Here is a 115,343-nt window from a genome sequence, read left to right as displayed (position 1 = left end):
CAGTTAATCCAGCGGATAGTGCATATCGCTTTGTGTTTACAATGTCAAAAAAAAATTCGCTCTCATGAAGCAAAGGGAAAGAATCTCTTTATAACTATTTTCTCATCGAGATTTAGACAATCCATTAACCCATTTGGATTGTCTTTTTTAACGTCTAATCAGTCCTCTTGGACGCAAGTGGATGGTATTTTTTCAAGCTTGGTTAACTTTAGTTAATATACATCTATTAAATTTCGCTTTACTCTTATTAGAAAAATGGTCACAAGGAGAGATTCCATGGCAAATTATTCGGAACATTACCTTAAGAGCTCGAGCCCCTGGCAGACTGGTGAATCCCCTGCTACAGGCTGTTACTACAACGACCACGCGTATCTTTTCTATATGCAGCGCATAGCGCAGCACTCTGGTCACGAGACACGGATCGCCTGCACGAAGACGCGTTCTACCGGATCCGGCATCGAGGTCATTTGGTCGAACAAGCCCGTCATCCCCAATCAGCCAGTGTCGTTTAATGGTAACGCGGATGTGATGACTTTCGCAGCATGCGCGCATGCCGGCGTCATGTATGTTTTCTTCTCGAATCGCAGCGGCAGGGTTGCGCGAACCTCGACGATGGACGGAGAAAATTGGACCCAACCCGTATTTTTCGACGGCTTTACGGTATATGGGGAACGCCAGATCTCTACGGCATCCATCGGGCAGCGACTGTTTGTTTTCGGCAGTCGTCATCACGATGGAGAGGACAAGGCTGTGGTTGCCTGGTCAGATGACGGTCAGACATGGGGGAGCGAGATTCGCGAGGAATGGAAGAACGTTGGCAATATCAGCATTTGTGCTTTCGTCGACCAGTCCGGCTCGCCACGCCTGAAATACGCAATGGCAACGAAGTACTGGAATGTTTGGTCCGGCATCTATAGCTTTGAAACCGATGGTTCGGGTTCGGGACTGCACATATCGGATATTACTGAGCACACGGAGTTTCGCGGTTCAGCGGAATTCGTTGCCGTCGCCGCGGGATCGACAAAAGGCGGAAATCACGGCCAGATTGTTCAGATGCTTGTCAACGGATGGCATCGAAAAACGTGGGCTGGCTGGAAGCCGCAGCAGAAGAAGGAATATAGCGTCATGTCCAACACTTGGTACATAGCCGAGATGCTTAACGAGGGATACGCGCGTTACCCGCAATGGGCGCATTTCGGCTTGTTTACATATGTACGTGCCATTTCTGCAACGGAGTTACGTCAAGAAATTTGGTATGTTTTCAACTATCATAACGTACAATCATCACTCTATGTCGCACGTTGGGAGTCCGATGAGCTTGTACGAGACGATTCTTCGACGTTGCAGCAACCGGTAAGTCGCGATTTTCGTTCGCTTATAGGCGTGGTTGAAGGTCCGCCTCCCTATATCCTCAACGGACAGCCTTTCCGAGATAGCGTATCTCGATTCCAGTTCGGTTATACCACATCTCTGCAGACTTCTGTTACGGCTACGATTAAGATCGGCGTACAGTTGAAAATTGGCGGAAAATCCAGCGACAAAGGATTCCCGCTGCTCGGCTCGTTCCAACTCGGCACAGAACTGACGCGTAAAACGCAGACGACTTCCGAGATCTCGCAGACATTCGAGAAAATCATTGCACCGATTCAGGGCAAGAACGAATCGACATACATTTATCTCAAGCCTGTCGTTACGCGTTACGCATTCAAGTTAAAGGATTGGTCGGGGCAAGAAATCCCAGGTGTTATCGTCTACACCTTCACGGTTTCCGATGCGGGCATTGATTTCGATATAAAAAAGAATCTCGATTTATTCCCTGGCAAACCGGACACGAATTCCTATCAGACATGGATCGGCCGATTCAACGGCACGCCTGAGTATGCTGATAGCATTGCAGACGTGCCTGTCGAATGGACAGAGAGCGGCGAGACAAAATATACGCTTAAGTCCGTGACAACGGAGCTGCAGTCCCGTGACGACACGGTGAAGGCCGAAGTAAAGGCCGGAATCGATAATATATTCGAAATCGGAGGCAATGCCTCATTCTCGTACACGGTTGAGAAAAAGACGACGAAAACAGAATCAATCGCAGTCACGCTGGCATACCCGCGCGGCAAAGGCGGGCCCGAGGATATCGTGAAGGTCGGTCTGCGCGTGTTCGTCTGGTCACCACGCGAAGGATTTATCGATAAGTGTTATTGGATTCCAGAGAAAGCACGCGATCAGCGTCCGTGGATTGTCGCCTGGTCGATCGATTTCGTTGAAACGGAATCGCAGAGACAGGAAGGGACCCTAAGCGCACCAGTAGAGCTCGCTTAATTTGGGTGCTATACAGGAGATTGTTTCCCAGGCATATTGCAAATTTAAGACATACGACTGCAAGGTGCAAAGTTGAAAAGCGAAACCTGGTATGCTAGAATTGTGATTAATATTTAAGTGGAGAAGGGTAAATTCTTTTTTCGTGTATTTGAGCTGCAAGAAAGGTAACCTTTCTTGCAGCTCTTTATTTTTTATGCAAGAAATAAAGGAGGGTGAACATGAGTACAGACACGGTTGTTACGCATGATTTACTCCGTATAAGTCGGTAAGTATCCATTCAACTTATACGGAGTAAACGAGAATCGATGGATATGCGCCGACTTTTTATAAAGAAGCAACGTGTTTATAAAAAGGAGGAAATTACCATGTCAATGATTCATGTGCAGAACCTGACATTTTCGTATCCCAGCAGCTTTGACAATATTTTTGAAGACGTTAGTTTTCAAATCGATACGGATTGGAAGCTTGGTTTTATTGGCCGCAACGGTCGAGGCAAGACGACTTTTTTCAATCTGCTATTAGGGAAATATGAATACAGCGGTAATATTGTCTCTTCGGTAGAATTTAATTATTTTCCGTATCCGGTCACGGATAAGAGCAGACTCACCTATGAAATATTGGAAGAGATCTGTCCTCAAGCAGAGGATTGGGAGTTTCTTCGGGAAATATCTTATTTGGATGTTGATGCCGAAGTGATGTACAGGCCATTCGAAACGTTATCGAATGGGGAACAAACGAAGGTTTTGCTGGCGGCGCTTTTCTTAAACGAAGGGCAATTTTTATTAATTGACGAACCGACCAATCATTTGGATACTCAAGCTCGGAAGATGGTTGCCAAATATTTAAAAAGGAAAAAGGGATTCATTCTAATTTCACACGATAGAAACTTTTTGGATGGCTGTGTTGATCATATCTTGTCCATAAACAGAGCCAATATAGAGGTTCAAAGCGGTAATTATTCTTCTTGGAAGCTGAATTTTGATAGACAGCAGGAACATGAGGAAAAAACGAATGAGCGGTTACAGAAAGACATTGGAAGGCTGCAGCAATCTTCCAAACGTTCAGCTAATTGGTCCAATCAAGTGGAAGCCTCTAAAAATGGCACCACGAATTCGGGTTCTAAATTGGACAAGGGGTTTGTAGGACACAAAGCCGCAAAAATGATGAAACGTGCAAAAAATCTGGAATCAAGGCAAAATAAGGCCATTGAAGAGAAGTCAACGCTGCTTAAAAACGTGGAAAAAACGGAGTCTTTGCAATTAGAACCTTTAGAGTACAAAGCCAAAGAACTCATTCAGTTAACGGACGTGTCTGTTAGGTATGATGGTGAATTAGTGAATAAGCCATTAAGCTTTAAGGTTGAAGCGGGAGACCGGGTAGTGCTTAATGGAAAGAATGGCAGTGGAAAGAGCAGTATTCTCAAACTAATTCTAGGGGAGCCAATCAGGCATACGGGTACTGTGAACGTTAGTTCCGGCCTTGTCATTTCTTATGTACAACAGGATACCTCTCATTTAAAGGGAAAGCTGTCTGACTTTATCGAAGACAACCAGATTGATGAAGCGATATTTAAATCCGTTCTGCGAAAAATGGATTTTGATCGGATCCAGTTTGAAAAAGATATATCCCACTATTCCGGCGGCCAAAAGAAAAAGCTGCTTATTGCTAAAAGCTTATGTGAGAGAGCCCATTTATATATTTGGGATGAGCCGCTAAACTTTATAGATGTTTATTCACGCATGCAGATTGAAGAGCTTATTAAAAGCTTTAATCCAACCATGGTTTTTGTTGAGCATGACCAGACCTTCCAAGAGGAAGTTGCAACGAAAACGGTAGTCCTATAGTTATTTACTTTAACAATACGATTGACTCGATACAACAAGTTTGTATAAAAAGGACACCGTCGAGTGGAACACTCGAGGCGTCCTTTTTTTTGTTTGTCATCCATCGCTTTTTTCTAAAATGGAATTATACAATCTGAAGGGAGTTCGGCTGCGTCATCCCTTTTTATGGAATTGAGCAGTTCTAAAAAATAAAAGAAAATACTTTATTCCACTTTGCAACAAAGTGAAAATCTGATACGATATAAAATATAGCCTATAGATTTAGTAAGGATTAAAGGGAGGCACTTTTTCATGGACAAATTGACGATTGATTCCATAGATGCAACAACACATCTGGATCAACTCGAAGCTGAAGCGATTTATATTATCAGAGAAGTAGCGGCGGAATGTGAAAATCCCGTAATGTTGTACTCGATCGGTAAGGATAGCTCCGTGATGCTGCATTTGGCGCTGAAAGCATTTTATCCGGAGAAGCCGCCGTTTCCATTCCTTCATATCGATACAACGTGGAAGTTCAAAGAGATGATTGAATTCCGCGACCGCAAGGCGAAAGAATTCGGAATTAAAATGCTTGTTCACTCCAATCAGGAGGGGATTGAGCAAGGGATCAACCCATTCGATCATGGCTCCGCCTATACGGATATCATGAAAACTCAAGCCCTGAAGCAAGGCTTGGATAAGTACGGATTTACGGCTGCATTTGGCGGCGGAAGACGCGATGAGGAAAAATCCCGCGCGAAGGAGCGGATTTTCTCGTTCCGTAATAAGAATCATGCCTGGGATCCGAAAAATCAACGGCCGGAAATGTGGAAGCTTTTCAACACCAGAATCAATAAGGGCGAAAGCATCCGCGTGTTCCCGATTTCCAACTGGACGGAAAAGGATATCTGGCAATACATTCGCAGAGAGAACATTGATATTGTTCCCCTCTACTTTGCGAAAGAAAGACCTGTCGTCAACCGTGATGGTCAGATGATCATGGTGGATGACGAGCGGATGAAGCTCGAGCCAGGCGAGAAGATTGAAATGGCAAAAATGCGGTTCCGCACATTAGGCTGCTATCCGCTGACTGGCGGCGCCCCGTCAGAGGCGGACACGCTGGATGCTATCATCGAAGAAACGCTTGGTGCGGTATCCTCCGAACGGACAACAAGGGTAATCGACCAGGAAGAAGCGGGAAGCATGGAAAGACGCAAACGGGAGGGCTATTTCTAAGATGAAGAGTCTGCTTAAATTTATTACTTGTGGAAGCGTGGATGACGGCAAATCCACCTTGATTGGACATATGCTTTATGAAGCTAAGCTCTTGTTCGCCGACCAAGAGAGAGCTCTCGAGCTGGACAGCAGGCTGGGGAGCCGCGGTGGTAAAATTGACTATTCCTTGCTTCTTGACGGGCTGCTTGCGGAACGCGAGCAAGGGATTACGATTGATGTCGCTTACCGGTACTTTACGACGGATCACCGTTCGTTCATTGTAGCGGACACGCCGGGGCATGAAGAATATACGCGCAACATGGCTGTGGGCGCATCCTTTGCCGATCTTGCCGTTATTCTGGTGGACGCAACCAAAGGAATTATTACCCAAACGAAGCGCCATACCCGGATTTGCGCCCTTATGGGGATCAAGCATCTGGTTCTCGCAGTAAACAAAATGGATTTGGTGGATTTCGATACGGATAAATTTGATGCAATCAAAGATGAATTCTCCCGCATCACCACTGAATTCCGGTTTGAGAGCATTCAGGTGATCCCTGTTTCCGCAACCGAAGGGGATAACATTACGAAGAAATCGCCGAATACGCCTTGGTACAAGGGACTTCCTTTACTGCCGTATTTGGAGAGCGTGGATGTTCATACAAGCGACGAAGCGAAGCCGTTCATGATGCCCGTTCAACGGGTATGTCGACCGGACCACACCTTCCGCGGATTCCAAGGCCAGATTGAAGCCGGCAGCATCGCGGTTGGCGATGAACTGATAACGTTGCCTAGCCATGAGAAGGCGAAGGTTAAACGAATTTTAGTAACAGACAAAGACAGGAATTCGGCTCATGCCGGGCAACCCGTTACGATTCAATTAGACAGGGAAGTCGACGTTTCGCGAGGCTGCGTCTTTACGAAGGACAATCAGCTCCAAGAAGCTGACAGCTTTAGCGCCACGATTCTTTGGATGGATGATTCTGTCTTGACGCCGGGCAAAGATGCTCTGGTGAAGGTAGGTACGAAGATTCTTCCGGGTACTGTGACGGCAATTAACTATAAAATCGATATCAATACAGGCAATACGGTTACAGCTGATCACGTGGTTAAGAATGAATTGGCTAAATGCGAATTTTCACTAGCGGATGGTATTGTTTTTGACTCGTTTGAAAAAAATAAAAGCATCGGTGGCTTTATTCTCATCGATCGCGTAACGAATATGACATCCGCTTGCGGCGTCATTGACGAAGCTCTTCAAAGCTCTAACAACGTCGTACGGGTCGATACGGAAGTCACCAGAGATGTTCGTGCCCAGCAAAAAGGGCAGCAGCCATTAACGCTTTGGCTTACGGGTTCCGTTCTGGATAATACGGCTCTCGCGAAGGAAGTCGAAAAACGTTTGGTAGCTAGAGGTTACCATACGATGCTGATCGATAACCGCTCAGGAGAATCCGTGCGGCAAATCGCGGCTTATGCCACATTGCTAAACGATGCGGGACTTATTGCATTGGTACCGGCTGCCGGAGCTGAGAACGACAACGACCAAGCCATTGCGCAAAACATCATTGGTAAAGCCTTCTTGCCAATCGAGGTTGCTTCAAATATCTCTTCGATTGAGGAAGCAGCTAAAGATGTCGTGAAGCGTGTCGTGAAGGCTCTCATTCAAGATAGTTATTCCATATAAAAATAAAAGCGCCGAAAAGTCCAGAGGACTTTATCGACACTCTGAGCACTGTGTTAACGCAGTGCTCTTTTATTTTCTATGATAGTCATATAGTTTGTAAGGTTACACTGCTCTTTATCGTCATGATACTATTAATCTATTACCAAGCTACCGAAGGGGCGATCATAAACAATGAGAAATAGGAACATAACTGCCGTACCGGCTGAGTATTTGAAAGCAGTGAATCAAGAGCTTCAAGGTACGATTCAAGAGGTTTCCTATGAGGCAAGCAGCTATATTGATTTATCTCGGCAGCTTGTCACCAAGCAGAACATCGCGATCAGCGAAGCGGGAAGAGAAGCCGTTGCGGGGGATGCCATCTGGAAAAAATGCAATGTCTATCTTCCTGCGGGTTATGATTCGAACGATAAGGACCTCAGATACAAGGTATTGTATTTGCTTCACGGCGTCGGTGGTAATCAATTCGAGTGGTTAAGCAGCAACGGTCAGGTTGACGAGCGATATATCATTTGCAATTTATTCGACAATCTCATTGCAAAGGGAGACATCGAACCGCTGATTGTCGTATTCCCCAACGGAAGAAGCGCGCATGACTGGACGGACGCATCCTTTACTACCGAAGGAACCAATATGCTGGGGTTCTATTACTTCGATTACGAGCTGAGACACGATCTGATCCCGTTTATAGAATCCAATTACAAAACTTACGCGAACATAACGGACACATCTCCTGAGGGAATCCTATTTAATCGCACGCATCGAGCGATCGCCGGACTTTCGATGGGAGGGATGCAGGCTCTGAATCTGATTGTCGGCGGTTACAGATACGACTCGACGCGATTCACGGGAACCGAGAGTGCCTGGAACAACGGGCTGGATAAAACGGTGCCTGCGCCAGGCATGATAGATTTGTTCGCTTATGTCGGAGCGTTCTCGAATGCTCCCACATCGAGTGAAGGCAGCATTCTTGGAGCAAGCCTGGCCTCTTCCGATCATAAGCTCCAGCTGCTGTATATGACCTGCGGAGATGCCGATGGCGTTGCCATTACGAGCTACGCGAAATCGATAGAGGGGCTTATAGACCAAGCGGGCAATCACCTTGGTCCTTTTTATCAAGTTCTGATTAAGGATGGTTTTCACGATTTTAACGTTTGGAATAACGGTGCCTACAATTTTAGCCGCCTGATATTTGGGAATAGCGACGAGTATGCGGAATCGGAAGTTATCCAGAAGACGCTTTAGAAGCGAAGGTTTCGGGAGAAAGCTGGTCATTTGCCGGCTTTCTTTTTTAAGTTGATTTCCACATTTCAAGTTGACACTCATTAAACCTCTGTTATCCTGTTTTACCCCCACATTTGTTCTTTCCGCATTCATTGTCCTAATGAAGAGAGAGGAAGTAATGACGAAATGAAAGGATTCTCGAATTATATAGGCGGGATTTCCATTAAGAATAAAATATTCATCTCGAATATTCTAATCATTGTCGTATTTATTTCCACCCAGTCCATCTTTGCCAACACGATTTCACAGAAGGCGATTATCGATAAAGCAACAAATAACTCATCCCGGGAGCTTGTGCTCATCAAAAACAATCTTCAAACCTTGCTTTCCTCCATTGAAGATTATTCCAAGATTCTAGCGAGCGATTATCGATTGCAGAACGTCCTCTATTACGATTACTTATTAAATAACGAGCCCAATGCGATCAAGCCGGTTGAAGGCTTAAACAACCTCTCGATTTCCAACAGCTTGCTGAAGAAGCTGGAGGCTGGCCAGCTTGTGGCGTTTATGAATGAAGTGAAAGCGCAGCGCGGGAAGCATATCGCCGAAGAAGCGGCAGACTATTTACTTTGGGATGCACTCCTTATAACGGGTCGGTAGTTGAAAGGGCTATCTTCTGAATCCAACCGGATCGGGAGATAGCCCTTCATGCTGCTTTGTGATTAATTTACATCTGCGGCATGCAGGTTTTTTTACTGCGATTTTGAGGCGAGGATCTGACCTACAATTACTAAGGTATATTGTTCAATCATTGAACAGGTTGTTTCTCTCATAGATCTGGATGTAGAATTTCGATAAAACAAAAGTCAAGGCAAACAGCTTAGGGGGTGGCAAATGCGCTAATTAGTTGCATTATTGCTTTAAATAAATAGTAAAGAAATGATAGTGAAGTAAAAATATGAACGTTGCTTTATTATTCATCATTAATTCGAGTTTAAAGTAGTATAAAACGCGAAAAAATCCACACTTTGTTAACAAAAAAATACATATATAAATGGTGTTGGTTATTTTAAGATAAGCACGGGTTCAAATTATAAGCTGGTAAAAAACCATTTGAGGAGGAAAACAATGATTAGAAAGTCATTCGTTATTTTGTTAGCGTTTACAATGTTGGTATTCCTTGTACCACGTCCGCTTGTTTTCGCTGCGCAGCAAGAAGATGCGACCTTTGAGAATCCGTTAATATGGGCGGATGTTCCGGATCCCGATGTCATTCGGGTAGGTAATGCTTATTACATGACAAGCACAACGATGCATATGAATCCCGGTGTTCCTATCATGAAATCTTATGATTTGGTCCATTGGGAAATCGTCAATTATGTTTATGATATCCTTGCAGATGAAGACAAGCAAACCCTCCGAAATGGAAAAAACGAATACAGTAAAGGCTCTTGGGCGAGCAGCATTCGTTATCATGAGGGCAAATATTACATTGCGTTTGCTTCATACAGCACCGGAAAAACTTACATCTATCAAACATCGGATATCGAGAAAGGTCCTTGGACACATGCGGAGCTGGACGGTGTCTACCATGATATGTCTCTTCTCTTTGACGATGATGGACGTGTGTACATGGTTTACGGCGGCGGAGATATTCGGATCATCGAGCTTAACTCGGATGCGACCGCTGTTAAACCGGACGGGCTTAATAAGGTTCTTATTCCGAATGCAAGCCTCGTTGCAAGCACGGCGGAAAACGTTGGACTTCCTGCGGAAGGCACGCATATCCAGAAAATAAACGGCTATTATTACGTATTTAATATTACGTGGCCCAAAAACGCGCCAAGAACGGAAATCGTACACCGTTCCGCTGCAATTGACGGCACATACGAAGGCAGAGTTGTTTTACAGACAGGTGTCGCGCAAGGAGGCATTGTTGATACGGCAGATGGCAAATGGTACGGCATGCTGTTTCAGGATCATGGCTCGGTCGGACGGGTTCCCTTTCTTGTTCCGGTGACGTGGGAAGAGAATTGGCCGGTATTTGGAGAAAATGGAACCATTCCCGAGAACATAAAAATTCCTGTAAGCGGTGTCAATTCTAAGAGCTTATTCGTTGATTCGGATGAATTTTATCCACGGGCTGAGAAATCCGGAGCCTCCCATTATCCATCAACCGATTCAGGCTTAAGCACAACGAACACGGTACAAAGTACAGCATTGGCAGCAGCGTCGGAGACTAACGCGCTGATGCCTGAAGAGGGTAAAGAGCTTCTGGTTAACGGCGATTTCGAGGCCGGACTAGAACCATGGTCTGCCCATGATGATGCCGTTGTGACCGTTACAAGCGATGTCTATAATAGCGGATCACAGAGCTTGCTCATAAGCAATCGCCAAGCGACGGGTGCAGGTGTTCAACAGATGCTAACCGGAAAGCTCAAAGCCGGAGACACATATAAATTCTCGGCAAAAGTGAGATATGACGGAGATGAGACGCTTCCAGCTGCGAAACGGTTTAATTTTGATATCCAGGATGGAGACTGGCAGACGATTAAAATTCTTGGCTCTGCAATGATTGCGAAAGGAGAATGGGGAACCATTGAAGGGACGTATACGATTCCGGCTGATACGACATTTAAAGAACCCCGAATTTTCCTTGAGACGGTATGGACACCGGAGCAGGACCCTATCCAGGATCGAATGGATTTCCGTGTGGATGATATTTCCTTCATGGACATGACGCCGGATTCGAACCTTCTGAAGAATGGCGGCTTTGAATCCGGTCTTGCTCCATGGACCAAACACGATAATGCTGCGGTGGCGGTAACAACAGATGAAGCAAGCAGCGGCACCAGCAGTTTATTCATCAGCAACAGAACGGCTACAGGTGCGGGTGCACAACAAGATATAACAGGGAAAGTGAAGCCGGGCGGCGTTTACAAGTTCTCGGCGAAAGTGAAATATAACGGAGACGAGAAGCTGCCTGCAGCCAAGACGTTTAACTTTGATTTCCAGGATGGCGATTGGAGAACGATTAAGGTTCTGGGTTCAGCCACGATTGAGAGAGGCAAATGGGGAACGATTGAAGGAACCTTCACCGTCCCGGAAGATGCAGCTTTGAATGCGCCGCTTATTTTTATCGAGACAGTCTGGACGCCGGAACAAGATCCGGATAAAGATCTGATGGATTTCTATATCGATGACGTATCACTTGAGGATGTGACACCGGCCATAGGATTGGATAAAGCAGCTGACGGAGAAAACGACTATAACGGCGATAACTTGTCCCTGGTCTGGCAATGGAACCACAATCCGGACAACAACTATTGGTCCCTTTCCAAGCGATCAGGTTATCTTAGACTGACAACGGGTCACAAGAGTACTTCTATGCTCGATGCCCGTAATACGCTTACGCAGCGCACCTTTGGTCCGGAGAGCTCGGGCAGCATTGCAATCGATGTCGGTCAAATGAAAAACGGGGATTACGCGGGACTTGGCGCCCTGCAGAAGGACTACGGTTTTGTAGGGGTCAAAATGAACGGGAATACGAAATCCATTGTTATGGTTAATGGAAGCTCGGGTACAGCGGAGGAAATCGCCAGTGTTCCGCTAAACCAGGATAGAGTCTACTTAAAGGCGGAGTTCGATTACAGGAATAATTCGGATAAAGCTTACTTCTATTATAGTCTGAACGGCACGGAGTGGCACGCGATCGGAAATACGCTGCAAATGAGCTATAAGCTTGATCATTTCATGGGCTACCGCTTCGCCTTGTTTAATTATGCGACCAAGTCAACAGGCGGTTACGTTGACTTCGATTATTTCCGAATCGAAGACAAACGGACTGGCGAGAACGGTTCAGCATCCATTCTGAACGCGAGCCTGGAGGATGTATCCGATGTTATTGGCGTTCATAATATGGAGCTGGAGGTTCCTGTACATCTGGCGGCATTACCGCAGGGTCAATATTCGTCCATTACGGCATCGTTTAACATTCCGGAGCACCTATCTGTAACCGAAGTGGTGTTTAACACTAACAATATAGCCGGGACACCAACGTTCACGTATTCGGGCAAGCAGCTGCAGATGAGCGTAACCGGTAATAATGTGGGCTTCGCGAATAAGTCCTCTGATCTGTTCGCCACGATCAAACTGAAAGTGGAAGGGTTTGTTCCATCGGATTTAACGGAACAGATTCGCACGGATTATATAAAAGTTGATGGTGGAAATGCAGCTTATAACGTTCACGGGGCTGTAGCGAACATTGGATTGAAACGATTTGATACCGCGGCGCTCGCAAAGATTCCCGGTTATTCGAATCCGCTTATGAGCCATAAGCTTGGAGCTGATCCGTTCGCGATGGTATATGACGGCAGAGTCTACATCTATATGTCGAGCGATGATTTCGAATACGACAGCAACGGCAAGGTAAAGGACAATTCGTTCAGCAATCTCAACCGCGTATTCGTCATTTCCTCCGCTGATATGGTCAACTGGACCGATCACGGCGCTATTCCTGTAGCGGGACCGAACGGCATTGCCAAATGGGCGGCCTTCTCATGGGCTCCCGCAGCAGCGCATAAGAAGATTAACGGAGTAGATAAATTTTTCCTTTATTTCGCTAATGGAGCAGGCGGTATAGGGGTGCTTACGGCAGACAGCCCTATCGGCCCTTGGACGGATCCGCTTGGCAAGCCGCTAGTCTCGGACAATACGCCTGGTGTTCCAGGTGTTGTATGGCTGTTTGACCCGGCTGTATTAGTCGATGACGATGGAGCGGGCTACTTGTACTTTGGAGGCGGGCTTCCAGGAGGCCCTAATCCTTCGGCAGAGCAAATCTCCCATCCCAAAACAGCCCGGGTAATTAAGCTGGGCGATGATATGATCAGCACGGTTGGCTCGGCAGAGACGATCGACGCACCTTATATGTTCGAGGATTCCGGAATTCATAAATATAACGGCAAATATTACTATTCCTATTGCTCGAATTTTTCCGGAACACATCCGGAAGGAACTCCTCCCGCAGGGGAAATTGCATACATGGTAAGCGATAACCCGATGGGGCCGTTTACGTACGTCGGACCAATCCTGAAAAATCCGGGTGTTTTTTTCGGGGTGGGCGGCAATAACCATCATTCCATCTTCCAATTTAATGACGAGTGGTACATCACCTACCATGCTCAAACCGTAAGCAAAGCGATGATTGGAGATGGGAAAGGATATCGTTCTACGCATATCAACAAAGTGGAATTCTATGAGAATGGCCATATCAAAGATATTCAGGCGGATATGAAAGGCGTATCCCAGCTTGCCAATCTGAATCCTTACGTGAGAACGGAAGCGGAGACCATTGCCTGGAATGCAGGTGTTGCGACGGAGAGGTCAGAGGCGCCGGGAAGCCCAGTTGAAGCGTTTAATCTGGATGTTACGAATGTAAACCAAGGAGATTGGCTTGCGGTAGCAAACGCAGACTTCGGCATGGATGGTGCGGCCGCTTTTGAAGCGAATGTGGCTTCGACCACTGGGGGCAAAATCGAAATCCGCGTGGACAGCCCGATCGGCGACGTCATTGGTACACTCGATATTCAGCCTACGGGTGGCGCGCAGCAATGGAAGATGATGAAGACCGAAGTGGCGAATGTGAAGGGCGTTCATCCTATCTTCTTCATGTTCAGCGGAGAAGGGGGTAGCAATCTATTTAATATCGACTATTGGAAGTTTACTTCAAAGAATTCAACATCCCCGGTTATCCCGGTGCAGTCGGTTAGCCTTGCAGGTGCTCCGGCTTCGATCAAGCTGAAGGATCAAGCAACCTTACATGCAACACTCTCTCCGGCAAATGCAACAAACCCTGTCTATCAATGGGAAGCAAGCGGTTCGATCAGTATCGTAGGAGCTGACAATCAGGAGGCGGTTACGATTAAGGGAATATCTGCAGGCTCTGGAACGCTGAAATTGACGATTTCTGCTGGGGGAGCACAGAAAAATGCCGAGGCAAGCATAACCGTAACGAAGGACAGTGGCGACGGCAATACAGGAGCACCGGGTACGACAACACCAGAACCGGCAAATCCTGCGGAACCATCAACCGGTCCTGCATTTTCCGATCTGCTCGGCTATTCTTGGGCAGAAGCGGCTATTCATACCTTGACGAAACAAGGCATCATCAAAGGCATATCCAGTACGACTTTTGAGCCAAGCCGCAGTGTAACCAGAGCGGAATTCGCAACGCTGCTGGTCAGGGCGCTGGGACTGAAGGCCGAAGTAACAGGCAATTTCGTGGATGTACCGGCCAATGCGTATTACTACGAAGCATTAGGCATAGTCAAGCAGCTCGGCATCGCGCTGGGGTCCGGAGAGAATGAATTCCACCCGAATGCTGCGATTTCCAGGCAAGACATGATGGTGCTAGCAGCCCGTGCACTCGAAATGACGAACCATGAGCTACTAGCAGGTAATTCGGCTGACCTGAGCGGTTTCACCGACAAGGATCGCATTGCTGGCTATGCAACTGAAGCGTTGGCAGCGTTAGTGAAGGAAGGAATTGTAACAGGAACCGGGAATGGCAAGATCAATCCGCAAGGTACGGCAACAAGAGCAGAAGCGGCTGTTATCATTTATCGCCTATTAAATTCGTATGGCCAAACACAATAACTATTGGAATAGAGAAAGCCCGTATCCTTGATGCGGGCTTTCTTGTTCCGCCGAGAACAGGAACCAAGGATATGCAATTGTTTAACCGGTTGTCAAAAGGGAGCAGCAGCGTTAAAATTCCATCAGTGACCGGGGTGCGAAAAAAAATTTTCCATCGATCCCAACCAATCACCGAACTTGCCTACTTTTATAATATACGACATTTCTAAGGGGGAGCCATGAACGACTACGGCCCATTCAGCGAACAACAGCTGAGCTATTATTCCCACAAAATCTTCGGCTTCGCGCTTTCAAAAACAACTCACGAGCATAATGCTCAAGATCTATCCCAAGAAATTCTCCTTTCTCTGTATCGTTCTCTTCTGAATGGCAAAAAAATCGACAATATGGAGGCATGGGTAAATACCATTTGCCGTTATACTTGGAGCAATTATCTCGCCAAAGAAAAGCGGCATTGGCACTATTCGGAGCTCGAGCCTTTGTCTCATCTATGTCATCAGGATAGAGAGCTGCTGAAGGACATTGAGCTCGATAAGATGCGCGAAGAAATAGCATACTTATCTCGTCTTCATCGAGAGATAACGGTACGTTATTATTACGAACAGCAAAGCGTGGAGCAGATAGCTATTCATTTGAAGCTGGCTGAAGGAACGATAAAATGGCATCTCTTCGAAGTGCGTAAAAAGCTAAAGGAGGCGTTGAAAGTGGAAAAAACGGTTGATCAATTAAGTTTCAATCCCATCCATTTAAGAGTAGGGCATAGCGGTACGCCGGGACCAAACCATGAACCAAATAGCTATTTTCAGTCACTGCTTACGGCTAATGTATGTATTGCTATCTACGAGAAGGCGTTGAGCATTGAGGAAATTGCCCGAAAGCTTGGCACGGCAAGCGCTTTTGTAGAGGATGAGTTTCAAAAATTGATGAAGTCTGATCTAGTAATAGAAAGTAGTAAAGGCAAGTATCGTACGAACTTTATGATCGAGACGATAAGCAAAATAGCTGCGGAGAGTTGCTATTTCAAGAGCAAGGCTGAAGAGTTGGCAGAAGAAATATACTCTTGTGTATCCTTGTCACTTGATGAGATTCGCGCAACAGGGTTCCATGGTGCTCAGCTCAGCGAACATGCACTTTTGTGGACGTTATTGCCATATGCAATTTGGGAGCAGTATCTTAGAGCGATAGAACCTGCGTATTATGAGCAAAACTCTCCGGATGAACGGAAAGATGGCGGTAAATATATCGTTGACGCAAGTATTGTTTATAGCGATGAGGAATACCGCAGAGATTTGCCTGATTATGAAATTATACGGAAATATGCGACCAATGGGATTAAGACAAGAGGCAATAATCTGATCGGCGGTGTCCAGATGGAAAGCTGGTGGTCGGGAATGACATGGCGTAATTTCGACACTTCGGATTTGATTGATTTGGCTCAAGCGGTGGAGTTGATTGAGAGCGATGCCTGTCACAATGATTTTGATAAATTGGTTATCAGCCGTTTAATAGAGAAGGGGTTTGTCTCCCTGAACCATGGGAAGCTCGAATGCATGGTGCCATTCTTCACCTTCAAGCAGCATGACAGGTTGAAGTCAATTCTTGAAATGAGATTCGAAGAATCCGGTATGACGCGGAAGTTAGAGCAGATTCACGATGACATGAAAGCATTGAACACAAAGATAGCCCCTTCGTTTATGCCGATGAAAGAAATCATATATAAATCAATAAATGATGGTATGACGATTGTTTTCGCGGTTTTGGAATACCTGACGAGAACAGGAAAGCTTGCTTTGCCGGATGAGGAAGAGAAAAAACGGTTAACGACTCTTATATGGAGGAAATCATAATGAATTTGTTAGGGTTATGAGGATCAAACGCGGAAAATGGAGAAAAAGACGCCTCTGGTCAAATACCAGAAGCGTCCTGTATCATTATTTTTCATCTGACGAATGCCGGATTGTCCTTAGAACCCCGTAAATGCCATTTATCTTTCCGTCCGGAATAAACTTAACGGTTACGTATGTTTTGCCTGCTGTTAAAGCAGCGGGAAGCTCAAACCGCTTTTCATAGAAGCTTCTCTTCCAAACGTCAGGAAAGCTCTCGGTTGCCAGCAGCTTTTCGTCGATATAAATATCAAAGCTTCTGTTCGTATGCATGCGGTTAAAGGTTACCGCCAAGGAGGCTCCCGGCTGGATCTTCATCCGGTAGCTGAACCATCCTCCGGCTTCCGCCATTCTTCCGTTTAATCCTTCCCACGTACCGCCATGCGTGCGCTCGCCCTCGATCTGATGCTCCAATTCATATTGATCATTACCCACTTGAACGGAATCTATCGTTGCTTCTTTTAATCTGCGTTCCCGGTCCACGGCCTCCGTATGCTGCCGCAGTTCCTCGGATTCATGATCCAGGAGACTCCAATATATGCCGTATCGTTCCCGGTGCTGCAGATAGTGGGGGGTAAAGATTAACCGTTCATCCATATCGGTGTTTCTCAGCGAGAAGGCCAGTTCATTCCCAAGACGTACGACATACTTGTCGAAGCGGCCGAGCCATTCCTTCACGCTCATTCCTTGAGGGACGATATAATCCTTCACCGCGATCCTTCTTGTCGCGATGTTAACGATAACCCCCGTTCTGGATTCCACCATATCTTCTTTGCCGAGGGCAGCGCTTAGAACGACAGGTCCGTATTGCAGGCCGATGACATGAGGCGCATCGGGAAGGGGAGAGAAGCTAACCTTCATTGGGATGCGGGCTACAATGGTATCTCCGTCCTTCCAGATCCGGTCAAGAACAACATACTGCTGCTGAACGGAAGCGATAACGGCTTCCCCATTAAGGACGATATCGACTTCTCCGGCAGCCCAATAAGGGACGCGAATATGAATGGCAAGCCGTTTGGGGCTGCTTGTGCTTACCGTAAAGCGGACCTGGTCACTGTACGGCAGCGAAGTTGTCTGCGTCACAACGGTTTGCTGCTCGGACCAATCCAATCTGCTGCTGTAAAATTGATTGACGTATAGGTTATGGTCCAAATGGAAGTAGATGCCGTCATTCAGCTTAGTAAAGCTCTCCATGCCCGTACCCGTACAGCACCAGAAATGTTCAAAGGGCGAGCTGTAAATTTTGAAGTAACCGGTGGCCATCGGCTGGAAATACATCGTCATGCCGGTCTCCGGATTTTGCGAGGAAAGGATGGCGTTGATATACGTTTTCTCGTAAAAATCGGCGTATTTGCTGTTTTGCGTGAGCTTGAACAGTTCTTTCGTCAGCTTCAGCATATTATAGCTGTTGCAGGTTTCGCAGGTTACGTCGGAGCGTTTGCTGTCCAGAATATCCGGTTCTCCGAAATGCTCGCATTCGCTGTTGCCGCCCGTGAGATAGCTGTGATGATAGACGACCGTATCCCAGAAGTTAACCGCCGCTTCCAGATAGCCGCGCTGGCTTTCGCCAAGCGTTAAATATCGGTTCAAGGCACCGATAAATTTCGGAATCATCGTATTGGCATGCTTGCCTTTGAGTACGTCTTTCCCTTCCCGAAGCGCCTCGAACAAGCTGATCTCGTCGAACTTGTGGGCGGCTTCCAGATGATGGCTGTTGCCGGTGAGCTTGTACAAATCATACAAGCAGTCGTTCATGCCGCCGTATTCTACCGCCAGAACGGTAGCCTGAAGCTCCTCCGACCACGAACAGGCACGGTCCGCGACCCAATCGCCCAGGCGGCTGACAACCTCATAAGCCTGCTGCAGCTTGGCTGCCTGATAGACGGCAATAAGTCCGGCAATGATTTTATGCATGGTGTACCAAGGAACCCACGCCGGCTTCCTGCTCTCTACATGGTCAAACAACGTCTCGGGAAAAGCGGATAAGTAACCGCTGCCCTGCTGGGCTTCCGCCAATTCCGCAACCATGTATTTCAGTCTTTCTAGCAGCCCGGAATCCCGCGTTTGAGCATAGGCTTGGGAGACGGCCGTTAAATAGTGCCCTAACGTATGCCCGCGGATTTCGGTATTCTCCCAGCCGGGATACTTATCTGCTTTTGGCTGCAGGCCGCTTGTCTCCCGGAATCCGGCAAGCAGCCGGTCCGCGTCATAGCTGCGCAAGTAATCCAGTTCTTTCTGAAAGGCGTTGGTTTGGTATTCACCGTACAGCTTCACGCGGTCCAGTCCGAAATGGTTCAAAGACGTATCGCCCGTTATGGCTTTCATCATTCATTCATCATCCTCTCGCGATTATGATAAAAGCTTATTACTAGCTGGCGGTCCCGGTAAATGGCGTAAGGTTTGATTATGTGTGAAAAAGGAAGTTTTATTTCGAAGAAATCTATCCCCTTTGCCTGAATTGATCTACAATGAGGTGTAAAAAGAGCAGAAAGGATGGTTCTCATGACAAGCTACAGCTTCCGAGTAGACCGGCCGGTAACGTTGGTTATGACGGGTAAATTTGTGGCACCGGCTCCGGAGTGGATGCACATGCACCGCATGCTGCACGAATTTGAACTGTTTATTCAAACCAGAGGTACGTTATATATCGCCAAGGACAACGAGCGTCATATTCTGAACGAGGGGGATTTCCTGCTGATGCCGCCGGGAGCGGTGCAAGCCGGTTACCGTGAGTCTGACTGCAGCTTTTATTGGCTTCATTTTTCGGTACAGGACGGTTATCTGCCCGAAGAAGAGGATCCGGGTTACGAGCCGGGAAGAGTATGGATTCCGGAGAAGGGAGTACTCCGAAACCCGGATAAATTGATTGTCATGCTCAAGCAGCTGCAGGATTCCGTCCGCAGCTACCGCGAGCAGACTTTAAACAATTATTTGACCACTGCCATATTATGCGAGTTGTATAATCAGCTTTATTTCAATCAGAACCGATCCGGCAAAAAGTTAAAGCAGCAGCAGCTTTACAACGACATCGTGGATTATATCAAGTGGAACCGGCAAGAGAATTTGAAGGTCAGCCAATTAGCCGAGCACTTTGGTTATAATGCCAAGCATTTGTCGTTTCTTTTCTCCGAGATGGCGGGCATGCCGCTGAAACAATTTATGCTTCAGCAGAAGATGGATGCGGCTAAATCGCTGTTGGTTGATACCAATCAGAGTATCAAGGAAATTTCGCAGCAGCTTGGTTATCCGGATAGTCATCCGTTCATGCACAGCTTCAAGAGGATAACGGGATTGACCCCGACGGACTATCGCAATGCCTATGCGAACCGGCTTTTATTTTACAGATAAACCGGAGCGATAGAGAGCTTTCGCTTCTTTTTCCTCGGAGTATCGCTCTCGTAAGGCATCTAAGAATAGATCAATAATCAATGAGAATAGGTCATTGTTTTGAAAAAAAAGATATTCTATACTAGCTTCATCGAGAATAATGAAAGCGCTGTCAGTCCGGCAAGCAAGCTGAGAAATAAGGTACAGAGGGGAGTGATGGCGACTCATCCTTGCATTTATTGAACACAGAATATTTAGAATTATAAGTTTATTTAAATAATCAGGTGGTGTAAATAATGCGGGTACATAACGGCAAAGGCAGCGCTTCAATAATCAAATTCCTCTACATTCTGCCATTCATGATTTTACTTGGCATCTTTGCATACTACCCTCTGTACGGATGGGTGTATGCCTTCTTCGACTATATGCCTCCGATTCCATTGTCCCAGTCGCCGTTTGTCGGGTTCAAGTGGTTCCGATCCTTAGTAGAGAATCAGGTTAAGATCGATCAGGTGCTGCAGGTTATCAAGAACACGTTTGGCATGAGCGGCCTGAACCTGCTTTTTTCGTGGTTGCCCATGATTTTCGCCATATTCCTGACCGAAATTAAAGCGGTACGCTTCCGGAGGTTTATTCAAACCGTAACGACCCTGCCAAACTTCATCAGCTGGGTGCTGGTTTATTCATTGGCGTTCTCCATGTTCTCCAGCGAAGGGATTATTAACGGTCTCCTGAAGCTTCTTGGTTTTATCGATTCACCGGTCTTATTCCTTCAGAACTCCGACCATGTATGGCTTACGATGTGGATGTGGTCAACCTGGAAAGCGCTAGGCTGGTCGGCGATTTTGTATATTGCGGCCATTATGGGAATTGACGATTCTCTTTACGAAGCCGCCCATGTCGACGGCGCGACGCGAATGCAGATTATCCGGTATGTGGTGCTGCCTAGCATGCTGCCTACTTATTTTGTCCTGTTGATGCTGCAAATCGCGAGTTTCCTGAATAACGGCCTGGAGCAGTATTTCGTATTTCAGAATGCCTTCAACAAAGATTCCATACAAGTGCTCGACCTCTACGTCTACAACCTGGCCATGGGAGGCGGCAGCTATTCGGTTTCCGTCGCGATAAGCATGCTTAAGAGTCTGATTAGCGTTGTGCTTCTCTTTTCCGTGAACAAATTGTCCAAGCTGCTGAGAGGGGAGAGCATTGTATGAGCCGGGTGAAAATGAAGGTCAGCTTAACCGACCGTATGATTTCTGTGGTGGTCTATACGTTGTTTTCCTTATTTGCCCTTATCTGCGTCTATCCTTTCTATTCGATTATTATCAATACCATCAGCGCAAATGATATAAGCGCAAGGGGAGACGTCGTCTTTTTTCCCAAGCACATTCATTTTCAAAACTATCTGGACGTGTTCAAGATACCGGGTTTGTGGGATGCAACCCTTGTATCGCTGGGGAGAACCGTTATAGGCACAAGTTTGACCGTTGGCGCTTCGGCTTTTCTCGGATTTATGTTTACCCAGGAGGATATGTGGGGGAGAAAGTTCTGGTATCGCTTTACGATCATCACGATGTTTTTCAACGCCGGAATTATTCCATGGTACTTGACCATGAAATCCCTGCATTTGACCAACAATTTTCTTGCCTACGTGCTGCCAACGATCGTAGCCCCGTTTTTTATTATCCTGGTTAAGACCTTTGTGGAATCAACGCCCAAGGAATTGCAGCAAGCGGCAAGCATAGACGGCGCAGGGATTATGACGGTCTTTTTCCGGATTATGCTGCCCATCAGCAAGCCGATCTTGGCTACGGTAGCCATCTTCTCGGCCGTTGATCAGTGGAATTCCTTTCAGGACACGTTGCTGCTGGTGACGGACAGCAAGCTGTACAGCCTGCAGTTCATTCTCTACAACTATATTAATCAGGCAAGCTCCTTATCGACGATGGTCAATCTGCAAAATGCCGGTTCAACGGCCATGGCAAGCCTTGCCACCAAGCAGACGACGACTTCCATCCGCATGACGGTCACCATTATCGTAGTCGCGCCGATTCTGCTGGTCTATCCGATTTTCCAAAGATTCTTCGTTAAGGGAATTATGATTGGCGCAGTAAAGGGTTAGATTGCGTCATTATAATACAATCATTTATCCGGGGGGTTGCAAATGAACAGGAGTAGAATGGCAGTAAAGAAGTGGAGTTTGTTTTCGGTTGCCGGTACCTTGTTGTTGTCGACAGCATTAGCGGGTTGCCAGAGTTCCTCCAATGAACCGGCTGCTTCGACGGGGCCAAGCAATGGGGAAGGCACGTCCCAATCGGGCAAAGGAATTGACCACAGTAAACCGCTCACCATTACCGTCTACGATAATGCGGCCAATTACCAAGGAGAGCAGACAGGCTGGTACGGCAAGCTCATTAAAGACAAATTTAATATCACCCTTAACATTCTGGCGCCGCAAGTCGCGGGCGACCAACTGTACAAGACCCGGACGGCTGCAGGTAATTTGGGTGATCTCCTTATCGTTGATAACAGCCAGCTCGAGGAGTTAATTCCGGCAGGGCTCATCATGGATATTACAGACAAGCTGAAAAACACGCAATACCTGTCCAAATACGTGGATAATCATTTCATGCCTTTTAATAAAGCCTTCGATAAGGTGAATCCGGACGGGAAAATTTACGCAATGCCGACATTCGAGGCCGACACCTCCCCAACGACTTTCTCGGAGGAAATTCCGTATTCCAGTCCAATTATGCCTTGGGATTATTATAAGGGAATCGGGGCTCCCAAGCTGAACAACTTGACCGATCTTCTGAATGCGTTGAAGGAAATGCAAAAGAAATATCCAACTACGCCTGACGGTAAAAAGATTGTTCCGATCACTTTGTGGAAGGACTGGGATGGCGGTAGCATGGAAAATGTCCGTTGGCTAAGCAACTGGTACGGCTACGAGCAGCCTGACGGAACCTCGACCATTCAATTGAATGCCAAAGGCGACATTGTTCCTCTCATTGACGATAACAGCATGTACAAAAAGATTTTGCAATTCTATTTCACGGCTAATCAAATGGGACTCGTGGATCCCGATTCCGCTTCGCAGGATTGGAACAAAGTCGCGGAAAAGCTGACGAATAAGCAAGTTCTTCTCTTATGGTACTCCTGGCAAAGAGGCTTCTACAACTCGATTGAAAGAGGCAAAAACGGCGACGGCAATGTAGCTGTTCCGATTGCCGATACCCGCATTATCCAGAATAGCGATGCTTATTACGGTAACGGCAGGGTGTTTGCGCTAGGCTCCAAAGCCAAGGAACCGGAAAGAATCATGGAGTTTCTGGATTGGATGGTCTCTCCCGAAGGATTGCGTTATTACACGAACGGTTTCGAAGGCTTTAACTATGAAAAGACCGCTGACGGCAAGTTCAAGCTGACGGAGGTAGGGCAAACCGCCTTCCAGAAAAACACGCCGGTTCCGGATCAATACGGAGGCGGAGGATACCAGGATGGACAAAGCAAGATAAACAGCATGATCATGAGCGATTTTGTCAAGGATCCGGAAACGGGAGAATTTTATAACAGCACTTATTGGAGCTCCACTTTAGAGGCTAACAAGACGGCTTTGACCACAGACTGGCAGAATACTTACGGCGCAGCGAATGCAACCGAATATTACACGAAGAACAATATGATTGACATCGTTCCGAATATCAACACAAGTCTGGGCAGCGATTCGTCGGATATCAAAAACAAACGCAGCCAGATTTCGGATTACGTGAAGAATACCTCCTGGAAGATGGTATTTGCCAAGAACCAGGGCGAATTCGATCAATTATGGACCAAAATGCAGAGCGATGTCGTAGGACTCGGCTGGAATGACGTTGTTGCGGTTGACACGGAAAAAGCCGGAAAGATCGTGAAAATGCGTGCCGATGCAACGGCAAGCAAATAATGAAATTCTGGAAGGGGAAATGAAGCATGCTTAGAGTTGTAAACGTCGAAACGGGAATCGTACAGGGTCTGCCGGCCGCAGACCCCCGGATCACCAGCTTTAAAGGAATTCCCTTTGCCGCCCCTCCAATAGGAGAAAACCGCTGGCGCGCCCCGCAGCCGGCTAATCCTTGGGATGGCATATTGAAAGCTTACGAATATTCGCCGATACCGCTGCAGGTCAGACAGGAACTGGATGACAATAATATTTATACGCGGGAATGGGCCGTGGAGCCGGATATTGCGATGAGCGAGGATTGTCTTTACCTGAATGTATGGACCCCGGCCAAACGCGCGGATGAAAAGCTGCCCGTATTCGTATGGTACTTCGGCGGCGGCCTTCAGGTCGGTCATCCGTCCGAAATGGAATTTGACGGCGAACGCATTGCAAGAAGAGGCGTTGTCGTTGTTACCGTCAATTATCGTCTGAATGCGTTCGGGTTTTTATGCCATCCCGAGATTACAGCGGAAGCGCCGGATGCGCCCGCAAACTTCGGCCACCTTGACCAGCAGGCCGCTACAAGATGGGTGAAACGCAATATCGCGGCTTTCGGCGGCGATCCGGACAACATGACGATTGGCGGACAGTCTGCCGGCGGCGGCAGCGTCATGAACCAGCTTACTTCACCGCAGAATAACGAGCTTTTTCAGAAAGCGATTGTTCAGAGCGGATTGTTTGCCCCTTTATACCCGAACGCCGGAATGCCAAGGTTTCTCCGTACGCTGGAGGAAGCCCAGCAGGAAGGCATCCAGTTCTTTGACTATCTGGGGGTAACCTCGCTTGAGGAAGCCCGGAGTCTGGATGCCGTCTATTTACGGGATAAAATCGTGGAATATCGGGCATTCTGGGGGACGGTCGTAGATCATAAATTCAACGTGGGGAACTCGTTCGAGTTATTCCTTCAAAACCAACGGCTGCAGGTACCCGTCATGTTTGGGCATACGTCTTCGGAGTTTTTCAGCATTCCGCAATCGGATTCGCTGAAGGAGTTTCAACAGATGGCCAAGGATAAGTTCGGCGACGACGCCGAGTCATTCCTGAAGCTATGCGACTATGAATCGGGAAACCTGGAAGAAATCATTAAGAAGGCCTCGGTAAACGGCATTGAATATGCGATTCGGATTGCTGGCCAGGCAAATGCGGATACGGGGGGCAAGACGCCGCTTTATTATTACAATTTCGATGCGGAAATTCCAGGATGGGATAATCCCGGAACCTTCCATTCGGTCGATTTATGGTTCTTCTTCGAGACGCTTGCCAAATGCTGGAGGCCGTTTGTCGGCAAACATTACGATCTCGCCCGGCAAATGTGCAACTATTGGGCGAACTTTATCCATACCGGCGATCCAAACGGGGTAGATGCAACGGGAGAAGAAATGACATACTGGAAGCCCTTTACGCCTGATGCCCCGTTTGGGATGAAATTCGCGGATACGGCGGAGTTCGACGAGGAACAGCCTAATGAGGTCATGAAGTTTCTCGTAACGGAATATTTCAAAGCCAATCGGTTGATTCAGGCAAATTAAGGGTACTGCCTTGACCCTGTTCGGAGGGGCTGGCATGCATCTGAAATTTTCGAGGTGAGAATCCCGTCACTTGTTTGAATTGCCGGCAGAAGTGTTCTACGTTCTGGTATCCGCAGCGGCGCGCAACTTCGTTAATCGTTTGGGAGCCTTGGAACAAATATTCCTTTGCAAGGCGAATGCGGCAGCTTATGACATCCTCGATGCAGGATATGCCGAAGGTCTTTTTGTAAAGGGTTTGAAGATAACCCGGGCTGATCCGGAGGCGTTCCGCCATTTTCGGAACCGTCCAATGATCTCCCGGGTTATTTTGAATCGCTGCGCGCAGCCTTAATATATCATAGTATTGCGTTGTAAAGCCGTCATGGCAATAAGACTCCAGAAGCTTGTTGAACAAGGTGCGGAGCAGACAATCTATGGAGGATTTCTTGCAATCCCTATCGAAATTGTGTTCGATGACAAGAAGTTCGAACAGCTTGTGGCAGTAATCCGGATCATCCAGGGAGAATGGAATGCCAAACGGCAGCGATGTGTTTGAAACGTAGGGCTCGTCCGATTCAAAGCGAATCCAGTCATTTACGTATTTATCGGTACAAGCTTTATAATAGATTTTCTGATGTGCCCGGTATAGGACTGCGCTATGAGAGGGGTATTGTTGAAGCTCCCCGTTTACCCAGAATTGTGCCGGAGTCTTGGTAATGACGAGCAGCCAGCAGTGATGACCTTGCGGAATATCAAAAATGAAATCGCGGTCATGCTCGGCATCGCTTCCCACATAGTGGATATGATTCATCCGTCAGCCTCTCCTTTCAAAACGGCATATTCCTATTGCAAGAAAGATTCATAATGAAATAGGATAACCTTAAACTTCCAAGAATGAAATATACATTCTTAAGGAGTTGTTATTATAATGAAAGTTTTGCCGGTGTGGAATAATGATTTGCACCATTTCTCGCAGCTGCTGTTTCGATGAGCAACAAATCTAAGAACCGAGGCAGGGCTCTCTGCCTCGGTTCTATTCATTAATTAATTTTTACAAGCTGCCACTGCTGATTCAGGTTGCCCCGGTATAGATTTTGTTGAATGACGGCAGAGTTGGCGGTGGAGGAATTGGCAACTTCCACTGCCTTATTGCTATTGACGTTAATGATGCTCCAATACCCGTTGCTTAGTTTGATCAGCCGGAACTGCTGCGCCGTATTGTTGAGATCGGACATGAGCTGGATGGCCTCTCCGTTGTTTTTTGTGCCGTTGCGTACATCCATGACTTTGCCGTCGGAGGAGCTGACGCTTTTCAGTTTGTAGTAATTGTTATAGACGCCTTGATCGGTAATAACCCATTGCTGTGCCGTTGCGCCATTATCCGTATATTGCTGGAGCTGAAGCGCGTTTGTGTTTTGGCCGCCGGGCACCTCAAGCGCTTTGCCGGAAGCCCGGTTAATGATTTTGTAAGTCGATCCGGACTGCAGCCCGTTCCAAATCCCGTTCCATGGATGCCATTGCGCCCGCTCGTAATACCATTCGAATAGGAATCGGGCCATGCCGTCCCGTGCGGCATTGCCGTCGTATTTCAGGCCTGCGGTTGGATCCGCGAACGAGCTTCTTGCTCCGGGCTCCAGCAGGAAGCCATTCATATGAACGGCGATGCTGACATTGCCGGCAGCGGTGAATATCGCTTTCGTATTTTTGCCGAAGCCTTCACTGGAGCCGTTGAACAGCTCCCAATAAGAGGAGTCTCCGGGCTGTGTTTTAAACCAGGTGGTCTCGGTAATATTGATCGGATAGCTATTGGCGCAAGGCTTGATGGTGTCGTCCCATATTTGCTGCAATGCGGCATAGTCGTCATGTGCGCCATAACCCGGATACCAGTGAACCGCGTAGCCGTAATTGTTCAGAGGATCCGTCAGCGGATAGGAGGCGCAAAGCTGATAATACTGATCCCAGCCAAGCCCCGCAGCCCAAATGACGTTATCTGCTCCGTTGCCGCGAATGGTGGAAATGATGGAATTTTGGAAGTTTTTAAGCGAATTCCAGTACGCAACAAAGTCGCTTTGAGCGGGATTGCCTCCCCAAGTACCGTTGGCATAGGCCTGAACAGGCTCATTAATGAGCTCGAACATGACGTTATCCGCGCTCTTGATCGCGGGCTGGGAGGATAAATAGCCCCAGATTTGGTTGAACTTGTCCAGATTGGCTTGCGTTGTCGCCTGGTTGTTCAGAATCGTGAAATCAAGCCCAAGCGTAACGTAAACTCCTTTGGTCTTGGCATAGTTGATGTACGGAATGATGACGTCTTGGGTAACGGATTGCAGACCTGCGAAATTGTAGGTGCCGGCGGCAACATCCCCCATATCCTCGCGGTCGATAAACAGACGGACCTGATTCATATACCATCCGTGACTACTGCCGTATTTGCTTGACGTATCGGTAAACGTATCGGTAATATCCTTTAAATAAGCCAGCACCGCGGCATGCCTGTTTCCGCCGTATTGATTCAGATAGTAGCTGCTGTCCTGGTATGTCCAGTAGGCCCCGGAGGGCTGATGCCAGCCGCTTAGAACGACCGGCTGCCCGCTGCTGTTCACCAACTGATTGCCGCTGACATGAAGCTTGGACGTCGTCATTCCGGACCATGCGCTGGCGGGAGGATTGTTCAACAATAACGGCGTTAACATGAGGGCCATCAGAGTGAACAATTTTAAAAGCCAGCTTGATTTTCTGTTACTCACTAATAAACCAACTCCTTTATTTTTAGTTGGGAAGCGCTTCCATCAACGAGTGTACTACTAGGGAAAAGGTATTGAACACCTGTCTTATTATGGGGGTTAACCCGATGGATAATATGATTAAAGAAAAAGTAAACAACGGGTAACGACATAAAAAGATGCTTATTGTATTATCAGGTTCCAACCAAGATAATGAATATCATACGACTCGTCGCAGCTGCGCCCGAGTGAAAAGGGGTAATCCTGTTGCGGATGCCAAAACCGAGATTGAATAAGGTAAAGCCAATGATGACGGCACTAATTCTTATGTCAGCTTTATCTGCATGCGAGAAAGATAGCCAGGCAATCCTGCCCGAAGAAAGCCGCGCGCCGGCTCCCGTCACGTATAAAGATCCTTCATTAAGTCGTTTTGATCCCCCTATTGAACTTTCCTTTGTGCGCGAAGTGGGTGAAGGATTAGAAGACTTAATTGCCAGCTTGCCTGGAGAAACGCTGGAGGATAACCGTTGGACAAGGCTTGACGAGGAAGTTTTGGGAATCAAAATTAAGTATGACTGGACGGCCAAAGGGGATTTGTACCGTCAGAAGTTTGGGGCATCCATTGCTTCCGGCAACATTCCGGACGTTATTCAGGTAAATGCCCAGCAGCTTAGAGAGCTCAGCAATGCGGGGTTAATCGAAGATTTGACGGAAGTGTATGATAAGTTTGCTTCTCCATTAACGCAACAAGTGCTTAGCGAGGAAGGCGACGGCCCTTTTCAGACGGCTACGATAGACGGCAAGCTGATGGGCATCCCGCAGACCGGCTCGTCGATTGAAGATGCCGATTTATTATGGATCCGAACGGACTGGCTTAAGGAGCTCGGATTGGCACCGCCAAAAAGCATGGACGATTTACTGGCAATTTCGAAAGCGTTTACAGAGGAGGATCCCGACCGAAACGGCCAAAAGGATACCTATGGCCTTGCGGCGACGAAATATTTAGGGGATCCGGTGATGGGGCTTGTAGATCTTATGGCCGGTTACGATGCTTTTCCGAATATATGGATTAAGGATAAGCAAGGAAAGCTTGTGTACGGAGGTATCCAGCCGGAAGTCAAAACGGCATTGAAGGTGATTCAGGGGATTTATAGTAAAGGACAGCTTGACCCCGAATTTGCTTTGAAGGATGGGGAGAAGGCTGGCAAATGGATTGCCGCGGGAAAAATCGGCATGATCTACGGGGAACAATGGGCCTCGTTTCTGGTTCAATCAAGCCGCGATAATGATTCCGATGCGGATTGGCAGGCCTTTCCCATTGTATCTGCTACGGGGCAACCGCCCAAGGTACCGCTTAAATTCAACACGAACACTTTCTTCGCCGTCAGAAAGGGCTATGAGCATCCAGAGGCTATCGTTAAGCTGTTTAACCTGCATCTGGAGAAGAATTGGGGACAAACCGCGGAATACCAGAAATTTTACAATAACACTTACGCGGTATGGCAGTTATCTCCGGTTACCCCTTCTCCGACAAGAAAAAACCTGGAGGCTTACAGGCAGATCGAAGAGTCTCGAAAGTCGGGTAATTACGCGAAGCTGAAGGACGAAGCGGTCTACATCAAAAAGAGAATGGATGATTATTTGTCCGGAGGTGCTGGCGAATCCGGGTGGGGCTGGTATAAAACCTATGGCCCGAATGGCGCTTTTTCGATCATTAACGAATATGAGAAAAACAATCAGCTGCTGTACGAGAGCTTTGTTGGCGCTCCTACGGATACCATGATCGACAAGCAGCAAATTCTTAACGATCTGCAAAATGAAACCTACATGAATATTATTTTGGGCAGACCAATCGATGACTTCGACCAATTCGTAAAGGACTGGTACAAGCTGGGCGGCGACAAAATAACAGCTGAGGTTAATCAGTGGTATGAACAACGGAGGTAATCACTTGTTAAGACTGCCCGCTAATTCATGGCGCAATGCTTTATTTGTTCGGCTTATTATCACGAATTTGGTTGTTATCCTGCCTATAATTCTACTAGGCGTGTATCTGTACAACTGGAGTTACGCAAATGCAAGCAATGAGATATCGAAAAATACGACGGCTCAGCTCTCTTACTATCTGGAAGATTTAAATCACGAAATAGAATGGCTGGAGATTCAACAATACGATATTTTGCAGGATAACGATCTCAATAAACTGGCGGTAACCTGGAGCTTGATGGATAACGCGGATAAGAAGGCCAGCATCGATTACTTGCTTCACCGTTTTACTTCTATTAAAAACAGCAGCGTCTATATCAAGGATATCTCCGTGCATATACGTACCATTCAGAAAAGCATTTCTTCAAGCAACGGAGTGGATGAATTCGATCGGCATAGCTTCGATTTTCTCCACGATGAAGTGGATAAGAAGGAAGGACGCTTGATCCGGTACAATGACGCTCTTAATCTAAGCGCAGCCAAATATGGGGGCAAGGAAGGCGAGCCTATTTATATCGTTCAGATTGAACTGGATATGGAAAAGCTAAGAGAGTCCTTGCAGCAAATCAGCGTCTATCCCGAAAGCGGTTCTTTTCTTATTTCAAAACGCACAGGCTATACGCTCGCCAGCAACCCAAGCACCTCCGACGCTTTGCAGAGCTATGTGTTTGCGGCTATCCGAACAAAGGAAAACACTGTAGTTACGCGTATTGACGACAAAAACTATCATTTGGACAAAGCGTATTCCGAGCCGCTTGGATTATCGGTTGTCGCTTATCTGCCGGAGTCGGTTGTGAAGAAGCCGCTGAACGGCTTCAACAACTGGGCATGGGTATTTGCGCTGACCTCATTCTGCGCCATTGTCATCTATGCTTTTTCTACCTATAAATTTGTTCACAAGCCGTTGCTGCTGCTGGTGCAAAGCTTCAGAAAGATGGAAGGAGGTGCACTAGACATTCACATTGACCATGAGAAGAAGGATGAATTCGGCTATTTGTATAACCGGTTCAACCAGATGATTAGCAAGCTGCAGACACTGATTGATCAGGATTTCAAACAAACGATGATGATGCAAAAGGCAGAGCTCAAGCAGCTTCAATCCCAGATTAAACCGCATTTTTTGTACAACAGCTTTTTTATTCTGAACTCATTGGCAAAAACCGGCGATTTGGAGCGGGTAGAGCTTTTTACGAATATGCTTGGCGAATATTATCGTTTTATTACCCGCAACGGGGAGGATAACGTCCTTCTGGCCGAAGAAACGCGGCATTCCAGAATGTATACCGAAATTCAGAAGCTCCGATTCTCCAGGAGAATCAAGGTTGAATTTGATGAGCTGCCCAAGGACATGGAACGAATACGCGTGCCAAGGCTGATTATTCAGCCCATTATCGAGAATGCCTATGAACATAGTCTCGAGAAAATGACAAATGAAGGTTTGCTCCGCGTTTCCTTCTGCATGGATCAAGAGGAGGCTAGAGTCATTGTTGAGAATAACGGCGATTATCCGCTCGACAATGAAAAGCTGGAGCAACTGCAAGCGAGATTGGACAGCAAAGGCGAATCCGGTGAAATGACAGGCATGATTAATATTCATCGGCGAATTATGCTGACTTACGGGGAAGGCAGCGGTCTTTATTTATCCAGAAGCGAGCTCAATGGCATGAGGGTGGAAATAAGAATCAAGCTTGAGGGGGCCGGAGGACTTGTATAGATTACTGATTGTGGATGATGAAGACATTATTACCGACTCGCTGTACGAGGTGTTTCATCGGCTGATGCCCGAGAAGCTCGATGTATGCAAAGCCTATTCTGCCAAGGAAGCCTTGCAGTGGATGGCACGGACAAGGATCGATATCGTGCTGACCGATATCAGTATGCCCGGTATGAGCGGCTTAGAGCTGTCCGAGGAAATTCAGGCCTTCTGGCCAAGAAGCAAGGTCATTTTCCTGACAGGCTTCAGCGAGTTCGACTATGCTTACAAGGCTATTCAAATGCCTAAGGTTCGATATTTGCTGAAGACGGAGGGCTATGACAAGGTGACGGCAACCGTAACGGAAGTCATAGAGGAGATCGAATACGAGAATCAGATGAGCAAAATGCTGGAGCAATCCCGCGAGCAGCTTTACGCGATTGAGCAGGCGGCACAAGGAGATTACATTCGTCATCTGCTTCAAGAAAGCAGCGGACATAGCCTTTGCGAGGAGAGACTCAGGGATGAATTCGCCAAAATGAACATCGGGCTCGATCCCGCCGCTCCAATCCTTCTCGTGCGGGGTCATTTAACGTATCCGGAGCATGCTTCCTACATCGAGAGAAGCGGGATTCTTACTAAGGCAAGGATCGTATGCAATTCCTATTTGTCCGAGAAGACGAAGCAAATCGGTATTATCGATAAACAAGGAGATCTCTTATGGCTGCTGCAGTCCAATGAACGGGAGGAGCTAAAATTTAATAATCATTTGGTTCGTTATCTGGAAGGTACATTGGAACTGATTCAGGAGACCTGCCTGGAATCGCTTGGCCTGTCGTTGGCCTTTACGCTCAGCGGAGATGTTTGCAATTGGAATGAGATGAGCCGGCAATACGAAAGGCTCCGCCAGTTGCAACTCATGAAAATAGGTGGTACAGGTATAGCCATTATTGTAACGGATCGCGGGGAACCGCTCGAAGATCCGCGTGAGCAGCAATCGAAGGAAGAAGGACAGGTTTCTTCGAAAGCAGAAATGCTTGCCGGGTTTCTTGAGGCCGGCAAAGCGGAGAAATTCATAGAAGCGCTTGCTGATTTAAGCATGGTGATGCTGCACGAAAACAGTACGGCCACGCGGAAAATGGAAATCTATTATTCGATCGCTCTTACTCTGTTTACGTATATTAACCGGAATGGGCTTTGCCGGGAGATTAGCGATTATTGCAAGCTGATGCGCCTGGAGGAACATTCCTCCATGCAAGAGGCTGTTGAATATTTAAAGCAGATAACCGAACAGCTGTTTCGGGCGAAAAGCCCGGAGAGCAAAGAAAACGCAGCGAGCGTAATTGAAAAAATCTGCGAATATATCAACGACCATTTAAGCGAGGATTTGTCGCTTGTCCGCTTGGCGGAGCTAAACTATTTCAATCCTTCGTATTTATCCCGGTTTTTCAAACAGGAATGCGGCGTCAATGTATCCGAATACATCGACACCTGCAGGATAAGAAAAGCCAAGGAACTGCTTAAGGAGGACGAATATAAAGTGCGGGAAGTCGCGGTTAAAGTCGGATACGAAGCAGCTCATTCCTTTACAAGGTTTTTTAAGAAGGCTACCGGCATGACGCCGCAGGAATATCGGGATGCCCTAGCTCCGGCTTAGGGGGTAGTTTATGAAACGGCTAATTTTAAGGGCGGCTTTGCTGCTTGGTTTTCTTACGGCGGTTCTTGTTTTATTAATAACGTCTCATTATTCGAATCGGGAGGAATTATCCATGGAAGAATTACAGGTTAAGCTTGCGAGTGCGGTTGGCAAAATCCCTTCTCAAGGCAATCCGCTTGTGTCTCATAAGTTTGGGGCGGATCCTTACGCGTTAGTATTTGACGGACGGGTCTATATTTACATGACGAATGACGTCCTGGAATACGGCGAGGACGGAAGCGTTAAGGATAATACGTACGGCAATATTAACAAGATTGGTGTTATCTCCTCAGCGGATCTGGTGAACTGGACCGATCACGGGGTAATTACGGTTGCGGGTCCTGAAGGGGCAGCGAAATGGGCAACTCAATCCTGGGCTCCGGCAATTGCTCATAAAGTCATCAATGGTCAAGATAAATTTTTCCTCTACTTCGCCAATAATGCCAGTGGAATCGGCGTTCTGGAGGGGGACAGTCCCATCGGTCCTTGGCGCGATCCTATCGGAAAAGCACTTATTCTAAGATCGACGCCCGGTGTTGAGAAGGTGACTTGGTTATTTGATCCGGCAGTATTGGTCGACGATGACGGCAAGGCCTATATTTATTTCGGAGGCGGAGTGCCGGAAGGAAAGGATGAATGGCCTGATACCGCCCGGGTGATGGAGCTGGGCGAGGATATGGTCAGCGTTGTAGGCGAAGCACAAAATATTCCCGCGCCTTTTATGTTCGAGGATGCCGGAATTAACAAGCATAACGGCATTTATTATTTCACGTATTGTTCCAATTTTTATAATGGCGAGCGTCCGGAAGGCAGTCCCCCGGCGGGAGAGATTGCTTATATGATAAGCGATAGCCCAATGGGGCCTTGGACATACCGCGGGACGATTCTGAAGAATCCCGGGCATTTCTTTGGAGTTGGCGGCAATAACCATCATGTCATCTTCGAATTCAAGGATGCCTGGTATATTGCTTACCATGCCCAGACTTTATCGAAGGCAATGGGGGTTCCTAAGGGGTATCGTTCCACGCATCTGAATGAAGTTAAATTTCAGGATGCCGATCAGTCCATTCAAGAGATTACGGCGAATTACGAAGGAGTTCCCCAAATTCAAGTCTTCAATCCTTATGAGCGCGTAGAAGCGTCAACGATGGGATGGAACGCGGGAATCGCAACGGAGGCTTCTTCTGACGGCGGCATGGCTGTCACCGATATGGACAGCGGAGATTGGATCGCCTTGTCAGAGGTTGATTTCGGCAGCGAAGGCGCCCGTAGATTTGCCGCAACCGTATCTGAAGCAGGATCTGCCGCCGTCATGGAGCTGCGGCTGGATGCCGCGGACGGCAAGCTGATTGGAACCTTGCAGGTTCAGCCTACCGGAGCGGAAGGCGTAGAATATCTAACGAACGTAACCGGCGCCGACGGTACGCATGACCTGTATCTAGTGTTTAAAGGCAAACCGGACAGCAAGCTGTTCAAGCTGCATAGCTGGCAGTTCGGCCAGTAAGCAAGAGATTGTGAAGAAAGATCGCGGCTGGAATGGCCGCGGTCTTTTTTAGCCGGAAAGGATAGGATGCTGCATGAGGACCGTTCGATTCTCCGATACGCTTACCAACAGTCGGTTAATCTGTACCTACAGCGGTTATAAGCCTGCCAACAAGCATAAGTGGGGGCCGGGAGTACGCGATGTTTACGCGCTGCACTTCATTATAAGCGGGAAGGGTACGCTGGAGACGCGCAATCAGCGATTCGCCTTAACGGCAGCCGATAGTTTTATGATTTTTCCGCAAACGGAAATTTACTATTATCCGGATCCTGAGGATCCCTGGGAGTATATATGGATTGAATTTAAAGGAGAAGAGGCGGAGCGGCTGGTGGACATGACCGAACTTGAGAGGGATTATCCCGTGGCGAAGTCGTGTCCGTATAATTTGAAGCCGTATTTTCCCGTCGCCCCAAGGGCGGATGCGAGGCTTTATGAGAGAATTAGAGCGGAGGCGCAATTGCGTTTGCTGTTGTCCTATTATTTGGAGGTTTACCCAAGAGAATCTCAGCCGGTCGATTACGTGAGGATGGCTAAGGAGTATATCGTCATTAATTATTGGCGGGCAAACCTGTCGGTGTCCGATATCGTAAACGCAGTCAGCTTGGAGAGAAGCTACCTGTTCCGTTTGTTTAAGGAAGAAGCAGGCATGTCCGTATCCCGCTATGTGACTGCATACCGGATTGAACGGGCGTGCGGGCTGCTGGAGTCCTCCGTGTTGTCCGTCAAATCGGTTGCTTACTCGGTCGGCTACAAAGACCAGCTGTATTTCTCCAAAGTATTCAAAAAAGCAACGTCATACACGCCTTCCGAGTATATGACGCTGCATGGCCGTAACGAAACCCATTAGCGGAAGAGGACGCAATGGCCGGATTCCCTGAAATAGCGTATCAGCTTCTCCAGGGGCTCGCGTCCGCAATTAAGCTTAACTCCTAGGCAATCGATGCATAAAAATTGCTGCGCCGTTCTGGAGACAAGCTTCATGTAAATCGCCCGATCATCGCCTTGGAGGGGCGCCAGGCACGTCTTGCAAGCTTTTCCGTTCATTATTCAACCAGCTTGGCCCGGACAATCAGGCAGTCATGCGCCGGTACAACGGGAGCGAATCGCTCCTTGAACACGCCAAGCTCCTTCTGTTCCCAGCAATCGTGCAAGGATAAGGAGTACCCGGAAGCATAAGGAAGTCCGATATCCCAGAATTGCAGCGACAGCTCTCGCTGATCATCGCTCAGATTAAAGAAGCCGATCGCAACGTCGCCGTCGGAGAGTACCTTTACCAGCATAAAGACATCTTCGGTATGGAACCATTGCGGCTCCGGCTTGATTCGGTAAGCTCCTCGGCTCTCGATGTCCTGATTAATGGCAATAAGCTCCGGGTTAAGCAACATGTCTTTGGCCGTCTGACTAACCGTGCGGATATCGCAGCCCATCATAAGTGGTGAGCCCATCATGCACCATAAAGAGAAATGGGTCTTGTATTCGTTATCGGTACAACCTCCTATTTTGCTGCCGATAAACGAATTATTGCTGCCGCCGTACATGCCGACAACCAGCATGTCCATATCGTTATGGCAGAAGGAGCCGGTATAGCATTCTTTGTCCAGCTGCGAGAGTGTCAGGTTCTTAATGGATTCCCAGTGATCCTGAATATCGCCCGTTGAACGGTACATATGGGCACCCGATTCGCGTATCCACTGGTAGACATTGTCTTCGCCCCAATTACAGGCAGAAAAGAGGATCTCCCGCCCGCTGTTTTTAAGAGCAAGGCTCATTCGTTTGTACAGCAATTCTCCGGAGATATGGCGGGGTTTGAAGCAGTAATCGTACTTCAGATAGTCGACGCCCCACTCGGCAAATAACCTGGCGTCTTGAAATTCATGCTCGAAGCTTCCAGGATAACCCGCGCAGGTATGGGTGCCGACGCAGGAATACATGCCAAATTTCAAGCCTTTGGAGTGGATATAATCGGCAAGCGCTTTCATTCCGCTTGGAAATTTGGCGGGATCGGCAACCAGATTCCCCTGCTGGTCCCGCTGCTTCAAGCTCCAGCAATCGTCAATGACGATATATTCGTATCCTGCGGCTTTGTACCCGTCCGATTCGAATCGGTCGGCAACATCCCGAATCAATTGCTCATTAATGTCCCAGGTAAACGTGTTCCACGAGTTCCATCCCATGGCGGGGGTAAGGCCCAGAAGAGGTTTGTCCATTTATTGCTTACATCCTTTCGCGTGTTTGAAATATGAATCGTTCGATTGTATTTAAACATAAGGGATTTTCGCAGCCTATAGCTTCAAGTTGCTTCTATATGGACAATTGTTGTTTCCGAAGAAGCCGGGATAGAAGAAGGCCGGCTAACTATAGCTTGGCGGGTAATAGTCCCGCAATCCGGCAGGTTGTTGGAACTTGCGCCATAGAGATAAACTTGCCTTGCTTACCTTTTAACCATAACGATTTGACGAAGCAGGAGGGGACTATGTCCATCATGGATCAACTGCCTGAGCAGCTGATGAAGCAGGTCGAGGGAGAATTGCTGTTTAGCGTGAAGTCCGATCTGCAGTTCGACGGCTGCTTCGGGGAGCAATGGCTGGCTGTGACCGACCGGGACATCGCGGTCTGGCATAAGGATGGTTTGCTGGTCATGAAACTTGAAGTAAGCGGGTTGAAAGCGGCGCGTGCTGTCGCAGCGGTAGGGGGAGGCACGCTTCTGGCGGATACTTACGATTCTCCCGTTGTTATAGCGCGCTATACGGCAGCCATGACGCCGGTATTCAATTTTGCGGCAAAGCTGATTAGTGCGCTGGCGAAGAGTGAAGCGCTGCCGATTTTATCGGAGCGGGATATTCCAAAGCATTGTCCGACCTGCGGCAATCCGCTACATGAAGGCACGATGGTCTGTCAGCTGTGCATGAACAGCGGTAAAGCCGCTGCCAGAATGCTGCGCTATGCCAAGCCGTATAAAGGACATTTGGCAGCTGCCGCCTGCATGCTTATCCTGACCACGTTCGTAGAGCTGATTCCGCCTTATTTGACAAAGGTCATTATCGACGATGTGCTTCAGGCGCAGAATAAGGGGTCCATCTTATTGTTTCTTATTCTCGGCTTGGGAGCTACAACCTTAATGCTGTCGGTGATGCAGACGGTAAGGGGATATATCGGGGTCTGGGTTGGCTCCAAGCTGATGGGAGATTTGCGCAAAGATATTTACGGTTCGTTGATGCGTCTTTCAATCTCTTTCTTCGACCGCCGGCAAACCTCCCAGTTTATCGGCCGCGTGAACAGCGACTCGGAAGCGATGCGGCAGTTCATGACCGACGGGGTTGTTTTCGTGTGCGGAGAATCTTTGCGAATCGTCGCGATCTTCGTTATTATGCTAAGCTTGGACTGGAAGCTATCGCTGTTCGCTCTGCTGCCCGTACCGGTCATGGTTGCGGTATCGATGACCATCTGGCCTAAGATCGGACGCCGCTGGTACCAGCAATGGCGTTCCATTTTCCGATTGAATACGCTTGTTGGCGACTCGCTGCAGGGTATTCGCGTCGTTAAGGCATTCGGCAGGGAACGGGAGGAAATGGGCCGTTATGCAAGTGCCAATGTTGAAGTGGTTCGGAACAATATCCGGATGGAGGGGCTGTGGCAGTTCATGTTTCCGGCCTTCAATTTTATTGCGGGAATAGGGACGCTGCTTATTTGGTATAACGGAGGCAACAAGGTGCTGCATGAGGATATGCAGCTTGGGGTTCTCATGGCCCTTGTTGCTTATCTCGGCATGCTGTTTGGTCCGTTGCAATGGGTCAGCCAAATGATCAACTGGGCAAGCAATGCCATGGCGGCCGCCCACCGCGTATTCGAAATCATGGATACGCCGTCGGAGGTTCCGGAAGCCAGTCGGCCGGCCACTCTTGGCATCATTCAAGGGCTGGTTAGATTCGATAAGGTTACCTATGGATACGAAAAGCATCATCCTGTGCTGAAGGATATCGATCTTCAAGTGAAGCAGGGAGAAATGATTGGACTCGTCGGGCATTCCGGCGCCGGCAAGTCGACGTTTATTAATCTGATCTGCCGGTTCTACGATACGGATGAAGGCGATATTTATATCGACGGTATCTCGATCCGGCAGATCAGCCAATCCGATTTGCGGAAGCAGATTGGCGTCGTGCTTCAGGAAACGTTCCTGTTCGACGGCTCCATTGCGGATAATATTGCTTATTCGAAGCCGGATGCGTCGCCGGAGGAAATTATGCGCGCGGCTAAAATCGCCAACGCGCATGATTTTATTGTCCGTCTACCGGATGGATACGACACGCGCGTGGGTGAACGAGGGCATAAGCTTTCCGGAGGCGAGAAGCAGCGCGTAGCGATAGCGAGGGCCATTATTCATGATCCACGCATTCTGATTCTGGATGAAGCGACAGCATCGGTGGATACGGAAACGGAAAAACAAATCCAGGATGCGATATCCCGGTTAATCCAGGGGCGCACAACCTTTGCCATCGCCCACCGGCTGTCTACGCTCCGCAACGCGGATCGGCTGGTCGTATTGGATCACGGCAAAATCGTTGAAGTCGGCACCCATGAAGAGCTTCTTGCAAAAGAGAAAGGGTTTTACCGCAAGCTTGTGGACGCGCAGAAAGAGCTGTCTCAAATTAAGGGGGTTGAAGGCTGATGGCAGACGGTTATCATATCCGGCTGTTCCAGCCGGAAGAAATTTACTTCAGCAGGGGCAACGGAGGCGTTCTGCAAGGCGTGGTGGACGGTAAACCTTATGATGAGCTGCTTATCTACCGGACGTTTCCTTTTCGTTACGCTTCGGAATATATTTCGGTAAGAACGACTGACGGGGAAGAACTGGGCGTTATCCGCCATATTGCGGAGTTGTCCGCCGAATGCGCTGCCGAACTGGATAAGGAGCTTCAGTTCCGATATTTTCTTCCTAAGGTACAGCATATCGCCAGCGTGAAGTTTAAATCGGATCTGTGGATATGGGAAGTTGTGACCCATCTTGGAGAAACCCGGCTGACGATGAGAAACCTGCATGAGCATCTTCAATTTCCGGGAGGCAACCGGATTGTTCTAACGGATATGAACGGCAAACGCTGTGAGATTAACGACTGGAAAAGTCTTGACGCGCACAGTAGGCGACAGCTTAAAGATGTTCTGTAGGCTTGAGCCCGATTTTGAGGACGAGAGGGGAAATGCAAATGAGCGGCACCGTTATAACGAATCCCGTCATTTGGGCGGATGTGCCTGATCTCGATATCATTCGAGTAGAGGATGCCTTTTATATGATCAGCACCAGCATGCATTCGATGCCGGGCTGTCCGATTATGAAATCGATTAATTTAAAGGATTGGGAGATTGTCAATTACGTCTTCGACAGGATTGAAGACAATGCCGCCCATAATTTGTCGGATGGCAAAGGGATATACGGCAAAGGGTCCTGGGCATCCAGTCTTCGCTGCCATAACGGAATCTATTACGTCTGTTTCTCCTGTAACGATATGCAGCAATTCTATATTTACCGGACCGAGGATATCGAGAACGGGCCGTGGGAGCGCTCCGTGATCAAGGGGCTTCTGCATGATCCAGCGCTGCTCTTTGATGAAGAACGGGTCTTTGTGTTCAGCGGCAACGGGGACATCTTTATAACCGAATTAACTTCCGACGCCACTGCAATCAAGCCGGACGGAATCCGCCAGCTGCTGCTTGAAGGGGAACGGGATGGAATTGGGCTGCGCATGGAAGGCTGTCATGCTTACAAGTTCAACGGTTATTATTATTTGTTCTTCATCGATTGGCCAAGAACCGGACATGGCCGCCGCAGAGAACTGTGCTACCGTTCGAAGGAGCTGCTCGGTCCTTATGAGCATAAGGTCATGTTGGACGATGACCTCGGCTATCACAACAAGGGCGTTGCTCAAGGCGGGATCGTAGATTCGCCTTCCGGGGAATGGTTCGCCTTTCTTTTCCAGGATCATGACGCGGTTGGGCGCATTCCATATATCCTGCCGATGACTTGGCAGGATGGCTGGCCCGTCATTGGCGGCGATGACGGCTCTAACGCACCGGTCTCCTTCGAAGCTAACCTGCCCGAATCGGCTGCCATACCGATTGTTATCAGCGATGAATTCGAATATGCATCGAATCATCTGGCCTTGAACTGGCAGTGGAATCACAATCCGGACCACTCGCGTTGGTCGGTAACGGCCAGGCCGGGTTACCTGCGGTTAGAGACAGGCCAATTGGCCGACAGTGTCGTGCTTGCCCGAAATACGCTAACGCAAAGGACGGTCGGACCGGCATGCAGCGGGCAAGCTGTGATCGATTTATCCGGCATGAAGGCTGGAGACTACGCCGGTCTAGTTGCCCTGCAAAGCCAGTATGGCACGGTTGGCGTTCAGGCGGAAGACAGCGGTGAGCGCTTTGTCGTCATGGGGCTGAACCGCGGTGACGGAGGGATGGAAACGGCAGAAAAGCATTTATATGCCGGCAATGAAATTCATGTACGGATTGACTTCGACTTCCGCGACAGCATCGATCTTGCTTCTTTCTATTATTCGGCGGACGGCGAAGAATGGACGTCCATCGGATCGCCTTTGCAAATGAAATATACGCTTGACCATTTCATGGGGTACCGGATAGGCTTGTTTAATTATGCAACTAAGCAGTCCGGAGGTTACGTCGATTTTGATTATTTTCGTTTTGCCATTATCCAATAGCAGAAAGAGGGTTATCCGAAATGAATGACGCAACGATGAAGAAAAGCGAACAGTCGCTAGCCGGGGCTTTCCGTAATGATTTCCTGATTGGAGCGGCCGTTAACCACCGTACGATTGTCAGTCAAAGCGAGCTGCTGAAGCAGCATTACAACAGCGTAACCGCCGAGAACGAGATGAAATTCGAGAGCCTTCATCCGGAGGAGCATCTGTATACCTTCGACCGGGCAGACCGGATTGCCGGCTTTGCCCGCGAGAATGGCATGAAGCTCAGAGGTCATACGCTTATTTGGCATAATCAGACGCCAGACTGGGTATTTGAGGACGGCAATGGCGGAATGGCAGGAAGAGAACTGCTGCTTGCCCGCATGAAGTCCCACATAGAGACGATTGTGAAGAGATACAAGGATACGGTCTATTGCTGGGATGTCGTTAACGAAGCGGTGACGGATGACGGCGAAGAGAGCTTGCGCCCTTCCAAATGGCTGCATGGCATCGGAGACGATTATATCGAGCAGGCATTCCGATTCGCGCACGAGGCCGATCCCGAGGCCCTTCTATTCTATAACGATTACAATGAATGCAATCCCGGCAAGAGAGAAAAAATTTACTCCCTGGTGAAATCCTTGCTTGATAACGGTACTCCCATTCATGGCATTGGTCTCCAGGCACACTGGAATCTATACGACCCGTCTTTGGATCTTATCCGGGAAGCCATCGAGCGTTACGCATCCCTTGGGTTAAAGCTTCAAGTCACGGAGATGGACGTATCCGTCTTCGCCTTTGATGACCGGCGTACAGATCTTACGGCGCCTACGGCCGAAATGATGCAGCTTCAGGAGCAGCGTTACAAGCAATTTTTCGATCTGTTCCGCGAATACAAGGAGGTTCTGACAAGCGTAACCTTCTGGGGGGCGGCGGACGATTATACTTGGCTGGATCATTTTCCTGTGAGAGGGAGGAAGAACTGGCCGCTGCTGTTCGATACGGAGCAGCGCCCCAAAGAAATGGTTAGGGGGATTATCGGAGTATAGTGCAAAAGGGCTTCAAAGGAATCCCTGAGCAATGGCGATCGGAAGAACATTAAAATGCGTAGGTTGCTGTTTAACCCAAACCCAAACCCAAATAAAAATGGGCGTCCCATTCGTCATGTCAATGACTTATGGGACGCCCCTTTTTTGTCCCGTAACCGTATGGCACATTCTATATCTTGGCAGGTGTTCTACCAAAGGACGACGGGTTGTTGCCTCTTTCTGTTAGCACTACACTTTTTAAGAAGGAAGAAAAAGCGTTCGCAAGAGGGGAAGGGGGAACACAGATGCCGGTTATACAGGCAGCGAAGACAGATACAAGCGAAGAGAAACTGCTGCGGGCAACAGGCATTAAGCGGGTATTCGGGAAAGGGAATGCCGGAGTTACGGCTTTGTCGGATATTCATCTTGAAATAACCGCGGGCACTATGGTAGCGCTGAAAGGGCGTTCAGGCTCGGGTAAAACAACCTTGTTAAATATTTTGAGCGCGCTCGACGAGCCTACCGAGGGGCAAGTTTATTTCCGCGGAGAAGAAATGACCGGATTGTCCGGGAAAGAGCGAAACGCCTTGCGCCGGAAGGAAATCGGGCTCGTCTTTCAGTCGTTTGGGCTGATCCCGCTTATGTCCGCTTACGAGAATGTAGAGTTCGGGCTGCGAATTGCCGGGACGCCGGTAAAGGGGAATCGCGAAGCTGCCGAGCGGGCGCTTGAACGGGTAGGCATGCGGGAGCGGATGAAACATCGGCCAATGGAATTGTCGGGCGGCGAGCAGCAGCGAGTAGCTATCGCGAGGGCGATTGCCCATGAGCCTGCTCTTTTGATTGCCGACGAGCCAACCGCTGAATTGGACAGCCGGATGGGATTGCAGGTGATGCGCGTATTCAGGGATTTGGTTAACCGTTCCGGAATGACGATTCTGCTTACCACCCATGACCCGGGGATTATGGAGCTCGTCGATCATGTTATTGCATTGGAGGATGGGAAAATTGTATCTAAAACAACAAATCAAACGCCTCTTCTTTAACCGGATAACCAAACGGTCAGCCGTTTTTGCCATAACCGCGATTACGCTGTCCGGATGCTCCCTGCTCCCGCAGGAGGAAGCCGCACTGCAGCCTCCGCTCATACAGCCGGTGCAAGAAAAGCTGGATTTCGTAGAGGTAACCCGAGGCAGTATCCAGACCTCGCTCAAGGGAACCGCAACCTTTATTTCTTCAAAGGTGAAGACGCTTTCCTTCACCGAATCCGGCGGTCAGTTGAAATCCGTAAACGTTACGCAAGGCCAACAGGTGAAGGCCGGCGAATTGCTGGCGGAATTGGAGACGGATGACTTGGAGCTGCAGGTTCGGCTGCAGAAGCTGAATGTAGAACGAGTACAGCTTCTGTACAGCGAAGCGGTTCGGGACGGAGCATCCGGAACGGAAAAACGCCTGAAGGAAATCGATCTGGAACGGGAGCAGCTGTCACTGCAGGCTATGGAAAGCCGCCTGAGCAAATCCCGGCTGTTATCGCCTATATCGGGTACCGTTATTTTTGTTGATTCCATCAAAACAGGCGACCGGGTAAATGCCTATCAGAACATTGTAACCGTGGCGGACCCTTCCAGCATCCAACTCACCTACGTGGCATCCGACGCGAAGGATGTGCTTGGCGTCGAGGCGGGCATGCCTGTCCAATTAAAGTATAAAGGCAAGGACTATGCCGGCAAAGTGCTGCAATCGCCGTCTAACGCTCCCGTCACGACCGATCAGGCCAAATCGAACAGTAACGCCGTTACCGTCGTGATGGGAATCGACAATCCTCCCGAAGGCATTCAAATCGGACATAGCGCGGACATGACCATTGAGCTTCAGAAACGGGAAAATGCGATTGTGCTGCCCCGCAAAGCAATCCGTTCCTATATGGGACGATCTTACGTCCAAATTGCGGACGGTGAGCGTAAAAAAGAAGTCGATGTCGAAGTTGGGCTGACGACGCCAACCGAGGCGGAGATCGTGAAGGGCCTGGAGGAAGGGCAACGGGTTATTCTGAATAATTGACGCTACAATGGGCCCGGTCTCGCGCCAGGGCACGAGAATGAGGTGTAAGCATGGCATTATGGACGATGATTCTCCGCAAGATGGCGAAAAATAAATGGCTGCAGCTGAATTTATGGTTTGGTCTGACCGTATGCGTAGGCTTGTTCAGCTCGATGCCGCTCTATTCGGATGCCATCCTTGAGCGGACTTTGCAGAAGGAGCTGCAAGGTGTCCAAAGCAAGAACTTGGTATATCCGGGATATGTGCGGGTCAGCACCTCCGTATCCTCCAACAAGATGGACCAGAAAACCGTCGACGCGATTCATCGTGCCGATCGTTACATGCTGTCGGTTCCGGAGCGGATGGGGCTTGAAGCTCTGTCCTTTTATCAGCAGCGCTTCACTCAGAAGATGAAGGTGTACGGTGCGGACGCATCGGAACAAGAAAAGAAGACGCAGAAGTCAACAGGCGGCTTCAAATCCTTGTCGGACATGGAGAAGCGGGTTCGCCTGATTGACGGCCGCATGCCCGTTGACCGCACGGATGGTTTGTTTGAAGCGGTTGTTACGCAAAAGTTCCTTAATTCCGTCAAACGGGATTTGGGGGAGGAGGTTGTGGCGGAAACGCCGGATAAGCAGCTGTTAAAGGTCATTCCGGTTGGCATTATCGATACCGACCCGGCAGCGGATCCCTATCTGCCTTTTTTGGCAACGGATGAGCCGGACGGATTTTTAATCCCCTTTCAGCAATTTGAACGCGAATTCGTTTCGAAGGACGGCAAGGTAAGAGTATCCGATCTGGAGTGGCGTTATGCTTTGGATTACAAACAGATGAGCCTGGACAAAATCGAAGCCTTCTCGGAAGCCAATCGCGCGATCCGTGGTTATTTCCGCGGCAGGCTTGGAGCGGCGGAGGTTAATGTTCCCGCGAGTGAAACGATCTCTTCCTATCAGGGCAAGAAAGAAAAGCTAGACGTCATGATGCTGTCCTTGTATTCCCCGGTTATGCTGATGCTTGCTTTTTATTTATATATGGCTGCAAATCTCGTGATAGAGAGACAAAAAACGGAAATTTCCGTGCTCCGAAGCCGCGGGGCAAGCCGGCTGCAGATTATGACCGCCTATCTGCTCGAAAGCCTGATGCTAGGAATAAGCGCGCTAGCGGTTGGTCCTTTTCTTGGCGTTGCTTTTTCGAAAGTGCTTGGAGCATCGGGCGGATTTCTGGAATTTGTGCAGCGTTCGGCGCTTGAGGTTAGTTTGACGAGCAGCGCCTACAAGATTGCGGCAGCGGCAGTGGCAGCGGCCATCGCGCTTATTCTGATTCCGGCATTTCTGGCTACGCGGGTATCGATTGTGAATCATAAGCAGCAGGCGGCAAGACTAACCAAAATGTCCTTCTGGCACAAGGCGGGCATCGATATTCTGCTTGTCGGTCTAGCGCTGTATTTGCTCTATAATTTCAACAACCGGCAGGAGGATTTAAAGCGTCTTGCTCTGAACTCGGATGCCCTGCAGGTGGATCCTCTCCTGTTTCTGATGCCCGCGCTGTTTGCGCTGGGAGCCGGATTGCTGGTGCTGAGGATTTATCCATGGTTTATCCGGCTTGTTTATTGGGCCGGACGCAAATGGTGGCCGCCGGCACTATACAATACGCTTGTACAGATTAGCCGTTCATCCGCTCAGTATTTGACGATTAAAGTATTTTTGATCCTGACCGTTTCAACCGGATTGTTCAGCGCCAATGCGGCTCGGACGATCAACGATAACATAGACAGCAAAATTCAGTACAGCATTGGAGCGGATATGACCTTGACCACGCGCTGGGAGAGCGACGCTCCTCCGCCGATGATGCAAGGTGCGGCGCCTGCCGGGCAGACCGCGCAAGAATCAAGCTTTAGGCAAGTGCAGTATACGGAACCGCCTTTCGAGCCTTTCCGTCAACTGAAAGGCGCCCAAGCAACCGCCAAAGTATTCCGGAAGGAAGAGGCCAGATTCAGCGCGGGAAGCACGAAGAAAACAAACGGGGCAGCCACTCTGGTTGGAATCGACACGATGGATTTTGGTCAAACCGCTTGGATGAAGGACAATCTTCTTGATTATCCGATAAACAGCTATCTGAATCTGATCGCAACCAACCCTAAAGCGGTTCTAATCTCGAGATCATTGGCCGATGCCGCAAAGGTCAAGCCCGGAGACCCCATTTCGGTCTATTGGGACGGATTGGATGAAGCCATGTTTACCGTGTACGGCATTATTGATTACTGGCCAGGATGGAATCCTCTGCCTGCTGCGGCTGACGGGGAAGAGAAGCCGTCCAAGCCCAATCTCATTGTTGGCCATCTAAGCACGATTCAGAACCGCCTGGCGGTAGAGCCTTACGAGGTATGGATTAAATTGAAGGAGGGCGTCTCCAGCCAAGCGATTTACGATCAATTAACCTCTTCGAAAATGAGTATGACTAGTTTTCATGATGCAAGGCAGGAGCTGATCGCCTCCAAAAACGATCCGTTCCGATTAGCGATTAACGGAGTCATGACGCTTGGCTTTGTCATTTCCATGCTGATCAGCTTCTTTGGTTTCCTGCTGTTCTGGGTGCTCGCTTTGTCGGGACGAACGCTGCAATACGGGGTTTTGCGGGCGATGGGCATACCTTTTCCGCAAATTATCGGAATGCTGCTCAGCGAGCAGCTCCTTACCTCGGGTGCGGCGGTCATAATCGGTGTATGGATAGGCAATACGATCAGCGAGCTGTTCGTTCCGTTATTCGAGATGTCGTTTGCAACGACTGAGCAGGTACCGCCGTTCGAGATTGTCTATAAGCTAAGCGATTATTTGCAGCTATACGGCATTGTTGGCTTTACTCTTGCCATTGGTCTGCTCATACTTGGCTACCGGCTGTCCCGGACTCGGATTGCACAAGCACTGAAGCTGGGGGAGGAATAAACCGTGATCAGATGCGAGGAGCTTGTCAAGATTTACAAAACCGCCGATCTCGAGGTCGTTGCTTTGCAAGGGCTGGACATGACGGTGGAAGCCGGAGAGCTGATGGCCATTATCGGCAACTCGGGGAGCGGAAAATCTACCCTGCTCAATATGCTTGGAGGCCTTGATAAACCATCTGCGGGAAAGCTGTTCGTGGACGGTAAGGACTTACTTGCGTTTGGCGAGAAGGAGCTGGTGAGCTATAAGCGGGAGACGGTTGGTTTCGTATGGCAAAATAACGCGCGCAATCTCATCCCTTATCTGACCGCTCTTGAGAATGTGGAGCTGCCTATTCTCTTGAAAGGCAAACGCCGCAGAATGCGGGCTATCGAGCTGCTGGAAGCGGTTGGGCTTGGCCATCGATTGAAAAACAAGCTCAGCGAGCTTTCCGGAGGAGAGCAGCAGCGAGTGGCCATTGCCATTGCTTTGGCAAACGAGCCCAAGCTGCTTCTTGCCGATGAACCGACAGGCTCATTGGATACGAAGACTTCCGAACAAGTGCTTGATCTGTTTAGGAAGCTTAATCAAACGTTAGGCATTACGATTGTGATCGTTACGCATGATCCGCTTCTTGCCCGCAAGGTCAATCGGGTCGTGCAGATCAGGGACGGCAAAACCTCCGCCGAGATGCTCCGCCGAGAATCGTACGCCGATGAGCTGGCGAAGCTTGATGCCGAGACTCTTCTTGCCGAGCAAGAAAGCCATATTGAATACGCCGTTCTCGATAAAGCGGGTCGTCTTCAGATTCCCGCAGGTTATCTCGATGCGAAGGGCTTCAAAGACAGCAACAAAGTGCGCGTCGAAATGGAGGAAGGTCGAATCATCCTGTATCCGCAAAACTGAATTCGCCATGACCCGCCCCGTAAGGGGCGGATTAATGGAATATACAATTAGGGGAAAGAAGAGGTGTATGAATGAAGAAACAAGGTTTGAAGCGCTCTCTTTCAGGCATGTTGGCGACAGTTCTGATGCTGGCATCCTTGTCGCTGGGCGTGCTGCCGAAACAGGCGGAAGCTGAAGCAGGCGCAGTAAAAATGGCAACGGATTTCGAGGATGGCACGGTTCAAGGCTGGCATGGACGCGGAGGCAATGAATTGCTTACAGCCTCGGGAGCCGCAGCCCACACGGGGACATACGGTCTTCAAGTAGCAGGAAGATCGCAAGGCTGGAATGGCCCGCAGCTTGATGTGTCCTCCATTATGACGGAAGGGAAAACCTACGTGCTGACCGCTTGGGTCAAGCTTCCGGCAGGAACGGCGGCCTCATCGGTGTCGATGACCGTTCAGCGCACAACGGACGGAACAACGTATTACGAAGGAGTGACTTCCGGGAATGTCACAGCGGACGGCTGGGCGAAATTGAGCGGTCAATATTCATTAAAACAACCGATCCAAAATCTCTCCGTCTACCTTGAAGCCTCCTCTAATCCAACGCTGGACTTCTATGTGGACGATTTTTCCATGGAACAGCTTCCCGAACCGGAACCCATTGTTATCCAGCAGGATATTCCGTCCTTGAAGGATGTTTTTAAGGATGATTTCAAGCTTGGAACGGCGGTATTGGTTAATGAGATCGAAGATTCAAACAGTCCGGATGCGCAGCTGGTAAAGAAGCATTTCAACAGCTTGACTGCCGGCAATGAGCTGAAGTGGGATGCCACGGAGCCTCAGGAGGGACAGTTCAACTTCACGCGTTCGGATAAAATCGTTGATTTTGCCGTGCAAAACGGGATTGCCATGCGCGGTCACACGTTGATCTGGCATTCCCAAACACCGAATTGGGTGTTTTACGACAGCAATGGAAACCTTGCAAGCAAAGAACTGCTGTTTGCAAGGATGAAGCGCCATATCGAGACGGTGGTTGGCCGGTATAAAGGTAAAATCTATGCCTGGGATGTCGTTAACGAGGTGCTTGAGCCGGGTGACAAACAGCAGGGAGGCCTCCGCAACAGTCTGTGGTATAAGATCGCAGGAGAAGAATTTATCGAGAAAGCATTCGAATATGCGCATGAAGCGGATCCAAACGCAAAGCTGTTTATTAACGACTACAATACGAATATGCCGGAGAAGCGGCAGGATCTGCATGACTTAATCAAACGTCTGAAGGATAAGGGCATTCCGGTTGACGGCGTTGGCCATCAGACGCATATCGGTATTGAGTATCCGCAGGTGCAAGAGCTTGACGATATGATCCAGGCTTTTACGGATTTGAACATTGAGCAGCAAGTCACCGAGCTGGATATGAGCGTTTATACGAATGACAACGATGCTTACGAGACGTTCCCTCTGGAGCTGCAAATCAAGCAGGCGAAGCGGTATAAGGAAATTTTCGACGTATTCAGAAAACATGCAGACCAGCTGACCGCCGTTATATTCTGGGGCAAGGATGATTTGAATACTTGGCTGCGCACCTTCCCGGTCGACCGGAATAATTGGCCTCTGCTGTTCGATGAACGGCTGCAGGCGAAATATGCCTACTGGGCATTGGTAGATCCTAGCAAGCTTCCCGTAGACATTCAGCAGACAACGGCGGCTAAAGCAAGTGCGGCGGTTGACGGCAAGCTGGAGGATGCATGGAGCAAGTCACCGGCCGTTTCCATACGGAATGATGATGGTGTACCGGTTGCAGCATTCAGAACGTTATGGGAAAAAGACCGGCTTTACATTGAAGTGGACGTTTCGGATATAAGCACGAACGGAAATGATGCGGTAGAAGTATTTATTGACGGCAACAACGGTAAAACAACCGCGTACGAAGCGGACGACAAAAAATATACGTTCCGCCGCAGCGGTGCGAATCCAGGTAAACCGGCCGAATACAAAGCCGTAAAGCTTGCGGAAGGATACCGGATTGAAGCGGCTATTCCGGTTGCCGGCTTATCACTTGATAACAAGCTTGGATTTGATGTTCGCATTGTTGATAAAGCGGGAAGCACGACAACGAAAGCCTCCTGGAACGATAGAACGGGCTCGCAAGATACCGACACGTCCAAATTCGGCGTCATAACGTTGATTGAAGGTCCGCAATTCGCGGAAGCCGCGATAGGCACTCCCGTTGTTGACGGGACGGTGGATTCCGTTTGGAGCAAGGCGAGCAGTTTGACAACGGACAGATGGGTACAAGGGACAAAAGGATCGCAAGCAAAGGTTAGAACGCTATGGGACGCAGGACGGTTATACGTTCTTGCGGAAGTGACGGATTCGCTGTTGTCCAAGGCAAGTCCAAACGTATGGGAGCAGGACTCGGTGGAAATATTCGTTGATCAGAATAAGGGAGGAACCGCAAGCTATCAGGCCGATGACGGGCAATACCGGATTAACTTTGACAACGAGCAAAGCGTAAATCCCGGCTCTTTAAGCGGCAATCTGGTATCAGCGGTAAAACGTACGGCTAACGGGTATGTGGTTGAGGCCTCCATTAAATGGAATGGTACGCCACCGGCAGCCGGAGATATCATTGGCTTTGACGTTCAAGTAAACAATGACGAAGACGGTGACGGCGACCGTGACAGCGTCGCGATCTGGAATGACCGTTCCGGTCTTTCTTATACCAACACTTCCGGCTTTGGGCTGCTAAAGCTGTCAGGAGCAAAGTAACTAGAGAAGCAGGACAAATGAAAATAGCGTTGCAGAGAGTTCACCCTGCAACGCTATTTTTCGTTCATTATATTTGCAAGCGCTTACGAAATAGAGTGTCCGCAAAGATCCATTAGGCATATACCGTACTTTGCTTACGGTACTCATTGGCACTGGAGCCGGTGTACTCCTTGAATTTCTTATAGAACCAGTCAATTTCCGTATACCCCACTTGATTGGCGATCTCGTAGATTCTCATATCCGTTTGCTCCAGAAGAAACTTTGCCTTCTCCATCCGCTGCTGAAGCAGATATTCGTTAAACGACATATTTTCTTGATCTTTGAATTTCTGGCCGAGATAGGCGCAGTTGAAGTGAAGCATGGTTGAGATTTTTTTCAAGGTAATATTCTCGTGCAGCCGCTCCTGAACGTAATGCTTGACCAGATCAATGATGGACGGATTCTGATTTTTTTTATTCTCGTAGCTTAAGGTTAAACGCTTGGAATATTGCGCATCGAGTTCTTTCTTAACCTTGCATAGACTGGCTGCCAGATCCTCCGGTTGTACGGGATGGACGATGTAATCGCTTACTTGAAAAGCTATTGCTTTTCTCAGCAGTTGGAAATCATGGCTTCCTCCCAAAAGAATAATAGGGACACGGCTATGCTCGCGGATTTGCTCGCAGATCCGCATTCCGGCTGTCTGAGAGAATTTAAGATCTATAAGAATGAGGTCGAAGGTCTGCATGCTGAGAATTTCTTGAGCGTCAGAGAGAGAATCCGCATATTCATGAAGCCGGAAGCCATACTGCTCCCAAGGAAGCATCAATCTGATCTCTTCTCTGGATATCGTGTCGGGATGGACATGTAACGCCTTATACATAAATCCGAACCTCGCTTTCTGTAGGATTGTCTCTGACGGATTATGGTTTTTATTATTGTTCATTTTCCGGGCGGGTGACAATGTGCATTTTTTTATCCATCATCCATTTGTTTACCTCTTGAAATGGAAGCCTCCCGATAAACGCCGCCATTCCTCGAAACCTATAAATTGACAGGTCATTGATCTATGGACCGGCAGGTTGTTGCTCCGAAATGTAAGCGCTACACTTTTCCCTGTAAACCAATTTAGGGGGGACCAATATGCAAGTGAGAAAGACGGTCATGATGCTTTCGACTTTGGTGCTGGCAGCTTCTTTAACCGCATGCAGCGGTGGGAGCGGCAGCAAAAACGGAAGCGGAAACGGAAACGGGAATAGCACGGATACGCCAGCAAGCAATAATGCAACGGCCTCGAATAACGCCGCCGCGTCGAATAACGCAGGCAACGCGGAGGATGATGCTTCTTCGCCCGAGATGGATTTCGACATGGGCGGCAGAACGATCAAGGTTGTATCCTGGTGGGATATGACGATCGGGGAGGACAATCCGGATAATATCCAGCGCAAGAAAAACCTGGAGGAGCTTGAGAAGAAGCATAATTTTAAAATGGAATTCGTAGCGGTCGACTATGGCGAATACCAGCAGAAGGTTGTCGCTTCCCTGCTTGCGGGCGAGCCGCTTGGCGATATTGTACGCCTGGGTAAAAACTACACGATTCCGGCTTTGGTGCAGCAGGATCTGTTATGGCCTGTAGATGAATACACGAAAAATACGAAGGTATTTAATCCGAAGGCCTCCGAATTTATGTCGTACAACGGCCGCGGTTACGCGTTCTCCGAAGGTCAAGGCAATCTGATTACCGGCATTTTTTATAACCGCACTCTCTTGAACAAGCTTGGCATTAAATCCCCTCAGGAATACGTGAGCGAGGACAACTGGAATTGGGATACGTTTACTCAAGTCGCCAAAGAGGCGAACAAAGATACGAATAATGACGGCAAGCTCGATACATGGGGACTTGCGTCGGCCGGCTTTATGGATCCTGCGCTGGTCTCCAACGAAACGAGCCTGACCAACGGGGATAAGCAGAATCTGGACGATCCGAAGACGGTTGAAGTATTTAACTTCCTGTCCAAGCTGGCAACCGAGAAGGTTGCTCGTCCAACGGAAGGCGGAGACTGGACGGAGCCGGGACAATTTTTCCGTCAAGGCAATACGCTCATGTATGCGGGTGCTATGTATGAGATCGGCGGCTTGAAAACGGATATGAAAGACTACGATATCGGTTTTGTCCCATTCCCTAAAGGACCAAGCGCGACAGCATACCATTCGTCTGAAGGCGCGTTCCAGGCCTTGACCATTCCGAAGAGCGTACAGAACCCGGATCAGCTGATCTACATCTGGGAGAAAATCAACGACATCGATTCGATTTACGACTATCCGGACCAAGCTACGCTTGAGAGCAATTTCACCGACGAGAACGATATCCAGAACGCCCGCGACGCCGGCGCAGGCATGCTTGTGCTCGACAGCGCTACATTCCCTAAATTCCCTTACTACGAAATGATCGGGGAATTGACCTCGGGCAATTCGGTATCCACCGTTATTGACACTTATAAAGCGCAGGCCCAGGCTGCCATTGATGAAGTTTACAAAAAGTAAATAAAAAGTAATCATTCATGCTTGTAACAACAGTCCCCATTCGAACGATCTCACATTCGAACGATCTCAGGTGGGGACTGTTGCTGAAGCATAATCTCTTGCCGCAGGAGGGGAGCAGAGTTGAGCAGCACAAAAAGGAAGCGCTACGGAATTGCCATACTGGTTCTACTCGTATTTTTTTTGTCCATTTGGGCTTTCTACCCTTCGGGTCAGCCGAATAACGGACGCGCTCAAGCCATGGGCGGGTTTAAGGCGATCACGGATTCAGATGATAAGGACGGCTATACCGAATACCTAAAAAGCTATTCCAGCGACGATAGACCATCAAAGGTTATTCGCATAGAAGGCGAGAACTTCACGGATACCGTCGGAGAAGGCTTTGAAGTGGCCGATCATCCGGAGGGCCTCGACGGGAAAGCCGTCATAACGCCGGACACGGGATCAATCAGTTGGAAGGTTCCCGTGGACACGGCAGGATTATATAATCTCCGAATCCATTACTACCCGTTGGAGGGCAAAAGCTCCGCTATTGAACGCAAGTTTGCCATTAACGACGAACTGCCGTTTACCGGGGCGGAAGATTTGCTGTTTGACCGGTTATGGGGGAACCGCGATGCCGGAATCAAACGGGATGACCGGGGAAATGATCTGCGGCCGAGACAAGTCGAGAAGCCAATGTGGCAGCTCAAGCCATTCATGGACAGCGAAGGCTATTACGAAGATCCCTATTTGTTTCACTTCGACCAAGGCATGCAGAAGCTTACGCTTACGGCTTCACGGGAGCCGATGGCGATCGATTATATCGAGCTCTATCAGGAGAAGACGGTTAAATCGTATGAAGAGGTAAAAAAGGATTATGAAGCGGAAGGACTTAAGCCTGTCGTAAATCAGAATCTGATGATTCAGGCGGAGGACGCGGCGCTCAAATCGTCTCCTACGCTGTATCCATTGTCAGACAAGTCAAGCCCGGCCGTCATTCCGTATGACGTGTCGAAGATCAGGATTAACGCAATCGGGGGCGTGAATTGGAAGCTTCCGGGGCAGTGGCTGGAGTGGGAAGTGGATGTGAAGGAAGATGGCTTATACCAGATTGCATTAAAAAGAAAGCAGGATCAGCTACGCGGCGTTTACAGCACGCGTAGTCTCATGATTGACGGCGAATATCCATTCAAAGAAATGAAGCAGATTCCGTTTAATTTCGGTATGGATTGGAAAATGGACGTTATGGGCGGCACGGAGCCTTATTTGTTCCATTTAACCAAAGGCAAGCACACGCTTCGTCTGTCCGTATCCCTAGGCGAGATCGCACCGCTGCTACAGACGATCGAATCAAGCGTCCTGCAGCTTAATGAGATATACAGAAAGATTCTGATCATTACCTCCAACTCGCCCGATCCCTATCGCGATTATCAGCTTGAGAAGCGGATTCCGGAAATGACGAAAGTGTTCAAGACGCAAGCGGCCGCGATAAAAAGCGTTGCCGATTACCTTGAACAGTCCACAGGCGAACAAAGCGATAAAGTAGCGGTACTGGATACAATGGTCAGCCAGCTTGAAGAGATGGCTGCAAAGCCGGAGACGGTGGCAAAACGTTTGATCGCCTTCAAAACCAATGTAGGGGGACTAGGCACTTGGATTTTGAACGTCCGAGTTCAGCCTTTGACCTTGGATTATTTGGTTGTATCCTCGCCTGATGTCAAGCTGCCAAGAGCAGAGGCGACGTTCGGCCAGAAGGTCAAGCATGAGCTTGGAGGCTTGCTGGCTTCCTATACGGAGGATTATGACAGCATCGGAAATACGAAGCAAAGCGATAAGTCGATTACCGTATGGATTACGACGGGCAGGGACCAGGCGCAGGTATTAAAAAGCCTGATTGATGAAAGCTTTACTCCGGAGTCCAATATCTCCGTGAAGCTGAGGCTTGTTCCGGCCAATATTCTCCTTCCAGCAACACTGGCTGATGAAGGGCCGGATGTTGCCATGCAGATCGGGGAGGATGTGCCGGTTAACTATGCGATGAGGAAAGCGGCTGCGGATTTATCCGGTTTCCCTGACTTCAAGGAAGTGGCTTCAAGGTTCAACGAAAGCGCATTAGTGCCATACCAATACGGCGGTGGCGTATACGCCTTGCCGGAGCAGCAGACGTTCCCGATGCTGTTCTACCGGAAGGACGTTCTGGAGGAAATAGGAGTAAAGCCTCCGAAAACCTGGCAGGACGTATACAACATGATCTCGGTGCTGCAGAAGCATAATATGGAATTTTTCCTGCCGATCGACGACGTGACGAACAACGCGAATCTTACGCCAAATGCGGCTTTCTCCATGATGCTCTATCAGAACAGTGGGAAGTTTTATTCCGATGACGATAAGAAAAGCGCGCTAGACTCCGACGTTTCGATGGAGGTCTTCAAGAAATGGACGCAGTTCTATACCAACTACAAGTTTCCGTTAAAAGCCGATTTCCCGAACCGGTTCCGTACCGGCGAGATGCCTATCGGAATCGCGGATTACACGACGTATAACAATCTGACGGTGATGGCGCCGGAGATTAAGGGATTATGGGATTTTACCATGGTGCCCGGAACGGAAATGCCGGACGGCACGATTAATCATGAAGTAGCCAGCCATACAACCTCCGTCATGATGCTGGAGAATGCCAAGGATAAAGACGCGTCATGGACGTTTATGAAATGGTGGACCAGCAAAGATACGCAGATTGCGTTCGGGCGGGAGATGGAAGGACTGCTTGGCGAAGCCGCGCGTTATCCGACGGCTAATATCGAAGCGCTTGAGGAGCTGCCTTGGCCGGTGAAGGATTATCAGAACCTGGAGAGCCAGTGGCAATGGGTTGAGGGGATTCCTCAGGTTCCGGGCGGATATTTTACGGGACGCCATCTGGATAACGCCTTCCGCAAAGTCGTTAACGGCAGCGAGAATCCTCGCGAGGCTTTGTCCGACTATATCTTATATATCAATGACGAAATCGCGATTAAGCGAAAAGAATTTAAACTACCAAACTAGCCAGGGGTGAAATCGATGCCTGACACGAGTCAAACCGTATCCGTACCTGCTCCCGGGCCAGATCTCCTCCGGCAGCCGGTTAAGGTATCCAAATGGGCGCAAACGTTCAAAGAGATAAAAAGAAGCAAGCATTATTACATCCTTATGAGCCCGTACATGATTATTTTCACCCTGTTTACGATTATTCCGGTCGTATTTTCGATGTGTCTCAGCTTTTTCTATTTCAATATGCTGGAATTCCCGAGATTCGTAGGTTGGGATAATTATTCCAGACTATTCTTGAATGATGACGTATTTATGATTGCCCTGCGCAATACCTTTATGTTCGCCATTATCACGGGTCCTATCAGTTATTTCGCTTGCTTCCTGTTTGCCTGGATTATCAATGAGCTTTCTCCGAAAATCCGGGCCGTTATGACCTTAATCTTCTATGCTCCATCGATTTCAGGGAACGTGTATTTCATTTGGCTTATCGTATTTTCGGGTGACCGATACGGTTATTTGAACGGGTTCCTCATTAAATTCGGCTTTATTCTTGAACCAATCCAGTGGCTGACGAACGAACAATACATTCTTACGATCGTTATTATCGTGCAGCTATGGCTCAGCTTGGGTACCAGCTTTCTGGCTTTTATAGCGGGACTCCAGACGATCGACAGATCGCTGGTGGAGGCGGGCGCTGTGGACGGCATCCGCAACAGATGGCAGGAGCTGTGGTTCATCACGCTTCCTTCAATGAGGCCCCAGTTATTGTTCGGCGCCGTTCTGCAGATCACGGCATCGTTTGCCGTGGCCGATGTCTCCATCGCCCTCGCGGGGTTCCCGAGCGTCAATTACGCGGCGCATACGATCGTGACGCATCTGATGGATTACGGCACCATCCGTTTCGAGATGGGTTATGCTTCCGCCATTGCCACGGTACTGTTCCTGATTATGGTTGGAGCCAACAAGCTGACCCAGAAGCTCCTAAGAAAGGTCGGTGAATGATTTGAACAGTTGGACTTCGGCTTTCCGGATTCAGAAGAAGCTTAACCGTTCCTTCACCGTCAGCTTCCTCTTATTCCTGCTGCTTGCCGTATTTGGCCTGTTTATGGCTATACCGCTGGTCTATGCCGTTAATAATGCCTTCAAGCCGCTTGATGAGCTGTTTATATTCCCGCCGAGAATTATGGTTAATAATCCAACGCTGGATAACTTCTTCGACCTGGTTGCCTTAATGGGGAATTCCTGGGTTCCGTTGTCCCGCTATATCGCCAATACGCTTGTGATTACGCTGGTAGGCACCTTCGGTCACATTTTGCTTGCCTCAGCGGCCGCGTACCCATTGGCGAAACATAAATTTCCGGGCTCCCAGATTATTTTCTCAACCGTTGTTTTGTCTCTCATGTTCTCCGGCACGGTAACGGCCATTCCGAACTACATGGTAATGTCCTGGCTGGGCTGGATTAATACGCATCTTTCGATCATTATTCCATCCTTGGCCTTTCCTTTAGGGCTATTCCTAATGAAGCAGTTCATGGAGCAGATCCCGGATGCTTTAGTGGAAGCTGCCAAGATTGACGGAGCCAGCGAGTATCGGATTTATTGGCAGATTGTAATGCCCAATGTGAAGCCGGCTTGGCTGACTTTAATGATTCTTCAATTTCCGATGCTGTGGGGCTCTGACGGAGGCAATTTTATTTACAGCGAGAATTTGAAAACGCTGCATTACGCACTAGGACAAATCGCGCTGGGGGGCATCGCGAGGGCAGGCGTTGGCGCCGCCGTTGCGCTTATCCTCATGATTGTTCCAATCACGCTCTTTATCATCTCCCAGAGCAGTGTCATCCAGACGATGGCAACCTCGGGCATGAAAGAGTAGAAGGGAGTCCTATTGATGCAGATACAGAAAAAAATAATCGTGCTCCTTGCGTTGTCCTTGTTGCTCGGCATCAGCGCGGGAGGAGCCAGAGCAATGGCTGCGGATGGGGCAGAATCGTATAACTATTCCTATTGGGGGCTGACGACCGCCGCTCCGGCAGCCTATCAAGCCAATGCATTGTGGAACGGGGAAAGCTTGGGAGCAGGCGCTTTCAAAGAGCCAAGCGATTTCCATGTGACCGGCGATCGGCAGGTTTACGTCCTGGATTCAGGCCATAACCGAGTGGTTGTGCTGAATGACAGCTTTCAGCCTGTGCAGACGATCAGCTCTTTTCTCCTTGACGGGAAAGAAGAGACTTTCAATAATCCCCAAGGTTTGTTTGTTACGGACAGCAAGGAGCTTGTAGTAGCCGATACCGGCAATAAACGGATTGTTCATCTCGATCGCAGCAATAAGCTTGTCAAAATAATCGCTGCCCCCAAATCCGATTTGCTCTCGGAGAAATTCGACTTCCAGCCCGTCCGGGTTGTCGTCGACAAAGCGCAGCGCATATACGCCATGTCAGCCGGCGTATACGACGGATTTATGGAGTTTAGCCCGGACGGCACGTTTACCTCGTTTGTCGGGGCTAACCGCGTATCCTTCAATCCGACCGATTATTTATGGAAGATGCTGTCGACCAAAGCGCAGCGCAGCCAGATGGTGATGTTTACGCCAACCGAGTTTACGAACCTGGACATTGATCAAGAGGGCTTTATCTATGCCACGAATGGCCAGGACAGCGGGAATGTCAAAAAGCTGAATGCCCAAGGCAATGATATCTTGCGGCGAAACGGCTATTTCGCTCCGGAAGGCGATATTCGCTACATGAGCGCGACCGGACCGTCCCGGCTCATCGATATAGACGTGGGCGACAGCGAAATGTATTCCCTTCTGGACGCCAAGCGGGGCAGAATTTTTACGTACGACGGAGATGGCCATTTACTGTACGTATTCGGCGGAATTGGCAATCAAATGGGGCAATTCAACACCCCCGTAGCGATTGAAAGGCTTGGAGATGAATTTCTTGTCTTGGATAAAGCGCTTGGGGAAATTACCGTATTTCAGACAACCGAATACGGCCGCACGCTTAATGAGGCTGTAAGGGCCTATTACAGCGGCGATGAGGAGCAGGCGTTTGCTTTGTACCAGGAAACCATCAGCATGAACGCCAACCTGGAATTTGCCTACGCGGGAATAGGCAAAGCGCTGCTGCGGCAAGGCGATTATCGCGAAGCCATGAAATATTTCAAGAAAAGCATGGACCAGAAGGGGTATTCCAAGGCGTTCCTGCTCTATCGGAAGGAAGTGCTGCGCGAGTACTTCCCGGGGATGATGACCGGATTGGTAATGCTTATCGTCTGCTGGTTAGGGTTCAGCAAATACCGGAAACGGAAAGGAGGGAAAAAGGGTGCCTACATTAAGCAGAGAGCTCTATAAATATCCGCTGTACCTGATTTTTCACCCATTTAACGGCTTCTGGGAGCTGAAGTACGAACGCAGCCGGAAGATGAATCTTATCATTTCCTTTTCCGTCTTGTTTCTGCTGATCGTAATGAAAATTATGCAGACGCAATACAGCGGATTCGTGGTCAATATCGTATATCCGGACAATATAAACAGTCTGATGGAGTGCTTGTATGTCATTGTACCCGTCTTATTCTGGTCGATAGCCAATTGGTCGCTTACCACCTTGATGGACGGGGAAGGCAAATTTGTCGATATTTTCACCTCGACCTGCTTTGCTTTGGTACCGCTGCTGATTATTCAATTGCCTTGGATCGGCCTAAGTAACCTGATTTCCCTGGAGGAAGTGTCGTTCTATCATTTTTTCAACAGCTTATCGGTGCTGTGGTGCGCTTATCTTCTGTTCGTCGGCAATATGACGGTGCAGCAATATTCGCCGTCCAAGACGATCGGGACAATACTTCTGACCTTTGCGGCAATGGCATTTATGGCGTTCCTGTGTTTATTGTTTTTTAGTTTAATTCAGCAGATGGTTGCTTTCGTGCAGGTCATACACCAAGAAATCGTGCTCAGGCGTTAGGGAGGAGGCTCTAAACATGAATAAGACGAGAATAAGCCTGCTGACCGGCTGCTGTCTGGCTGCGATGGTGATTGCCGGATGCTCGGACGCTGCGCCGGGCAAGCAGACCGGAGAGGCAGACCAAGCCGTTATGGCCTTTGCCAAAGGAAAGGCTTTGAGCGCGTCCTTCGCGGACCCTAAGCTTGCTGGCATGAAAGGAGTAGCGGAGAACGATCAGCTCCGGTTATTCGCGGATGATCAGACCGGCGAGATTGCCGTGCTGCAAAAGCAAAGCGGAGAGGTGTGGCGCAGCAATCCAGCGGATGGCAGCAAGGATCCTATAGCCGCAGGCGTAAACAAGGATATGTTATCATCCCAGATCAAGCTGGATTTCTACAACAGCTTTGGGCAGCTTAATTCGATTAATTCCTATACGGACAGCGTCATGAACAAACAGATCAGCATGGAGAAGCTTCCAAACGGGCTTAGCGTGACTTATCAATTCGGCAAGATGGAGAAAACGGTTGAGGATATGCCGAAAATGATGAGCGCCGAGCGCTTCGAAGCCTTAAACAAGAAGCTGGATAAAACCGGGCAGCGCGCATTAAAAATCGCTTATAAAGAAAACAAGGAAAAGACCGCCTACGAAAGAAACGACAGCGCGTTAAACGGTCTTCAGCTGGACCGGGCGTTAAAAGCGATCGAAGCCGCGGGTTATACCGAAGAAGACCTCAAACAGGATATGGAGGAGCTTCATTTCACCCAGGAGAAAACCGCGCCGAGAATTTTTAAAGCCACTATAAAGTACGCTTTGGACGGCAATAGTCTCGTTGCTTCCGTTCCGGTGGCCGACATCCGTTACCCGGAAGAATATCCGGTCAATAGCGTGTCGTTCCTTAATTTCTTTGGAGCGGGAGGAACAGGGGATAAAGGCTCGATGCTTGTTCCGGATGGCTCCGGCGCCTTGATTAACTTTAACAGCGGAAAAACCCGCTATCCTTCCTATCAGCAGGTTGTTTACGGGCAAGACAATACAACGGCGAGGACGGAAGATGCGGCCAGAGAGGAAGCGGTAAGACTTCCGGTATACGGGATCATCCGCGGCAACAGCGCTTTCCTTGGCATCATTGAAGAGGGGGAGTCCGTAGCCACGATTAATGCGGATATAAGCGGGCGATTAAACAGCTACAACTATGTTTATCCAAGCTTTAATGTCATCAATAAAGGCCAGGTCACGCTTGACGCAAACGGTCAGCAGCGTTCCCTTCCCAAGTTTCAAGAAAATCCGATGAAATCCGATTTTGTCGTCCGTTATGCTTTCCTAAGCGGCGAGGATGCCAATTATCAGGGGATGGCGAGCTATTACAAGGAATATTTGACGCGGAACAAGGCGCTCCCGGCGCAGGGAAAAGCCTCGGCCAAGGAGGATATTCCATTCTACCTTCAGCTTGATGGCAGCATTTCGGACAAAAAGCATTTTATGGGCATCCCGTACAGGGCTCTTGAATCCCTGACAACCTTTAGCGAAGCCAAGGATATCCTTAATAAAATGAACCAGCTTGGCGTGCATCAGATTAAGTTGAAATATGCCGGCTGGTTTAACGGCGGAGTGGACCATAAAGTGCCCAAATCCATTGCCGTTGACGATGAGATTGGCGGCAGCAAGGGACTACGGGACTTTGCTTCGTACGCAGCGGAGAGCGGCGTGGCGTTATTCCCCGATGTGGCGTTTCTTACGGCGAATACAGGCGCCGATTTTAACGAGACCAAATCCGCATCCCGAACGCTGAGAGGGGACCCTGCCGTTCTTTACCCGGTCGATCTGGCGTTAAATCGCCGCGATATAGCGAAGAGTCCGTCTTATATTGTCACCCCGCGGCTCGTGGAGAGCTATGTTGAAGCCGCTTTAAAGGGACTCGGGAAATTCGATGTTCAAGGCATCTCACTCCGAGACCTTGCCAGTCAGCTGAACAGCGATTACCGGAAGCATAATCAAATCGACCGGACGGAATCGGAGCAGATCTCGCGGGAAGCGCTGGCGAAGCTTGCGGGCATGCAGGTCATGGGCAACGGCGGAAATGCCTATGCGCTGCCGTATCTCTCGGACCTTACGAATGCTCCGATGGGCTATAGCGGGTTCAAGCTCGAGGATGAGCAAATTCCGTTCTACCAAATGGTTATTCGGGGGAATGTGGAGTATACCGGCAGGCCGTACAACCTCTCGAATTACACGAATGATAAGCAATACATTCTGAAATGCCTGGAATATGGGGCGAATGTTTATTTCGAATGGATTTACGAGCCGAACTATACCGTCAAGGACACCGACCATAACGAGCTGTATGCGGTGAACTATAAGCTCTGGCTGGATAAAGCGGCAGCCATGTACCAGGAAGTCAACAAGGTGCTAAGGAATGTCCGGAATGAGCCGATTGCCGGTCATGAGAAGCTGCAGGAAGGCGTGTACAAAACGGTATACGGCAACGGCATATCGATCATTGTCAACTATAACCGTTACCAAGTGAATGTGGATGGCAAGGCGATAGAAGCCGAGAGTTACTTGACGGGTGGTGACCAATCTTGAAACGTATGATGAAGCTCGGCATGAAGCATCGAACCTATGCAGAGCAAAAGGCGATGCTCGGTTTTTTGTTCGTTTTGCCCTGGCTGCTGGGGTTTGTATTTTTCTTTATCATTCCTCTGGTCAACTCTTTCCGGTATAGCCTCAGCAAGATTGATGCGAATTCATCGGGGATTCAGATCAGCTTTATCGGCTTTAAAAACTATGTCAATGCCTTAACCGTAAATACAAGCTTCAACCGTACCTTGACGGAATCTATCCTGAACATGGTCGTTAACGTTCCATTAATCGTTATTTTCAGCTTGTTCCTGGCCGTTCTTCTGAACCAGAAATTTATCGGACGCTCGGTTGCCCGATCCATCTTTTTCCTGCCGGTCATCCTGGCTTCGGGAGTCATTATGACGCTTGAGACTTCCAGTCTCGTCCAGGCTGTCAATGATCAGAACCAGGGTGCGGGCGGCGCTATTCATGCTTTAGGCGCTTATGAGCTGGCGGGACTGATGCAGGATGCGGGAGTAAGCGAGAGTATCGTTAATTATTTGACTACCGCGGTAGAACGGATCTACCAGATTGTCAGTCAATCCGGCGTGCAGATTCTGATCTTCCTGGCCGGTATCCAGACCATTTCGCCCCAGCTGTACGAAGCATCCAAGATGGAAGGGGCAACGGGCTACGAGGCGTTCTGGAAGATTACCTTTCCGATGGTCAGCCCGCTCATTCTCGTTAATATGATCTATACCATTATCGATTCCTTCTCAAGAAACGATATGACGGACCTGATCAAGGAAACGGGCTTTACCAATTTCGATTTTGGACTAAGCTCGGCGATGGCTTGGCTGTATTTCCTGTCCATCATGCTGATCCTGCTTGTAAGCTCCTATATCGTTTCGAAGAAGGTCTTCTACCAAGAATAGAAAGCAGGTGATTCTGTTGATCTTAGCGCGATTGTTATCGCTCGAAAGCTGGAAACGGTGGGTGTGGTCGTTTGTTCGGCTTGTGCTGATCGCCGGCCTGTCATTTGTCATTTTGTATCCGATTATTCAAAAGATATCTACAGCCATCAAAGCAAAAACCGATCTATACTCGCCAATTGTCGTTTGGATACCCGAGCATTATTCCCTTGAGAACTTCAAGAATGCCATCGCCATCATGGACTATTGGAAAACGCTGCTCAACACGTTTACGTTATCGGCGACAACGACCATTCTAACGGCTATTTCTTGCGCGCTGGCGGGTTATGCTTTCGCAAGATTGAAATTCAGAGGCAGCAACCTGCTGTTTGCGGGCGTCATATTGACCATTATGGTGCCGCCGACTACGATCCTGATTCCGATGTACCTGAATTTGAAGGATTTTACTCTTATGGGCTTAATCCCCCTTATTACGGGAAAATCCGTTAATCTGTTAAATTCGTATTGGCCGTTTATCTTAACTTCCATTACCGCGAATTCCTTGAAAGCCGGGCTGTACATCTTTATTTTCCGTCAGTTTTTCCGCGGAATCCCGCGGGAGGTGGAGGAAGCCGCCTATATGGACGGGGCAAGCGTTGGCCAGACGTTCCTGCGCATTATGCTGCCTAACGCGGTTCCTTCCATTATTACGGTATTGCTGTTCTCCTTTGTCTGGCAATGGAACGACAGCTTCTTTACGACAACGTATCTTACTTCGAGCAACGTGATGTCCACGCAGCTGTCGTCCTTGCCTTACAACCTTTCTATTATTCTAGGAAACGACGCCTCCGCGAAGGATCCGTTCTATCTGAGCATGGTGCAGGATACGGGGATTCTGCTGGCGATCCTGCCGCTTATTGTCCTGTACCTGTTCGTGCAGCGATACTTCGTCGAAAGTATTGAGCGAACGGGACTGGTCGGGTAATAGAAGGGAGGCCTGGTATAATGCTGCCATTTCGAAAGCGTATTGTTATTATCGTTACCCTGGTTCTTCTGGCAGCGCTCCTTGTCACGTTGTTATGGAACAAACCCGAACAGCCGGCGGAGACTGCGGAAGCCCCAGCTCCGTCTACGGATTTAGCGGCATCGCCTGAGCCTGTGACGGAGCCTTCGAAGAAGAAAGAGCCGGTTGAAGCGACAGCGCCTTCCGTACAAACGGATATACCGTCGCTGGCGGAGGCGTACAAAGAAGATTTTGCAATCGGAGCCGCGCTTGAACCGGACCAAACGGCCGGTCTAACGGCTGAGCTTATGAAGAAGCATGTCAATATGCTCGTCGCGGAAAACGCCATGAAGCCGGCTTCCATTCAGCCCGCCGAAGGAAAATTCAACTGGGACCAGGCCGATCGCATCGTTGCTTTCGCCAAAGCAAACGGCATGGCTGTCCGCTTTCATACCCTTGTATGGCACAGCCAGGTACCGGACTGGTTCTTCCTGGACGCGGACGGTAACCCGATGGCCGACGAGACGGATGCCAAGAAGCGGGAAGCAAACAAGAAGCTTCTGCTTGACCGTCTGGCTGCTCACATTCGGGCTGTCGTCGGGCGGTATAAGGATGACATTACGTATTGGGATGTCGTAAACGAAGTGATAGAGCCGGCAGATCCGGGCGGCATGCGAAACAGCAACTGGTATAAAATCACGGGGACGGACTATATCGCAACCGCCTTCCGTGCCGCGCGGGAAGCGGGAGGGCCTGGGATTAAGCTGTATATAAACGACTATGGCACGGATGATCCAAGAAAGCGGGATCTCCTGTACGAGTTGGTGAAAAAAATGCTAGATAACGGAGTTCCCATTGACGGCGTTGGTCATCAGACCCATATCAGCATTTATAACCCGTCCATCTCTAATATTGTGGATTCGATGAAGAAATTCAAGGAGCTGGGGCTGGATAACCAAATAACCGAGCTGGATATGAGCATCTATAACTGGAGCGATCGATCCGATTACGGGGAGCAGGTGCCGGAGGAGATTTTGCGGAAGCAGGCGGAGCGTTACAAGGAGTTGTTCGAAGCGCTACGGTCAAATAAAGGACTTGTCAGCGCCGTTGTGTTCTGGGGGATTGCCGATAATCATACCTGGCTCAGCACTTTTCCGATTGCCCGGACGGAAGCGCCGCTTCTTTTCGATAAGCAGCTGCAGGCCAAGCCGGCATTTTGGGCAATTGCGGATCCGTCAAAGCTTGAATAACCGGAGGTGAAAAAGCATGGAGGAGAAGACAAAAGAGGCAGCGGAGCCGGTTGATTTCGACTCGGATCATTATCGCGCCATGATTGCCAGATCGCTTCTGGACAAAGGAAATAATAAAAGGCTGCAAGCCGCTATCGCGAAAGCGAAGGGCGGCGGAGAAGTTACGCTAGCTTTCATAGGCGGATCCATTACGCACGGTGCCGGAGCAGAACCTCTCCACACTGCTTGTTACGCGTACCAAACATATACCGGCTTTAAGGGAAGATTCGGAAAAGAGGGAGGCGATCATATCCGCTTAATCAAAGCGGGAGTTGGAGGAACGCCTTCCGAGCTGGGCATGCTTCGTTATGACCGCGATGTCCGTAGAGACGGAACGGTACAGCCGGATATCGTAATTATCGAGTTTGCGGTCAACGACGCCGACGATGAAACGAACGGCGTTTGTTACGAGAGCCTCGTGCTGAAAGCTCTTGGCGCAGGCAACGAGCCGGCCGTAATTCTGCTGTTCAGCGTGTTCGAGAACGATTGGAATTTGCAGGAACGCCTTTCGCCCGTCGGCAAACGTTACGGGCTGCCCATGGTAAGCATCAAGGATGCGGTGACGGAACAATTCTACAAGTCACGGGAAGAAGGCAAAGTCATTTCCAAGGAGCAGTTTTTCAGCGATATTTATCATCCGACCAATGCGGGACACCGCATCATGGCCGATTGTTTAAACCGGCTTTTTTCGGAAATTGACCGCGGCGAAACGAATCAATTGGATATTAACCTTGGAATACCTCCCGTGTTCGGCAATGATTTCGTTGACGTTCGCCTGCTGGACCGGAATCATCTCCGGGAGATGGCCAGGATTACGGAAGGGAGCTTCGGCTTGGCTGATACCGAGCTGCAGTTCGCGGAACTGGATGACCATTTCTACGGCACGCCCCAGTTCCCTTTCAATTGGATGCGAACACCGGATGCGGGCAGCGAGAGCTTCCTCATGACGATTCATTGCAAAAGTCTGCTCCTTGTCTATAAAAATTCCGGAAGCGATGATTTCGGAAACGCGGAGGTCTGGGTAGACGGAAAGCTTGCGAGATTGGCGGAATCTCACGCTGTCCGGTGGACGCGCTGCCACGCTATTATTTTGTTCCGGGAGCTAGAGTCCACAGAGCATACGGTTGAAATCAAAATGGCTGAAGGACAGGAAGGCAAGCGCTTTACGATCCTGGGCTTTGGTTTTGTATAGCAATGAAATAAGGGGTAAAGCTGATTGTCGGAAAATCCGATAATCAGCTTTTTATATTTTATAACGATGGAATTGCTTATTTGCTTATCTTAGGTAGATGAATCGAGACACGGGTACCTAAACCGGCTTCGCTCTCAATTTGTACGGACGCAAGGCTTCCGAACAAATGCTCCAGACGCCTCTTCGTATTGCTAAGACCGATATGCCTCAGACCCGGGCTGCTCTTTTTCTCATGCGATTCCCAAATTTTCTGCAGCCGTTCCGGCTCGATGCCGATCCCATCGTCCTCGATGGTAATTATAAGCTGGTTTTCGGACTCATAAGCGGCAATACGAATGGTGCCGGGCTCGTCCTTTGGACATATGCCGTGGAAAATGGCATTTTCCACAAACGGTTGAATCAGAATGCGCGGCACGAGATAAGGAAGCGATTGCTCCTCCAGCGACCACTCCACCTTAAACATATCGGCGTACCGGTACGATTGAATGTCAATGTAATCCCGCAGCAGCGCGACATCATTGTGGAGCGGGACAAGCGAATCGTCTCCTCCCGTCTTCACCGCGTCTTGAAGCACGCGAATAAAAGCGGAGACCATGCGGACGATGTCTTCATTGCCTTGTTTTTGGGCCATGTAAATAACGGCATTCAACGTGTTGTAGACAAAATGCGGATTCAGCTGCGACAATAGGAGCTCCATTTCGAGCTCGCGCTTGTCTTTTTCATGCTGGATCGATTCCTCGATGTGAGTCCTGAGCTGGCTTGTCATCCGGTTGAACCCGTTCCCTAGCTTCTCCATCTCATCTCCGGTACTGATCTGCACGGATACCTGCAAATTACCGCTCGATACCGCATTCATGGCATTATACAGCCGCATGATCGGACGAGTAATGCGGAGGATGGCCGGAATCATAAGCGCAAGGATAAGCGAGGTGCTGACGAGCGTGAAGAAGCCGAGCAGGTACAAGACGATCTTGGCGCGGTCGAACAACGAAGCTTGCGAGATGAAGGAGGCTAGCCGCCAGCCGGACGTTTCGAACCGGTCGACAAGCAGGTAGCCGTTATTCACGCGAAAAGCCCCGTCCTTGTTCGTGCCGTCATCAAGATCTTGAACGAGGCGGGCTATTTGTTGCTCCCCGTCATTCGGCTTAACATAGAGCACGTCGCCGGAATCGCTAAGCCAGGTTAAGTTATCGAAAGGACTAAAGTCGAGCGTCGATTGAAAATGGCTGTAGTCGAGATTGACGATGAATTTACCGATCGTCTGTCCAGGCTTCTCGATATCGCGTACCGTCACGACATAGCTAATGATCGCCGTCTCGGAAGACGGTTTCTGGTCTGCAAGCATCCGATGAGGCTCGGTGAAGCCGTACTCGGTTCCGGACTGGACGAAATTCAAGTACCATGGCTCCTTTAAGCGCTCACTGAAATAGCTGTCGTTGCCAGCCGCGTTCCAGAACACTCGCCCGTCCGGGAGTATAAGCGCGTAGCTCGTTACCTCCTTGCGAAGTCCCTTGTAACCGTCGACAAACTTGAACGTGCTCTGCAAAGCCTTGAACTGATCAAACGTGTCGAGCTGATCATACGTTTTGTAAAACTCCTGCAGCTGCTCGGCAATGATAAGCGTTAACGTAAATTTTGAAATATCATCGGACATGTAGTCGAGCTGTCGAACCGTCTGGCTCAGCTTCGCTTTGTCCTCCTGCATCATTTGGCCGATCAGGATATGATTATAGTAATAGTAGGTAAAGGCTATGGACAGCAGAAAACTGAAGGCAGCGACGATAACGATTCTCCAGAAAATGACGGTGCGAAGCCTGGTCATCGGGCCTGCTCCTTTGCACGGAACTGATGGGGGAGAACGCCGGTCAGCCGCTTGAACACCTGACTGAAATGCTGGGGAGAACGATAGCCGACGCGAGCGGACACTTCGGCCATTTTGGCGTCCTCGCGCATAAGGATTAATTTCGCCTGCTTAATTCGGTATTCGGTCAAGTAATCAAGAAAGGTGCGGTTGAGCTCCCTCTTAAATAGCTCATGCAAATACCTTACGCTAATGCCGGTTGCGATAGCGGCATCCTCGACCCCGATCTCGTCCTGGAAGTGAGCATGGAGGTAGCGTATGGCCTGCAGAAGCTTTGGAGACAGCTGTTTGAGGGAAGCCGATCCCTGCTCGCCTAACTCGCCGAAAGCACGGAGGAAACGGTTGCGTATATCGGTTACGTGATACAGCTGACCAACCGTTCGTAGATCCAGCGGATCCACTTCGGGAAGTCCCGCTGCCGCAAGCCGTTCGCGATACAGGGTGGTCAGCGCACGGATGGCTTCGTACAAACCGTTCAAGTTCCATTCCGGCTGCGCGAGACTGTCGAACCATTCCTTGATAACGCTTTCAAAACTGCCGTAATCCTCTTGTGCGAAACAGGCTGCCAATGCCTCAAGCCACCGGCGGCTGCCATCCACATTCGCAGGTGACATACGGGTCGGCAAGGGAAGATCATGAGCGCATGCAAGAGTATTGGGGCCGGAAAACACGGTGTGACGCGCGGCTTCTTCCAGCTTGCGTATCAAAGCGGGCAACTGCGCCGTATCGGCGTATTCGAACGCGAAATAGAAAGAGACGGTATAACCAAGCCGGTCTTCGAGCTCGCGCTGCGCAGTTGATGCGATTCCATAAAAAGCTTCACGCTGCAGGGAGACGCTTTTATCGCGCTGCTCGAACAATGCAACCAGCCGGCCGGGCCCATGCGCGAATTCCCCGATTAATTCCCAGTTGGCTGTTTTCTCCGCAAGTTTAAAGCATTCCGTCCATCCTATAGCCCCGCGAGTATCGGGCGACGCCGTGACGATGGATGGGATTGTCGTGAACGGCATATCTGCTTGCAGGAGCAGCGCGCATAGCGGCGGACGCGCGATATGACCGCCATGCTTGGCAGGCTGACTTCTGGCAAAAAACGCTTCCTTCAGTTGTTCGGAACGGGAGAGCTTGCGCTGCCGCTCATTCATCTCCCAAGCGAGCTTTGCTTTCGCAAGTTCTAGTATAAGCTTGTCTCGATTAACCTCGTGCTTAACAAGGTAGCTCGACACGCAGCCGAGCGATATCGCCTGACGGGCATAATTAAAATCCTCGTATGCGCTCATTACGATGAAGTTGACGCCCCAGCCGCGTTCGGCTACCGCTCGAATAAGCTCAAGCCCATCCATGACCGGCATACGGATATCCACGATCATGATTTGGGGACGATGCTCTTCGCAGAGCCGCAGCGCGCTTCGGCCGTTTGTTGCCGCAGCTGCGATCTCATATCCGTTCTCTTCCCATGGTATTAGCGCTCGTATATGCTCAAGGGCAATGCGTTCATCATCAACCAATATGATCTTCATCGAAGGCAGCCTCCCATGTCCATATTTGAATCCATTATACTCTACGTATTAAGGCCGGTGAAGCAAAGTGCAGAATCCCGACCAAGAGTGCAGTTTTGTTATGTTTACGCTTTCATAGTGACTTGTATATGATGAGAGCGTAACCAAAAACCTAAGGGAGGATTTGGGATGCGTCGTTCGAAATGGGGAAGAGGAATCGCGCAGGCAATGACCGCTTTGACTCTTGTTAGTTTGCTAGCCGCATGTTCAGGCGGAAGCGGCGGGAATAGCGGAGGCAACAGCGGCGGGAACGTCAAAACCAGCACACCGGCGGCAGAAACAGAGAATAACGGTGCTGCAGCAGACGGAGGCAATAAGGAGCTTACAGGGGAGTTCGTGCTCTGGACTTGGGAGCCGGAGCACCCGACCGCGATAGCGGCTTTCAATGAGAAATATCCGGGGATCAAGATTAAGAGAGTACAGGTCGAAGCGGCCGATGTTCCGAAGAAGCTGCAGACGACGATCGCATCGGGCGGCGAGCTGCCGGACGTTATCCGGATCGAGCGCGGGCAGAAGGCTAAGATTTTCAGCATGGATATTCTGCAAGATTTGGAGGCCGACCCTTATAATGCGGACCGCAACGTGTTATTCGAGTATGATGCTCCGGCATTCTCCATGAATGACCATCTGGTTGCTATTCCGGACGATATGAGCGTTGCCGGGGTTGCTTACATCAAGTCGCTCGCCAAGGAGTATCTAGGCACGGACAATCCCGAAGAGATGGAAGCGATGCTGCCTGACTGGGATGCGTTTATCGCCAAAGGCGTAGAGGTGCTCGACAAGAGCGGCGGCAAGGTCATGATGTTCCCAAGCCTTGGCGGTGTCTACGATATTCTGAAGGGTCAGCGGGATCAGCCGTACTTCGATGATAACAAGTTAAACGTTCAGCTGCTTCAAAGCATAGTAACGCGGCTTGTCCAATTCCGCGATGCGGGAATCGTAGACAAGCTCGACCAATGGACGCCGGCCTGGAACGCCTCCTTTGGCGGCGATAAATACATGTTTACCCCAAGCCCGGTCTGGATGCCGCAATACGTCATCGGACCAAACGACAAGAAGCCTGACCGGTGGGCGCTGATGGTAGCACCGGATGGCGGTTATATCCGCGGCGGTTCGTCGCACGGCATTCCGAAAGGCGCCAAGAACGCCGAGCTGGCTTGGAAATGGATCGAGTTTACTTCGATGTCGCAGGCAGGCGCGGAAGCGCAGAAGAAGGACGGCGTATTTACCCATTTCAAAGAGGCGTATCAGAATAAAGAATTCTCGAATTGGACGTGGGAGAATTTCGGCAGCCAGGATATTGGGGAGAAGTTCTTCGTAGACATCTCCGGGGTAACGACCGACGTTGCCGAGAACGTGAACGACCAGGTGCTTGATGAAGCAATGAGCATCGTGCTGCAGACTCTCGCGAAGGATAAAAGCTTCGGCGTGGAGCAGGCGATGGACAGGATCCAAAAAGAGCTGAAGGCGAAAGTACCGGACATCACGTTCGGTTAACGGCGAGCCCGATGCGGAAGAGACGCTGGGAGCGGCCGGGCGGCCGCTCTTTGCGCTTTCCGTGACCTTATAACGATCGGAGTGAGAATGATGGATGTGGTGAAGCGAAAATGGGCGCCGTATCTTTTTCTGTCACCGTATATGCTGTTCTACGCGGCCTTTGGCCTGATTCCAATCCTGTTTTCGTTCTACGTGAGTCTGACGAGCTGGAACGGGATTGGTAAAAAAACGTTTGTTGGGCTGGACAACTATGCCTTTCTGTTTAATCCCGACTCCTACTTCTTCACCTCAGTCGGGAATACGCTGCTGTTCGTGGCCGTATCGCTGCCACTTCAGATGGCATTTGGCCTTGCGATTGCTTCGCTGCTCTACAGCAAATTCGTGAAGTGGAAGGCTTTTTTCCAGCTCGTCAACTTCCTGCCGTATATCGTCACGCCGGTTGCGGTCGGTCTCATGTTCAACCTGCTGTTCGATTGGCAGGCCGGCTTCGTCAACAAGCTGCTGCTCGAATTCGGGCTCATCGACGAAGGGATCTATTGGCTTGGCGAACCGATGTATGCCCGTATCGTCATCATCCTTATGCTGTTTTGGAAGGGCTTTGGCTACACGATGATCTTTTATCTGGCAGGACTTGCTAACATATCGAAGGATTTGCATGAGGCGGCTGCCGTCGACGGGGCGACCGGCATGAAAGCGTTCTGGACCATAACGCTGCCCTTGCTTCGCCCGGTCACAACCTTCGTTGCCATTACGGGAATCATCGGCGGCTTTCAATTGCTTGAGGAGCCGATGCTGCTGCTTGGCGGCGCAGGAATGGGCTCGGCGTCTGCCGTCATCGGCGGACCGGAACGCTGCTGCCTGACGACCGTCTGGAATATGTATGATACGGCATTTGGCAGTACAACTCGTTACGGACTAGGCGCGGCGATCGCTTACGGACTTTGCGTTATTATTGCCGTGTTCTCGTTTGTTGGCACCAAGTTCTACAGGGAGGAATCCTAAATGAGTACACGATCGCGTACGGTTACTGCGACGCTTGGTATCGCGCTGCTGTCGATCGTCGCCTTGCTGCCGTTTTACATTATGGTTGTTATGGGGACTTACAAGAACGAAGACCTTTTTACGAAGATCGTACTTTATCCGGGCAACTACCTTGTGGAAAACTTCAAGACGGTTGCAGCGAGCCGGTTTGATCTGGCCTACTGGAACAGTTTTGTCGTCTCGGCTGCCAGCACGCTGCTGTCGGTGTTCGTCAGCGCGCTTGCCGGGTTTGCGTTCGCGAAATACGATTTTAAGTTTAAATCGAAAATTTTCGGGGCCGTTCTGCTGACGATGATGATTCCGGGCCAGCTTGGCCTGGTCGCGTACGTGATCGAGATGCGATATCTGAACCTTTCCGATACGTTGATGCCGCTAATCCTGCCATGGGTGGCAAATGCGTTTGGAGTATACTGGATGACGCAGTTCATTCGCGGCGCGGTACCGGTCGAGGTGATCGAGAGCGCGCGCATCGACGGCTGCTCGGATCTGGGGATCTTCTTCCGGATCGTGCTGTCCTTTATTTATCCGGCATTAACAACGCTGTCGCTGTTGGTCTTTCTCTGGTCGTGGAATAATTACCTGCTGCCGTTAATTGTCATTAACAAGCCGGAGATGTACACCATCCCGCTTGGCATCACGACGCTGGGCTCCGCGTACAGAACCGATCTTGCGGCGCAAATCCTTGGACTGTCGATCGGAACGCTGCCGGTGCTTGTTCTATTCGCAATTGGTTCGAAAAGCTTCATTCGGGGTTTAACGGCTGGATCGGTTAAAGGGTAAACGCTGAAAATAAAAACGAGCCAATGGAATTCAAATTCCCTTGGCTCGTTTTTGTTTTATTTCGCGATTGCCGTCCGCCCGATGGCGTCCAGTCGTTTCTTTGCTTCCTCGTAGACGTCGCCTGGAAGCGGGCCAAGCTCGGCGCAACGGAGATTTTCCGCCAAGTGGGAGGGATTCTTGGTGCCCACGATCGTTGTCGTCATGGAAGGGTGGGAGAGGGTGAAACGAAGCAGAAACCCGGTCCGCTGCTCGCCATGTTCCAAGAGGTCGTCCAGCTTCGCTTGCTCCCATGCGCTCCAGCGTTCCTCCGAACCTCGCCCGATACCCGGTTCGCCTTGGCCAACGCCGCCGCGCACGATGATGCCGGCTCCTGTGCCCGCGGCTTTCGTCACCCAATCCTCGTGTTCTCGTTCCAGGGCGGAGTAGGGCAGCTGGAACGTATCGAATGCTCCCCAGTCCACGAATGCCGGAAGATTCGGAAGGTAAGAGGAAACGCCGATGTAACGGGCTTTGCCGCTGGCTTGAATTTCCTTCAGGACGTCGACCAGCGCGCCTTCCTCGGCTTGCTGCACCGTTGGTCCATGCAGCTGCAAGACGTCGACATAGTCGGTTTTCATGCGCTTTAAACTTGTATCGATGTTATGAAGCAGATTATCGCGCGTCCAAATATGGGACGTCTCGTCATGCTCGCCGCGGTTCGTGACGCAGCAGCCGCATTTTGTGGCTAGAATAAACTCGTTCCGGCGGTGACTGATGAAGCGGCCGATTAGTTCTTCGCTGCGGCCGTAATCGTAAGAAGTGTCTATCAGGTTGATGCCCGCGTCGAGTACGGTATTCAGGATGATGCCCGCATCGGCGTCCTCGACCGGTCTTCCGTTCCATACGCGGGGTCCGCGTATTTCCATGGCTCCGTAGCTTAATTTCGTAATCTGCAGACCGGTACGGCCTAATATCGCTTTATCCATTAATTAAGCTCCTTTTTATTCCTATTTTACCTCATAACCGGACATCGCTGGAAGGGCCGCTATTTTCATTGCGGCGCGCTTCTTCGAGCTCCTGCTCCCAAGTCAAATGCCGGTAAGGCAGGGCAGCTGTGTCGGTGTCGAACCATTGAATGAAGTCCTGCCACATGGCCGTCGTCCAGGCTGCATCGATTTGCGCCGTCGTATAGGTTCTGCTGTTCAAGCGGGCAAAGCCAAACACGTCGCGGACCTGCGATTTTTCCGCATGGGTTGCCGTCAATTCCGCCAAGTGGGCCGGGATGAAGATGACGCCTGCGGGCGTGCCAAGCACAACGTCGCCGGGGAGGCAGACGGCCCGGCCAATGCGGGCGGGAACGTTCATGCCAACCATCGTGACGTCGGCGATTGCGGTAGGATCGCTGCCCCGATAGAAAACATTAATGTTTTCGATTTGCTGAACCTGCTGATTGTCGCGTATACCGCCCCAAATAACGGCCCCTCCGGTCTTCGTACGGGTTGAGATAGCGGTGGACAGGTTGCCTCCTACGTAGGTGCCTTGATAGATTTTATCGAACATATCAATAACAGCGACATCCTCTTCCTCCAGCGAATCGATCACCCATTGGTTGAAAAAGCCTCTGCGATCCTCTTGCTCATGGCCGTAATTGAGCAGCGTATCATGCAAATCCGGACGTTTAGGCACCATTACGGCCGTAACCGCGCGGCCAACCATCACCTTGTTCGGGTGAATGATTTTGAAATCGCCCTCGAATTGATAATGATATCCTCTCGACCAGAGGGGGCCCCAAGCCTCCTCGAGCGTGATCCTGCCTAATCGGGCAAGAACGCTGGACGGCACTTTGGGACGGCCGTCGGGAAAGCGCTCGCCTTGCCATAGCGGCGATAACTGAATTGTATCTTCGGCATTATTAAATTTCATATCGGACACCTCGCTTTATTTTTTGTCTTGCAGCTTAGCTCCAGAGACGGTCGTTGGACCAGTAACCGTTCCATTCGTCGGTAGGGAGCCAGAGTCCTGGAATCTCAGGGTGCAGATGTTGCGCGATAACCTCGTCGTTAAGCGATTCGATGCCAAGGCCCGGCGCATCGGGTACATGAATGAAGCCGTTCTGGACCAGCGGCTTTGGCAGCTTGCTGACGATTAGATCGTCCCACCATTCCACATCGACGGAATGGTATTCGAGCGCCAGGAAGTTTTCCGTGGCGGCTGCGGCATGCACGGCTGCAAGGCAGGCGATTGGGCTCTCCGCCATATGAATAGCCATCGCAACACCGTATTCCTGGGCCATGTCGCCGATTTTTTTCGTTTCCAGAATACCGCCCGTCGTAAGCACGTCGGGATGGATGACGGATACGCCGCCGGATTCGAGGAGCGGTTTGAAGTTCTCCTTGAGATAGATGTCCTCTCCGGTGCAGACCGGAGTTGTCACCGCGCTTGCGAGCTGGGCATATTGGTTTGTGTATTGCCACGGAATCATGTCTTCCATCCAAGCCAGGTTGTACTTTTCGATGCGACGTCCTAGCTTGATGCAATCCTGCAAGCCGATGTGCCCGAAATGGTCTACCGCAAGAGGTACCTCGTAGCCGACGACCATGCGAACGTCTGCCACGTATTGCTCCAGCATGTCGAGACCTTTTTCCGTTACATGGATGCCCGTAAACGGATGCGCGATGTTATAAATATCGTAGTGGCGGCTGCGTATTTCCCGCAGCTGATGCTCGGAAAGATTCGAATGCTTTCGGGAATACCAGGCTTTGGACAGCGCTTTCATATCCTCCAAGAAACCAAGCGGGGCGCTTAACGTTCCGGGCTCGTTAATAATTTGATTGATGCCCAGATCCATCTTAAGGAAGGTGTAGCCTTGTTCCATTCTTTTTTGCAGCGCCAGGCCCATAGCTTTCCCCGTATCTTTACCGTCAACGTCGGTGTCGCAATACATGCGGATCTTGTCGCGGAATTTGCCGCCCAGCATTTGATAGATGGGCATGCCGTAAGCCTTGCCGGCAATATCCCAAAGGGCGATCTCGATGCCGCTCACGCCGCCGCCTTGCCGGGAATGTCCGCCGAATTGCTTGATTCTGCGGAACAGCTTGTCGATATTACACGGATTTTCGCCCAGCAGTCTGCTTTTGAGCTGAAGGGCAAACTGTTTGTCGGCGCCGTCGCGCACTTCGCCGAAGCCAACGATGCCTTGGTTCGTGAACACCTTGATCAGGCTGCAGTGCATGGGAGCTCCTGCGATATCGGCAAAACGAATGTCGGTAATGCGAAGCTCCGAAGGATTGGAATAGGTGTTGACGTGAGCTAACGTGCTTTCATAGGTTTCCTGTTGAGTCATGGGCAATGCTCCTTTGCGGGAATATGGGTATAGGGCAGGTTACATCAACATGCCGGCACCATCCATGCGGATGGTCGAGCCGGTCATAAACGAAGTTTCGTCTGAGGCCACGTAGCAGGCGAGTGAAGCGATATCCGCAGGCAATCCGACGCGTCCAAGCGGAAATTTTTTGCGGTTTGGTTCCTTATGCGATGCCTTGAACTTGCCGACGTCGACCGCGCCGGGCGCAATCGTATTGACCGTTATGCCATAACGGGCCAGCTCAATGGCGCTTTCCCTCCCGAGCATTTTGATGCCGCCTTTCGACATGCAGTAGACGACGTCGAAGTCGGTAGGTCTTTTGCCATGCACGGAGGAAATGTTAATAATGCGGCCGAAATGCCGTTCCTTCATATAAGGGATAACCGCCTGCATGCATTGCCAGTACCCTTTAAGGTTGATGTTCATGACGCGGTCGTATAGTTCTTCCGTATAGTCGAACCAATTAAGATTAAGCTGCAGCGCGGCATTGTTGACCAGAATGTCGATGCCGCCATGCTCAGCCGCAGCCGTATCGACCATGCTCATGATCTGCTCCCGATCCGCGACATCGGCCTGCACGGTTACGCATTGGCCGCCAAACTCTTCGATTTGATGCTGCGTATCTTTGGCTCCCGCATCGCTGGAGTTGTAGTGGATGGCAACCTTCGCTCCGCGCCTTGCAAGCTCCAAGGCAATACCTTTGCCGATGCCGGTTCCCGCGCCGGTGACAAGTGCCGATTTTCCTGTCAAGTTGTGGCTCATAGCGATCGCGCCTCCCCCTCGGACGGCTTGTTCATGCGATGATCCATATAATGCAGGAGAAAACCGCCGTCCAGCCGTATATCTGCTCCGTTCAGATAACAGGCTTCCTCTCCGGCCAGGAAGAAAGCCAGCTCGGCCAGATCGTTAGCCGTCCCAAGCTTTGTGCTTGGCACCTTGTAACGGTAATCGTCGTAAAGTCCGGAAACAGGGCTTTGGAACGTCATATCCGAGCCCTCGATTGGGCCCATCTCAATTACATTGACGCGGATGCCGGATCGGCCGAGAAACAAGGCCGCTTCATGTGCCAGCATCTTTACCGATCCTTGCGAGGCGCTGTAAGCGAAGGACGATCCAGTAGGCTTCTCGTTATGAATAGAGCTGACGAAGATGATGCTTCCGAAGCCTCTTGCCGCCATCCGTTTGCCTAGCGCTTGGGTACAGAAGAAGGCAGATTTGGCATTTTTCCGCATGATTTCGACAAATGCCGTTTCTTCGCAGCTTTCGACAGAGGCGGGAGTTATCGCGCAGCAATTATGGATCATAACGTCGATAGGGCCAAGAAGCTTCTCGGATTGATCCAGCATCGTTGATATCTCGCCGCTGCTGCTAAGATCGGCATGGGTAACAAGCAGGTTTGAGCCTGCGGCTGTGCAGGAAACGAGCACATTGTCCCAATCCTTATCCTCTCGAAAACTATTCAGAATGAGATTCGCGCCACCTTGACTGAACCGTGCGATAAGTCCATCGGCGGACCAGCTGTCGGCATCCGCGATAAAGACCACTTTCCTCTTCAAACCATGTACACCCCCTCATGAATACTGGACTCTTTTCGGCAGGCGATATGCTTTACATGACCATCTTACCGACCGATTGAAGCGGAAAGCCATGCGGCAAAATTATGATTTTGTTTGTTTTTTTACGGTTGAGGCAGCTTGAAAAAAGTGGGAAATTTTCATCTTGACTTTCCCGTCCGAAGCGACTAGCATCGAATTATCGATTATCGATAATCCACAAAATTTCCAAACCTCAAGGTGGTGAGAGCCCGTGTCCATCGAAACAGCCAGTTCAGAGCAAAGTCCAATCTCTCTTAGCGAGCATGTCTATATTGCTTTAAAGAGAAAAATTATGAAGGGTGAACTGCTGCCCGGACACCGCATGATCGTTCTGGATATCGCCAAACAATTCAGCGTCAGTCAAGCACCCGTCAGGGAGGCGCTCGAGAGGCTGAAGCAGGAAGGTCTCATTGTTGGCAAAATGAATAAAGGCTCGGCTGTTTCCGAGATTACGGCCAAGGAGATACGAGACATTTACGAGCTTCGGCAAATGGTCGAAGGTCAAGCGCTCCGTGCAACGATGAAAGTGCTGGAGGATAAGGATATTGCTTACCTGGAAAGCGTCATTGAGGGCATGCGGGAAGCGATCGACAAGGAAGATCCGTACCGGCTGGTTGAACTGGATATGCTCTTTCACGGGTACTTTTATTTGAGGAGCGGCAATGCTCTTCTCTACGACATTTGGAACAGTATCAAAACGAAAGTTATGCGCTTTATTACGGTAACGAACAAGGATCACCCGGGCCATACGCTTTCTGACTCCCATACCGAAATTTTGGATCTGATCAAATCAGGCGACGTCGATAAGACGGAAACGAATCTGATAAGGGGATTGGATTTCTATAAAAACTATACCGGAGAGTAGCCCGTCTGCCTTAATCTTTTATTCATCCTTTCTTAAGAGAGGAGTGCCGATTATGAAGCAAGGGGTAATGGATCGTGCCCAAACGCTAAACGACCTGCTCCCCGGCAGAAGCTTTGAAGCCGGAGAAATGAAGAGGAGGCTGGAAGTGAGCGGGCTGCATGCTTATTACTCTTACCCGGCTCTAGCCCTGTTTTGCGTTAGCAGCGCGGAGGCGGATTTATGGTCCCGGAGATACGCTGTGGATGAACTGTATGCGGTCATCAAGCGTCATGGGCAGGGCAACACCGCTATCCTACCGGATGACAAGGGAAACGTCGCAGTCCTATTCTCCTGGGACGACCGCGAATCCATCATGAAGTTGTACGGCACCATTTGCAAGCAAGAGCATAGCTTTAACCCTCAATTGATCTCGCTAGGCATCAGCAATCCTACTTCGCAATTATCAAGTCTGCATCACGGATACGAACAAGCCCTCTTCGCCGTGAAACACCGATTCTACCAAAAACATTCGCAGCCCATTTACTACAGCAGTATTCCCCAGTATGCAACGGACGCCGAATATCCCCGGGATAGGGAAGACGAGCTTCTGCGTCTCTTGACTAGCGATTCCATCACCGAACATTCATTAACCCGGCAAGCGGTAAAAAACTTCTACGGGCAGCTCATTCGCAACGGTCCGCTGCCGGTCAAGAAAGTCGTTGACGCGACGCTTCAGCTGCTGATTAGCCTGCAGCTTCGGGTCAAATACGAACTTGGACAGTCCCATTTATGCAACACGCCCGATATGACGGCGCTTATGCAGCTGAATACGCTGGAAGAAATGACGGATTCCGTGTGCCAGGCGATAAAAGGAATGGGAGGAACGCCTTGCGGCGCCGACAGCCTAAATCGCAACCTAGTTAAGAAAGCGGTTACATTGATGGAGGAGGAATACGATAAGGCATCCTTGCATTACGTCGCCGATAAAGTATTTATCACTCCCGCCTATTTAAGCTTTTTATTCAAATCGAAAATGGGCGTCACGTTTATCGAGCATTTGACCCGCATCCGGATATCCCATGCCAAAAAGCTGCTCAAGCAGACGCATCTGAGAAACTATGAGGTCGCCGAGCGCGTCGGCTATCAGGACTCTCGTTATTTCAGTCAAATTTTCAAAAAGAAGGTAGGTTTGTCACCTAGCGAATTCCGAGACGCAAATTAAGCAGCTATCCATCATCTCATTGGGGGTTATTTACGATGAAACTAGCCGAGTTTTTCACTTCCCATCCGAACCAGCTATGGCATTTGGCCAAGCAGATGGGCGTCGATTACGCCGTTGGCCCGCTGCCGAAGGAAGATAACGGCATGAAGCCTTGGGATTTTATGAATCTGCTGCACATGAAGCAGCGTTACGAGAATCACGGCATCCAGCTGCTGGTTATTGAATCGGCGCCGCCAACGAATAAGATTAAGCTTGGCTTGCCGGGCCGCGACGAAGAAATTGAATGGATGGGCCAGCTTATTACGAATATGGGCGCACTTGGCATCCCCGTCTTATGCTACAATTTCATGGCGCAATTCAATTGGTTCCGCACGTCGACAACGACGCGTACGCGAGGCGGAGCGCTTGTGTCCAGCTACGATCATTCCTTGATGCAAAGCGCGCCGCTTACGGAAGCGGGGATCGTAACGGAGGATCAATTGTGGGACAACCTGCGTTATTACTTGGAGAGAATAGTACCAATTGCCGAGAAGGCGAAGGTCAAGCTGGCTTTGCACCCCGACGATCCGCCTATAAGCCCGATTCGCGGCGTATCGCGTATTCTCCGTAATGCGGAGGCTTTGCAGCGCGCAATTGATCTCGTGCCAAGCGAATACAGCGGAATTACGCTATGCCAAGGGACGCTGGCGACCGCTGGCGAGCATATCCCGGATGTCATCCGCCATTTTGCGAATCGGAACAAGTTATTTTTCGTGCATTTCCGCGACGTCGTGGGTACGCCGGACAAATTCCAGGAGACGTTCCACGATGACGGCAAGACCGATATGTACGAAGCGATGAAAGCGTATTATGAGGTTGGATTTGAAGGACCGGCAAGACCGGACCATGTTCCGACAATGGAAGGGGAAGACAACGCGAATCCCGGCTACGAAACGCTTGGGCGTCTGTATGGCGTTGGGTATATTAAAGGGTTGATGGAGGCTGCCATGGCGGAACGAAGGACGCTTGCGGGGAACCTGAACGGATAAGCAAGTTTAATAGAGGGATCAAGCTATGCATGCTGCGGCTGCATAGCTTTTTTTCATGTTCGAATGGATCTATTAAGGTCTTTTAAGAGTGTAAAAAAACAAACCAATTCATAATTCTATCGCATGTACACATGTAAGCGATTTCAATAAAATGAGCCTTATAGATGCTGTGAGGGGGGATGAACATGAAATGAAGGCTGAAGCTATGAATAAGCCGGCAACGGCAACAAAGCTGCGCTTGACGAAGAAGCTCAAAGGAACCAATGATAACAATCTGGCAGGCTACATTTTCATTTCACCTTGGTTAATAGGCTTTTTGCTGCTTACCGCATGGCCAATCATCCAGTCGTTTTATTTGTCCTTTACGGAGTATTCGCTGCTCGAGGCTCCGACCTGGACCGGAACAGATAACTACGCCAACATTTTCACTAGCGATAACGATTTCAAGACATCGCTTAAAGTCACCTTTATCTTCGTGTTGTTTTCCGTCCCGCTGAAGCTTTTCTTTTCCTTGATGGTCGCGATGATGCTGAACAAAAATGTGAAGGGCATGAATCTGTACCGGACGGCGATCTATTTCCCTTCTCTCATTGGCGGGAGCATTGCCGTGGCGGCGCTGTGGCGCAACATGTTTAATCTGAACGGTTATTTTAATCACGTGCTTTCCTGGTTCGGCATTCAAGGCGTCGGCTGGATAACGAATCCGCATACCTCGCTCGGAACTCTTATTCTGCTGAATACGTGGCAATTCGGTTCTACGATGGTTATATTCCTGGCCGGGTTGAAGCAGATTCCGGGCGAGCTTTACGAATCGGCGTCGGTTGACGGCGCATCGAAGCTGAGAAAGTTTTTCCACATTACGCTTCCGATGCTGTCGCCGGTTATGTTTTTCAACTTGGTGCTTGGCATTATCGGCTCCTTCCAAATGTTCACCTCCGCGTTTATCGTTACGCAGGGCGGCCCGATCAATTCGACGTATATGTACGCGCTGTTCCTCTACGAGAAGGCGTTTAAGCATTATCAAATGGGATATGCCTCGGCGCTTGCTTGGATTCTGCTCGTTATCGTAGCGCTAATGACCGCCATTAACTTCCTGGTATCGCGCTACTGGGTATTTTACGAGACGGACGGAGGGAAGCAAAAGTGAACAAAGCGCTTAAGAATTATAAAGTTACCAGCCATCTGCTGCTGATTGCGTTCTCTCTCCTGATGCTTTATCCCGTTATCTGGTGGGTGGGCGCTTCGCTCAAAACGACAGCCGAGATGAGCTCGCCTTCCCTCTGGCCATCGACCCCTATATGGGAAAATTACACAAAGGGTTGGCAATTCTCCCCTGAATTTACGTTTGGACGTTTCTTCGGAAATACGCTGCTTATGGAGTTCTGGAACGTGCTGGGAGGCGTTCTTACAAGCGCGATCGTCGCATACGGCTTTGCCCGTCTGAACTTTAAGTTTCGCGGAGCGTTATTCTCGATCCTGTTGCTTACGATGATGCTGCCGGGGCAAGTGACGATCGTTCCGCAGTATATTCTCTACAATAAGCTGCAGCTCATGGACAGCTACATACCTTTAGTTCTTCCTCACTTCTTCGGGGGCGGCGCATTCTTTATCTTTTTGCTCGTGCAATTCATAAGAGGCATCCCGCGGGAGCTAGACGAAGCGGCCAAGATCGACGGTGCTTCCGTCTACGGTATTTTCTATCGGATTGTTTTACCGCTGATTAAGCCTGCCTTGGTAACCGTGGCGATCTTTACGTTTATATGGAGCTGGGATGATTTCTTCGCGCAAATGCTGTACTTGAATTCGGTAGGCAAGTTTACGGTTGGTCTAGCGCTGCGCATGTACGTTGATCAGTTCGAGATCCAATGGGGCAGGCTGCTTGCGATGTCGCTGCTTTCGGTTATGCCGTCCGTCATTTTGTTCTTCTTCGCGCAGAAGCAATTTGTTGAGGGAATTGCAACGACGGGCTTAAAGGGATAACGGCATGGCCGATCCAACTTCCAAATACAAAGTAAAGGGGAAAAAAAGATGAAGCGAAGTGTCTACAAAGGATTCACGTTATTAATGCTCGCCGCCACACTGGCATTGTCGGCTTGCGGGAACGGAGGCGCGAACAACGGGGAGGCGAATGCTTCGAACGCTGGCGGCAATGGCCCCTCCAATGCTCCGGTGAAGCTCAAAATCATGTGGCAAGGCGCGGATATCCGGCATCAGGCGATGCTGAAAACGCAGGAGGTCTATACGAAATTAAATCCGTCGATCACCTTCTCGCCCGAATATATGGCATGGGACGATTATTGGAAGAAGCTTCCGACATTGGCCGCTTCCCATTCGCTGCCGGATGTTCTTCATATGGACGGGGCATACATTCAAGAATATGCGACCAGAGGTACGCTGGAGGATTTATCGGATATCGATCTTAGCGGCGTAATCGACGATAAGACGCTCGAGAACTTGAAAATCGGCGGCAAGCTTTACGGCATTCCGATCAGCCGCAACGCGCAAGGCATCGCCTTCAACAAGGAAGCGCTTGAGGCTGCAGGCATCGAACTGCCGAAGAAAGACTGGACTTGGGACGAATATTTCGACTTTGCGAGAAATGCCCGCGCCAAGCTTCCGGATGGCGTCTATCCGATCAGCGACACGGATACTTGGGATTTTTACCAGTATTATCAAATGTCTTACGGCAAAGGCCGGATTATTCAAGAGGATGGCAAGAAGTTTAATCTGGATAAAGACCTGTTCATGAAGTTCTACGGCATACACGCGGAATTCCGTGAAAAGAAAATCGTTCCTCCTGCGGACATGGTCAGCGCATTTAAGGAAAACGACCCGCAAGCGGACCCGATGGCAAGCGGCAAAGTGATGACGCGGGGCGCAACGGTAGGTTCGGTAGGGGCGCTTGAGCAGTTAATGCCCGGAAAAATAGACGTCGTTAACCTTCCGGTCGGGCCTGAAGGTGGCGGCTGGGCGCAGCCAACCATCTTCCTCAGCGTAAGCACCGATTCCAAGCACAAGGATGAGGCGAAGGCTTTCATCAAATGGTTCGTGACGGATAAGGCAGCCGGCCAAACGTATGGCACGAATTTCGGCATTCCGATCTACGACGAGATCTACACAGCGCTTGAGCCTACCCTGGCGCCGAAGGAGAAGCTGGGCAAGAAGCTATACGATACGGCGATTGACAAAGCAATGCCGTTCTCCCCGGCTGCGGCAGGGTGGACGGAGTGGGTAGACAACTACAAGAAAACGATGGATTCCGTTATGTTCGGCCAGAAATCGATTGAAGATGCCTATAACGAGATTTCCAAGTCAGGCAACGCGATTGCAGAGAAGCAAGCCGCGAAATAATTATCCTTGAAAACGAGTGAACGAAAAGGGGCAAACCTATCCGGGTTTGCCCCTTTTAGCTAACATTAGTAGGATTGATGTGCTTATTCCTGTATGATAGACAAGAAGTATTGAAATTTTGGAGGTTTACATGTCCTGGAGCAAAATGAAGCAGCAACTGGAGAGCTTTCTTAGTCCGGCGTTACTGGGGAGGGTCGAATACCGGTCAACCAGCTACCGTTATTTACCCGATAAAGCAGGGCTTTGTTATATAGCTGTAGAAAAGAAGAACGTATTTAATATGACCGATGCAACTACATCGATCAGATGGTATCAGACCGAGCAAGAAATTAAGAACGACCCGCAGCTCCAAATTCCGATCAGCAAGGATGAGATCGAGGCGGTCCGAACAGATACCAAAGGGCTTGTTCCTGAGGACCGTCTAAAGGTCATTGCAAGAGGCAGAAAAATAGGCGAGCTTGCAAAGGAGCTTTTGTCGGCGCAGACATCCCTAAGCAAATCAAACTTTGTTGTCATAGCCAATAAATTTTTGTCGCTTTCCATTGAGGAGAGCATGGAGAGCAATGATATCTTATTGAATATCCTGGCGTTGATTGACAGAAGGGTCGGGAAAAAACGGCTTCAAAACATGAGCGATAAGATCAAATTAAAGCATCCCGTCGTTCAGTATTTCTATGAGCTAAGGCTAAGTACGATGTGAGGTATTACAGTTTTAAGATTAACCGCTTACCGTTCTCATACGGTAAGCGGTTTTTAATTTAAAAGTTTATGAAATCAGAAATAATAAGTGAATAATAAATTTTTAAGATCTTTTTAATACCTGCCTTCTATACTGATTCAAACGTTGAAGAGAGATGGGGAATGCACATGAAACATAGTCGTAGCGTATTTGTTCCCGCCGTTGTTGTGGCGCTGGCAAGTCTTGCCTTGATCTACTACGCATTTTTTGGCACAATCCATCAGGGCCCTCCCGGTATAAAGCCTGGTGAAAGAGGCAGCGAAGGCCTATTCAAGACCATGGGAACGATCGCAGTCTGGTGCGCCGCCGTTAGTTACGCGTGGCTGCGATTGAAGCGCAAGCGCAAATCGTCGTCTCCTTTTGTGAAGAAGCTGGTCAAGCTTTTTGACAAAGCGCATCGACTTGCCGGTTATGCAGCAATCGTCTTGATCGCTGCGCATGGCATTTATTTTTTGACGCAATCGAGAATAAAGGACGACACTTATACAGGTATCGCAGGATTTGCGCTGCTGCTTTCGTTAGGGATCTACGGTTTTCTAATCCGCCGCGTCAAGAACAAGCATTTGCGAAAAATTCATTTCTCGCTGGCAACCGCATTTGCCGTTGTGGCTATTATACATGCAGGCGGTTCGGCGATTATTGCGATACTCAGCACTATCGTGTTCTGGGGATTGGTCTGGCTGATTGAACGAAGGGCGGCCCAGTTGAACGAGAATAGAGCAGCATAACCTTTCAGTGAACTCACGGCGGGCAGAAGTCCGCTGTGAGTTCCGGGATTTACATATCTTTTGGACGATCTAATTGGTCTTGATAAAAATCAAAATACAGTTTCCCATCCGTACCTTTAACAGCATAGAACACCTCGGTAAGTGAATGGCCTTTCTTTTGCACCGCTTTTTCGATCGTTTCCGTCTTAATATTTGCTTCATTATAAATGTTCGTAAATAAACTTGCCCTCTTTTATGAGTTCTATAGGAAAGCTAGATGGTTTTGGCGGTTTATTTTGAGAATTCAGTTCATGTAGATTGAGAGGCCGATATTCTTTCATCCTTAGAACGGAAAGCTTACCGCTATTTTCGAGTAAGGCATACTCCACTTCAGAAATGTCGAAGATTTCCTTCTCTCGAAGCATTTCGTAAAAGGAATCCAACGTTAATTTGTTTTTCTTCATGTTCTCCTCAAGAAGGTAACCGCCCTACACGATGACGGAGGCCTTTCCGAATAACAATCTCTCCATCCTTCTTCCCTTCAAGGATAAAAGACTAAGCAACCACGAGGTAACAGTAAACACACCTAGCGAGATTAAAAGATGGGAAAGATTTATCTTCTCGTTAAAAGCAATGTTCGCCGCTGCCTAGGATAATCGCGGTTACGAAATCATGGCTATTCATATTTGATAATGTTTGTAATTTTTCTTGAAGCCCCTCTATTTATTCGAATACAAAAAAGACCAGCTAAAATGCTGATCTTGATTGTTTCATTCATTAAGTTAAAGGCAAAAACTGTCGTCCGTATTCCCCATGATGATGGATGGCGGCATGCTCGATCTGGATGGTCGAGTGGACGATGCCGTATTTCTCCTTCAATAATTCGTTTAAGGCAAGCGTAATGCAATATGGCTGGGTATTGGAATGCGCAAGGACATGAGCTGTTAAGGAATAATGGTCCGTCGATATTGCCCACAGGTGCATATCATGCACGTCTAATACACCTGCTATGCTGCTCAAATCCTGACGTATCGCTTCCAAATCAAATTGCTCCGGCACAGCCTCCATTAGAATGACGTAAGACTCCCGGATAATTTTTACGCCGCCGATCGCGATAATGCCGCCTATTACCATGCTTATAATCGGATCGAAGATAAGAATACCGGTGGCTTTCATCAGAATGGCGGATACGATTACGCCAGCCGAGCTGAGCGTATCGCCTATGAAATGCCATAACGCGCTTTTGACATTGAGGTTTTCTTCTTCTTTCGTGCTCCGGTGAAGAAGCAAGGTAAGTACGACATTTACGACTAAACCGATCACGGCAATGCCGAGCATGAGGCCCATATCTACCGGCTGGGGATGGATTAGCCGCTGAACGCCTTCGTACCAGATAAACACCGCAATAGCCACTAGCGCAAGACCATTCAAGAAGGAGGCCATAATCTCAAACCTCACGAACCCGAAGGTGTATTGGCTGGTAGGCTGCCGTGATGCCATATAGATGGCGAACATGCTTAAGCTAAGCGCGAGCACATCGGATACCATATGCGCGGAATCGGAGAGCAGAGCAAGCGAGCCGGACAATAAGCCGCCGATAATTTCAATGGCAGTAAAGATTGAGGTTAACGTCAAGGTGAGCCACAGCGTCTTTTTGGATGTGGACTGTTCTTTCACGTGCGGAAGATGATGATAATCCCCTTTGTTCATCTCATTCACTCCTTCGCCCTAGATTAGAATAATTATAAATTAATAATGTAGCTTAAGTATATGCCCTCAACAGCCAAATGTTCAAATGAACATTATATGGATAACAGAAGGAATTCTCATTCTCATAAACGCCCTCTCAACTTTCACATGTACATACAAGTTTCATTGATGTTATACTGTCTACAGACAAGTTAGTTATACAGGAAATCATACAAATTCATTATTCATAAACGGAGGAACAAACATGAGTCTTGATGTGAGAGAGGCTATTAAGAACGGCAAAACGGTACTTGGAATCGAGCTGGGTTCAACCCGGATTAAAGCAGTTCTCATCGGTGAAGACAATACGCCAATTGCATCGGGCAGTCATGACTGGGAGAACAGCCACCTCAATAATATTTGGACGTACAGCCTGGAGGATATTTGGAAGGGCATTCAAGACAGCTATCAGAAGATGGCGGGCGATGTGAAACAGCGGTATGGCATGGCTTTACAAACCGTTGGCGCTATTGGTTTTAGCGGAATGATGCATGGCTATATGGTGTTTGATGAGGCTGGCAATCAGCTTGTTCCTTTCCGTACATGGAGAAACAATATAACGGAGCAGGCTTCGGCTGAGCTGAGCGAATTGTTTAATTTCCATATTCCTCAGCGCTGGAGCATTGCTCATCTATATCAAGCGATTCTGAATCAGGAAGCGCATATCTCCGATATTCATTTCCTGACGACTCTGGCGGGGTACATTCATTGGAAATTGACCGGGCAGAAAAATCTTGGCGTAGGCGAAGCATCGGGCGTATTCCCGATTGATATCCATACGGGAAGCTTTAGCGAGGTTATGATTCATCAGTTTAATGAGCGGATTGCGGCAAAAGAGCTTCCTTGGAAGCTCGAGGACATTTTGCCTCAAGTATTGGTTGCGGGTGAGCATGCGGGGGTACTGACTGAAGAAGGCGCGAAGCTTCTGGACGTGACAGGAGAGCTGCAGGCTGGAATTCCGTTCTGCCCAGCCGAAGGTGACGCCGGAACCGGCATGGTTGCAACGAACAGTATCGCGAAGCGCACGGGCAACGTGTCCGCGGGAACCTCGGTATTTGCGATGGTTGTTCTGGAGAAGGAGCTGTCCAAGGCCTATGATGAAATCGACCTCGTTACGACGCCTACCGGCAATCTGGTTGCAATGGCTCACTCCAATAACTGTTCGTCGGATCTGAATGCATGGGTGGGCTTGTTTGACGAATTTGCCAAGGCAATGGGCCTGAACGTTGACGCAAACAAGCTGTACGGTACGCTGTACAATCTGGCGCTGCAAGGCGATCCGGACGGCGGCGGACTGCTGGCTTACGGTTACCTTTCGGGCGAGCATATGACGCATTTCGAAGAAGGCCGTCCATTGTTTGTGCGTTCCTCCGAGAGCAACTTCAATCTGGCGAATTTCATGCGCGTTCATCTGTTTACGGCGCTTGGAGCGCTTAAGATCGGCATGGATATTCTGCTTAAGCAAGAGGAAGTGAAGCTTGATCAGATCCTTGGTCATGGCGGCTTGTTCAAGACCGAAGGCGTAGGGCAGAAAATTATGGCGGGCGCGCTGAACGTTCCGGTCTCCGTCATGGAGACGGCCGGTGAAGGCGGAGCATGGGGGATTGCCCTGCTTGCTTCCTATATGATGAACAAAACCGAGAACGAGACGTTGGAAGAATTCCTGAACGAGAACGTATTCGCAGGCAAAGCCGGCTCGCAGGTTTCCCCTGATCCGAAGGATGTGGAAGGCTTTGAAGTCTTTATGAAACGGTATAAGACGGGACTTTCCATTGAAAGAGCCGCGGTTGAAAACTTGAAATAAGCCGTTGTCTGGAGCAAGCGGATAGAAGGAACGATTGGAGCCGGGAGTAGTATTTCCTGGCTCCGATTTGTTAATCTATACTCATATCGCAGAATCGTACAGACAAGCTAGCAAAGGGGCAAGTTCATGAAAGAAAAATCATTGCCGAAATACATTCAGCTTAAAAAAGAAATATTGGTGTGGCTGGATACGGGAAAGCTTCAGCCCAATGAGCAGATGCCGTCGGAGAACGAAATATCCGAACAGTTCGGACTAAGCCGGCAAACGGTCCGTCAAACGCTTGGGGAGCTTGAGAAGGAAGGCAGACTTTACCGCCTGCAAGGGAAGGGGACCTTCGTAGCGGATGCGCGGGAAAGCGAGAGCCGCGTGGAAACTCAGACGATTGGCCTCATAACGACGTATATTTCGGATTATATCTTCCCGCATATCGTCCGGGGGACGGAAGCGGCGATTCGCGCCAAAGGCTACCGGCTGCTGCTCTCCAGCACGGATAACGATAAGGGCAGGGAACGGGAAAGCCTGTCGATGTTAACCAGCCAGCCGCTTAGCGGTTTGATCATCGAACCGACCAAAAGCGCGGAAGGGAACCCGAATCTCGCTTATTTTCTCGCGCTTAACAACCGCAGAATTCCTTATGTCATGATAAACGCCAGATATCCGGAAATCAGCTGTCCTTCTCTTGTTATTGACGATGAAGAAGGCGGCAGTACGGCTGCTCAGCATTTGCTCGAGCTGGGACATCGGCGGATTGTCGGATTTTTCAAGACGGATGACCAGCAGGGAGTGCTTCGTCTGAAAGGCTTCATGCGCGCGCATCAGCAGGAAGGCTGTCTGCTTCAACCGGAATTTGTGGTGGCTTACCGGACGGAGGAGAAAGCGGAGAAGCCGATTGCGGAAGCAGCCAGACTCCTGGACCTTCCCGAAGAGGAACGGCCAACCGCATTTGTCTGCTACAACGACGAGCTGGCTCTGCAGCTGCTTGAGGTTATCCGCCAAGCCGGGTTAACCGTGCCGCAGGATATATCCATCGTTGGGTTCGATGACTCCCCGCTTGCGACGGCATCCGAAGTGAAGCTGACAACGCTTGTTCATCCGAAGGCGGAAATGGGAGAGGACGCGGCAAGGATGTTGTTCGAGCTGATCGAGAGCGGCGGCGCCTTGATCCCGGAATCCAAAACCTACAAGCCAAGTCTGATTATGAGAGAATCGACCCGCAGGATGTAATGACAAGTCGTACGTCAAGTTAAAATAAATGTAGAAAACATGTACGTACAAGTGTATAATGACATTGAAAATGAGGATCGACGAAAGGATGAGCAACATGCTGGAGCGGTTAAAGCAAGAGGTATTGGAAGCCAACTTGGATTTGCCTAAGTATGGTCTTGTTACATTTACCTGGGGAAACGTGAGCGGTATCGATCGGAAAAGCGGCCTTGTGGTCATCAAGCCTAGCGGCGTGCCTTACGATAAGCTGAAGCTCGAGGATCTCGTTGTTGTTGATCTTGACGGGAATAAGGTAGAGGGCGAGCTAAAGCCATCCTCGGATACTCCAACCCATCTTGTCTTATATAAAGCATTTCCGCAGGTTGGCGGAATCGTGCATACGCATTCTCCGTGGGCAACCAGCTGGGCGCAGGCCGGCCGGGGAATTCCCGCGCTGGGAACCACTCATGCCGATTACTTCTACGGCGAGATTCCGGTTACCCGCGCCATGACGCGCGAGGAGATCGAAAGCGCTTATGAGCTCGAGACAGGCAACGTGATTGTCGAAACGTTTAAGGATAAAGATCCAATGATGATTCCAAGCGTGCTTGTGAACAGCCATGCGCCATTCAACTGGGGCAAAGACCCGCATGAAGCCGTTCATAATGCGGTAGTGGTGGAAGAAGTCGCGAAGATGGCCCTTCATGCTTATAATCTTAATCCGGACATTCAGCCGATGGATCAGGCTTTGCTTGACAAGCATTTTCTCCGGAAGCACGGGGCTAATGCCTATTACGGCCAAACCAAATAACGTATTGAACAGCCCAAGACAATTTTCTTCTGATTACAGAAGGGAGTTGTCTTTTTTTTTGTGCTGACCGTACATCGGGTCTGAGGGAGTCCTATCCTTGTATATTTGAAGCCAAATTAGGAATATTATTCATACATTGCCATTGGCCCAAGTCTGCGTACTTCGAATGAATGAGATAGTGTAATCAAAGGAATGATTATGGATGTTATCTTCTATTAAATCCCATATTCCGGGATGGAGCGTGTTTTTCCAGGCACTGATTACTCTTGTCGTTCCCCTATTAATATACCTGATCTATAAAGCGCTGACCTCTTTAGCGGATGATAAGCTGGTCTCTTCAGGCGGGGCAAGCAGCGTTGGCTCTTCTTCGGACGAAGAGCCGCCTGTTCATTCCATTTCCGCAAGCTACGATGCCAATCTGGATAAAATCAGGAACACGATTGGGATAAACAGCGATGTCGTCATCCGTGAACTGACCATGGGAGATGCCAAGGTCCGTGCTGCTCTTATTTTTGTAAAGGGCATGCAGGAGGACCAAATGCTAAAAATGCAGATTATGCAGATGCTGCGGGATACGGAGCCCGATCTTCCTCTCCCGATCATTGAACGTTTACCGACGAATGCAGCACATACGATCTCTTCGATGGAGGAACTTACGAAAGCCATTTTATTTGGCTATTTGGCTCTAATGATTGATGGTCGCAATGAAGGCTTCCTGATCAATCCGCCAAGCGGGCCGGCCCGCGATATAACGGAGCCGGTATCCGAATCTCTGCTGCGCGGATCACGTATTGGCTTTACGGAAGATATAAACGTAAATACCGCTATGCTGAGAAAGCAGGGAGTTACGGAAAACTTGCAAGTTCGGAGCTATATGGTTGGCCACACGATTCAGAAGGAGCTGGCTATCCTTTATTTGGATCAAATCGTTAACCCGGATTTACTCAAGGAGGTTAACGACCGGATTGAAAAAATTAAGCTCGATTTCGCCGCTGAGTCCGGTTATATCGAACAAATGATCGAGGATAATTATTTAAGCCCTTTTCAGCAAACCCAAAACACGGAGCGACCCGACCGGGTTATCGCGGCGCTGCTCGAAGGCAGAATCGCGATTTTGCTGGACGGAACGCCGTTTGCGCTTATTGTCCCGGTCACCTTCAGCATGCTCCTGCAGTCTCCGGAGGACTATTTCGAACGCTGGATGCCCGGTTCCTTATTGCGTATTCTCCGCTTTCTGGCGGCCTTTATCGCTCTAATGGCTCCATCGTTGTATATTTCTTTTATTTCGTTTCATCCGGGTTTAATCCCGACGGAGCTTGCTTTAACGATTATCGAGACGCGGCAAGGCGTTCCGTTCCCGGCTTTGATCGAGGTTATGATTCTGGAGATTTCCATCGAGATATTGAGAGAAGCGGGTATTCGGCTGCCCAAGCCGATTGGACCCGCAATGGGCATCGTTGGCGGTCTTGTTATTGGAGAGGCGGCCGTGAAGGCGGGCATCGTAAGTCCTTTTCTAGTTATCGTAGTTGCGGTCACGGCGATTTCATCCTTTTCGATCCCGATGTACAGCGCCGGGATTACGCTTCGGCTTCTCCGGTTCGTGGCTATGCTGTTCGCCTCGATCTTGGGCATGTTCGGAACTATCCTGTTCTTCTTGCTGATCTGTTGTCACCTATCCAAATTAAAAAGCTTTGGTGTCCCTTATCTCACCCCGCTAACGCCATTCCGCTGGAATGACTGGAAGGATTTCTTTATTCGCGTACCGATCTTTCTGATGAAGAGGAGACCAAAGCTCATGAAAACGATGCAAAACAAACGCAGGTAGAATGGAGGGAAACTATGTCCGCTTCCAAATCATTTCTTGCGCCGGAAGATAAAATTACGTCTTCGCAGGCGGCGCTGGTGTTAAACAATACGATGTTGGGAGCGGGGATCCTGACATTGCCTAGAAGCGTAAGCGAGAAGGTGAAAACGCCGGATAGCTGGATTTCCGTGCTTTTAGGCGGCCTGATCGTTATGCTTGTCGTCGTTCTGATGATCAAATTAAGTCTGCGCTTCCCCGGGAAGACTGTGTTTCAGTATACGCAAATCGTGATTGGCCGGTATCCCGGCATTTTATGGTGCCTGTTATTGGTTCTGTATTACATTGTAATCGCAGGCTTCGAGATTCGCGCGATGTCGGAGGTAACGATGTTCTACCTGCTGGAAGGCACGCCGATATGGGCGATAACGATTCCTTTTATTTGGCTGGGCGCTTATTTGGTCCGGGGAGGCATCAATGCAATCGCCCGGGTAGGTCAGATCGTTTTTCCCATCAGCTTGTTTATTCTGATTGTTTCCTACTTGCTGAGCTTGAGGTTATTTCATCTCGATAATCTAAGACCCGTTCTGGGAGACGGAATCTTTCCAGTAATCATGGGGTTAAAATCAACGATTCTTGTCTATTCGGGTTGCGAGGTTGTAATGACGTTGGTGGCGCAATTGGAAAATCCGAAGCAGGCTTTTAAAGCCATGCTTATCGGAATTGGTATTCCGATTGGATTGTATTTCATTACCATTATTATGGTAATCGGTGGGTTGTCCGTTGATTCGGCTGTAACCAGCACATGGCCGACCATCGATCTGATCCGGAGCTTCGAGATTTCTGGATTTCTGTTCGAACGTTTCGAATTTCCGCTTATGGTGATTTGGCTAATGCAGATGTTCTGCAACTACAGCAGCTTCTTTTATAATTCTTCCCTTGGCCTGTCGCAATTGTTTAACCTTCCTTATAAGTCGGTTATCTTTGCGCTTGTGCCCGTTATTTTTCTTGCCACCATGGTTCCCAAGAACATTAATGAAGTGTTTTCGCTTGGAGATAGCATCGGATATCTAAGTATCCTTTTATTTATTCTGTTCCCGGTGAGTCTCTCTCTCATTGCGCTAATGCGGTCAAAAGGCGGGATGCAGCATGAGAAGCCGTAAATATCTGGCATTGCTGATTGCTGCTGTCTTTCTGATCACGCAATCCGGCTGTTGGAGCAGTAAGGAGATCGAAGACCTCGCTATATATGCGGGCATGGCGTTAGACGCTGGCAATGAGAACCCGGAAGAAAAGGCATTTGAACAAGAGGGCGGAAGCTATTCCAAAACGAACAAAATAACGGTAACCGTTCAAATTGTGCCTCTCAAGGCGGGATCCAAGGACGAAGTGAAGGGTAAGACTTCGCCATATACGAATATTTCGGGAACCGGCGACTCCATTCTCGAGATTTTTCGCCAGTTCTCCCTGCGCTTGAATAAGCCTATTATCGGTCATCACTTGAAAATTATCGTGATCTCCTCGCAGCTACTGCAAGAGAGGAACATTAAGCAAGTAACGAACTTTATGCTCCGCGATAACGATATTCGGCCGAGCGTAAAAATCTTTCTAAGCTCGGGCAATGCGCAGCAAGCTTTATCCATAAAAACGCCCGATGAGGTTCCTTCCTTCTATATTAACGACGTGGTGAAGAACCAGTTCCGGACAAGCAAGCTTATGGACGCTGTTCTCCTTACGGATCTGGATGCCATGATTCATTCCAAACAAAGCTTTATTCTTCAGAATATTATTCAGGCAAAAAGACATATCGAATTCTCGGGAGCCGGCATTATCAAAGGGGATACCGGTCGCTGGATCGGGAATCTGTCGCAGGAAGACGTGGAGTGCATCGACTGGCTGACAAACCAAGGAGATAGCGGCACGATCAAAACCTACGATGAGCATGGTAATCCGCTCACTTACGAAATGAAGGCCATGAAAACCCGTATCCGGGTAGAGACGGATAAAGACAATCAGCTTACCTTCCAAGTCCGTGTTGAAACCAAGGGCAGAATCATTGAAGACTGGGATGTCGAGGCGGACCCTTCTTCAAGGTCCTATCAGAAAGAAATAGAGAAGTTATTCAAGACCAAGCTGACGAGCATGATCGAACATCTGTTGAACGCCATGCAGTCCCGTTATAAGGTGGATGTATCTAAATTCGGCCAAGCTGTGAAGATCCAGAAGCCAGGGTTATGGAAAGAGGTCAAGTCCAACTGGGATGACACGTTTAGCGCTTCGAAAATCAATTTGGATATCGACCTGCAAGTGACGGATTTTGGCTCTACGACAAAATAAACGACAGCGCCGCCTCTCGCGCGGCGTTGTGGGCCAGCCGATGCAGGTAGTTGTTTTTCTTATGCTTGCTTATGTATTTAATCTGAAGGTTGATGTCCGGGAACTTGCGATTAAAGCTGGCTAAGGCCGCTGACAGCTCGTTTCTTGCGGATGCGTTTCGGGTATGCGAGCGGGTTTGCTGTGCGAGCAAATGAGAGATGCGGATACAGTCGGTGTAAACGACGGCGATTTTAGGTGGATGGTCTAGCTCCGCATACGCTGCAGTCAAGGTGTCCAGGCTGAAAATAATCGCCAATACTTCGCCATAGTTCGAACCGTAATCCTTGGTAATCGGCAATTTCTTGGCGGATAAACGGATCGTCCGGTTAAAAACGGTACAGCAAGCAGCGCCGTAAGCGTTATGCGTGGCGAAGCCCGCGTAATCGCAATAAAGGAACATGGTTCCTTTATTTAAGAGGTATTGTCTTAATCGGGGACTCTCATAAGCTTTTTTAACCAGCAGATTATTGCTTAAATCCATGCGTGCATCTCCTATAATATAGTACGGGGTAAGGGTATTCGATCAGCATTTACCGATCTTCCTCTTTTTAAACCTTAAACCGTTTGTTCAAAGGCCAATAAAAAAGACTGCTCCCCTGTCGGTGTCGGAGAGCAGTCTTTTTGCTTGTTAGATCGGTCTGACGGTATCCCGGATAATCAGACTGGTAGGCAGCATGACTTTTTTGTTTCCGTAGGAATTTCCTTCGCTGATTTCAAGCAGCAGCTTGGCGCTTTCGTAGCCCAGCACGTCAAAATACTGCTTCACCGTGCTTAGAGCGACCTTGGCGAATTTGGAGCTTTCGAAATCGTCAAAGCCCATTAGCGAGATTTGATCCGGAATCCGAATTCCCAGGCTGGTCAGCTGCTCGAGTACTTCAAGGGCGCGTTTGTCATTCGTGCAAAAGAGGGCTGTTATCTCTCCCTCTTGAATTTGCCTGGCAAGCGTATCGTAATCCAGTTCCTTCTCCAGATAGAGAAGCTTCTTGTTTACGGGCAGGGAAGCGTTAGTCATTGCGTTATTATAGCCGTTGTAACGGTCTACCTCGGGACTGAGGTGGAAATCGTAAGCGGCAAATCCAATCTGCTTATGACCGTTCCGGATTAAATATTCAACGGCCTCGTAGGCACCGTCGTGATTGTTGCAAGTTACGACATTAACCGGATAACCTGCCGGCGAGCGGTCAAGCATGACGAATGGAATCGATTTCTTCCGAATGTCGTTCAGATAGCTTTTCGCCGCAACCGGATCCGAGGAGTAAATAAGAAGTCCTCTAATATCGGATTGAATTAACCGTAAAATAAGCTCGCGTTCCTGTTCGAAATCGTTTTCCACGAATTCGATAATCAATTTGCAGTCATGCTTGCCAAGGAAGGACTGAATGCCCTTCATAATCTGCATATAGGAGCTGTCGTACATTTCAACGCCGGAGATAACAAAAGCAACCAGATTGGAGGCTTTTTCGGCTACGGCGGTCTGGCCGGCGGCCACAAAGCTTCCTTTTCCCCGAACGCGGTAAATCACTCCTTCGTTCACGAGCTCGGAAAGCGCCTTTCTAACCGTAATGGAGCTTACATTCAACATCTTGGAAAATTCCGATTCGCTTGGGATGCGGTCATCCTTGGTAATTTCCTGATTCCCGATTTGCGCCAACACGTAATCCTTCACAATTTGGTACTTAGGTAGTACAGGCTCTTTTTCACTCATTATCGAGTCACCTCATAACAACATTTCTTTGATTATAACCGAACTGATGTCGTAATAGTATACTAACTAATGTCGTGATAGATAAGTTTTTGGGAGAGTTATAAAAAAATAAGAAAAAAACTTCAATAAAAGTCTTAAAAGGGTTTGAAATAGATAGTAGTTCGTATTACTATAGGTTCCGAGATAGTCTGTGAAGTTAATATGCTTAATATAATAAGTTAATCGATTTCCAGGAGGAAATAGCAATGAACAATAACCTTACATCAGGCAATCCGATTTTTCCCGGCTGGTATGCCGATCCGGAGGCGAGAATCTTTGATGGGCGGTATTGGATTTATCCGACTTATTCGGCGCTATACGAGGAGCAACTGTATCTGGATGCCTTCCATTCCGACGACCTGGTCAACTGGACCAAAATAGAGCGGGTTCTGGACAAGAAGGATTTCAAGTGGGCGCATAAAGCGGTGTGGGCGCCATCGCCAATCGAGAGCAACGGCAAATATTATATCTACTTCTCCGCTAACGATATTCAAAGCAATGATGAGCTTGGAGGCATTGGCGTCGGTGTCGCGGACCGGCCGGAGGGGCCGTTCCTCGATGCAATCGGCAAACCTCTTATCGACCGGTTCCACCATGGCGCGCAGCCTATCGATCCGCATGTTTTTCGGGATGAAGACGGTCAGGTATACCTGTACTACGGTGGCTGGGGACATTGCAACGTCGTCCGTCTCGGCCAGGATATGATCAGCCTGCTTCCGTTCGAGGACGGAACGATCTATCGCGAAGTAACGCCAAAGGACTATGTGGAAGGACCGTGCATGATCAAGCGGAACGGCCAATATGTCTTCATGTGGGCGGAAGGCGGATGGGGCGGTCCTCATTATCGGGTCGCTTATGCGCTTGCGGAATCGCCGCTTGGTCCATTCGAGAGAATCGATACCATCTTGCAGCAGGATCCGGAAGTGGCAACCGGGGCAGGACATCACGGATATCTTCAAATCCCGGATACGGACGAATATTATATCGTTTACCATAGACGCCCGTTGACCGAAACGGCTGCGAACCACCGCGTGGTGTGCATCGATAAGCTTTACTTTAATGAAGATAATACGATTCGTCCCGTGAAAATCAGCTTCGAAGGTGTTGCGGCCCGTAAACTGTAATCTGTGGACAGGTGATTGCCCGCGGTGACGGAAGCACCGGCATCGTTAACTTTGACGCAAATTTCAGGCGTTCAAAGTGTTCCGGCGTAACTAAAGGCTAGAAACAAGGCATCCGGCTCCTGTTTATCTGGAACAAGGATGCCTTGTTCTCTTGTCGGAATAGACCGGTTTGTCTCGATTCCCTTCTACATCCCGGGCAAAATGAATATATTTCGAATATATGCGGGATGAAGGAGAGTTGCGTAAATGGAGGTTTATTCTACGGGGACGGCTGCATCTGCGGGCAGCCTGCCAAGATGGCAGGTGGTTGATGATTTTATTGCTTTTATCCGCGAAGCCAACGAGCTTCTTCAGAAGGAAATAGATTTGTCTCCGTCTAATCAGTTGGTAACAAGCGTCATTAGCCGTATTTTCGCCCAGCTGCGTTCCCGTTATTTACCGGAGGAGGTACAAGCCGTTCTGAGCAACGAATATATTCGGACGCATCAGCGGCAGCTGCAGGATAAGCTCTCGGAAGCCGAGTTTCTGACGGAGCTCAGCGATTCCAGGCAAGCCTGCGAAGCTCAGGATTTCGGATTGGATGCCGTTAGAAATCTCCCGAATTGGCCGGTTTACATAGCGCTGGCGAAGAAGGAGCTGGACACCCTTCGCCGCTTCACTGATCCGGATAGCCAGCTGGAGCAAGCTCCCGTTGTGTTTGTCGGCAGCGGACCGATGCCGTTAAGCTCGATTATTTTTTATCTGCTGGGCGATGTGGAGGTTGTCTGCCTGGAGAAGGATGCGCTAGCTTACGATGCGTCCTGCTTGTTGCTCGAGCATATAGGCCTCGGATCCAAAGTAAAAGTCGTATTGGAGAATGGGGCCAACTACGATTACGGCCCATACAAACGGATCTTTGTCGCAAGTCTTGTGAGAAACAAGCAGGCTGTGCTGGAACAAATAAGCCGCACCGCTTCGGATCCCCTAGTCGCTATGCGTACTGCGGAGGGGATGAAACAAATTATGTATGAAGCGATTGACGAGGAGGTTCTTCGTTGCCAAGGCTGGCATATCCTTGGACGGACACAGCCCGAGGAGGGGCTGGTCATCAATTCCACTTTATTTTTGAAGCACAAAGGCTTAGAATAAGCTGCAATAATATACTATAGGCAATTTCCATTCGGATGTAGGATAGGAGAAGAGCGTGAAAGGAGCGGCTTCTCATGGATACTACATCTTTTTTTGTTTATTGTTTGATTGCAACGTTTACACCCGGGCCAACGAATATATTGATTTTGTCTACCGTCACAAACGCGGGTACCAAAAAGGCGATGATCTTTTCTTATGGGTCGACGATTGGCTTTGGTTTGCTGCTTGTCTGTTCGGCCGCGTTAAGCTCGGTGCTTCTGTCGGTAATGCCTAAGTTTATTACGGTCCTGCAGGTGATCGGAAGCGCCTATATGGTCTATCTCGCGTACCGGATGGTCCGAAGCCGGCATTCGGAATCGGACGCAAACCAAAAGGCTACCTTTCGATTTGGCGTCCTGCTGCAGTTTTTGAATCCCAAGACCGTACTGTTTGCGTTAACTGTCATTCCGGCGTTTATTTTGCCCACTTACAGAGGGTTTACGGGAGTGTCCGTTGGTATTGCGGCCATCACTTTAATAGGGTTTGCTGCCTTTTTCACATGGGTTCTTTTCGGGAAGGTCTTTAAAACGTTTTTGCAGAAACATCATACGACTGCTAATCTGGTTATGGCTTTATTTTTAGCTTACGCTGCCGTTATGATTTGGGTATAGCGTTGCGAGGTGAGTAAGATGGAGAGGTTTATTTATAAAAAGTCGGCCGGCATTACCGCGTTATCGGCTACAATGACGGAGTTTAAATATAAGAAGCATGCCCATCAGGAGTATGCCATCGGCGTTACCTTGCGCGGCATTCAGCGCTATAACCTGGACGGCAGCCTGCAATTATCCCATAAGAACGGCATTATGCTGTTTCATCCGGAGCAGACGCATGACGGAATGGCGCATGACGAGACGGGTCTTGATTACGTCATGCTGTACATTGAGCCGCAGCTGCTGCTGGAGGTTATGGAAAAGAAGGAGATTGTTCGGTTCTCGAATCCTATTGTGTACGACCGGGAACTGGAGCATAGGGTGCTTAATTTAACGAATGCCATCTTAAGTGAAAAGGATGAAGCGTTGTGCAGCGAATTATTGCTTGCTCTAACGGATCGCCTTGCCGATTCCAGTCTTTCGCAATATGGCAGGAGAACGGACCATGCCTTGATCCGAAAAGCGAAGGACATGATTCACCATAACCTGGATCATGTTCTGAAGCTGGATGAGATTAGCATGGAGCTGGGGTTATCAAAATATCAGTTTATCCGATTATTCAAGGCGCATACCGTAATTTCACCGTATCAATATTTTCTTAACAGCAAGATCGAAAGGGCCAAGAAGCTGATCGAGAGCAGCAAGGATATTTATTCGGCGGTAGCCGCATGCGGATTCGTGGATTTGGCCCATCTGAATAAACATTTCAAGAGCGTCTACGGCACAACGGCGTTTGACTATATCTCGCATTTCCATTAACGGTTAAGCTGCTGCTTAACCGTTATTTTTGTTGCTGCTCCAGCTTCCGGTAAGCACGGGGGGAAAGTCCGGACAGCTCCTTAAATACCTTGCCGAAGTGGGAAAAGTTCTCGAAGCCGCAATGCTCGGATATTTGAGTGATGCTCCAGTCGGTTTCCTTCAGCAGCAGCTCCGCTTCCTTGATCCGGGTAATGTTGATGTATTGGCTAAAGCCAAAGCCGGTAACCTCCTTAAAGACGCGGCTAAGATGTCCCTTGCTGATGAAGAACCGCTTGGCCAGGTCATCTAGAAGCATTGGCTCTCTGAAATACTGATTGATATGGCGGACAATATCCGTTATTTTCTGCTGAACCGGGGTAAGCAGGGTGCTTGGCTGCACCTTGCGTCTCTGAACGTGGCGGGCCGTAAACAGCAGCAATTCGGCGGCCATGTTCCGGACATGCAGCTGATAGCCTGGCGGACTTTCGTGCAGCTCGCGCAGCAGGGATTCGAACAAAGCCTCCAATTGCATGCGTTCCTGTAGGTTAAGCTTGATGATTGGATGCGCGGAAGCAAAAGGAGACAGCAGCAGTTCGGTCTCCTCCTGCGATAAACCGTCAAAGAACGGCAGGTCGTAATGCAGGACAATCCGCTCGTGATTGGGCTGGCTGAGCTCGGAAGTCCGGTGAACGTCATTGGTGTTGACGAGGATAAGATCACCTGACTGAATCTGATAAACGGAATCGCGTATAAAAAACTTTCTTTCGCCGCTGTACAAATAAAAGAATTCGTACGAACGATGATAATGGGTGGTGTCCATGGAATGGTAGCCGAATCTCCGGTCGAATTCAATCCATAACGGTTCGCTGATTGAACCAAATCGGAGGATATTGGGAAGTGATGTAATCGTCATAATGCGATGAGCTCCTTTCATGGACAATTGTACACTCATTATATCAATATTTGCGGGGTTTAAGCAGTATTTGTCCATATATGCGGAGAAATACTTGCAAAATTCATGCTACTCTTGGGGTATGAGAACGATTTCAGACGGAGGTTTGGACGATGAAAAAATTTGAAGTGAACCAAGAGGAAGTATTAGAGCTGATTGACCTTGTCGTACGCCGAACAATGAATATGGATTTTACATGGAACTGGTCCTGCGGAGTTGCCTTTTACGGCATCAGCAAAGCTTGGGAAGTAACGAAAAATCAGGAGTATATCGATTTTCTGGTGAAGTGGGTGGACGAATATTTGGAGCTGGGGCTGCCGGCCTTAATGGTTAATTCTTGCGCCATGGGACATACGATGCTGACGCTGCATGAAGCGACGGGCGACCAGAAATACCTGGATCTCGCTTTAATGAAAGCCGAATACCTGCGCAAGGATGCGATCCGGTTTGGAGAAGGCGTATTCCAGCATACCGTATCGTCCAAAAACGATTTTCCCGAGCAGGCGTGGGCGGATACGTTGTTTATGGCGGCGTATTTCCTGCTTAGACTTGGCTTCAAGCTGGACAAGAAGGAGTACATCGACGATGCGCTTAACCAGTTCTACTGGCATGAAGAATATTTGCAGGATACAAAGACGAATCTGTTCTACCACGCTTGGGATAATCTAAGAGGAGATCACCTGTCCGGGATCTATTGGGGCAGAGCAAATGCATGGGCGGCCTATACAATGGCCCAGGCTCATAAAATGCTTAATCCGTTTATGCCGATGTGGATGCAGCTTGGGGGAGCGCTTGGCGATCAGTTAAGCTCCCTGGTCAGACTGCAGTCACCGGACGGATTGTGGCGTACGGTCTTGAATGACGAGACCTCGTACGAGGAAACCTCGGCTTCCGCCGGCATTGCCGCAGCCTTGACGATTTATGCGCATCCGCTGCATCAGAATTATATGGCTAAAGCTTATGGAGGCATCCGTGCCAATATCGATGATGACGGCTCGGTCCGCAATGTATCCGCCGGCACGGCGGTTATGTATTCGGCGGACGACTACAAGGTGATTTCCAAGAAGCGGGTGCAAGGCTGGGGGCAAGGCTTAACGCTGGCTTACCTGGTTGCATTGATTCAGAATACGGAAGTCGTCAGCGCGATTTAATGGATGGTTATTCTTTAAGGTCTGCTCTTGGGCAGACCTTTTGTTGTTTTTTCTCTTCATCCTTGCGAGAGCAGCTTATCCGCCGCCTGCTGTTGCCGGTATTGCCCGGGCGTAAGCCCCGTACGGGCTTTAAAGACCTTATTGAAGTAGCTGACATTGGCATACCCGATCTCATGACAGATCTCTTCAATAGACAGATTAACCTGCCCAAGCAGCTCCGTCGCTCTCTTTATGCGCAGCTGGATCAAATAGTCATTAATGGTCATACCCGTGGACTCTTTGAAAATACGGCTTAAGTAAGAGGAGCTGCGTTCCACGTATTCGGCAACGGTATCTACGGAAATGTTGTTGTTGAAATTCGCATCCATGTAATCGATAGCGAGCTGCAAGGTAACATCCGTCATTTTGGAGCGCTTCTCGCGGTGGAAGTCGATAATTCTGCCACACATCTCAATTAGACAATTCTCCATATCCTTTAGCGTCTCGGCACGCGCGATCAGATCGGCATAAGCAGCACGGCTGCCGAATACGGCGGAAATATCCCCCCGGGATTGGACAAGAGTTTTGACAATCTCGCCGCTCAGCTGGAAGAACAGCTGCTGGATATTGGCCTTGCTCAGCTTCTTGTCGATCGCGGTCCTGGTGATTTCCCGGAGGGTACCGAAGCAATCCTCTTTATCCGTCTGAAGCAGCGCCTGCTGCAGCTTTGCCTCCAGGTCATACGGATAGTAATAAGCCTCTTCTTCCCCGGTCTGCCAGTCGCCTAAGATTGAGCTGGGCAATACCTCGCCTTTACCGATATAGATTTTCAGGTTTAAGACAGCAATCGTATCCTCGTAAGCCAGCCTTACCGATTCCGCTCCCGTGCCTATTCGACTGACCGCAATCGTAACCGTTAATCCATACCTGGCGAGCATATGCTGCTTCAGCCTCTTGGCATATTCCAGAGGGAAGTCGTCGTTGTCGGGTGGAACAGCCAACAGGATAACCGTTCTTTTATCATCCTTGGCGAATACCTCACCGTCGATATCCGCGCCTAGTTCATCCATAAACCCGTAACGCAGCAGGTGGAAATGAAATAGATCGTCTTTTACGGGATAAGGCTCCTCCAGTTCAAGCGTAAGCAAGGCAAACCGGGAGAAATCGATCCGGAGCCCTAGCAGCTCCACGGCTTGCCCGTTCCCTTCGCCGCCTTGGATCAGATCGTTCAGGTACTTTTCTTTAATAGCCGTACGGTTGTCGGTGAGCAGTGAATCAACCTGCCTTTTCTCCTTGGCGAGGGTCTCCCAGCTGCGGATCATATGCTCGAACCGCTGCCGGATAAAGCCCGCCTCGTCACCGGTCGGATGAGGTTTGATTGCACCATCCCGCTGGTCATGCGCGGCATTCTCAATATAAGAGATGACGCTGTGGAGCGGACGGTACAATCTTCTCGACACGAAAAAGGAGATGGCGATTGCGGCTGTCAGATAAGCCGCGGCTACGCTAACCACAATCACTTTGATACGCCCCATCCCTTGCAGGAGGGTCGACTTCTCCGTAACGTCGACAAACTTCCAGCCTGTCAGCTCGGAGGTTGTGTAGGAGATGATCCGGTCGGAATTATCGATATAGGAGCCGCTTTCCGCATTTAGACGGTGAAGGTTAACGGCCTTCAGCAGCTTATCTCCGTCCGTCGCATCGGTATAGAGCAGCTCGGAGTTTGCTCCCAGAACGAGGGTGGTGCCTTTTTTATTATGGTAATGGCTCAAATAGTCGTTAAACAGTAGATCCAGCTTCAAGTTGATCACGATAGCGCCGTTTACTTGGCCGATCAGCGGCATTTTTTGAAGCAGACTGGCTGCGGAATGATCGGGGGAGAAGCCGTCCTCTCTCCCGGTAATCCAGACCGAACGGCTTGCCGAAGGCTGCTTCCACGTATCCAGCCAGGACCGGTCCGCGAAGGTGGAGATCGGGGAAGTCCGGATCTCCTGCCGCGAGGTCAGGACAAGCTCCAGCGGAGCGTAATAAATATAGATGGAATCGATGTAAGGACTGATTTTTTTCTGTTCGGCTACAAAGCCGGTTAAGTCGATAAGGGAGCTGACGCTAAGCTTGCTCCCTTTCATTTGATAAAGATACGATTGGGTCGCAATCATGCTTGAAGCGTTATATTTAATGGAGGTTAATTCTTTGTGGATGAGCTCTTGCTGCTGGGTAAGGACAGATTCGTTGTATGTAATCGCATTTTGAATACTGTTGTTTGCCGAGATGGAATAAGTAACGGATGCAATAAGGATAACCGTGATGACGGCAATAGCGGTTAAGGAAAGAAGCTGCTTCACGAACATGCTGTTCTGCTTGATTGAGCCCGGCATTGGATTCACTCCTTGTCTCAATGATTGCGCTTACATATAGAAGCGCCAAGCATTGGGCGCTAATACGGGGATTATATCACAGTTGCCTCCCTTGGTAAGGAAATACGCGAAAAACATACAAAAAAGAGAAAAACATAAGGCCTTCCAAACGGCGCAAAAGCGGAAAAACATAAAAGAGAATCGGAATAGAGGATTGAGAACGCCGGCGGAGAAGGCTATCGTAAATATTGTAACCGCTCCCATAACCCGGCCGGGAGCCAGAGCCTGGATGCGGTCCATTATACCGAATCAATAGGGGGAGATTGAATTGCAAATGAAACGACAGACAATGGGCAAGGCCGCATTGGCGGCAATCATGGCTGCGGGTTTACTCGCGGGCTGCAGCTCCAACTCGAATAACGCAACTAATAATAAAACAACGGATCCGACTGCCAGCCCGAGCGAAAGCGCGCCGACGGAAACGAAAGAAGCAAACGCAAAGCCGATTGAAATTACATGGGGGATCCATTTCCAGGCTGCGGGCGTCGTGGAGAATACGGAGGTTCAGAAATGGCTGGAACAGAAATTTAACGTCAAGATCAAGCCGGTGAAAGTGACCGATGCCAGTATCGCTTCCGGCGATGTTCCGGATATCTTTATGCTGGGAGATCCCGCTAACGTATCGGCTTATCAGAATCAAGGCGTGCTCATGAGCATTGATCCTAATCAATTGAAGGAAAAGATGCCGGAATACTATGCCGATATCGAGAAAAACAGCAAGCTGTTCCAGACGGTTACCTTTAATGATCAGCTGTGGGCGATTCCGATGTTTATCGATCTGAAGCCTTATGATCTGGGTATGCTCTGGCGCAAGGATTGGCTTAATAATGTCGGCATTGCGAAGGTGCCGGAGACGCTGGATGAATTCGAGCAGGCGGTATACGCGTTTGCGCAGAAGGATCCGGACAAGAACGGCAAAAAAGATACCTACGGCCTGACCGGTACAGCCACTTCTACCTGGTCCTCCGGCTTCTATTCGATCTTTGGGGCGTTTGGCGTGGAGCCAACGATGTGGCATGAGAAAAACGGCGAGATCGTGAACGGCTCCGTTATGCCGGAGACGAAGGAAGCATTGGCGAAGCTGCGTCAGTGGTACGCGGATGGAGTAATCGACCCTGAATTTATTACCGATACGCAGGATTCTTACCGCAAGAAGCTGTACAACAACCGGATTGGCGTCATTGAAGAGCAAATCGCAAAAGGCGCGCTTCCGGAAGGCGGGACCGTAACGGAGATGAAATCCTTAAGTCCAGACGCGGAGCTTGTCTTCTCGAAAAATCCGAAAGGCCCGGGCGGCGATGGATCATGGGACTGGGGCGTGAAGAGCAACTTTGTCGTGATCGGCAGCAAGGTGAAGGACCAGCCTGAGAAGCTGGAGAAGCTGTACGAAATTCTCCGCGCGGAGAGCAGCGACGAAGAGACCATCAATATGACCAGCCTTGGCGTTAAAGGTACGCATTGGGACTTTGCGGAGAGCGGAGCCGCATCGGGAGCTACCAAGTTCCTTCCTTCGTTCGAGAAGCAGGAGCAGCGTGACCAGGAAGGTATTCGCCTCTTCTCGCTTGGCAACATTACGACGCAGGCGTACCGCGAGAAGTATTCCAATCCGAAGCTGAACGAAGCGATCAAAACGTATTCGTCCGCGCCGAACCTGACGGATGCCCTTCTGTTCTCTGTATTGCCGTCCGACGGCAAATACAAGGCTGACTTGACTGCGCTTATGCAGAAGTATTTCGCTCAGATTATCAGCGGTGAAATTCCGCTTGACGACTTCGATAAATTCGTAACGGAATGGAAGGCTAGAGGCGGCGATGAATTAACCAAAGAAGCCAACGAGCTGTACCAGGCGCAATTTAAAAATTAACCGGCCGGCTCCGCGGACCCGCAAGGGCTGATGCCAGCTCTTGCGGGCGGACCGGGCAAGGTTGCAAGGAAGTGTGGCATGAAGACTATACGCAAGCACGGAGAGCTGCTCTCGTTATTTCTGTTTTCGTTTCTCTTTTTCTTCATTTTCAAATACGGTCCGCTGTACGGCGTGATTATTGCGTTTAAGGATTTCAAAGTGGTGGACGGCATTTGGGGAAGTCCTTGGGTAGGGCTGCAGCATTTCCAAGAGCTGTTCCAGAACAGCGACTTTTACCGTCTCCTTAAAAATACGCTGCTTCTTAATTTGTATCTGCTTCTTTTTGCTTTCCCCGCGCCGATCATTTTGGCGCTGCTGCTTAACGAGGTCCGGTCGCGCTACTTCCAGCGCTTTATTCAGATGACGATGTATTTGCCCCACTTTGTATCCTGGGTCATCATGTCGGGGCTTATTATTTACTTTTTGTCGCCAACGACCGGGGTTTTGGCTGAAATCGTGGGATGGTTTGGGGTAGAGCCTGTTTTCTATATGGGGAAAAAGGAGTATTTCCGCTCCATAGTTGTTATTTCCGCGATTATGAAGGATCTGGGCTGGGGTTCTATTATATATTTCGCCGCCTTGACCGGCATCAACCCGGAGCTTCAGGAATCCGCGATTATCGATGGCGCCAACCGCTGGCAGCGGATGATTAAGATTAATATACCTTCGATTATGCCTACGATCGCGATTATGTTTATTCTAAGTCTGGGCGGGTTCTTAAGCGCGAATTTCGAACAGATCATCAACCTGCTTAACCCGGTTACGTTCGAAACCGGCGATGTGATCGATACTTATGTCTACCGGGTGGGCTTGCAGCAATTCCAATACAGCTACACGGCGGCGATTGGTCTGTTCAAGTCGCTGGTCGGCCTTCTGCTTATTCTCGGCGCCAATCTGCTTGTACGGAAAATGAGCCGGGGAGAGAGCGGATTATGGTAGGGACAGGAGGAAGTTTGTCATGAAGGCGACAAGATGGCAGGAACGTATTGCCCCCGGCATCATTTATTTTGTATTGGCCTCGCTCGCGATAATCGTTGTGTATCCGTTTATCCATGTCATAGCCGTTTCATTTAGCGGACGCGGGGAAGCGCTCCGGAGCGGGTTCCATTTCTTCCCGCGGGATGTCCAGTGGACGGCTTACCGAGAGCTGCTTAATTATCCGTTTATCTGGTCCGGCTACTCGAATACGATTTTCCGGATGGTCGTGGGCACGGCTCTCACGCTGCTCGTTACCGTCTGCGCGGCTTATCCGTTATCGCGTCCCGATTTTCCCGTCAAGCGGCTCCTTACTTTGCTACTGCTCTTCACCATGATTTTTGACGGAGGAATCGTGCCTCATTATTTGCTGATGAAGGATTTGCATTTGCTTAACTCCCTTTGGGTCTACGTGCTGCCTACGGCGGCTAATGCTTTTCAGGTTCTGGTCATGTTATCCTTCTTCCGGTCGCTTCCCGATGCCTTGATTGAAGCAGCCCGGATCGACGGAGCCAGGGATATCGGGATTTTATTCCGCATCGTGCTACCGCTCTCGATTCCGCCGCTTGTCACGATCGGACTGTGGTCCATGGTTCACCATATCAACGCGTTTATGGACAATTTGCTGTACGTGACCGACCAGTCGAAGTTTGTCCTGCAGCAGGTCGTCCGGCAAATTTTAATCGAAAACAAGGTAGATCCGTTTACGACGGCAACGAATATGATCCCTCCGGCTCCCGAAAGCCTGAAGATGGCATCCGTAATCGTATGCACATTGCCCGTGCTTGTCGTATATCCTTTCCTGCTGAAATACTTCGAGAAAGGAACGATGATTGGATCGGTAAAAGGCTAAGCGAAGGGAACCACAAGGTTCCCTTTCTATTTCAAGCAATAAGGAGGATTTGATTAAGCATGAAGAAGAAAATGCTGATGGTCTTATGGATAATGGCTTTGCTTCTGAGCGGGTTTCCTGCAGGAGGCGTCTTGGCCGCGGAATCCCCGGATTCAAGCGCAGGTTCCGGCGAAAATGCCGGAGCGGTCTTTTTCGTCTCGCCAAATGGAAGCGATTCCAATCCTGGGACTTTAGAATCGCCTTTTCTTACTCTGGAGAAGGCAAGAGATGCCGTCCGTCAATTAAAGCAAAGCTCGGGACTGCCAGGCGGAGGCGTTACGGTCTATCTAAGAGGCGGCGTTTACAACCGGACCGGAAGCTTTCAGCTCGAAGAGCAGGATTCGGGTACGGCGGATAAACCGATCACCTATAAGGCTTATCCGGGAGAATCCGTCAGTCTGAGCGGAGGCCGGAATTTGGAGAAGGACTGGTTCGAGCCTGTAACGGGCGAAGCGGTATTGAATCGGATTATCAGCACGGACGCAAGAACAAAGGTATTGCAGGTAGACCTCAAGGCGCATGGCATTACTGATTACGGCGTCTTGAGCCGTCATGGCTATTACAAAGCCAACGATGTCAGCCAGACGCCGCCTATGGAGCTGTATGTGGAAGGCCAAGGCATGACTCTGGCAAGATGGCCGAATAACGGGACGGTACAAATAGGCGATATCGTTGACCCCGGCCCTACCCGCAAGGATGCTGACCTGCAGACCCGTGGAGGCACTTTCAAATATACTTACGACCGGCCGGCGTTATGGACGCAGGCGGACGATATATGGCTGGACGGCATTTTCGGCTATAGCTGGGAATGGTCCTATAACAAGGTTGCTTCTATTGATACCGTGGGCAAAACCATCACATTGGCTTACGGGGAAATGAGCGGTTTGTTCAAAAACTGGTACCCGGACTTTCATTTTGCCCAGAACCTATTAGAAGAGCTTGATATGCCTGGAGAGTATTATATTGACCGGAGCCAAGGCATCCTGTATTTCATGCCGACCGCTGCGTTCAAGCAGAAAGCCAATCCGGAGATTACCGTAACGATGCTGAAGACTCCGCTGATTAATACGGTAAATACGTCATTCGTGAACTTCGAGGATCTGATAATGGAAAATGGCCGCGATTCCGCGGCGGTGATCATGGGCGGCAACCATGTCCGGATCGTGCACTGCGAGATCCGCAATTTCACCGAGGGCGGGGTGCGCATCAATACCCAAAGCCGGTGGCTGTACGATGACTTCGCCAAAGCTTCCGGCGTGAATCATGCGGTGATCGGCACCCATATCCACCATATCGGGGGAACGGGGGTCATTCTGAACGGAGGCGACAGGCTGACGTTGGAGCCGGGGAATAACGTGGTCGAGAACAGCCATATTCATGATTTTGCCTATTATCATAAAGCTTATAATCCTGCCGTCATCCTGACCGGGGCCGGAAACCGCATATCCCATAACGAAATTCATGACGCTCCTCACCCGGGTGTCCTTATCTTTGGCAACGATCACGTTGTCGAATACAACAACATTTACGACGTGTGCAAAACGTTCTCGGATCTTGGCGCGATCTATATGAATCTAGGAGCATCGCCGCAGGAACGGGGAACCGTTATCCGAAGGAACTATTTTCACAATATCGGGGAAGGCAAAGCCGGCGTGCAAGGGGTATATCCGGACAACTTCACGATGGGGCTTACGATTGAGGAAAATATTTTTTACCGGATGGGTAATTCCGCGATTCTGAACAATGGCGGCGCTCATATTCGCACCAGCAATAATCTCTTTATTGACGCCAAGACGCCTTATGAATATTCGGATATGTACCTGGGCGACGGTCCGGAGCAGCAGATCTCCAAAAACTACATGGGTCCGTGGCATGCTTTATTCGATAAGTACAATAACTTCGTTGGCATGCCGCATCTGACCAAATATCCTGAGCTGGCGGATTTCTTCACGGAGAACCGCTATTATCCGGACACCAATACGTTTAAGAACAATGTTATTTACAATCCGACAAAAGCGAGAAGCAGCACGACAAACGCAAACGGCGCTTACGATAAGCTTAATCTGGTGCAATACGCGAACAACTGGGTAACGAACTCGGATCCTGGGTTTGTAGACTTAGCCGGCGGGAATTTGAATTTGAAGTCCGACGCGGCGGTATTCCAGCAAATACCGGGCTTTGCGCATATTCCGTTCAGCGAGATGGGGTTAACCGAAAAAGCGGGGACATACCTGGCTCCTGACGTTATCCCAGTTGAAGGCGTGGAGTTGTATGATGACAGTCTTGCGATCGGAATCGGCAAATCTTATGACTTGTATGCAGCAGTGCTGCCATGGAATGTGACAAATTCCGCGCTGGTGTACACCTCCAGTGATCAAACTATCGTCAAAGTGGATGCAAACGGCAAGCTGAAGGGAGTGAATTTGGGCAGCGCAACCGTTACGGCAGCGTCCGCGGACAATCCGCTTCTGAAGGATGAGGTCCAGGTGACCGTTGAGGTCGGAAACGGAATTATGGACGATACGAACTTCGAGAACGGCAGGAATAGCTGGCCAACCGACCCTAACCGCAGCATTGTAGACGTTGGCGGCGGCAATCACATGTATAAGCTGCTCAAAGGCGCGACGGCGCTGAACGATAACGACTTCAGCAATTACGAGCTTGACTTCAAGCTGAAGACGCCGCGGGTTATTCCGGAGCTGGCAACATTTTACGTGTTCGACCGTCTGAATCAAAGCGGCAGCGGCGGAAGAATCGGATACCGGAAGTTTGCGGACGGAACCTCCTCGTGGATTTTATATAATGGGGCATGGGCAACGATTAAGCAAAATACGTTAGCCTCCCAGGATCTGCTGCCCGATACCGTATACGACATCAAAATTATGGTGAAGGGACAGGAGATCAGCGTTTATGCCAACGGCCAACTGAAGCTGAAAGCGTCCGATCCGACCTTTAATTCTTCGGGCAAAGTCGGGTTCTATGCCGGCGGCTTTGATTATCTGTTGTTTGACGATATTCAGTTCAAGGTTCCAACAACCGACGTGGCCGGCCTGCTGCTGGATAAAAGCAGTTTGAACATGGTCATTGACGAACAGCAGCAGCTGCAGGTTCAATTCGATCCGTCGGATGCGGCTAATCGTGCCGTTGTCTGGCAATCCGCAAATCCGGATATTGCGTCCGTTGACGAGAGCGGTAAGATAACTGCCCTGGCAAAAGGCGAAACGACGGTTACGGTTACCTCCGTTGCCAATCCGCAAGCTTCGGCTTCCATTAAGATAGTCGTTTCCGATATCCTTCTGTATACGGATTTCGATTCAGGGGCGAACAGCTGGCCGGTTGACCCGAACCGCAGCATAGTAACCGTAAACGGCAATAAGATGTACCGCATTGTAGCGGGAGCTTCCTCTCTTCATCCGAAGGTATTTACCGATTATGACTTAACCTTCAAGCTGAAGATGCCTGCCGAAATGCCGGCTCAGGGCACCTTTTACGTGTATGACCGACAGGCTTCCGGTACTTCAGGCAAGGTTGGTTACCGGAAATTAGCGGATGGCACGTCACAGTGGCTATTATACAGTCCGAATTGGACGGTTCTGCAAACGAATAACTTCTCCGGTCAGGATCTGCAGCCTAATTCGGAGTACAACATCCGGGTTCTGGTAGACGGGGCGAGAATAAGAGTGTATGTCAATGGGGAGCTACGGCTGGACGGTACGGATACTAAGCATAATGCATCCGGAACGGTGGGCTTTTATGTTGGGGGCTTCAGCGAGTTCTGGTTCGATGACGTCAAGTTTACGCGGATTGACCGGACCGCTCCGGTAACGGCGGCGGCGATGACTCCGACGCAGCCTGATGGCATGGGAAATTGGTATTCACAGCCTGTAACCGTTGATCTGAGCGCAATCGACAGCGGAACCGGCGTGGCAGGCACGGAATACAGTACGGATGGCGGAGCTACCTGGCTTCCTTATCGGAGTCAGCTTACGTTTAGTGAAGACGGGAGCTATTCGTTGCTCTATCGATCGGTTGACTCGGCTGGAAATAGAGAAGACAACAAATCGATAAGCTTTAAGCTGGATGCTAGTAAACCCGAAGCTTCTATTACGGGATTAGAAGAGAAGGCATACGCAAACTCGGAAACGGTGACTCCGTTTTGGAAGGTCTTGGATACCGTCTCCGGAGTGGATGATGGCAAGACAACTGCGCAGCTGGATGGTCAGACAGTGGAGCAGGGAGCAGCTATTCCGTTGTATACGCTGGCTGCAGGTTCCCATATCTTTACGGTTTCAGTTACTGACATCGCGGGGAATAC

The 115,343-nt window shown here is 49.5% G+C and carries 82 protein-coding genes (1 of these 82 cut by a window edge); 64 read left to right on the top strand and 18 right to left on the bottom strand.

Going from position 1 to position 115,343, the window contains the following annotated elements:
* Positions 1-276 precede the first annotated feature (276 nt).
* The 8 genes from WFJ73_RS10760 to WFJ73_RS10725 all read left to right on the top strand — a co-directional run bounded on the left by WFJ73_RS10760 (position 277) and on the right by WFJ73_RS10725 (position 16,766).
* Entirely contained in the window at positions 277-2,319 is a 2,043-nt protein-coding gene (locus WFJ73_RS10760; protein WP_336773028.1) for a hypothetical protein, read from the top strand.
* A 365-nt stretch (positions 2,320-2,684) separates the two neighbouring features.
* A complete protein-coding gene (locus WFJ73_RS10755; protein WP_336773027.1) occupies positions 2,685-4,163 on the top strand; it encodes an Lsa family ABC-F type ribosomal protection protein in 1,479 nt (492 codons plus the stop codon).
* A 291-nt stretch (positions 4,164-4,454) separates the two neighbouring features.
* Entirely contained in the window at positions 4,455-5,378 is a 924-nt protein-coding gene (gene cysD / locus WFJ73_RS10750) for a sulfate adenylyltransferase subunit CysD (RefSeq protein WP_336773026.1), read from the top strand.
* Position 5,379: 1 nt separating this feature from the next.
* Positions 5,380-7,044 (top strand): GTP-binding protein, encoded by a 1,665-nt coding sequence (locus WFJ73_RS10745; protein WP_336773025.1) that lies wholly within the window; start codon positions 5,380-5,382, stop codon positions 7,042-7,044.
* A 171-nt stretch (positions 7,045-7,215) separates the two neighbouring features.
* Positions 7,216-8,286: an alpha/beta hydrolase gene (locus WFJ73_RS10740; RefSeq protein WP_336773024.1), complete on the top strand. Its 1,071-nt coding sequence runs from the start codon at positions 7,216-7,218 to the stop codon at positions 8,284-8,286.
* A 165-nt stretch (positions 8,287-8,451) separates the two neighbouring features.
* Positions 8,452-8,925 carry a hypothetical protein gene (locus tag WFJ73_RS10735; protein WP_336773023.1) on the top strand — a complete coding sequence of 158 codons (474 nt, stop codon included), beginning with the start codon at positions 8,452-8,454 and terminating at the stop codon, positions 8,923-8,925.
* Positions 8,926-9,393: 468 nt separating this feature from the next.
* Positions 9,394-14,919 (top strand): family 43 glycosylhydrolase, encoded by a 5,526-nt coding sequence (locus tag WFJ73_RS10730; RefSeq protein ID WP_336773022.1) that lies wholly within the window; start codon positions 9,394-9,396, stop codon positions 14,917-14,919.
* A gap of 218 nt (positions 14,920-15,137) precedes the next feature.
* On the top strand, positions 15,138-16,766 hold the full coding sequence (locus WFJ73_RS10725; RefSeq protein ID WP_336773021.1) for an RNA polymerase sigma factor: 1,629 nt from the start codon (positions 15,138-15,140) through the stop codon (positions 16,764-16,766).
* Positions 16,767-16,850: 84 nt separating this feature from the next.
* Here WFJ73_RS10725 and WFJ73_RS10720 read toward each other — a convergent pair whose 3' ends face one another.
* Positions 16,851-19,130 carry a glycoside hydrolase family 127 protein gene (locus tag WFJ73_RS10720; RefSeq protein WP_336773020.1) on the bottom strand — a complete coding sequence of 760 codons (2,280 nt, stop codon included), beginning with the start codon at positions 19,128-19,130 and terminating at the stop codon, positions 16,851-16,853.
* 174 nt (positions 19,131-19,304) lie between these two features.
* Between WFJ73_RS10720 and WFJ73_RS10715 the strand changes: the two genes are divergently transcribed.
* The 5 genes from WFJ73_RS10715 (at position 19,305) to WFJ73_RS10695 (ending at position 25,640) form a co-directional block, all read left to right on the top strand.
* Complete coding sequence (locus WFJ73_RS10715; RefSeq protein ID WP_336773019.1) at positions 19,305-20,150, top strand: AraC family transcriptional regulator; 846 nt, start codon at positions 19,305-19,307, stop codon at positions 20,148-20,150.
* 275 nt (positions 20,151-20,425) lie between these two features.
* Positions 20,426-21,343, top strand: coding sequence for an ABC transporter permease subunit (locus tag WFJ73_RS10710; protein WP_336773018.1), 918 nt, complete (start codon positions 20,426-20,428; stop codon positions 21,341-21,343).
* A complete protein-coding gene (locus tag WFJ73_RS10705) occupies positions 21,340-22,251 on the top strand; it encodes a carbohydrate ABC transporter permease (protein WP_336773017.1) in 912 nt (303 codons plus the stop codon). Before WFJ73_RS10710 ends, WFJ73_RS10705 begins: the two co-directional genes overlap by 4 nt.
* 42 nt (positions 22,252-22,293) lie before the next feature.
* The gene (locus WFJ73_RS10700; RefSeq protein WP_336773016.1) at positions 22,294-24,075 is read left to right on the top strand and encodes a hypothetical protein; all 1,782 of its coding nucleotides are present in this window, start codon (positions 22,294-22,296) and stop codon (positions 24,073-24,075) included.
* Positions 24,076-24,101: 26 nt separating this feature from the next.
* Positions 24,102-25,640: a carboxylesterase/lipase family protein gene (locus WFJ73_RS10695; RefSeq protein ID WP_336773015.1), complete on the top strand. Its 1,539-nt coding sequence runs from the start codon at positions 24,102-24,104 to the stop codon at positions 25,638-25,640.
* Here WFJ73_RS10695 and WFJ73_RS10690 read toward each other — a convergent pair.
* Together WFJ73_RS10690 and WFJ73_RS10685 are read right to left on the bottom strand one after the other, a co-directional pair.
* On the bottom strand, positions 25,609-26,430 hold the full coding sequence (locus WFJ73_RS10690) for a helix-turn-helix transcriptional regulator (protein ID WP_336773014.1): 822 nt from the start codon (positions 26,428-26,430) through the stop codon (positions 25,609-25,611). The two genes, WFJ73_RS10695 and WFJ73_RS10690, sit on opposite strands and share 32 nt — an antisense overlap.
* A 229-nt stretch (positions 26,431-26,659) precedes the next feature.
* Positions 26,660-28,366 (bottom strand): RICIN domain-containing protein, encoded by a 1,707-nt coding sequence (locus tag WFJ73_RS10685; RefSeq protein ID WP_336773013.1) that lies wholly within the window; start codon positions 28,364-28,366, stop codon positions 26,660-26,662.
* 249 nt (positions 28,367-28,615) lie between these two features.
* On the opposite strand from WFJ73_RS10685, the gene WFJ73_RS10680 reads away from it, so the two are divergent.
* The 5 genes from WFJ73_RS10680 (at position 28,616) to WFJ73_RS10660 (ending at position 36,107) form a co-directional block, all read left to right on the top strand.
* Entirely contained in the window at positions 28,616-30,289 is a 1,674-nt protein-coding gene (locus WFJ73_RS10680; protein ID WP_336773012.1) for an extracellular solute-binding protein, read from the top strand.
* A gap of 4 nt (positions 30,290-30,293) precedes the next feature.
* Entirely contained in the window at positions 30,294-32,042 is a 1,749-nt protein-coding gene (locus WFJ73_RS10675) for a sensor histidine kinase (protein WP_336773011.1), read from the top strand.
* Complete coding sequence (locus WFJ73_RS10670) at positions 32,035-33,678, top strand: response regulator transcription factor (RefSeq protein WP_336773010.1); 1,644 nt, start codon at positions 32,035-32,037, stop codon at positions 33,676-33,678. Before WFJ73_RS10675 ends, WFJ73_RS10670 begins: the two co-directional genes overlap by 8 nt.
* A 10-nt stretch (positions 33,679-33,688) precedes the next feature.
* Positions 33,689-35,221, top strand: coding sequence for a glycoside hydrolase family 43 protein (locus WFJ73_RS10665; protein ID WP_336773009.1), 1,533 nt, complete (start codon positions 33,689-33,691; stop codon positions 35,219-35,221).
* A 73-nt stretch (positions 35,222-35,294) separates the two neighbouring features.
* Positions 35,295-36,107 carry an AraC family transcriptional regulator gene (locus tag WFJ73_RS10660; protein WP_336773008.1) on the top strand — a complete coding sequence of 271 codons (813 nt, stop codon included), beginning with the start codon at positions 35,295-35,297 and terminating at the stop codon, positions 36,105-36,107.
* 196 nt (positions 36,108-36,303) lie between these two features.
* Here WFJ73_RS10660 and WFJ73_RS10655 read toward each other — a convergent pair whose 3' ends face one another.
* Positions 36,304-37,467 carry a glycoside hydrolase family 27 protein gene (locus tag WFJ73_RS10655; protein ID WP_336773007.1) on the bottom strand — a complete coding sequence of 388 codons (1,164 nt, stop codon included), beginning with the start codon at positions 37,465-37,467 and terminating at the stop codon, positions 36,304-36,306.
* A 266-nt stretch (positions 37,468-37,733) separates the two neighbouring features.
* On the opposite strand from WFJ73_RS10655, the gene WFJ73_RS10650 reads away from it, so the two are divergent.
* The 9 genes from WFJ73_RS10650 to WFJ73_RS10610 all read left to right on the top strand — a co-directional run bounded on the left by WFJ73_RS10650 (position 37,734) and on the right by WFJ73_RS10610 (position 51,603).
* On the top strand, positions 37,734-39,926 hold the full coding sequence (locus WFJ73_RS10650) for an ABC transporter ATP-binding protein (RefSeq protein WP_336773006.1): 2,193 nt from the start codon (positions 37,734-37,736) through the stop codon (positions 39,924-39,926).
* Complete coding sequence (locus WFJ73_RS10645) at positions 39,926-40,423, top strand: DUF1854 domain-containing protein (protein WP_336773005.1); 498 nt, start codon at positions 39,926-39,928, stop codon at positions 40,421-40,423. Before WFJ73_RS10650 ends, WFJ73_RS10645 begins: the two co-directional genes overlap by 1 nt.
* Before the next feature lie 38 nt (positions 40,424-40,461).
* Positions 40,462-41,979: a glycoside hydrolase family 43 protein gene (locus tag WFJ73_RS10640; protein WP_336773004.1), complete on the top strand. Its 1,518-nt coding sequence runs from the start codon at positions 40,462-40,464 to the stop codon at positions 41,977-41,979.
* 20 nt (positions 41,980-41,999) lie between these two features.
* Complete coding sequence (locus WFJ73_RS10635) at positions 42,000-43,010, top strand: endo-1,4-beta-xylanase (RefSeq protein WP_336773003.1); 1,011 nt, start codon at positions 42,000-42,002, stop codon at positions 43,008-43,010.
* A gap of 284 nt (positions 43,011-43,294) precedes the next feature.
* The gene (locus tag WFJ73_RS10630) at positions 43,295-44,032 is read left to right on the top strand and encodes an ABC transporter ATP-binding protein (protein ID WP_336773002.1); all 738 of its coding nucleotides are present in this window, start codon (positions 43,295-43,297) and stop codon (positions 44,030-44,032) included.
* Positions 43,995-45,047, top strand: a complete 1,053-nt coding sequence (locus tag WFJ73_RS10625; protein ID WP_336773001.1) for an efflux RND transporter periplasmic adaptor subunit — start codon at positions 43,995-43,997, stop codon at positions 45,045-45,047. The genes WFJ73_RS10630 and WFJ73_RS10625 overlap by 38 nt, the downstream gene beginning before the upstream one ends.
* 50 nt (positions 45,048-45,097) lie before the next feature.
* Positions 45,098-47,968: an ABC transporter permease gene (locus WFJ73_RS10620; protein WP_336773000.1), complete on the top strand. Its 2,871-nt coding sequence runs from the start codon at positions 45,098-45,100 to the stop codon at positions 47,966-47,968.
* Positions 47,969-47,971: 3 nt separating this feature from the next.
* Complete coding sequence (locus tag WFJ73_RS10615) at positions 47,972-48,850, top strand: ABC transporter ATP-binding protein (RefSeq protein WP_336772999.1); 879 nt, start codon at positions 47,972-47,974, stop codon at positions 48,848-48,850.
* Positions 48,851-48,921: 71 nt separating this feature from the next.
* The gene (locus WFJ73_RS10610) at positions 48,922-51,603 is read left to right on the top strand and encodes an endo-1,4-beta-xylanase (protein WP_336772998.1); all 2,682 of its coding nucleotides are present in this window, start codon (positions 48,922-48,924) and stop codon (positions 51,601-51,603) included.
* Positions 51,604-51,715: 112 nt separating this feature from the next.
* Here the strand turns inward: WFJ73_RS10610 and WFJ73_RS10605 are convergent, their stop codons facing one another.
* Positions 51,716-52,465, bottom strand: a complete 750-nt coding sequence (locus WFJ73_RS10605) for a response regulator transcription factor (protein ID WP_336772997.1) — start codon at positions 52,463-52,465, stop codon at positions 51,716-51,718.
* Positions 52,466-52,725: 260 nt separating this feature from the next.
* On the opposite strand from WFJ73_RS10605, the gene WFJ73_RS10600 reads away from it, so the two are divergent.
* The 11 genes from WFJ73_RS10600 (at position 52,726) to WFJ73_RS10550 (ending at position 68,028) form a co-directional block, all read left to right on the top strand.
* A complete protein-coding gene (locus tag WFJ73_RS10600; RefSeq protein ID WP_336772996.1) occupies positions 52,726-54,126 on the top strand; it encodes an extracellular solute-binding protein in 1,401 nt (466 codons plus the stop codon).
* A 186-nt stretch (positions 54,127-54,312) separates the two neighbouring features.
* Entirely contained in the window at positions 54,313-57,147 is a 2,835-nt protein-coding gene (locus WFJ73_RS10595; protein ID WP_442955941.1) for an extracellular solute-binding protein, read from the top strand.
* Between the two features lie 15 nt (positions 57,148-57,162).
* Positions 57,163-58,134 carry a carbohydrate ABC transporter permease gene (locus tag WFJ73_RS10590; RefSeq protein ID WP_336772995.1) on the top strand — a complete coding sequence of 324 codons (972 nt, stop codon included), beginning with the start codon at positions 57,163-57,165 and terminating at the stop codon, positions 58,132-58,134.
* 1 nt (position 58,135) lies between these two features.
* Complete coding sequence (locus WFJ73_RS10585) at positions 58,136-59,008, top strand: carbohydrate ABC transporter permease (RefSeq protein WP_336772994.1); 873 nt, start codon at positions 58,136-58,138, stop codon at positions 59,006-59,008.
* 15 nt (positions 59,009-59,023) lie between these two features.
* The gene (locus WFJ73_RS10580) at positions 59,024-60,487 is read left to right on the top strand and encodes a hypothetical protein (protein WP_336772993.1); all 1,464 of its coding nucleotides are present in this window, start codon (positions 59,024-59,026) and stop codon (positions 60,485-60,487) included.
* The gene (locus WFJ73_RS10575) at positions 60,459-61,094 is read left to right on the top strand and encodes a YIP1 family protein (RefSeq protein WP_336772992.1); all 636 of its coding nucleotides are present in this window, start codon (positions 60,459-60,461) and stop codon (positions 61,092-61,094) included. The genes WFJ73_RS10580 and WFJ73_RS10575 overlap by 29 nt, the downstream gene beginning before the upstream one ends.
* A gap of 16 nt (positions 61,095-61,110) precedes the next feature.
* On the top strand, positions 61,111-63,657 hold the full coding sequence (locus tag WFJ73_RS10570; RefSeq protein ID WP_336772991.1) for a DUF5696 domain-containing protein: 2,547 nt from the start codon (positions 61,111-61,113) through the stop codon (positions 63,655-63,657).
* 5 nt (positions 63,658-63,662) lie between these two features.
* Entirely contained in the window at positions 63,663-64,568 is a 906-nt protein-coding gene (locus tag WFJ73_RS10565) for a carbohydrate ABC transporter permease (protein WP_442955940.1), read from the top strand.
* Positions 64,569-64,584: 16 nt separating this feature from the next.
* The gene (locus WFJ73_RS10560; RefSeq protein ID WP_336772989.1) at positions 64,585-65,529 is read left to right on the top strand and encodes a carbohydrate ABC transporter permease; all 945 of its coding nucleotides are present in this window, start codon (positions 64,585-64,587) and stop codon (positions 65,527-65,529) included.
* A gap of 20 nt (positions 65,530-65,549) precedes the next feature.
* On the top strand, positions 65,550-66,797 hold the full coding sequence (locus WFJ73_RS10555; RefSeq protein ID WP_336772988.1) for an endo-1,4-beta-xylanase: 1,248 nt from the start codon (positions 65,550-65,552) through the stop codon (positions 66,795-66,797).
* A gap of 16 nt (positions 66,798-66,813) precedes the next feature.
* Positions 66,814-68,028 carry an SGNH/GDSL hydrolase family protein gene (locus tag WFJ73_RS10550; protein ID WP_336772987.1) on the top strand — a complete coding sequence of 405 codons (1,215 nt, stop codon included), beginning with the start codon at positions 66,814-66,816 and terminating at the stop codon, positions 68,026-68,028.
* 76 nt (positions 68,029-68,104) lie between these two features.
* Here the strand turns inward: WFJ73_RS10550 and WFJ73_RS10545 are convergent, their stop codons facing one another.
* Both WFJ73_RS10545 and WFJ73_RS10540 read right to left on the bottom strand, forming a co-directional pair.
* The gene (locus tag WFJ73_RS10545) at positions 68,105-69,850 is read right to left on the bottom strand and encodes a sensor histidine kinase (protein ID WP_336772986.1); all 1,746 of its coding nucleotides are present in this window, start codon (positions 69,848-69,850) and stop codon (positions 68,105-68,107) included.
* A complete protein-coding gene (locus WFJ73_RS10540; RefSeq protein ID WP_336772985.1) occupies positions 69,847-71,406 on the bottom strand; it encodes a response regulator transcription factor in 1,560 nt (519 codons plus the stop codon). Before WFJ73_RS10540 ends, WFJ73_RS10545 begins: the two co-directional genes overlap by 4 nt.
* Before the next feature lie 168 nt (positions 71,407-71,574).
* Between WFJ73_RS10540 and WFJ73_RS10535 the strand changes: the two genes are divergently transcribed.
* From WFJ73_RS10535 to WFJ73_RS10525, 3 genes are all read left to right on the top strand, one after another.
* Positions 71,575-72,942 (top strand): ABC transporter substrate-binding protein, encoded by a 1,368-nt coding sequence (locus WFJ73_RS10535; protein WP_336772984.1) that lies wholly within the window; start codon positions 71,575-71,577, stop codon positions 72,940-72,942.
* An 87-nt stretch (positions 72,943-73,029) separates the two neighbouring features.
* Complete coding sequence (locus tag WFJ73_RS10530) at positions 73,030-73,944, top strand: carbohydrate ABC transporter permease (protein WP_336772983.1); 915 nt, start codon at positions 73,030-73,032, stop codon at positions 73,942-73,944.
* On the top strand, positions 73,945-74,763 hold the full coding sequence (locus tag WFJ73_RS10525) for a carbohydrate ABC transporter permease (RefSeq protein ID WP_336772982.1): 819 nt from the start codon (positions 73,945-73,947) through the stop codon (positions 74,761-74,763).
* Positions 74,764-74,819: 56 nt separating this feature from the next.
* Here WFJ73_RS10525 and WFJ73_RS10520 read toward each other — a convergent pair whose 3' ends face one another.
* From WFJ73_RS10520 to WFJ73_RS10500, 5 genes are read right to left on the bottom strand one after another with little or no spacing between them, the layout of a single operon-like run.
* A complete protein-coding gene (locus tag WFJ73_RS10520) occupies positions 74,820-75,728 on the bottom strand; it encodes an aldo/keto reductase (protein WP_336772981.1) in 909 nt (302 codons plus the stop codon).
* 31 nt (positions 75,729-75,759) lie between these two features.
* The gene (locus WFJ73_RS10515; protein ID WP_336772980.1) at positions 75,760-76,665 is read right to left on the bottom strand and encodes an RraA family protein; all 906 of its coding nucleotides are present in this window, start codon (positions 76,663-76,665) and stop codon (positions 75,760-75,762) included.
* A 34-nt stretch (positions 76,666-76,699) separates the two neighbouring features.
* Entirely contained in the window at positions 76,700-78,085 is a 1,386-nt protein-coding gene (locus WFJ73_RS10510; RefSeq protein ID WP_336772979.1) for a mandelate racemase/muconate lactonizing enzyme family protein, read from the bottom strand.
* A gap of 39 nt (positions 78,086-78,124) precedes the next feature.
* The gene (locus WFJ73_RS10505) at positions 78,125-78,868 is read right to left on the bottom strand and encodes an SDR family NAD(P)-dependent oxidoreductase (protein WP_336772978.1); all 744 of its coding nucleotides are present in this window, start codon (positions 78,866-78,868) and stop codon (positions 78,125-78,127) included.
* A complete protein-coding gene (locus tag WFJ73_RS10500; protein WP_336772977.1) occupies positions 78,865-79,662 on the bottom strand; it encodes an SDR family NAD(P)-dependent oxidoreductase in 798 nt (265 codons plus the stop codon). The genes WFJ73_RS10505 and WFJ73_RS10500 overlap by 4 nt, the downstream gene beginning before the upstream one ends.
* Before the next feature lie 250 nt (positions 79,663-79,912).
* On the opposite strand from WFJ73_RS10500, the gene WFJ73_RS10495 reads away from it, so the two are divergent.
* From WFJ73_RS10495 to WFJ73_RS10460, 8 genes are all read left to right on the top strand, one after another.
* Entirely contained in the window at positions 79,913-80,566 is a 654-nt protein-coding gene (locus WFJ73_RS10495) for a GntR family transcriptional regulator (RefSeq protein WP_336772976.1), read from the top strand.
* A gap of 52 nt (positions 80,567-80,618) precedes the next feature.
* Entirely contained in the window at positions 80,619-81,767 is a 1,149-nt protein-coding gene (locus WFJ73_RS10490; protein WP_336772975.1) for a helix-turn-helix domain-containing protein, read from the top strand.
* A 35-nt stretch (positions 81,768-81,802) separates the two neighbouring features.
* Entirely contained in the window at positions 81,803-82,795 is a 993-nt protein-coding gene (locus tag WFJ73_RS10485) for a mannonate dehydratase (protein WP_336772974.1), read from the top strand.
* A 190-nt stretch (positions 82,796-82,985) separates the two neighbouring features.
* A complete protein-coding gene (locus WFJ73_RS10480) occupies positions 82,986-83,942 on the top strand; it encodes a carbohydrate ABC transporter permease (RefSeq protein ID WP_336772973.1) in 957 nt (318 codons plus the stop codon).
* Entirely contained in the window at positions 83,939-84,775 is an 837-nt protein-coding gene (locus WFJ73_RS10475; protein ID WP_336772972.1) for a carbohydrate ABC transporter permease, read from the top strand. Before WFJ73_RS10480 ends, WFJ73_RS10475 begins: the two co-directional genes overlap by 4 nt.
* A gap of 48 nt (positions 84,776-84,823) precedes the next feature.
* Positions 84,824-86,146 (top strand): ABC transporter substrate-binding protein, encoded by a 1,323-nt coding sequence (locus tag WFJ73_RS10470; protein ID WP_336772971.1) that lies wholly within the window; start codon positions 84,824-84,826, stop codon positions 86,144-86,146.
* Positions 86,147-86,276: 130 nt separating this feature from the next.
* On the top strand, positions 86,277-86,846 hold the full coding sequence (locus WFJ73_RS10465; RefSeq protein ID WP_336772970.1) for an SF0329 family protein: 570 nt from the start codon (positions 86,277-86,279) through the stop codon (positions 86,844-86,846).
* A gap of 167 nt (positions 86,847-87,013) precedes the next feature.
* Positions 87,014-87,613: a hypothetical protein gene (locus WFJ73_RS10460; protein WP_336772969.1), complete on the top strand. Its 600-nt coding sequence runs from the start codon at positions 87,014-87,016 to the stop codon at positions 87,611-87,613.
* Between the two features lie 200 nt (positions 87,614-87,813).
* Here the strand turns inward: WFJ73_RS10460 and WFJ73_RS10455 are convergent, their stop codons facing one another.
* Together WFJ73_RS10455 and WFJ73_RS10450 are read right to left on the bottom strand one after the other, a co-directional pair.
* Complete coding sequence (locus WFJ73_RS10455; RefSeq protein WP_336772968.1) at positions 87,814-88,056, bottom strand: YetF domain-containing protein; 243 nt, start codon at positions 88,054-88,056, stop codon at positions 87,814-87,816.
* A 313-nt stretch (positions 88,057-88,369) separates the two neighbouring features.
* Positions 88,370-89,302 carry a cation diffusion facilitator family transporter gene (locus WFJ73_RS10450; protein ID WP_336772967.1) on the bottom strand — a complete coding sequence of 311 codons (933 nt, stop codon included), beginning with the start codon at positions 89,300-89,302 and terminating at the stop codon, positions 88,370-88,372.
* 244 nt (positions 89,303-89,546) lie between these two features.
* Here WFJ73_RS10450 and WFJ73_RS10445 point away from each other — a divergent pair, with 244 nt between their 5' ends.
* The 6 genes from WFJ73_RS10445 to WFJ73_RS10420 all read left to right on the top strand — a co-directional run bounded on the left by WFJ73_RS10445 (position 89,547) and on the right by WFJ73_RS10420 (position 97,297).
* Entirely contained in the window at positions 89,547-91,145 is a 1,599-nt protein-coding gene (locus WFJ73_RS10445) for a xylulokinase (protein ID WP_336772966.1), read from the top strand.
* 126 nt (positions 91,146-91,271) lie between these two features.
* Positions 91,272-92,369, top strand: coding sequence for a GntR family transcriptional regulator (locus WFJ73_RS10440; protein WP_336772965.1), 1,098 nt, complete (start codon positions 91,272-91,274; stop codon positions 92,367-92,369).
* 97 nt (positions 92,370-92,466) lie between these two features.
* Complete coding sequence (gene araD / locus WFJ73_RS10435) at positions 92,467-93,159, top strand: L-ribulose-5-phosphate 4-epimerase (RefSeq protein ID WP_336773096.1); 693 nt, start codon at positions 92,467-92,469, stop codon at positions 93,157-93,159.
* Positions 93,160-93,361: 202 nt separating this feature from the next.
* Positions 93,362-94,984, top strand: coding sequence for a spore germination protein (locus WFJ73_RS10430; RefSeq protein WP_336772964.1), 1,623 nt, complete (start codon positions 93,362-93,364; stop codon positions 94,982-94,984).
* 14 nt (positions 94,985-94,998) lie between these two features.
* Positions 94,999-96,123: a GerAB/ArcD/ProY family transporter gene (locus WFJ73_RS10425; RefSeq protein WP_336772963.1), complete on the top strand. Its 1,125-nt coding sequence runs from the start codon at positions 94,999-95,001 to the stop codon at positions 96,121-96,123.
* Entirely contained in the window at positions 96,110-97,297 is a 1,188-nt protein-coding gene (locus WFJ73_RS10420) for a Ger(x)C family spore germination protein (protein WP_336772962.1), read from the top strand. The genes WFJ73_RS10425 and WFJ73_RS10420 overlap by 14 nt, the downstream gene beginning before the upstream one ends.
* On the opposite strand, the gene WFJ73_RS10415 is transcribed toward WFJ73_RS10420, so the two are convergent.
* Entirely contained in the window at positions 97,284-97,817 is a 534-nt protein-coding gene (locus tag WFJ73_RS10415; RefSeq protein ID WP_336772961.1) for a hypothetical protein, read from the bottom strand. The two genes, WFJ73_RS10420 and WFJ73_RS10415, sit on opposite strands and share 14 nt — an antisense overlap.
* 147 nt (positions 97,818-97,964) lie before the next feature.
* The gene (locus WFJ73_RS10410) at positions 97,965-99,041 is read right to left on the bottom strand and encodes a GntR family transcriptional regulator (RefSeq protein WP_336772960.1); all 1,077 of its coding nucleotides are present in this window, start codon (positions 99,039-99,041) and stop codon (positions 97,965-97,967) included.
* Positions 99,042-99,286: 245 nt separating this feature from the next.
* Between WFJ73_RS10410 and WFJ73_RS10405 the strand changes: the two genes are divergently transcribed.
* From WFJ73_RS10405 to WFJ73_RS10390, 4 genes are all read left to right on the top strand, one after another.
* Positions 99,287-100,204: a glycoside hydrolase family 43 protein gene (locus WFJ73_RS10405; protein WP_336772959.1), complete on the top strand. Its 918-nt coding sequence runs from the start codon at positions 99,287-99,289 to the stop codon at positions 100,202-100,204.
* 246 nt (positions 100,205-100,450) lie between these two features.
* Positions 100,451-101,332 carry a nicotianamine synthase family protein gene (locus tag WFJ73_RS10400; RefSeq protein ID WP_336772958.1) on the top strand — a complete coding sequence of 294 codons (882 nt, stop codon included), beginning with the start codon at positions 100,451-100,453 and terminating at the stop codon, positions 101,330-101,332.
* Between the two features lie 74 nt (positions 101,333-101,406).
* Positions 101,407-101,982 carry a LysE family translocator gene (locus tag WFJ73_RS10395; RefSeq protein WP_336772957.1) on the top strand — a complete coding sequence of 192 codons (576 nt, stop codon included), beginning with the start codon at positions 101,407-101,409 and terminating at the stop codon, positions 101,980-101,982.
* An 18-nt stretch (positions 101,983-102,000) separates the two neighbouring features.
* Entirely contained in the window at positions 102,001-102,780 is a 780-nt protein-coding gene (locus WFJ73_RS10390) for an AraC family transcriptional regulator (protein WP_336772956.1), read from the top strand.
* Positions 102,781-102,802: 22 nt separating this feature from the next.
* On the opposite strand, the gene WFJ73_RS10385 is transcribed toward WFJ73_RS10390, so the two are convergent.
* Positions 102,803-103,672 (bottom strand): helix-turn-helix transcriptional regulator, encoded by an 870-nt coding sequence (locus WFJ73_RS10385; protein ID WP_336772955.1) that lies wholly within the window; start codon positions 103,670-103,672, stop codon positions 102,803-102,805.
* Positions 103,673-103,824: 152 nt separating this feature from the next.
* Between WFJ73_RS10385 and WFJ73_RS10380 the strand changes: the two genes are divergently transcribed.
* On the top strand, positions 103,825-104,862 hold the full coding sequence (locus WFJ73_RS10380) for a glycoside hydrolase family 88/105 protein (RefSeq protein WP_336772954.1): 1,038 nt from the start codon (positions 103,825-103,827) through the stop codon (positions 104,860-104,862).
* A gap of 56 nt (positions 104,863-104,918) precedes the next feature.
* Here WFJ73_RS10380 and WFJ73_RS10375 read toward each other — a convergent pair whose 3' ends face one another.
* Positions 104,919-107,219: a helix-turn-helix domain-containing protein gene (locus tag WFJ73_RS10375; RefSeq protein ID WP_336772953.1), complete on the bottom strand. Its 2,301-nt coding sequence runs from the start codon at positions 107,217-107,219 to the stop codon at positions 104,919-104,921.
* 313 nt (positions 107,220-107,532) lie between these two features.
* On the opposite strand from WFJ73_RS10375, the gene WFJ73_RS10370 reads away from it, so the two are divergent.
* From WFJ73_RS10370 to WFJ73_RS10355, 4 genes are all read left to right on the top strand, one after another.
* Positions 107,533-109,122 (top strand): extracellular solute-binding protein, encoded by a 1,590-nt coding sequence (locus WFJ73_RS10370; RefSeq protein ID WP_336772952.1) that lies wholly within the window; start codon positions 107,533-107,535, stop codon positions 109,120-109,122.
* Between the two features lie 78 nt (positions 109,123-109,200).
* Entirely contained in the window at positions 109,201-110,100 is a 900-nt protein-coding gene (locus tag WFJ73_RS10365; RefSeq protein ID WP_336772951.1) for an ABC transporter permease, read from the top strand.
* 19 nt (positions 110,101-110,119) lie between these two features.
* Entirely contained in the window at positions 110,120-110,989 is an 870-nt protein-coding gene (locus WFJ73_RS10360) for a carbohydrate ABC transporter permease (RefSeq protein ID WP_336772950.1), read from the top strand.
* 59 nt (positions 110,990-111,048) lie between these two features.
* A protein-coding gene (locus WFJ73_RS10355) for an Ig-like domain-containing protein (protein WP_336772949.1) crosses the window boundary here: on the top strand, positions 111,049-115,343 show its 5' portion. 265 nt of this gene lie beyond the right edge of the window; 4,295 of the gene's 4,560 nt are visible here — the first part of the coding sequence; its start codon is at positions 111,049-111,051; its stop codon lies beyond the right edge, outside the window.

The organism is Paenibacillus sp. MMO-58, assembly GCF_037146255.1.
Lineage (GTDB): Bacteria > Bacillota > Bacilli > Paenibacillales > Paenibacillaceae > Pristimantibacillus.
The sequence above is the reverse complement of the archived record's forward strand: the minus strand, read 5'-3'. Positions and strand labels throughout refer to the sequence as shown.

Coding starts and splice junctions, on each gene's coding strand:
- WFJ73_RS10760 (WP_336773028.1), top strand. CDS start 277: ATGGCAAATTATTCGGAACATTACCTTAAGAGCTCGAGCCCCTGGCAG.
- WFJ73_RS10755 (WP_336773027.1), top strand. CDS start 2,685: ATGTCAATGATTCATGTGCAGAACCTGACATTTTCGTATCCCAGCAGC.
- cysD (WP_336773026.1), top strand. CDS start 4,455: ATGGACAAATTGACGATTGATTCCATAGATGCAACAACACATCTGGAT.
- WFJ73_RS10745 (WP_336773025.1), top strand. CDS start 5,380: ATGAAGAGTCTGCTTAAATTTATTACTTGTGGAAGCGTGGATGACGGC.
- WFJ73_RS10740 (WP_336773024.1), top strand. CDS start 7,216: ATGAGAAATAGGAACATAACTGCCGTACCGGCTGAGTATTTGAAAGCA.
- WFJ73_RS10735 (WP_336773023.1), top strand. CDS start 8,452: ATGAAAGGATTCTCGAATTATATAGGCGGGATTTCCATTAAGAATAAA.
- WFJ73_RS10730 (WP_336773022.1), top strand. CDS start 9,394: ATGATTAGAAAGTCATTCGTTATTTTGTTAGCGTTTACAATGTTGGTA.
- WFJ73_RS10725 (WP_336773021.1), top strand. CDS start 15,138: ATGAACGACTACGGCCCATTCAGCGAACAACAGCTGAGCTATTATTCC.
- WFJ73_RS10720 (WP_336773020.1), bottom strand. CDS start 19,130: ATGATGAAAGCCATAACGGGCGATACGTCTTTGAACCATTTCGGACTG.
- WFJ73_RS10715 (WP_336773019.1), top strand. CDS start 19,305: ATGACAAGCTACAGCTTCCGAGTAGACCGGCCGGTAACGTTGGTTATG.
- WFJ73_RS10710 (WP_336773018.1), top strand. CDS start 20,426: ATGCGGGTACATAACGGCAAAGGCAGCGCTTCAATAATCAAATTCCTC.
- WFJ73_RS10705 (WP_336773017.1), top strand. CDS start 21,340: ATGAGCCGGGTGAAAATGAAGGTCAGCTTAACCGACCGTATGATTTCT.
- WFJ73_RS10700 (WP_336773016.1), top strand. CDS start 22,294: ATGAACAGGAGTAGAATGGCAGTAAAGAAGTGGAGTTTGTTTTCGGTT.
- WFJ73_RS10695 (WP_336773015.1), top strand. CDS start 24,102: ATGCTTAGAGTTGTAAACGTCGAAACGGGAATCGTACAGGGTCTGCCG.
- WFJ73_RS10690 (WP_336773014.1), bottom strand. CDS start 26,430: ATGAATCATATCCACTATGTGGGAAGCGATGCCGAGCATGACCGCGAT.
- WFJ73_RS10680 (WP_336773012.1), top strand. CDS start 28,616: ATGCCAAAACCGAGATTGAATAAGGTAAAGCCAATGATGACGGCACTA.
- WFJ73_RS10665 (WP_336773009.1), top strand. CDS start 33,689: ATGAAACGGCTAATTTTAAGGGCGGCTTTGCTGCTTGGTTTTCTTACG.
- WFJ73_RS10660 (WP_336773008.1), top strand. CDS start 35,295: ATGAGGACCGTTCGATTCTCCGATACGCTTACCAACAGTCGGTTAATC.
- WFJ73_RS10655 (WP_336773007.1), bottom strand. CDS start 37,467: ATGGACAAACCTCTTCTGGGCCTTACCCCCGCCATGGGATGGAACTCG.
- WFJ73_RS10650 (WP_336773006.1), top strand. CDS start 37,734: ATGTCCATCATGGATCAACTGCCTGAGCAGCTGATGAAGCAGGTCGAG.
- WFJ73_RS10645 (WP_336773005.1), top strand. CDS start 39,926: ATGGCAGACGGTTATCATATCCGGCTGTTCCAGCCGGAAGAAATTTAC.
- WFJ73_RS10640 (WP_336773004.1), top strand. CDS start 40,462: ATGAGCGGCACCGTTATAACGAATCCCGTCATTTGGGCGGATGTGCCT.
- WFJ73_RS10635 (WP_336773003.1), top strand. CDS start 42,000: ATGAATGACGCAACGATGAAGAAAAGCGAACAGTCGCTAGCCGGGGCT.
- WFJ73_RS10630 (WP_336773002.1), top strand. CDS start 43,295: ATGCCGGTTATACAGGCAGCGAAGACAGATACAAGCGAAGAGAAACTG.
- WFJ73_RS10620 (WP_336773000.1), top strand. CDS start 45,098: ATGGCATTATGGACGATGATTCTCCGCAAGATGGCGAAAAATAAATGG.
- WFJ73_RS10610 (WP_336772998.1), top strand. CDS start 48,922: ATGAAGAAACAAGGTTTGAAGCGCTCTCTTTCAGGCATGTTGGCGACA.
- WFJ73_RS10605 (WP_336772997.1), bottom strand. CDS start 52,465: ATGTATAAGGCGTTACATGTCCATCCCGACACGATATCCAGAGAAGAG.
- WFJ73_RS10600 (WP_336772996.1), top strand. CDS start 52,726: ATGCAAGTGAGAAAGACGGTCATGATGCTTTCGACTTTGGTGCTGGCA.
- WFJ73_RS10590 (WP_336772995.1), top strand. CDS start 57,163: ATGCCTGACACGAGTCAAACCGTATCCGTACCTGCTCCCGGGCCAGAT.
- WFJ73_RS10580 (WP_336772993.1), top strand. CDS start 59,024: ATGCAGATACAGAAAAAAATAATCGTGCTCCTTGCGTTGTCCTTGTTG.
- WFJ73_RS10570 (WP_336772991.1), top strand. CDS start 61,111: ATGAATAAGACGAGAATAAGCCTGCTGACCGGCTGCTGTCTGGCTGCG.
- WFJ73_RS10565 (WP_442955940.1), top strand. CDS start 63,663: ATGATGAAGCTCGGCATGAAGCATCGAACCTATGCAGAGCAAAAGGCG.
- WFJ73_RS10555 (WP_336772988.1), top strand. CDS start 65,550: ATGCTGCCATTTCGAAAGCGTATTGTTATTATCGTTACCCTGGTTCTT.
- WFJ73_RS10550 (WP_336772987.1), top strand. CDS start 66,814: ATGGAGGAGAAGACAAAAGAGGCAGCGGAGCCGGTTGATTTCGACTCG.
- WFJ73_RS10545 (WP_336772986.1), bottom strand. CDS start 69,850: ATGACCAGGCTTCGCACCGTCATTTTCTGGAGAATCGTTATCGTCGCT.
- WFJ73_RS10540 (WP_336772985.1), bottom strand. CDS start 71,406: ATGAAGATCATATTGGTTGATGATGAACGCATTGCCCTTGAGCATATA.
- WFJ73_RS10535 (WP_336772984.1), top strand. CDS start 71,575: ATGCGTCGTTCGAAATGGGGAAGAGGAATCGCGCAGGCAATGACCGCT.
- WFJ73_RS10530 (WP_336772983.1), top strand. CDS start 73,030: ATGATGGATGTGGTGAAGCGAAAATGGGCGCCGTATCTTTTTCTGTCA.
- WFJ73_RS10525 (WP_336772982.1), top strand. CDS start 73,945: ATGAGTACACGATCGCGTACGGTTACTGCGACGCTTGGTATCGCGCTG.
- WFJ73_RS10520 (WP_336772981.1), bottom strand. CDS start 75,728: ATGGATAAAGCGATATTAGGCCGTACCGGTCTGCAGATTACGAAATTA.
- WFJ73_RS10515 (WP_336772980.1), bottom strand. CDS start 76,665: ATGAAATTTAATAATGCCGAAGATACAATTCAGTTATCGCCGCTATGG.
- WFJ73_RS10510 (WP_336772979.1), bottom strand. CDS start 78,085: ATGACTCAACAGGAAACCTATGAAAGCACGTTAGCTCACGTCAACACC.
- WFJ73_RS10505 (WP_336772978.1), bottom strand. CDS start 78,868: ATGAGCCACAACTTGACAGGAAAATCGGCACTTGTCACCGGCGCGGGA.
- WFJ73_RS10490 (WP_336772975.1), top strand. CDS start 80,619: ATGAAGCAAGGGGTAATGGATCGTGCCCAAACGCTAAACGACCTGCTC.
- WFJ73_RS10485 (WP_336772974.1), top strand. CDS start 81,803: ATGAAACTAGCCGAGTTTTTCACTTCCCATCCGAACCAGCTATGGCAT.
- WFJ73_RS10480 (WP_336772973.1), top strand. CDS start 82,986: ATGAAGGCTGAAGCTATGAATAAGCCGGCAACGGCAACAAAGCTGCGC.
- WFJ73_RS10470 (WP_336772971.1), top strand. CDS start 84,824: ATGAAGCGAAGTGTCTACAAAGGATTCACGTTATTAATGCTCGCCGCC.
- WFJ73_RS10465 (WP_336772970.1), top strand. CDS start 86,277: ATGTCCTGGAGCAAAATGAAGCAGCAACTGGAGAGCTTTCTTAGTCCG.
- WFJ73_RS10460 (WP_336772969.1), top strand. CDS start 87,014: ATGAAACATAGTCGTAGCGTATTTGTTCCCGCCGTTGTTGTGGCGCTG.
- WFJ73_RS10455 (WP_336772968.1), bottom strand. CDS start 88,056: ATGAAGAAAAACAAATTAACGTTGGATTCCTTTTACGAAATGCTTCGA.
- WFJ73_RS10450 (WP_336772967.1), bottom strand. CDS start 89,302: ATGAACAAAGGGGATTATCATCATCTTCCGCACGTGAAAGAACAGTCC.
- WFJ73_RS10445 (WP_336772966.1), top strand. CDS start 89,547: ATGAGTCTTGATGTGAGAGAGGCTATTAAGAACGGCAAAACGGTACTT.
- WFJ73_RS10440 (WP_336772965.1), top strand. CDS start 91,272: ATGAAAGAAAAATCATTGCCGAAATACATTCAGCTTAAAAAAGAAATA.
- araD (WP_336773096.1), top strand. CDS start 92,467: ATGCTGGAGCGGTTAAAGCAAGAGGTATTGGAAGCCAACTTGGATTTG.
- WFJ73_RS10430 (WP_336772964.1), top strand. CDS start 93,362: ATGTTATCTTCTATTAAATCCCATATTCCGGGATGGAGCGTGTTTTTC.
- WFJ73_RS10425 (WP_336772963.1), top strand. CDS start 94,999: ATGTCCGCTTCCAAATCATTTCTTGCGCCGGAAGATAAAATTACGTCT.
- WFJ73_RS10420 (WP_336772962.1), top strand. CDS start 96,110: ATGAGAAGCCGTAAATATCTGGCATTGCTGATTGCTGCTGTCTTTCTG.
- WFJ73_RS10415 (WP_336772961.1), bottom strand. CDS start 97,817: ATGGATTTAAGCAATAATCTGCTGGTTAAAAAAGCTTATGAGAGTCCC.
- WFJ73_RS10410 (WP_336772960.1), bottom strand. CDS start 99,041: ATGAGTGAAAAAGAGCCTGTACTACCTAAGTACCAAATTGTGAAGGAT.
- WFJ73_RS10405 (WP_336772959.1), top strand. CDS start 99,287: ATGAACAATAACCTTACATCAGGCAATCCGATTTTTCCCGGCTGGTAT.
- WFJ73_RS10400 (WP_336772958.1), top strand. CDS start 100,451: ATGGAGGTTTATTCTACGGGGACGGCTGCATCTGCGGGCAGCCTGCCA.
- WFJ73_RS10395 (WP_336772957.1), top strand. CDS start 101,407: ATGGATACTACATCTTTTTTTGTTTATTGTTTGATTGCAACGTTTACA.
- WFJ73_RS10390 (WP_336772956.1), top strand. CDS start 102,001: ATGGAGAGGTTTATTTATAAAAAGTCGGCCGGCATTACCGCGTTATCG.
- WFJ73_RS10385 (WP_336772955.1), bottom strand. CDS start 103,672: ATGACGATTACATCACTTCCCAATATCCTCCGATTTGGTTCAATCAGC.
- WFJ73_RS10380 (WP_336772954.1), top strand. CDS start 103,825: ATGAAAAAATTTGAAGTGAACCAAGAGGAAGTATTAGAGCTGATTGAC.
- WFJ73_RS10375 (WP_336772953.1), bottom strand. CDS start 107,219: ATGCCGGGCTCAATCAAGCAGAACAGCATGTTCGTGAAGCAGCTTCTT.
- WFJ73_RS10370 (WP_336772952.1), top strand. CDS start 107,533: ATGAAACGACAGACAATGGGCAAGGCCGCATTGGCGGCAATCATGGCT.
- WFJ73_RS10365 (WP_336772951.1), top strand. CDS start 109,201: ATGAAGACTATACGCAAGCACGGAGAGCTGCTCTCGTTATTTCTGTTT.
- WFJ73_RS10360 (WP_336772950.1), top strand. CDS start 110,120: ATGAAGGCGACAAGATGGCAGGAACGTATTGCCCCCGGCATCATTTAT.